The sequence below is a fragment of the Bacillus sp. TE9106W genome, from assembly GCF_054062215.1.
In genome coordinates this window covers 115343-230685 of record NZ_JBSSFA010000006.1, presented here as the reverse complement: position 1 = coordinate 230685, position 115343 = coordinate 115343, and the positions used below count along the sequence as shown (strand labels likewise).

The following is a 115343-nucleotide window of genomic DNA, read 5'->3' as shown; positions in this document are numbered from 1 at the left end:
TGTGATTGTTCTACCATCGAACACAGCATCATTAATTGTAACCTTAACCCCATTACTCTCCCTCGTCATATTCAATTCAGTCGAAAACTCTTTATAATTTTCATATAACCCTGTTCTACCATTATCTAAAAACCGGAATATGTCCCCTACTATTGGTAATCCTCCAGCGTATGTCGGAAATCCGATGCCAAGCATGGCAACCGATACGCCGACTAAAATAGATGCAGCAGCAACGCCTTTTTTCCAACTTTTCATCTTTTTCTTCGTACGAATAGATTGTTTTACATTACGCTTCACTTTTTCTTTTTCAATTTCAGAAGCCTCAATTTCCTCAAGTTCTTTCTCATCTATATCAATATCATTTAATAGTTCATAAATGTCTTTCATATTACACTACCTCCAAAACTAATATTCGTAGCATTTTGTTGTAGTTTCTTTTTCCCACGGTACACTCGATTATCGATTGCTGCCCGGGTTAATCCTAACTTGTCACCTATTTCCTCTGTCTTCATACCGAGAAGATATTTCATAATGAATACTTTTTGATCTAGCGGTTCTAATTGATTAATAAGCTTCAATAATTCTTCTCTATCTTCCATAACAATTAATTCGTCTTCTGCCGACTTTTCTGTACTAATATGAAACTCATCCGAAATAATTTCTACTTTTTTAGTCGCTTTCCGGTAATAATCAATTGCTTTAAACTTCGCAATTGCCGCAATCCATTTTTTAAAATCATTTGGTTCTCCATGAAATTTATTTGCGTTATTCCATATGGAAAGAAATATATCGTTTACACATTCCTCTATTAATCCATCATTTTGAACTGGAAGAAGAACTTTGTGCGTGATTCCCTTTATGAGTGGTAAATATGTATCGACAACAAATTCTAGCGCATCTTCTTTTTGCCGTTGTAATCTTTTTATATAATTTTTCTCATTTGATTTCATGTAGCGATTCCCCTTATTTTTTTGTAAAAGCTTTTACACCCTATATAACGTCTAAAAAAATATTTTCTCTCATCTTTTTATTATTTTTTGTATGTAATGGAATACTTTCCCTTAGCCATTGTCTCACATAACTATGCATTACAAGAAAATTTTCTCAAGTCTGCAATTTGATTCATGTAGTACACTATTTATATAGTCATTCTTTAACTTAGTGTACATTTTATTTCGTTAACCTACTATTTAAAATTAGGAGATGAGATGTGTATGTGTGGAATTACAGGTTGGGTAAATTGGAATAAGGACCTTTCTAATGAACATGTTATTTTAAAAAAGATGGCAAATCGTATTCAGCATCGCGGTCCTGATGCTGAAGGATTTTGGTTTTCACCTCGCGCGGCTTTTGCACACCGCCGTTTAATTGTAATTGATCCAGAAGGCGGGACACAGCCGAAGACATTTCGTGCTGGTGGTTATACGTATGCTCTTACTTATAATGGAGAAATTTATAATTTCCGTGAGCTGAGGGAACAACTTCAAAAATGTGGTCATACATTTGAAACGCATTCAGATACAGAAGTGTTATTACATGCTTATTTAGAATGGAAAGAAGACTGCGTGCAACATTTAAACGGCATTTTCGCTTTCGCCTTATGGGATGATCAGAAGCAACAACTGTTTTTAGCACGTGATCATTTAGGTGTAAAACCGCTCTTTTATACTGAAAGAAATGACAGCATTATTTTCGCATCTGAAATAAAAGCATTATTAGCTCATCCATCTGTTCCTGCTGAAATTGATGCGGATGGCATAAATGAAATATTTGGATTAGGCTTATTTCGAACTCCAGGATGTGGCGTCTTTAAACATATTCAAGAAGTGCGTGCCGGACATTCTATAACATTTACACGTGATAAAAAAGTAGTTACGAAGTATTGGAATTTAGAAAGTAAGGTCCATACAGATTCTATAGAAGATACATCATCACATATTTTATCTATTTTACAAGATACAGTAAAAAGACAATTAATCGCCGACGTCCCTCTCGTTTGCATGTTATCAGGAGGGTTAGATTCTAGCGGTATTACTGCACTAGCAGGGAAAGAATTTGCTGCTGAAAATAAAACACTTCATACGTATTCCGTTGACTTTGTAAATAGCGCAAAAGATTTCGAGCTGACATTTGCTCGCACTGGTTTAGATGCTCCTTGGGTAAAACGCGTTTCTGAACATGTAGGGACATCTCATCATGATATTATTGTGAATGCTGAAGAATTAGCTAATCACTTATTCGTTCCCCTCCGTGCAAAAGATTTACCGAGCGCTGGCGAAATGGAAACTTCACTATATTTACTATTTTGCGAAATGAAAAAAGATGCGACCGTAGCTTTATCCGGCGAATCTGCTGATGAAGTATTCGGTGGATACCCTTGGTTCCATCAAGAAGAATTACTATATGTCGATAAGTTTCCTTGGCTAACAAATTGGAAAAATACATCTCCTCTTCTACTACATGAAGTAAGTAACCAATGTAATCTAGAAAACTATATTGATACACGCTTCCAAGAAGCGATACTTGAAGTACCTACTCTTGAAGGCGAAAGTAAAAAATCCGCGAAACAACGTCAAATGTTTTATTTATTTTTAACGAGATTTCTTCCGTTCTTACTTGACCGTAAAGATCGTATGAGTATGGCTGTAGGATTTGAAGTTCGTGTACCGTTTTGCGATTATCGATTAGTTGAATATTTATGGAACGTTCCTTTCAACATAAAAAGCATTGATAATATTGAAAAAGGTATTTTACGTAGAGCACTGAAACCTGCTTTACCTGACGATGTACGCAATAGAAGAAAAAGTGCGTATCCAACTTCACAAGACCCACATTATTTACAAACAATCCGGAATTTAACACTTGAAATGTGTAGTAATAAAAACAACCCTATTTTCTCACTTATTAATCATTCCACATTACTTGCCATTGCCAATCAAAGTAATAAAGAAATTAACAATTTCGAAGCAAGAAGTGCTATGGAATACATGCTACAGGTAAACGAATGGTTAAAAACATATCATATTCATATCGCTTAACAAAAAGGAGTTCAAGGATAAAAACCTTGAACTCCTTTTATATTAATTAGCACATCGTTTATTTTCAGTGTCAATGGACCATCCAATAATTGTGGCACAATCTCTACCTTTCCACTGCAGTACATTTGTTAATACCGGTTCAATCTGTAAGCAACTTCCGTCATGCAATATTTCTACTAAAGATTGATCATCATCAAACCTTCGTTTATCACACTCTAAAATACCGTCCGTTGCCATTACAATGTGATTCATTCCTTTTTCTAATCCTCTTACACCTGACGTAAAGCAAGGTGTATTTGCTGCGAAAATATTTTTCCTACCGATATATTCGTAATTCTTCCGCTTATTTAATCGCCCTTTCCCATTCTTCGTTTTGTCAGAATGGAATAAATATGCGAAACAATTACCAACTGATAACCAATATAAAAATTCACCTTTTCGCAAACATATTAAGCATGCAAGTTCCTCATCATCTTGATCACATTTTTCAATAAACAACTCATCTGTAAATAACGCTAACAAGTACATATGTGTATGATGAAAAGCTAAATGTATCGGGTAAGAAAATAACTCTCTTAGTTTCTCTTTTCTTTCTGAAATTGCTTCTATTATATAATCTATATTTTTTGTTTTGTGGTGTGTATCAAAAATCATAACAAATTCAAATTGTAATTCAGGATCCCACCAAGCAAGCACCGCATCTCCTCGTTCATATGCATCACTCTCTTGATTTCCCCCATATACGCCGACTGAAAGAGGACCACATTTTTCAACATGTATTTCATCTACATACATCTGTTCATGACTCATCCATTTGAATGTATTCACAGCTATCATCCTCTCTCTTGCTAAATGTATACCTTTACACATAGATTACCTTATATTTCAATAAAAATAAACTTTTTCAACATTTTTTATCCAAATAAAAGGATTTTATTTCTACACTAACGAATATATCTTAATATACGATATAAAAACAGGAGGATTTATTATTATGAAAGACATTAATCAGCATTGGGAGAACATTTATTATCACTTACGATATGAATATGAAGACAATCTTTCTCACCAAGCTATTCGTATTTTACAAATCGTTTCTCGTGAGAAAGAAATAACAATTGGAAAAGTCGCTACTGAGCTTACTCTCTCTCATAACACAGCATCTGAACACGTAAAGCGTCTTATTCAAAAAGGATTTATCATGAAAGAAAGAAACAAACAAGATGAAAGAGTTGTGAACCTTACTTTAACGAAAGAAGGCATTGAAGTATTAGAAAAGCATACTTTACTAGATAAAGAAAAGATAAAAATATTAGAATCGCAGTTATCGAAAGAGGAACAACAATTAATTGAAAAAGCTTTTTCATTATTAGCGAAGGAGGCAAAATATGCATTTCCTCGTTAAAGTAATCGTTTCAGCACTTATTATCGGTGTTATTACTGAAGTCGCTAAACATTATAGTACGATAGGCGGCTTTATTGCTGCCCTTCCTCTCGTAAGTTTACTGAGCCTATTTTGGATTTCTTTCGAAGGCGGAAACAAACAAGAATTAAGTCAATTTGCTTTAGGTGTATTATATGGATTTCCTGCATCCGCACTATTATTATTTATCGTCTATATTGGTTTAAAAAACTCGTTTTCACTTAGTACCTCTGTCCTACTTGGTATAGGTGTTTGGTGCATTGTTTTTGCTTGTCAAAAATTATTTCAAGCTTAGTTAGGAGGGTTTACTATTTATAAATTTGTAGAAGTATTGGGGCAAACTATAGAAGTATATATAAAAGGATGTAATACACAAACTGTAGTCATTCAAACCGGAATGGGTTGCTCATTTTATGATTGGTTTCCTATTATAGAAAAGCTTTCACAACACTTTACAGTCGTTTCATACCATCGCCCAGGTTACGGAAAAAGTGATCTAGGAAATGATTCGCGTACTATAAGGCAAGTGACAAAAGAATTACATATGTTATTACAGAAATTAGCTATTCACGAGCCTATCATTCTAATTGGTCATTCCTACGGAGGCTTATGCGCACAACATTTTACGATGTTACATGAAGATAAGTTGCAAGCACTTATTTTAGTTGATTCTACTTCCATGAACTTACACCGATTAGATGAACTTCATTTACCAATTTCTGATCAAACGGATTCGGATGATATGTGGCTTCAAAAATATAATACATATTCCAAAATGGATGTAGACATGCTTTCTAATGAACTAAAACCTATGCTAGCCGGTCAATCAAGACAACAAATTGAATTTTCTACCTCTCCTTCACTATATAAAGCGACAGCTTCTGAACTATCGGAGTGGAAAAACTGTGCTCTTTCACTAAAAGAGCTATATAAAACATTAGAAATACCATTAATCGTTATCGGTAGAGACCCTCAATATTCTATTACTCAGTTGACTGAGGGCAGCATGCCAAAAGAGGAAGCCATACAACTTGAAACAATGTGGCAAGAGCTGATTCATGAACAATTACAACTCTCAATGAATAGCCAATATATACTTGCTGAACATGCTGGTCACGGAATAGAAAATGATCGACCAGATATTATCATTGAAGCTGTTCACTCCCTAACAATAAAAAAAGGAAGCAACTAAAGCTGCTTCCTTACTTATCTATTCATAATCTTCTTCATCATCGATTTCTTCGTAATACGAATTCCCATTACTTACATATATAGGACCATTCGCAACGTCAATACGTAATACCCATGCCCATGGCACAGCTAAACGCTTATGTATTGATCGCCAAAAGCTCATTGATTTTCTTTCGTACTCCTGGAACTCCTGAAGTAACTCTTTGTAGGAGGAACCGTCTAACTGAATATTTGCTTCTAACAAACGAGAATGGGCGTAGTACTGCAGCTCTAGTTCCGCAGCAATTTCCATTTCTTCTTCCGTTGCCATACCAATAATTGTTCCATCTGGTGGTACAATTTCATAAACGTTGTGAACTTCAATAAGCCCTTCTTTCTCTTTCTCAAACATGTAAACAGCCTCCTTTAACATATATTTTTATGTTACAAAGTCATACTTCTACAATAACATCTCTCTTTCCTCTTTTTTGATAAACTTTTACAAATTATTTATCTGATGACCCGTATTCTCTATCCTTTCGGCAGCAACTAAATCTTCATTATGAAAATTCAACTTAAATATATCGGGCATACGAAGTGTTTTCCAAAATCGAAAATCATATTTTGAATCAAAATAATTCATAAGTAATACCATAATATTCCCAAGCGTACCTATTACAATATTTTTACCTTTATATTTTTTAAATATACTTTGCATACATATTACAGCGCGTCTTTGTGCTACATCATTGGATTCTCCGCCTTCGTATGCAAAACTCCAATCTTCCCACACATTCTCGATAGCATCATTAAAATCTGCTACTGGCTCTGAACTTAATAACCTTTCTCGTAAATCTTCTTCTATTTCTATTGATACATGATATGTATTCGCAATTCCTTGTACAGTTTGAATTGCTCTTTTGTACGGGCTAGAAATCACAACGTCAATATGTTTATCTTTTAATAAGTGTATTACATTCTCTGCATCACAGTGCCCTTTTTCAGATAAAGGACGCTCCCGTTCTTCTTTTGTATAGGTAGAGTGGGCATGGCGAACGAAATATATTGTTGTCATTTATTCATCTCCTTTTTCCGTTTCTATCCAAATTCAATACATTACCATGAAATCCCTTTACCTTTATAATAGGTGCTGTCAAATTTAAATATTGATTTTCATATTAATAAAAGGGAAACACCTCATATGGTATTTCCCTCAATTAAAATAGACTACATTCAATTAAATACTTTATCAATTTTATTTCTATCGTATTCTAATATCCAATCCTTATATGTATGATAAATATCCCTAATTGTATTAGGAGAGGTAGCTAATACATCACATCCTCTATCATCATAAACGTGAAATATAGTATTCTTGTTACTATTTATGAAATACACCCTATGAACAATACGCGGTTTTATTCCCATATCTTGATTACAAATTGCTTTTAACATAGGAATGTATTTCAAGTCAGAAACTTTACATTTCAAAATATATCTATGTGTTTTATATACCCCGTCTTCATCGTCTTCTGGAAAAACATAAGGGATTGTATTTTTCTGTAACTTAAACAAATCGGACTTCGCTTTTACATACTTAGAAAAGATATTTAATTTGTGTTTAAAAGTTTCACCGTCTGCATAGCCATTTACATCCACTACGATATAAATATCATCTTCTGTTGCATGTAAAGACTGAAATAAAGTAATGGCTCTATTATAAACGCCCTCTAAATATGGGCAGTTTTCATAAATGTTATTGCAATCATAGTTCACACCTAATCTAAAGCGAATACCAATATCCCCATTATAAAATAGAGGTGGTCTAAGTTCTAAACTTGGAAACGTTTCAAGCATATACTCGTTCAACCTCATCTCAACACCTACCTTTAATAGCATCTTGTTTACATAATAAAATTATTCTATTATAATTTATTCTTGAATTCCTCACTTATTATAATGTCTCGAATAAAATAATCTACATTATTTCTCAGCTTTTGATATGCAACTTGATCTTCTATATCGTTAAACATAATGACAACTTCTACTTTATTCCCCTTCTTATCTGTAGTATACAAGCTTTTTGTCAATACGAATGCGGTAGAACCACCTTTTTGACCAGCATATTCGAACTTACTATTTTTAACTGTTCCTTTGAAAATATTCTCGATTTCTTCTTGCATTGGTTTTGGAAAATACTTTCTACTATTTATCTTTTCCATTATACTCATATAATCTTTAGCGTTTGCACCCACTAATCGATCTGACCAAATTCGCTGAAATTCCATATCTACCTTTAATGGAATATCCCGTTTTTTCCACTCTTCTTCATCTTTCATCCATTCATGAATTTGTAACACATGTTTATTATATTCTTCCTTTGACATGTTACGTATCATTTCTAACGATTGATTTTCTGGCTCATGAAGCTCTTTTTCTACATACCCTCTCATATATAGTGAAGCAGTATACGAAGAGAACTTGTCATGACTAGTAAGCTCTAACTCTTTTAAACTATCATTTACTCTTTCTATTCCAAGCTTATCTAACAAATATGTCGTATTTGCATTAGAGCTATAATGAATCATTCCTTTAGCTACTTCTTCTAAAGTAATCTGTCCATTTTTCACTAATTCTCTCGCTCTAGCATCTTCTAACCAGTCAGGATGCGCTCCACCATCAGTATCTTTAACGTAATATTTATCTAACTCGTGCAATGAAATTTGTTCATCTCGACTTATTTTTCCTTCTGATACTTGCTTAGCAAATTCAACTGCTATTACGATTTTTGCCATACTCGCTAATGGCAATTTTTTATTTTCATTTATAGAAGTTATTACTTCTCCATTTTTTTTAATAAATAATGAACAGGTTTCATCGTCTTTATGTTCTTTTATGTACTTTAATACGTAATTCGGATCTTCTTTTGACAAATAGTACTTCATAATAACAAAGAAAGCTATAACGGCTACTATAATGACTCCTGCAACAATTCCTATAATCTTTAATATGTTCACAATATGCCCCCTCTACTACATTCCCTTCTATATCATAATTATAACGAAATATATTACAAAATTATACAAAATAGAATAACTCTTCCTAAAAAAAGAAAGAGTTATTCTATTTCACATGGTGTTATTTGTCCATTTAACGTAACTACTATATTTGACTCGTCACTTTCTTTAACGCTACTTATACGATTTGAGTTAGGAGGACCAATTACAACTGACTCCTTAATTGGCGAAAGGTCCTTCTCTAATTTTTCTGCACTTACCCCGTATGCAGCTTGAAATACTTCTGGCGGTGTTAATCTAAGTATGTCTGATCCTTCTGCTGTTTCAAACTGATCGTTATTGAAGAACAAATGTAATTGTACTTCTTCTGTTACTGCTGTGATCCAATGCCACCATCCCATTGGAATAAAGACAGTTTGCCCCGCTTTCACATGATAATTTTGCAATTGATTCGTTTCGGGATTTAAGATAGATGTAACTGCTTCTCCTGATACAACAACATCCAATTCCCACGCATTCGGATGCCAATGTGGTTCCCGCATATGCCCTTTTGTCATAAATAAATCAACAAACGCTCCACCTATCATTGCTGGTAACTGCGTTGACGTAACTTCATATGCAACGTTTTTCTTATCTCTTTTAAAAAAGACATTTTTTCTCGAATCAAAGAAAAGGTTTGGAGTTCCCGAGCTTTTCTTTAAATTTTTATTATCTGGAACATAACCTGAACTACTCATTTTATCCCTCTTTTCCACTCCGAACATTTCGGCTTTCACACTGTATCGTATGGAAAAAAAACATGAATGTGCCTATCATTCACATAACAAAAAAACATGCCTTCATAAGGAGAGCATGTTTTGTGATATTCTTCACATTATTTAGCTAAAAATAAACTTTTTACTTACCATGATGTAACATTAAATCACTAAGTTCTTCTTCAATGTGATTTAATTTCGCAACGCCTTCTTTCCATTTATGAATATAACGTGAAACCCCAACGAAAAATAAAACGATAATTGTGGAAAGAATAATACCATACACGATTGCTACAGTACTCATAGTTACACTTCCTTGTAATTAGTAATGTGGTTATTAGTTATATTTTTATTATAAACCTTTTTCTTTTAAAATACTTCGATTTCAACTTTTTGTAACAAAATTGATTTTTCTAATATTTCGTTCGTAAAAACGGCATATTTTTCACAAATTATACAAAACTTCACCATATGTACTATTACCATATGAGTTATATTATTTAATAGAAAAAAGGGGATGATATAGTATGACGACTTGGTTTATTGTAATGTTAGTTGTATTTGGAGCATTTAAAATTATCGTTTCTAGCCTTCCCAACTCTGTTATTGAATCCATTATTAGTAAGTACGAAACACATCCACAGCTTGAAGAAGCGAATGCGACTGTTACAATCAATGGAAATAACGTAGAAGGCGAAAAGAAATCCAAAATTATTCATGATTTTAACGAAGGTTTATTTTTAGATCGCTATTACGCACCGCCACACAATGAGGGTACGCCTTTAATTATCAATGCAAAGCGTGGCAAAAAAGATTTTACCTTTTATATTTATAGTCATGAAGAGCATGTTGATGTTGTAAAGCAACATAAAAAGAAGGTCGTTGCTTATAGTTTACGCTCTAAAAACCTCCAAAATAATGATATGTTCGTATCAGCTGATTTAGCTTAGTGCTCATATATAAAAGGAATCCATGGCATATGGATTCCTTTTTACAATTCACTGAAAAATAAGCTCTGTCTTCAAACTATCTTTCGGTAACAGCCATCCTTTTTGATCTAAGCTCTGCATTAATAATTCTCTTTGTTCTTTTGCAATACTTGCCTCATTTGTTTTAAACGATACTTCTATTACGAAATCATCTTCTATTTTCCCTGTATTACTAAGTGGCCAAACTTCAATATTCGTTTTACTGTTTTCAAATTCAGCTGTATACCTTTTCATTAATACAGGCCCATAAATACGAGAATTTTTGAGCATTTCTTCTCCCCAATTCGTATACAACCATTTGTTCATTTTCCCTGGCAACTTTTCTATTAACATGTTTTGAGCAGCTTGTTCGTTTGGTAAATCAAGTACTCCATATCCTTTCGCACTGTAACTTTTCTTATTTGAAATACTTAACGTTTTCTTTTCAAATCCCCAATCTATTTCCGCATCATAGTTATCGGTTTTACTATCAAATCCATCATTTTTAGCTACTTCTAGTGCATCTTGAATTACACCGTTTGGAATAGGATATCTTTTTTTATATGTTAGCTCAAAATCTTTACTAAATTCTTTCTTTCGAATTCTAGCAAACCAACCTTCATTACTTAAATTTTTATTTGCCGTATCTAAAAATTGCACTTGTATTCTTTCATAATTTGTACCAGCCTGGAAATGCTCTAGTACATCTTGCTTCATCTCTTTGTTAGGACCTAGTACTTGTTCTGGCTTTAATAATAACTTTACTTCAAAACTAGGTTTCATTGGACTAGCAGTAAACCCTTCCTTAACGTTATAAAGGAAACAACAAAAGAAAATACTCACGAATACAAATACTTTTTTCATATACCTATCCCCTTTACATGTTAAATAACTTCTATACGTTCCATAGTAAGTGAATATACATTTTCATACCCTGCCGTGCTAAGCTTTTTCTGTAATCGATCTGTATCCTCTTTTAAAGCGTGTACTAACACCGTATGTTCCGGTAATAATGTATTTAACATCTCTTTCACATCTCTTATACTTTGATGAACTTTATATGGAACTCGCTTCACCCTACATTCTTTACCTATACGTTCTTTCAAAACTTTTTCTGCAAAACTCCCTTTCGCAACATGCCCAGTAAAGATAATAGAATTTCTTTCTTCAGGCCGAATTTGTTCATAATATAACTGAGCCCGTTTCGTTTGCATATTCGCATCACTCATTACAACTATTCCATAACTATGTTGCGTACCGCCGTCATCATCCATAACTATTATGTTTCTTTTTAAACCCTCCATTAGCTCTTCAAGTTCTTTATTATTTTTGATCCAATCTTTATATACGAACATCTCGTCAAATCCATCTAAAATTTCCTGATCTACTATAATGGGAAATTCTTTATATTTTTCATATAAATACAATACGATATCTTGCGCCCTACCAAGGGGTGGCAATGGTAGTAATGCTACCCCTTTATTCCCCGCAGCTCGTTCAATTTCTGTACATAGTTCGTTTACTCGTTCATGTTGCGAAACATCATCAGTATGATAAGCAGCATCTACAATTGCAACTTTTATATCGCCGCGCAATTTCTCAGGTAAATTCGCTCGTAGTATGTTAGACTCTGCTGAATAATCGCCAGAATAAAATACATATGTATGACTCATATCCACTAAAAACCAAACCGATCCTAATACGTGCCCACTATACCCCCATTGAAACCGCAATGTAGGAGTAATCTGTATCCATTCATTCGGATTACTAATCTCATCAACATATATATAATTTAAATCTTTCACATTTTGGTCGTTATATGGCACATTCCATCCTTGCATCACATTGTAGTTTCTCCATTTTTCATAATAAGCGGGAAGTTGCTCCTTCGTATAACGAGTTGTCCAGATTTTTTTCTTATATCCATACTTCGCTAATAAAGGTAAGCCCATCGTATGATCTTCATGAATATGTGATAAAAATACTGCATCTAAAAACGGTACAACTTCCCGCTCTATTTTTGGATAACTATCCTCATATGATCGATTAATACCACAATCAAATAATATTTTTGTCTCTTTATTTTTTACGAAATAGCAGGAACGACCGTATTCTCCCGCTCCTCCCCATACTTCTACCCTCATCATGCTACCCCTTTTCGTTTTTGCTCCATATGCTGCAGAAGTAATAAACATAGCGTTGTAAGTCCAACTGAAACGACAGCCATCGCCATTCCAATAGATACTTCTCCTTGTTCAAATTGAGCAAAAATAAATGTTGCTGACGTCTCTACTGATGGAGGTAGTACGAGAAGCGATGCTACTAACTCCCTTATTGAGATTGTAAATGTCATCGCCCATCCGGCAAGAATACCTGGGATAATAAGCGGTAATATTATTTTTCTAAAAATATAAATATAATTTCCAGAAAAAATACTTCCTGCCTGCACGAGAGAATCATCGATTTGCCCAAGCGATGCTTTTACATACTGCACCGTATAAGGTAAAAAAAGAACAACGTACGTTACGATTACCATGACTGGTGTATTGTAAATGGACAGGGGCATATAAGGGGAATTCCAAAATAAAATAAGCCCTACAACCATCACGATTCCTGGTACCATATTCGGTAACATACCGCACATATCAAGCCATTTTTCAGAGGACTTTTTCCCCTTTCGGATCATAAGTGCTAGAAACACTCCAATCATAACAGCAATAATCGCTGTTATAAGTGAAAAAAGAAAACTGTTCCATAAAGCCTCTAATCCTGGAGATCCAATTGTAAATAATGCTTCATAATGGCTCGTTGTAAAGTTATTTACATGTAAGCCGCCGCCTCTTAATTTCGATAAAGAAGCAATCAATATAGAAAAGTACGGGATTCCAATTGATACGATTAATAAACCAATTACATAAAACCATGCTACAACGCGCGCAAATATAGACAAAGTATACCTTTTAGATTTCACACCTTTTCCACTAACCATTGCATATGAATACTTTCGATTCAATACATTTTGCATATACCAAATGAGCATACATGCACTAAGTAATAAAGAAGATAATGCTGTTGCACTACTAAAATCAATCGGCCAACTTGAAATAAATTTATGAATTTCTGAAGTCAGCACGTGAAATCCGATTCTCCGCCCGAATGTAGCCGGTGTTCCAAATTCAGCAATCGTCTTTACGAAAATGAGTAAAGCACCCATTACATAACTTGATACTAATAACGGCAATATTATTTTTCTTAAACGATAGAAAAAGCTTCCGCCATGAACTGCTGCGGCTTCTTCTTTACTACTCCCAATTTGAAGTAACGTGTTTTTCAACATGAAATAAAGGAATGGGAATAAATGCAAACTCATAATTAAAACCATACCTCCTAAACTAAAAAACGAAGATGAAATCGTCTTTAGCATCGGAAAAAACTGTTCGAAATAGCCGTTCGGTTGCATGAACAAGATCCATCCCATCGATCCAATATACGGCGGAGTCATAAATGGAATCATAAAAACAATATCTAACTTACTATGCTTTCCAACATCTGTTTTGCTCATAATGAAAGCTAATGGAAATGCAAAGATAGTTGCTCCTATTACTACGAGTACACCTAAAAGCATCGAGTTTAGAAAAATGCCAGCTAATCCACCACTCTGCATCACTTCAAACGGCTTTAAAAAATTCCAACTACTATTTTCATATACACTAGAAAGTAAAATGAGAAAAAGCGGAATGACGATTAACATCGCCACAAGTAACAAAGCTACCGTCATTCCAACTTGCCTTACTGATACGAATCGATTTACCATGTAATCACCATCTTATTGAAATACTTTCTTAAATTGTTTTCCTATTTCATCTTGTTCTTTCTCAACTGTTTTCCAATCAATATTTAATACTGGAATCTCTTCCACGTTCGGTCTATTCTCAGCTTTTATATCTGTTCTACCAGGCAATAAATATGCTTTAGAAATTTGTTTTTGTACATCATCTGATAATAAATAATCAATAAACTCTTTTGCACCTTCTACATTTTTACTATCTTTCATAATACCTGCTGCACGTGGGCTAATAACTGTTCCGCTTTTTGGATAAACAATATCAACCGGTTCACCCTTTGCTTTTGCACTGTACGTCATATAATCAACACCCGCAATGACCATATCTTTCGCTCCTGTTACAACTGGATCTAATGCTTCTTGGTTTGCCCCTGCTACTGTAACTTCATTTTTCTTAAGCTGTTCAAATAAATTCCATCCATCTTTTCCATTCTTTTTCACATATCCTGTTACAAAGTCTAAAGCTGAACCTGAAAGTGCTGGATCTGGAAGATTCACTTTCCCTTTCCATTCTCCTTTCGTTATATCGCTCCAATCTTCAGGCGCTGTCTTCACATTTTTTGTGTTATACACAATTCCTAACGCTGAAGCACTATATCCAAAATAATGTCCTTTATCATCCGACCATTCAGAACGAAGCTTATCAGCTTGTTTCGCTTCTTTATAAGCTAGCGTTTGACCATCCTTTTTTAATCCTTCCATCGCTGGTAAAGAAGCAAGTACGACTACGTCAACGACTGGCTTTTTCTTTTCAGCTTCCATTCGCGCTAAAATTTTTCCCGTTGTCCCTTGAAACATTTCTACTTTTATACCCGTTTTCTTTTCAAAGTCCTTTTGAATTTTTTCTGCTAACCCTTTTGGCCCTGCACTGTATACGACAATTTTCTTTTCATTAGTCGTTTTACTTTTTGCATCTGCATTACCTGTCTTTGAGCTACACCCTGTTACGACTGCAGAAAATAATAAAGTACATACAAATAAAGACTTAAGCGAACTGAATTTCTTCATACGATTCTCCCCCTATATGATGAATACATTTTTTTGGTACATATAACGATACTGGTTTCCCAATGCTTAGCTTACTATTGTGATAAGCTGTCCATATTCCGAGTGTCCCCATGTTTACTTTCACTTCATAACGTTCCCCTACATATGTAACGTGCTGAATTTCACCTGTATATATTTCGCACACTTCATTTTTCGTCCAGCTTACATGCTCTGGACGAACCATTTGTTTCCCCTCTACAAGCCAATTTGCCTTACCAACAAATTTTGCAACAAATTCATGAGATGGCTTCACATAAATGTCTTCTGGTGTTCCTTTTTGTAATACTTCTCCTTGTTTCATGACAATGATTTGGTCTGACATTGACATAGCTTCTGTTTGATCGTGGGTTACATACAATGCCGTTAAACCAATGGAATGAACGATATCCATAAGCTCTAATCGCATTTCTTCTCGCAAAATTGCATCGAGTGCACTGAGCGGTTCATCAAACAAAATGAAATGCGGCTTTGTTACAATCGCTCTCGCAAATGCGACACGTTGCTGCTGTCCGCCAGAGAGTTCATGCGGATAACATTTCTCCATCCCTTGTAAGCGAACTCTCTTTATTGCCTCTTCTACTTTTTCCCGTAATTGATTCGTTTGCTTTGTAGCCCTTAAACCAAATGCAACATTTTCAAATACAGTCATGTGTGGCCATAAAGCAAAATCTTGAAATACCATACCTATATTACGTTCATGAGGAGATGTTTTTATTTTTTTTGCAGAAGAATACATGCACGTATCCCCGAAATATATTTCACCTTTATCTGGTTCTTCCAGTCCTGCAATCATTCTAAGTAAAGTCGTTTTCCCACATCCCGAAGGTCCTAAAAGTGTGGTAAATTCACCTTGTTTCATAACAATTTGTAATGGCTTTAACGCCTGCGTTTTTCCAAAATTCTTTTCTAATCCACTAATTTGAATATCCATCGTTTCACCTCTCTCCTCACTCTTAACCTGCTTTCATTCTATATGGAAGATTTATACTGAATGTTAATGTACTGTAAAGATTAAATTAAAAAACTTCTAATAAACTATTTATTTCTATAGATTTTTTCTATAGTTAAAATAAAAAAGGCGGCAATTCATAATGAATCTCTTAAAATTAGAAATTGTAGTGCTTATTAAGAAATACAAAAAGCTTACGATCGTTGCAGAAAAACTAGGTGTTAAACAACCTACTATTACATTCCATATAAAAAGCTTAGAAGAGGAACTCGGTGTATCTTTATTCGAATTACGTTCGGGAAGGTATTTCTTAACAGAGGCTGGTGAGGCGTTGCATCATTATGCTTGTAAAATAGATGCACTTATGAAAGAGGCTAGACGGGTCACGCAAGAGTTTAAAGATTTTCATAAAGGCGCTATAACAATTGGCGCTAGCTATGTACCAGCGACTTATCTTTTACCAGAGATTGTCTATCAATTTCAATGTGAATTTCCAAATATAAAAATAACACTTATGGTAAAAACAGCTCCTGAAATTCGAACGATGCTACAAAATCATGAAATCGATCTCGGTGTAATTTCCGCAGCACCGTTTGATGAATCACTTTTAAAACAGACGAATGTAATGCCTGATACACTTGTTCTTGCTTTCTCCAAAGAACATCATTTTTCAAAAAAAGAAAATGTATCATTACAAGATATCGAAAAGGAACGAATATTACTACATCGTAATCCATCTACTACGAGAGATTTACTTACAAAATGGATGTTAGCTCATAACATTACATTCCAATCTGAAATTGAATTAGATTCATTAGAAACGATGAAACAAATTTTAAAATACGGTAATGGAGTTGCCTTTATTTCTAAACTTGCTATTGAACAAGAAGTACAACGAAATGAACTACGCTACATACCGATCCCTGAATTTGAATTTCAACGTAACATTTATACGATTCATCATGAAGACAGATGGAATTCTAAAATTATTTCTTTTTTACTACAGAGTATCACTTCTTATGCAGAAAAAAGTTAAAAGGCTGTCGTTATACACGACAGCCTTTTACACTATGAATCTATTTATTTTTCTTCGCTTCAATTTTTGCTTGTGCCTCTTCAGCCTTATCTAATGCTTCTGAAACTTTTTTCTCTTTTTCTTTCACATCATCTATACTATCGACAGCTTTAATAAGTTTATCAATTCCTTCTTCTTCTACTTTTCTCCGCTTTGCTACTCTTTCATTCACTTTCTCTTCTACATCTTTTGCTTTTTGAAGCATATTTTCGGCATTTGATGTTACAGCTGTTTCAAGCGCATCGTCTTTTTTCATTTGTAACACTTCATTTGCAATGTCTTTCGCTTCTAAATACTTACCGTCTTTTAATGCCGTTGCTCCGTGATCCATTTTCTCGGCCATTTCTTTATATGATTTCGCTTCATTTCCTGATTTCTCTTTTTCTGCTTTTTCAAACCACATTGTTGCATCACTATATTTTTCATCTTTCAATGATTGCATACCTGTTTCAATATATGTGTCATAATTGCTACATCCAGCCATTACGACTAATAGAAAAAGCATAACAAAACTTAATTTTTTCATGCTGTTGTCTCCTTTTCTTTACCTGCTCACTATACTGTAACATACATGAAAAAGAGTTTCAAAAACTAAAATACTAATTTGGTCATTTTTATTATTTTCTTGTTTTTAAGCCGACACATTCACTTGTTTTTTCGCCATATGTTGCCTTACTCCAACTAATACAACTAACAATAAACCTCCGCCTATTGTCATCATAACAATGCTAGTCGGCAACATATCTAATAATAATCCATATACAATCATACCGAGCGGTGCGATTGCAGTAGCAATTGTTTCAAGTAGACCGAATACACGCCCTAAATAATTTGGATCTGTCGTCTTTTGCATATGCACTTGCATCGGGATATTTACAACCATCATTGATATACCAGTTAAAATCATAAAAGCGATATAGTAAATAAAACTTGCTACTTTGGGAATGGTGACTACTAATGGAAACACTGTACATAAACTCAAGCTCGCAAATAAAAGCAATCCAATATAAACAGAGCGAAACGGATTATTCACTTCTTTACGTACTGATAACGCAATGGCACCAATTAACATCCCAACTGCTAACATTCCTTCTACAACACCGAGTTGCTTCGAGGATAAATGCAAATTTTGAATAATAATATATGGAAGCGAAACGAAGAGTGCACTCGCAAAAAAGTTTACCCACAGTGCAGTTTTCATTAAACCATATATTTCATGCTGGCGTTTTACATATGAAAAACCTTCTTTTATACTCGTCAAGAAATGCTCTTTACTCTCAGCCACTTCTTTTTTATATAAATCAAATACAATAAATAATTGCAAAATAACCGCTAAAAAGAATGTAATGCTATTTAACAAAAAGAACGACTGAATTGAAAGGAAACCAAATACAACTCCGCCAATAATTGGCCCTAAAATATTTGATAAAGAAGCTGCCGTTTGATTTAAAGCACTCGCTTTTTGAATACGCCCCTCATCTACTAAATTAGGAATAGACGAAGTTAATGCTACAGAATAAAAACTTGCACAAATTGATAATAATGCTGCTGAAATATAAATAAAAAGAAGTGATAGTCCAAATATAGTAGCAAGAATAAACATAATAAGCATCGTTAAACTACTTAATAAATCAGTACCGATAACAAGCCATCTTCGATTCACACGGTCAGCTACAGCACCAGCAATTGGTCCACAGATCATCCTTGGAAGTGATCCGCAAACGAGCGTAGTAGCAAAGCCCATCCCAGAACCCGTTGTCTTTAATACGTATAACCCCATTGCGAACGTATAAATACCTGCGCCTAATAAAGACGTCATTTTTCCAATCATCATTAAAATAATATTTCTCGTTGCAATCTTCATTCTTGAATCGGTTTGACCTATACTTACATCCCCCATTATGACACTCTCCCCTTAAAAGTTAAATTGTGTTAAACTTATTATATAATCAACTTTCCAATTATTACAACAAAAAGTTTAATTGTATTTAACTTTTTTAATTATAAAGGAGCTACAGTATGGCAACTCTCGGCGAAAAAATTAAAGCATTACGAAAAGAAAAAAAACTTACACAAACTGAACTGGTAGGTTCTGAACTGACAAAAAGCATGCTTAGTCAAATTGAAAATGGAAAAGCTACACCTTCGATGAAAACATTACAATATATTGCAGAAAAACTTGGATGTGAAACGAGTTTTTTATTAGAGGAAGACGATGATGAAATTGTAGAACTCATTCAAAAAATGGAGCGACTCATAAAGAATAAATGCGATGAAGTATATGAAACTTTACTACCTATCGTTCAAAAAGAGCTACCTTCTACTTTAAATACAGCTCGTTTATATAAACAGTTCATAACAGTAGCAGCTGTTATGAACGATTATAATATTGAATATTACGTTGAAACCGCTGTTTCTATATTTGAAAAATATACTTTGTATCGCGAAAGTACTGAAACGAAACTACTGTTTTACTATATGCTCTTCAAGCAGAAAAAATATAAAGAATGTTTACAGATGATCGCCACAATTCGTGATGAATATAAAGCGAAAAATTTAGAAATGGATCTTATTACACATATACAACTATACTTAAAAGAAGCAATTATTTTACTCGCATATGGCAATTATGAAAAATGTGAAAAAGTCATTTTAGATGCACTTGCATTTTCAAAAAAACATCAAGTTTATTATAAAACAGATGAATTTTATCGCATTTTATCTTATCAAAAAATCATCACAACTGATAAAGAACAATATTTATATTACATAAAAAAATCTGAGCAATTTGCCATTTTTACAGAAGATACTTTATCCGCTGCAAATATAGATATATTAAAAGCTTATTACTATAACACTGTTACGAATGAATATACAATCGCATTGGAACATCTAGAACAATTTCGAGAAAAACTAAAAAATGATCCAATTTTCCAAGACGATGGGCTGTATTATCTTGAAAAAGGGAAATCTTTGTATGGTTTAAAACGTTATAAGGAAGCTTTGGAAACATTAAAACACGCTACCATACCAGATTATATGAGTCATCCACTTGATCAATCGTGGGTATTAACAGCTGGGTCTTATCGTGCCCTTTGCTATATAGAACTTCAAGATAAAAAATCTGCCTTAACAGAGGCAAAAGAAGCTGTTCAAGCAATAGATAGCTATCCTGATTCGATCTTCACTTCATTTATTAAAGAAACATTACAAATAATACAAAAACTTTAAGAATGTCTCGAAAAGGTATATTATTCCTCTTTTTTAGCAAAGATAATAATGATGGGAGGAATATAAATGAATATTCAACGTGCAAAAGAGCTTTCTGTGTCAGCGGAGCAAGCGAATGTTAGTTTTCAAGGCATGCCTGTTATGATTCAACACGTCGACGAAAGCAATGAAACCGCCCGCATATATGAAGTAAAAAACCCAGGACGCGAATTAACAGTTCCAGTTAATAGCTTAGAGGAAATATAAGAAATGCCACTTCATTTTTTTGAAGTGGCATTTTTCTTTTTTAGATTACTTATTATAAATTTCTTCTATCTTCTATTTTACAGGAGCTGAAAAAATAAGAATTTTCTACTTCTTTTCTTTTTGTGACCTGCTAAAATACAAACTATGGATTAATTATTCACACTATACATTAAGGGGGAAAAATAATGGCATCTAATTTAGAAAAAAACAATTCTTATTATGCAGTTATATTCACTTCCAATTTATCTAATGATACAGCTGATTATAGTACAGTTGCCGATAAAATGGAGGAACTCGCAAAGCAGCAACCTGGGTTTCTAGATGTAGAAAGTGTGCGAGATCATTCAGGGCTCGGAATCACAATTTCTTATTGGGAATCACTTGAAGCAATTGAAAATTGGAAACAGAACGTCTTACATAAAGAAGCGAAAAAAAGAGGTCGTGAGCAATGGTACAAAAACTTCCACCTACGTATCTGCCTTGTTGAGAAAGAATTTAAGTTTCATAGAAATACTTTGTAGATATGAAGAAAAAATTAGCTCTCATTGCTGTTCATGAAATATATGGTGTGAACGATCATATGCATCATGTTACCGACCACTTCATCTCATATAGATGTATTCTGTCCTAATCTGCTACAATCACAACATGCATTTCCTTATAGTGATGAAGAAAAAGCATATCATTTTTTTATGAATCATATTGGATTTGAAGATGGAAAAAAGCAAATTGAAAAATTCATTACTTCTCTTTCTAGTAGTTACACACATATTGGACTTATCGGCTTTAGTGTTGGTGCTACCATCTCATGGCTATGTAGTAACAATCCGAACATAAATTTTATTATCGGATGCTACGGTTCCCGTATACGTGACTATATTCATATGAAACCAACATGTGCTACCTTACTTATTTTCCCTGAAAAAGAAGCTAGTTTTTCAGTATCCTCTTTCATTCAAACATTGCAGCAACAAAAAAATCCTTTATTAGAAATACACCAACTACACGGTGAACATGGTTTTCTAAATCCGTACACTGAAAAATATAACGGGCACTCTACAAAACAAGCATACAATGTAATAGATTCATTTCTTGTAAAAAACACTCTTATAAAGGAGATGTAAATGACACTTACATTACTCTTACTGATTTTCATGCTCATTGCTTTTTTTTTAGCGCTAACTATCATTTTTGTAACCGTAAAAAAGAGAGAGTTTTCCAAACAGCCCTATTTACTATCTATTATCGTTTGCATTTTATTTTTTACAAATTGGATTTTATATTTATCAACTTTTTATGCGTTACTTCCTGAAAAGGTTAGTGAGTTCCTATTTCTGCCTATTTGGTTTTTCCTTTGTATATTAGGTTTTATCACTTTCTGGCGCGAATGGAGAAACAATCGTGTGTTCTCCATATGTATCGGTTTTCTTTCCTTTATTAGTTTTTTATTTGGGCTGTTTTTATTACTTCTTTCGAGGATGTAGCTATGAAATGGGAGTAAAGACCTAATTACTTTCTTTCATTAACAGCTTTGACCTGAACTTGGTATAATATCAAGTTTGGGTCTTTTAATTTCCTCTTAATCTTTATGTGATTATTACATCCATAGTGCTAAAGAACTGCCCGGCCTCTTCATTCTCCTCAATATACTTTTGAAGTCGTATAATCATACCGATTTTAATTAATTTTCTAATTATTTTTAACAATTAAGCTCTCTTCTTTTAAACAAATTGAAACTATATGGCATTTTCTTAATAATCGTAAAACTAATGTAAAAAATTATTAATCTTTATACTTTATTATTTACGTGTTCAATTAAATAGATTATCCTCTTTATTGAGAAGGCCTCTCAATAATAAATTAACAAGGGAGAAACATATGAAAACAAAATTTTTTTCTATTATCACTGCTTTAACCTTACTAACATGTTTCGCTATACCAACATTAGCAGCATCTAGTAGTTACAGTTTTAAAATGGATCATCGAGTGGTAGATGGTAGTAAAAACAAACAATTTCACACACTTTCTAAAGGTAGTGTATATATCAATGGGAGTGCATATGTATATTCTACTGATGGAGGAGCTGTGGGGCCTTACGATGTAAATTATACTCTATATAGATCTGCATGGGGTTCGGATCCTAGTTATGGAACTGTTAATGGTGGCATAAATAAATCTTTCTCTGGTGCATATAATGTTGATAAAAATTCAAATGAATACTACTTATTTATTTGGAAAACAAATGACGATGGACAAAATATACGAGGGAATGGGAAAATATCTAATTAAAATATCACCACTAAACTATGATGTCTATTATTAGACATCATAGTTTAAATATAAAAATATGAGGGTTTTACACATGCTAATTGACTTTGATGGTTTTATTCTTATTGGAGCGTTTATTATGTTGTTATTTTTACTTCTCTTTTTTAAGTTACACCTAAAAAAGAGAAGCATGTACTTACTATTTTTTTCAATATTTTATTTGTATCTTTGTGTAGTATTTAATTATACCCAATTCCCAATTATTATAGATGAAAATATGAAAAAAGAAATTGGACAAAATGTATGGAGAGATGCTAATTTTATACCATTTAACACGGACCATTTTGCTATAACAACATCAATACTTAATATACTACTAACAATTCCTTTTGGCTTTGGTTTTCCCTATATAAAAAAGACGAATTTCAAACAGGTTGTTTTATTAGGAATAGTATTAGGAGTCTTATTAGAAACTTTACAACTTTTATCAGCACTTTATGCCGGATTCACTTTTCGATATGTCGATATAAACGATGTAATATTTAATTGTATGGGTGTAATTTTAGGATACGGTATATCAAAGGGTTTTACCCTTGTGTATAGAGCATTTATACACAAATTTGATATTAAATTGAATTCCTTTTTAAGATATATTTATGAAACGAACGACCGGTCTATATAATTTGGTCTTTAAAATTAGTACAAACACACGTATTTACGAACGGCGGACAAAAATGGATGTTCCAAAAATAGTTACTCAGCTATCTTTGGAACATCTCTCGATCTTTTTATATTGTATTATACATGGAATTATTAAATATAAAGCATATGCAATAACCATCCAAATGGTAAATGATATAATTTGCTGTGAGGAGAATTGTGAGAATAGATTAGAAGAATTATATAAAATGTAAGTATCTAAAATTAAACCGATTGCCGTACCACATATACCTAACTTAATAACTGCATATTTTGTAGTATCTAGTCTTTTGTATAACCACATTACAAAGTATAAAGCTATCGCTGTTGCTAATTCAAGAAACGTCAATTGTAGAAAAAATCTATTTGAAGTGTATTCTAATAAAACAGAAGAACCGAAAATAATGAAGAATGCTGAGGCAAAAAACCAAACGCCGATAGAAAATAAAATAGTGAGCCAAAGTTTATTATTCACTACCATTACCTCCCTTTTGTAGCTCTATGAACTTTTCCAATAACAGGTGCAAATCACCATATACTTTGTCGCTAGAAAAAGATGGATTGAATAAGGCTTGCAATGCCAATCCATCAATTAATGCATTACATAAAACGCTCCACGTTTCAGTTGAAATTTGAGATGTCATTGTACCTCCTATATTTTTATTTAACACTCTTGTTAATTGTTGGTTTTCATAATGTAACAATCCACCAATTTTATCTTTCATCGCATCATTTTGTAATCCACTAGCTACTAATTGAAAAAACAAATGATGATACATTGAATCTTTCACACATCTACTTTCGGCAGACTGTAAAGCCTTTTCTAACTGTACATCCTTTCCTATTTGTTCCCACGACGCTTTACAAAACGCTTCGGTTACTTCAAGTAATAATTGATCCTTCGTTTTAAAATGATAATATACGGTACCTTGCGTAACTTGAGCACTCTCTGCAACTGCTTTTAATGTCAACTTCTCCATCCCATGCTCTGCAATAATTTCTTTTGCTGCTTGTAGTAACTTCTCTTTATTAACAACATTCGGTTTTGCCATTTCTATGACCCCCTTTTAAGTTAGTTAGATAACTAACTTAAATTATACAGAAAAATCAAATAAATAAAAAGGAAGAAAAGCCAACATTCAACTTTTCTTCCTTTTATGTTTACCTTTAGATTTCACTGTCACTGATTCACAAGGTGTGTAATAAATTTGAGGTGTCGCCCTATCAACAAACATCATAAACGTAATAAAGCCGATAATAAAGAAAATAAACAACGTTAATAAAATTGCTCCTATCGTTAAAAGTATCATAACACCACCCCTATATTTTTCATGTTATTACACTTTTCGCTATTATATGAGCGTAATCCTTTTTAGAAAAAGAAACGTAACAAAATAATCACAATCACGCCAGTTAATACTGTACCTAATAAACTACGAGTATATATTGCGACAAGAAATGTTGGAATTGCTGCGATCAGGTAATCCCACTGCATCGTCTCATGCATAAATAAAACTTGTGCTAAAAGTGCTGCTAATATCGCAATTGGTATGTAATTTAACCATTTTAAACCCCAGTCTGGAATTTGTAGTTTACTAAATACGAGTAGCGGTAAAATACGTGGCACGAGTGTAACAGCTCCTGCTGCTAATAAAAGTAATATTACGTCTAATCTCATTTCCATTTTTCAATCACCACTCCAATCGTCGCAGCTAATAATGTTGCGATAATAACCGCTATACTATCTGGCATAAATAAGTGAGAAACGTATGCAAGTATAATCGCTACAATTGCAACAGTAAGATGAATTGCTAGCTTCGGTTTACTACTTATAAGCTGAAGTACAAATAATCCGATAAACATTGCTGGTAATGCATAATCCATCCCGTACGTATGCGGATCTGGTATCCACTCACCAAATAGCCCGCCAATGATAGTAGCAAGAATCCAATTTAAATACGCTGTTACGTTAAGCCCGATCATCCATCTTTCACCTAAATATCCTTTTTGCGCCGCATGCTGTACTGCAACTCCGAACGTTTCATCTGTAATTTGCGAACCGATTAGTAAGTTTTTAAATAGAGGCAGTTTCGTAAAGTACGGCGCAAGTGCAGCACTCATAAGAAGGTGGCGCAAGTTAACAAAAAATACAGTAAAAATAATTGCGGAAGCAGGTGCACCAGCTGCATACATACCAGCTAATATAAATTGGGCAGAACCTGCATAAATTAAAGTGGACATAAACGCAATTTCAATAATGGAGAAACCAGCTGTTTTTGCAATTACACCAGCTGCTATACCGATGCTTAAATAACCAAATACAGTTGGTAAACAATCTTTTACTCCTTGCTGAAATGTATCATCGCTTTGCAAAGCTACATGTGCCTCAGCTTTACTCATCCTTATCATCCTCCATTCCTTCCATAGTTCGCTTTCCTGTTACGACATGAACTAAATCTATATTTTCACGCCATAACGTATCTAACTTATCAGCTCCAAATTCCTTCGTAATTTCTTCAACCATAATATCGTGTCGCACATACTCTGTAGCAACGAGAACTAATGCTGGGTCATACGTTGTAACAGCCCACGAAGTGCTATCATTTGAGAAGTTCGCAATTAATACTTCTTCCCCGTCACGAGCAATAACAGTTAAATGACCACCCATTCTCTTTTCAACAACGTGAGGTGTCATATAATTATGGTGAAACGTCGCGCCTATTTTGGTTTCTGGCGCGCCAAATAAGATTGAAAATATATGTACGCCTTCCTCTTCTTTTTGATGAATGTATGGCTCAATTTCATGCACTTGATCTTCCCATACAGAAATCCATAACTCTTCCTTTGCTCTATTAATTATATTGCAAATTTCTTTTAAAACACGATCATTTGAGCGAATATGCGAAATTACATCTATTTGTCGCTCTTGTTCTAAACCATTTAATTTCTCATCTAAAAATTCAAAGGACTTCTCAAAGTCTTTTCGCATTCGATTCATTAATTCGGTAGCTGGTACTGGTACATATTTAACTGGTTCAGAAGGTACAATATGTACCGCTCCTTTATCCATTAACTTTCCGAGTACCTCGTAAATCATAGAACGAGGTACTCCTGTTTGTTTACTCACTTCATAACCTGTTACTGGAGAATGCTTTAGCAATCCAATATACGCTTTACATTCATACTGGGAAAATCCTAACTTTTGTAATTCCTTTATAATTTCATCCATCGGTAACCCCTCGCAATCTAGATCGCTCTAACTTCAAAGCGACGATTTTGCTTCCCTTTACTTTTTACTTTATCAATAACAAGTGTTCCTATTTCACTTGTATTTTTTACATGTGTGCCTCCACAAGCTTGTTCGTCTAAATTTTCAATTGTAACAATGCGGATTTCTTGTATAGTAGTTGGCAGGAGGTTTATTGCTGTTTTAATCATTCCTACAGCATTTTCTGCTTCTTCGCGGCTCATATAACGAGTAGAAATTTCTTTATTTTGTTCAATAAGTTTATTCACTTCCTTAACAATTCCTTCTACTTCCACGCTCGATAACTCTTGTAACTCATTAAAATCAATACGTGCTTTGTCAGGATAAATTTGATTTCCAGTGCATAGAGCTCCATACTTTTCATAAACGACAGCTCCGATAAGATGCAGTAAAGAATGATGACGCATTAAATTATGACGTCTTTCCCAATTAATCTCTAATTTAACGGGACCTAATTTTACTTGAGCGCCATCTTTTATATAGTGAACTATTTCTCCCTGCTCCTTCTTTACCTTTTCAACTTCAAATACAGACCCGTCTTGTACAATGACACCCGTATCACATTCCTGCCCCCCACCAGTTGGATAAAAAACTGTTTCTTTTACAAATACTTTATTCCCTTCTACTTTTATCACTTCTGTTTCGCAACTCGTTTTGTATGCATCTTCTAAATATAACGCCGTTGTCATACTCTCACCTCTTTAGTAGTTATAGTTATACCTACTAATATAAAAAAGAAGCTCCGCAAAGTCAATTGATAATTCTGAAATTTAAAATTAACAAAAGACTCCTTTATTAGGAGTCTCCTATCTCAATATTTCATTCGCTTCTTTTTCATAAATTTTATCAAATGAAGTCATGACGCGTTGTGATGCTGAAATCATTTTTTGATCTGTCATAAGATCAGCCATTTCTTTCGTCATATCCACATTTGAATTTTCTAGCATATAATTTTTTACTGTCCCTACTCCGTTCGGTAAATCAGCAATGTTCCCTTCTGCTAGAGTAAAGCTTTTGTTCTCTCTTTGCATTAGACGATTATTCGCTTCTGCACCTACTGTTTTTGTTTGCAAGCGAGCAATATTGTTTTGTGTTACTGCATCATATAACGTACCGTCTGCTTGTACAGCTACTTTTGCTCCTTCTGGAATACGAATACGTTCATTATTCTCTCCCATTACGAAAGCGCCTGAAGTTGTTTGTAAATAACGATCACTATTTAATGTAAAACTACCGTCTCTCGTTAAAAACGTTTCATTATTTTTAGATGTAACGAAAAACGAAGCTGTGCCTGCAGTTCCATCATCTAAAAAGAAATCTGTAGCACTATTTGTCATTTGTATATTTCCTTGTACTAAGTTCACATGCGTTGCGGCTGGTACTACAGCGTAATCGACCGAACCGATATTTGTTACAGCACCATCTCCGCGGCGATATGTGTCTTGTACATCAAATACTTTAGAAGTCATATTTTCTGCTTTAAATCCTGTCGTTTGAGCATTTGCAACGTTATTTGAATGAACATTAATACGCTGCATGTAATTCATCATACCCATAGAACCTATATAAAGACCGTTCATACTCGTTTGAATAAGGCAATCGCCTTATCCTTCACCTCTTTTCTATGATGTTTGCAACATTTGTTTCGCTAAATGTTCAGCTGTAGCGATATGTATGTTTTTCTTCACGTCTTGTCCGTCTGTCATTAATACAATGGGAGCTGATGATACTGCTGGAATTTTCAACAATTCACCACTACTTGCTGTTTCATCAAATTTCGTAAATACGATACCATCAATATGAATATCTTTAAAGTTCGTAATGATTTCAATCATATCTTTACTTTTCATCGAAGCTGATAACGTTAAACAAATATAATCTGGCTCTACTTGTCCCATCGTTTCAATCATTTCTTCCACTGTTTCTGACGCACGATAATTTTTCCCAGCTGTATCAATTAAAATATAATCGACGCGCGCTTCTTCTTTAAAATACGTAAGCGCTCTTGTCATTGCAGCTTCATCACGTACAGCGATTACTTCAAATCCAATTGTCTTTACGTAATCTTGCAGTTGCTGAACTGTCCCAATGCGAGAATGGTCGGTCGTAATGAAACCAACCGTTTTTTTCTTACCGTGAAATTGCCACGCCATTTTCGCAAGTGTCGTCGTTTTTCCAACACCAGTTGGTCCAATTAAAGCAATTGTTTGTACTTCTTTTTCAAATACGTTTTCTGTGTTGAAATGAGAGCTCATATCTTCCAATATATATTTGATTACTTCTTCTTCTGTAATCATCGTTGCATTCTCAAACTTCACTTTTAGCTTTTCAGCATATGCATGAATGAAGTATTGTTCTACATCGTTTTGCTCTAGCATGCGAATTACTTTTTGAATAATAAATGGTACAGATTCTTGCTTTTCTTTTTTTACAACCACTTCTTCTTTCTTGACAGGAACGACTTTTTTCACAGCTTTTTGCTTTTTCGTTACTTTTGTTTCTTCCGTCTGTTTCACAACGACGATACCTTTTTCAAATAGCTTTAATAGTTTCTCTTTCTTTCTTGCCCATTCTTCACTATTTCCTGTTTGCATCGCCGTATATGACATAGGAGTCGTCACGTTTTCTAAATTGTGCAGTACCGATTGAATTCCGTTCGCCTTCACAATTTGTTCTGAAGGGTCATTCACAACATCCATTAATTGCTCATGAAATTGAGCTGTACCTTCGTTCACTTCTTCCTGTTTATCCTCTGGAAAAGCAACTAACATTTCATAATTCTTTTTCCAAAAAAACGGGATATTGCGTTTTACACTTTCATCGACAACGTAATAATAATCTGTACCATATTGGTCAAATAACTTTCGATACAATTCATTTTTCGAAGCTGCTTTTATTCGCATTAACGCTTCTTTCTTTTCTGTACTTTCCATTACTTCACCCCCTACTATTCAATATAGGCAATTTGATCTACAACAATTTCTGGTGCTAATTCGCTAATACAAAGTACTTGTGCTTCTACTTGATAGCGCTCAAGAAGTCTTACAATCGCAAATCTGAAATCTTTTCTGCGCGTTAATAATACTGGTTCTCTTCCCATTAACCTCGCTTGTTTAAATACGCGTTGTACTTGCTCAACGACTCGCGTTTCTAAATCTAAATCCCAGTTTAATAAATAACCTTGATAAGAATTGTTCACAACGTCTGCATCTAACTCAATTGAATCTGAGAAGAGCGCCGCATATATTTTACCGTCAGGATTTTTCGCATTTTCACAAATAACTTTTGAAATACATTCACGGACGAATGACGTTACACCGTCAACATGATTTTGATAAATTTCTTTTCCGTCAATAATACCTTCGATAATGGTTGGTAAATCACGAATAGAAATACCTTCTTTTAGCAATTGCTTAATAACATTTTGAACAAGTGATAAGTCGATTTCTTTCTTCTTAATTTCTTCTAATAAAACGCCGTTATCATTTTCAAGCGAGTTAATTAAGTCTTTTACATGTTGACGCTGAATTAACTCATGAAGATTACGTCTAACGACAACATCTAAATGTGTAATTAATATGCTAAGTGGCTCTAATACTTGATAGCCTTTCATTTGTGCATCTTGTACCATATGCTCTAAAATCCAATATCCATCCTCGCCAAAAATTGGATCTTTCGCTGGTTCTGCATCTAAATCGGCCATTACGTTCGGTGTTTTCAGTGCTAATAAGTAACCTGATTTTAAAACACCTTCAGCTGCCTTCGCACCTTTAATACGAATAATGTAACGTCCACGTGGTCTAAAACTCGTATTATCTTTAAAGTTAATTCCAGGAACGTTAATACCAAGGTCGGTAATAATCGATTTCCTCATAAGAACAACTTTATCACGAGCTGTTTCTCCGTTAATTTTCTGCTTTACAAGTGCTGCTAAATCTAAGCCGAGCTCTACTATAATTGGATATTTATCTGTAAATACGCCAAATGAATCTTCCACTTGTTGCAGTTGCTCATCTTCACCTTGAATCATTTCTATTTCTTTTTGAAGCTCGTCTTCTTTTTCTTTCTTTATTCGGTTTTTATTACGAATTCCTAAGAAGATGATTGTTCCACCAACGAGTGCGAACGGTAGAAACGGTAGCGGAGTAAAAATACCCATTGCGATAAATAAACCACCAAGCGCATATACAACAACTTCATGTGCTAATAACTCTTTAAAGATTCCTTCCGTTACCGTGTCCGTTGAACCGTCAAATACACGCGTTACGATAATACCAGTTGAAATCGCAAGCATTAACGAACCAATTTGGTTTACAATTCCGTCACCGACTGTTAACTGTGTATAATGAAGGGCTGCTTCACCAAAGCTCATTCCTTGCTGCATCATTCCGACAATTAAGCCAAAAATAATGTTTACGAATAAAATGACAATCCCGAAAATAACGTCCCCTTTAATGAACTTCCCGGCACCATCCATCGCCCCGTAAAACTCTGTTTCCATATTTAATTTTTTTCGTTTTGCTTGTGCATCTTTTTCTGTAATAATACGCTGGTTTAAATCAGCATCGATTGACATTTGTTTCCCTGGTAAAGAATCAAGTGTAAAACGAGCTGCAACTTCAGCTGTACGAGATGCACCGTTTGCAACGATAAACTGGAATATGATTAATACTGTAAAAATAACGATACCAATTAATAAGTTCCCGCCAATTACGAATTGACCGAACTCTTCAATAACATGACCCGCATTTCCGTTTGTCAAAATCGCTCGCGTCGTCGATACGTTAATCGATACGCGGAAAATTCCGATTAATAACAACATCGTCGGAAATGACTTTAATTCATCCCACTCGTTAATACTTGTCGCTCGCATATAAATAAGCACTGACATACTTAGTAGAAAAACGATAATGATATCAAGTATAAATGGTGGAAGTGGAATTAAGAGCGCCACTACGAATGACGCTGCTAAAAAGATAGAAAAATAGGTTCTTGCAGAATCTATCTTAAACAAAGAGATCTCCTCCAAACGCGCTATTATACTTCAAGTTCATTCGTTTGAATTAAATAGCGCATAACTTCAATTACAGCTACATATAAATCTTCTGGAATCGTCTCATCTTCCTCGACTTGATAATATAAAGAACGAGCAAGCGGACGGTTTTCCACCATCGGTATTTCTTGTTCACGGGCAAGCGTTCGTATATATAATGCGAGCTCATCTTCCCCTTTTGCAACGACAATTGGTGCTGCATCAACGTGTTTATTGTACCGAAGTACGACCGAAATATGAGTCGGGTTGTTTACAACAAACGTTGCGCCATCCATCTTCTTCGCAATTGTTCCTTGCAATATGGCGTGCATAAAGTTTTTTCGTTTCCCCTTTACTTGCGGGTCCCCTTCATTATCTTTATGCTCTTGTTTTACTTCTTCTTTTTTCATCTTAATATCTTGTTCGTACTCCCACTTTTGATAAATGAAATCAATAATAGAAAGAACGATTAATATAATTAAAATAGCTAAGAAGATAAATTTAATTTGCCTAATAATTTCAGTAAGTGACGCAGTCCAGTTAAATCCAATCATACTAACGATTGTCTCTAAATTCTTTTTAAAGAGAACGTAAGCGACGTAACCGATTAATCCCATATAAAACAGTGATTTCAAAATATCTACTAAACTTTTACGACTAAACAATCTCGTAAAATAGTTTTTTGGGTTAATACGCGACGCTTTCGGCTTAATAACTTTAGAAGAAAATAAGAAACCGACTTGAATCATATAATTGAATAAATGAAAAGCGTATACGAGTATTAATATCGGAGCTGATACTTTTAGTAGTAAAATCCCCATCATATAAAAATACTCGGTTGAATCTGTATTTTTTCCAATTTGATCAAACAGCACCGATACAGAATTGGCAATCTCATACCCGAGCCAATCTCCGAAAAAGTAAACGACAACTGCTAATACAAGAATAGAAAATAAATTATTTAAATCTTTACTCCGGGCAATATTCCCTTCTTCACGCGATTTCTTACGCTTCTGCGGGGTGGCCTTTTCTGTTTTATTATCCTTTGCCATGTGCGTCCCCCTACTTCGTTAAGAAAAAGTTAAATAGTTTCGTATATTCTTCAAGCAATACATCCGTCATATTTTTAAACACATAACCGAGCATCGGTACACTCATCGCAATAAACAAAATGCCACACGTAATTTTAATTACGAATGCATTCATAAAAATATTTAATTGCGGAGCGTTTTTTGCGATTAAAATTAAAACAAAGTTAATGATGAATAAACTTCCCATGAGCGGCAGAGCAATTTCAACCGCTGATGTGATCGCAAATAATAACGTTGCGAGTAGACTATCTAAAAAACTAGTCGTCAGCAATTTTGAAATCGCCTCTGTATATTGAAACGACTTTAAAATCGTGGCAACGAAATAATTAATGCCACCAAGTGAAATAAAAATAATGAGAAAAAATATATCAAAAATGGTTGATAGTAAAGTAGACTGTGAACCTGCATTTACATCAAACAAACTTGCTTGTGATAAACCGATATCAAAGTCTAAAATATGCCCGGCCATTTTCGGAATGTTCCACAGCATTTCTACAATTTTTGAAAGTGATAATCCAATTACAATTTGTGTACCTGCATAAGCTGCCACGTCCCAAGTTGTTTTTATGTACGAGACATCCACTTGATCGGCCACTGTAATGGAAAGAGCAAGTCCAACTGTAACCTTCGCCATTGCTGGAATGGATCGACCAGAGAAAAACGGTAAAAAATATAAAAATGAAGTAATGCGGCAAAACGCAAAAAACGTCGCCGCCCATAATTCCATATTCATTTCAGTTCCCCTATCTTAGTACGAACGCAATAGCGATGGAATTTTATCAAATAAATCTAAAATAAGCGTCGTTAACTCTTGAAACATCCACGGACCTAAAATGATAATAACGAGTACAATACTCGCCATTTTCGGTAAAAACGTCAGCGTTTGCTCTTGAATTTGCATCATCGCCATAATGACAGCGATGATAATAACGACAATCATACTAACGCCGGCAACCGGCATTAAAATCATAACTCCTTTATAAAAAAAGGTTTGAAAAATATCTATAATTGGTGACGTATTCATTTATATGACTCCTATCACATAGCATCAAACGCTTCAGGCGACCGTTTTAAACATAATATCGACGATTTTTGTATATCCACCTAAATATACGAAAACGAGTATTTTAAACGGTAAACTTAAAATCATCGGCGGTACCATCATCATCCCGAGGTACATTAAAAGTGTACTAATAATCAAATCTATAAATACAAACGCTAAATAAATGAACATCCCCGTTAATAATCCCTTTTGGATTTGCGTTAACGTAAAGGATGGTACGAGCGTAAATAGTGAAAGATCTTTTAAATCTTTCGGCAACTCTTCTCCGCGCACTTTCAGCATCATTTTTAAATCATGCTTATATGTATGCTTCGACATATACTCTTTCATAATCGGAGCTGTCGTTTCCGCAGCTTGGCTTACCGTTATTTTCTCTTTCGTCATCGGATCCCACACATCGCTCTTTAGCTGCCCAAGTACAGGCTGCATCGTAAAGAGCGATAAAAATAAGGCAAGTCCAACGAGCACTTGGTTCGGTGGTAAATTCATTACCCCAAGTCCTTGACGTGTAATCCCAAGAACGATCATAAAATAAGTAAAATGTGTAAATAATAGAACGATAGATGAAGATAATGATAAAAGGGTAACGAGCGCAAATAGCTGAACGCTTGAATTACTCGTAAACTCTTTTCCATTTTCGAAATTAATAAAACCGTTTTGGGCTGCATACGCTGGATTTACAAAAATAATTGAAAAAACGATAGAAAATACGAAAATAACGGCTAATAACGATAACTGTTTCTTTATTCTCATGATGGATCCTCTACTTTTTTCGTTTCACTCTTCACCGCGTCTTCTAGCGCTTGTTGAAACTGATTTCCTGTTCCTGTTAATTGCACAGACTGTACACCGTTATTACTAATAACAGTGAACACTTGCTTGCCATCTACTTCAAATAAAAAGGCGCTCGTTTGATGATTTAAATAAACACCGTCTTTCACTTGAATATGGCCATTTTCACCTTGTTTAAAAAACTGCTGTTTGCGCGTCTTTTTCGTCATATAATATGCACCGTAGCCGAGCGCACCAAACAGTAAAACGACTTGAAATAAGGTCGTCATATACGACATATGACTCCTCCTCTACTCTTTATCTTGCATTTGACTTTGCGCTTTCATAAGCGCAGCTTGCTTCTTGTCAGCTTCAATTTCAGAAATGATAATACCGAACTTCTCGTCCATTACGATCGCTTCTCCAATGCCGACTTTCATATTACTTAAATACACATCTACTTTATGTCCTAAGTTTTTCTCTACTTCCAGAACATCGCCCACTTTTAATTGCTTCACATCACCGAGCGTAATAGATGACTTCCCTAGCTTTACACCAAGTTCAATCGAAATATCTGAAACAGTATCAATATGTGCTTTACTTGCTTCATTTCGCTTTCCTGCAAAATCTTCTAATCCCATTAATGACACAGGAGATACTTCATGCTTCATATGAATCCTCCTACTCTACAAAATTTTTAAATAAGAGCGCCTTACGCGTTCCATCTTTTCCAATAAAACAATTAAATTTATGTTTTCCATCTACATAACCAAGTAATTCATCCGAAACTTTCGTATGGAGCGGAATAATATCGCCTTCTTCAATTTGTTCAATCTCGCCCATTGTCATCTTCTGCTCACCAATTGCAACGTGAACAGGTTTGTACACTTGATTTACTTTCGCTTCCACTTCTGAAGTATACTTTTTACGCTTATCCGAAGAATGTTCAACAATATTTTCAGACGTTAACTTATCCATAATTTCTTCAACAGATAAGAACGGAATACCGATACGCACCGTCGTATTCCAAAAATCTGTTTTCATATTTACGTTTAGTAATGAAATAATATCACTCGCTGTCGTAATCTTAAGTGCATTCGGATCTGTCTCTGTCGTTACAAATGTCGGTTTAATTGCTACAACACTTTCAAACGATTGCTCTAAATTTTTACATAAAAGCGAGAATATATTATCAAGCGTTAAAAACTCAAATGCTGTTAACGGTCTACGCATCGTAAAATTACGCTTACTATCTCCGCCAAGCCAGCACTCATGAATATAAATAACAAACGCTAAATCAATCTCAATAACAATTTCTCCAAGCTCTGGAAGCCCGAGATCAATGACGCAATATAAATAATAATCTTTCGGCATTTTCTCCACATACTCACTCGTAAATGGAACTTGCTCAACTGTCGAAGGCTCTAAGTCAATCGGAATACGCATACGCGCTGACAACGTCTGTGACGTCTGTTTTCCAAACGTAGAAGCAATCGCTTGCAAACTACGTAAATGTTCAACACCGAACTTCTCCGGTCTATTAAAATCATACTCTTGAAATTTATCTTGCTTCCCTGCTTCTTGTGCGAAAGCTGGCATTTCCTCGCCTTCATTTACCGCCTTCAGCAGGGCATCAATTTGCTCTTGGCTTAATTTATCGCCGCTCATGAAAATCCCCTTCCCTACCTTTTCAATTCAACGATTTCAACGTACATCTTTCCATTCTTCGTCAAAATCTTCCCGGTTCCAATCTCTTCATTCTCAAGCATAAGACGCACCGTATTTTTCGTTGAATTTTCAAGACGATACAATGTACCTTTCGTAATATGAAGCAGATCTTCAATTTTCTTTTTCGTATTTCCGATTTCAAAATAAATTGTTAACGGAATATCATCTTGTAATTTCAAATCTAGCCAACTGCTACTAAAAATATAGATAAATGTACATTCTTAGATTATTCCTGCTTCTACGTGTCCTGTCTCGCCACTACCTCGCTACTACAGTTTGCTATGACACTCCACAGGCGTAAATTCCGATGTAGCCCACCGTACATATATACAATCTATTTACGTTAGTATTGTATATATTTTTGCATGTAAAAGGTTGATTGACGCATTCAAATCTCTGTCCATTACATTACCACAGTCACATTCATATACTCGGTCGGATAGTTTTAAGTCTACTTTCTGTTGACCACAATATGAGCATAACTTTGACGAAGGATAGAATTTATCTACTTGACGTAGTTCGATTCCATATTCCTGACATTTCGTCAATAACCATGTTTTAAATGTATAAAAGCACTGCGTAGCAACTGCTTTAGATAGATATTTGTTCTTCATCATACCTTTCACATTCAAATCTTCTACTGTAATAAACGTTGGCTTGGTTTTCACCACATCATTTACAACAGACTTTACATACGCCAATCGAATGTTTGCTAGCCGAGCATGTATTTTTTGCAACCTAAGAATGTTTTTATCTATATTCGCCCTTTTATTAGTAACAGGTTGTTCACCTCGCTTTCTTATATTTTCAAATTTGCGTGATAAAGAGCGTTGTTCACGTTTTAACCGTTTTTCTATCTTTTTTACTTTTACTGTTTTATTTATATTTTTGTGAGTTTTTCCATCGCTACGTATAGCAAAATCCTTCACTCCTAAATCAATCCCTAAACCTGTTGAATGGAGTTTTGGCTTCGCTTTTATTTCTTCCAATTCGCAAAGCACAGATACAAAGTATCTTCCTGCTCTTTTAGATATCGTTCCACTTTTTACAACTGCATCTTTTGGGATATATCCATATTCTTTTAATCTCATCCATCCAATCGTAGGGATTTTCACTCTATGCCTTTCAACTGTCCAATCCGTTTTATGGTTCTTAGGGAAATAACATTTTACATCTTCATTTTTCTTTTTCTTGTAGCGCGGAAACTTAGATAACCCTTTAAAAAATCGCTTAAAAGCCTTATCTCCATTCATAATGGCTTGTTTGACCGCTTTACTCGACACTTCTTTAATCCACTGGTCGCACTCTTTTGTATGGATGTTGTTTAGCCATTTAGAAAATTCATAGCCACTAAGAAATTTCCCTTCGGATTCATATGTCTCTTTATTTTTAGATAGATATAAATTGTAAACATACCTGCACACTCCAATCGTTTGATGGATCTTGGTTATTTGTTCATTTGTCGGTTTAATCTCTATTAGATATGCTTTTTTCATAGCTCTTCATCCTCCGACATTTTCTTTTTGTATTTTCTCAATCTATATATCCTACAACTACATACGTAAATAATAGATATCAAATACTGAACAAACTCTTCTTGCGGAGACAACTTTTCATTAATAGAAATGATAACTTCGACGCCCATCTTATGAAGAAATTTCTCAAACCAATAATAATCAAAACGAAAAAACCTATCTTTGTGTGTGATGGCGCTTGTTGAAACATTTCTCGCCATATAGCTATCCAGCTTATATTTCACTATGTGTGTCCACGTTCCCCCATATTTTCACTTACTGTTGTTTCCTATGATTTCATATTCTCTCTATAATGAAATCTCTTATTTCGAAACGTCGATATTTAATATTTTTTTAATATATCCTTGCGTTTCTTTAAATGGTGGTACGCCCCCGTACTTTCTCACATTACCAGGTCCAGCATTATAAGAAGCTAGCGCTAATACTAAGTCACCGTTATTTTTCTTTAAATAACCACTTAACTCTTTCACGCCGCCCTCAATACTTTCAGCTGGTGAAAATGGATTTTTTATACCCATCTCTTTCACATTCGCTGGCATAAGTTGCATAAGACCCATCGCACCTGCATGTGACACCGTTTTCGGATTAAAATTAGACTCTACTTCAATCATTTTTTGAATTAACGTTTTCGGAATTCCGTATGTACGACTGACTCTATCAATAATATCCTCATACTTCCCTTCATTGGAAGAACGTATTTTTTGAATATTATACTTCTTCGTTAATCCCCACGTATCAGCAGCCTCATTTTTCGTTTCTGGGAAACGTCGTTCAAACTCTTTTTGTGCGACTTGCACTTCATCTACGTTCTTCGTTTCAGCCTTTTCTTCAGGCTTACTCGCTTCCTCTACTTTATGAATAGATTGTTCCGGTTTATTTACGACCGTTTCTATTCTCGTAGATTGTACCGGCTGACTCATATCCTCTACTTTTGCCGCCTGCGTAGTGGCCTTCGTTTCCTTCATAGGATCACTCTGCAACTTTTCTTGAAAGCGACTACTCACAAACGCCTGAGGACTACTTAACTTTTGCTGAATTTGTCCTTTCTTATATGCAAGGACTTCTTTTACTATATTTCCAACTATCATAATATCACCTTTTCGGTAAACAAAGATAATCTAATATTAGAGTTTTTTTTTAAAGTTTGCAATAATCCTTTTAATAATATTGTAATAAAAAAATGAATATATTGTTAAACTGTTATTTTTTTATATTTATTAATTCGAATTTTTAGTTGACACCCGCTATGACAGGGATTACAATAAATCTCGAAATTGATTTTTTCGCATATTACCGTTTTTCAATTTGCAGAAAAGTCAATATAAAAAAATGGGGGTTCTTAATCATGAGAATTAATACAAACATTAATAGCATGCGTACACAAGAGTACATGCGCCAAAACCAAGCTAAAATGAGCAACGCTATGGACCGTTTATCAAGCGGTAAACGTATCAACAACGCTTCTGACGATGCAGCAGGTCTTGCAATCGCAACTCGTATGCGTGCACGTGAAAGCGGATTAGGAGTTGCTGCTAACAACACACAAGACGGTATTTCATTAATCCGTACAGCTGACTCAGCGATGAACTCAGTATCTAACATCTTACTTCGTATGCGTGACCTTGCTAACCAGTCTGCAAATGGTACGAATACAGATAAAAACCAAGCAGCTCTTAATAAAGAATTTGATGCATTAAAAGAACAAATCAATTATATTTCTACGAACACTGAGTTCAACGATAAAAAATTATTAGATGGTTCTAATAAATCTATCGCAATTCAAACATTAGATAATGCTGATACTAACAAGCAAATTAATATTAATTTATCTAATACTTCTACTAAAGCATTAGAAATCGATTCACTAACAATTAGTGGCTCAACTCCTATTGCAGGCCAAAACTCAACATCTAAAATTACAGCTGAACAACTTGAAGCTGCAAAATCAGATATTGAAGCATTCACTAAAGCTCAAGAGAAGTTAGCAAACTTAACAGAAGGTACAGACGATGGTAGCGGTACTATGGTAGGAGCTAGTTCAGCTGAAGATATGAAAACTGCTGTAAATGAGTTCAAAGCTGCCTTTGAAAAAATGAAGCCATTAATGAGTGATGCAGATATCACGACAGTTCAAACTAAAATTGATGAATTTAAAGAAGCAACTCCTACTTTAAAAGCTGCTCAAGATATGGGAAAAGCTTTTACAAAAACAATGGAACCTACTGTGGATAAAGAAATTACTAAAGCAGCGACTAAGCCAAATGCATCTGATGCGATTGCTGCAATCGACAAAGCTTTAACAACTGTTGCTGACAGCCGTGCAACTCTAGGTGCTACATTAAACCGTCTTGACTTTAACGTAAACAACCTTAAGAGCCAAGCATCAAGTATGGCTTCTGCTGCTTCTCAAATCGAAGACGCTGACATGGCGAAAGAAATGTCTGAAATGACTAAGTTCAAAATCTTGAACGAAGCTGGTATTAGCATGCTTTCTCAAGCAAACCAAACTCCACAAATGGTTTCTAAATTATTACAATAATCCATTTGAGTTAGCTTCATGAATAAACCTCTCTGCTTGCGGAGAGGTTTATTTTTTGTAAAACCTTTCTTTTTTTAGGTGGAAGAGAGCATCCGCGATGTGTAGAAGCGGTCAGTGCCTGTTTTAATCCCCTCTTAAGTTAAAACACAAATAGCAAATAAGCATAAGCCTTTTAATCTTTTCATGACCTTTTATTAGCTTTGGAACACTAACTATATCAATCTATAAGGAGTGTCTATAATGCGTATTGGTACGAATGTTTTAAGTATGAATGCTAGGCAGTCGTTGTATGAGAATGAAAAACGTATGAATGTTGCGATGGAACATTTGGCGACTGGTAAGAAGTTAAACCATGCTTCTGATAATCCAGCTAATATTGCGATTGTGACTCGTATGCATGCACGAGCGAGTGGTATGCGTGTAGCAATTCGTAATAATGAGGATGCGCTATCAATGCTTCGCACGGCAGAAGCTGCTCTTCAAACTGTGACAAATATTTTACAGCGTATGCGTGATTTAGCTGTTCAATCTGCTAATGGTACAAATTCAAATAAAAACCGTCATTCACTGAATAAAGAGTTTCAATCTTTAACAGAACAAATTAGCTATATTGGCGAGACGACTGAGTTTAATGATTTATCCGTGTTCGACGGCCAAAACCGTCCTGTTACGTTAAATGATATTGGTCATACAGTAAATATAACGAAACATATCTCCCCTTCCCCTACACAACATGACATCAACATTTCAACAGAACAAGAAGCAAGAGCGGCGATTCGTAAAATTGAAGAGGCACTGCAAAGTGTATCACTTCACCGTGCCGATCTTGGTGCTATGATTAACCGTTTACAATTTAATATCGAAAATTTAAATAGCCAAAGTATGGCCCTAACAGATGCTGCATCTCGAATTGAAGATGCGAATTTGGCGCAGGAAATGAGCGATTTTTTAAAGTTTAAATTGTTAACTGAAGTTGCACTTAGTATGGTTTCACAAGCAAATCAAATTCCGCAAATGGTTTCCAAGTTACTACAATCTTAAAAAGTCATCTTCCTTCTTTGGAACGATTTCATACAAAACAAAAGGGAAATACATATAAACTATGTATCTCCCTTTTATTTTGTACCCAAATTTTATTACTGCGTGACAGTCATAACCTGTCCACTACGATCAACCATAATTTTCATTTTACCGTCTTGTGCGTTATATAGCCCTAATTTATGCAAATCTTGTTTACATTCTTTTACGAAGAAAGGCAATGTGCGAATTTGATCGATATCAGAGCTCGTAATGAAATGAATTAAATGATGCGTCATTTCTTTTATATCATGAACAAGCTCTTCCTTTTCTCGCTTGATCCTTTCATTTTCAGCTCGTAATACACGTAATTCACCTTCGAGACCACGAGCATTCTTTTCATCTTTTGAACGCTCTGCAGCCATGCTAGAAAGCTTATAGATCCCTTCCATAAACTGGTGTAGTTCATGCTCTTTTCTTTCACTACAATGGCTTATCGTTTCAAAATTATCAACAATACCAGATATAACTGTTACAAGGCTTTTTTCACTCTCTGTATTTTGAATTTCTCCTCTTAACTCTTGTTTGTTTTCTTTTTTCATCTCAACAATCGGTTCTTTTACAGGTGTATATTTTCGCTTTCGTCCTGGTTTTTGTTTTTCAATATTTTCAAACGGTATTTCACATTTTTTTAATTTGTAATACGTATTTTGCAATTGACTTTCTGTTTTTGGGAAAAGATTTAGTTCTTTTTTACTAACGTATTTTGAAATATTAATAATGTTTAAACCGTGACGTTGGGAAAATTGATACACTTCATACAGTAACTCTAGCTCAGACTTCAGCCATGTAATCGCTGATTTTTCATATGCTCGCATCCCGCCATGTTTTTCTATATCTATTTGAAATAATACCATTCTATTATATAAATCAACTAGTTCTTCATATTTTACTTGGAATTGTTTTTCTATTTTTTTAAATTCCGCTTCTAGTTGCATATCGTTCATTTTATTATTTGACATGTTTTGTAAAAGATTTAATACATTGATTGCTGTGTGGTGATACATAATCTGTGTCACTCCCCCTCATCCTTTCACAATTCTCATCTGACTCCCATGTCTTCTCAGAAAATAGCAATTTTTTCATATCCATATTATAACATTTCGAAATTATCTGTCAAATATTAAACATACAAAAATGTATAGAAAGTATAGAAAGTATAGAAATAGAAAAAGATTTTTTATTAATATGCATAATTACATATTAATCACTTTTAATTATATTATATGGTATTTAGAATGTAATTTCACCGAAAAAATTTGCGTTACTACGCAACCTTACTAGCATATTCCAAAAAATACGCTCTCTTATATTTTTAAATAAACAAGCCCGCTATTTATTCATTAAACGAATTGAAAATCTCGAAGTAGAGACTATTCATACAGCCACAAACACTCCAAAACGTCCCATCTTTCCGCCTATACAGAGTATAGAATACTAAAAAGGAACTAGCCAGTACTACTTACACATGGCTAGTTCCCTCCTCCCTACTAAAAAATAGAGTTGTATATCAGTTCTTCAAACCCTCAATCAAAGGCTCTTTTCTGCTACTGACCTAAAACCACTCCATATATCTGGTCTCACATCGCATAGGACTCTATTAGGCACTGACAGCCACCACACATAGCTAGATACTCTACTCTCGACTTGATAAATAAAATGAAATGGTACACCAGTTCCTCTCAAACTCTCTTGATGCCCAACTTCCCTCATTTACCTAAAGCCACTTCATATCTCTGGTCTCACATGGCATGGGGCTCTATTAAGCACTGACCGCTCCACACATGGCTAGTTCCTCTATTCCAGCTAAAAAGAAGCTTTTAAAGCACTAGCTTATCTACTAAACCAATTAACTCTTGAATATCTGGCTTACTTACTTGCGCATTTGCTCCTACAGCTTCGCCTTTATGGAATAATTCATTTGTAATTAATGAAGAGAAAATAATGACTGGTAAACGATTCATTACTTCACTATCTTTAACCACTTTCGTTAAATGATGTCCATCCATTTTTGGCATTTCAATATCCGTAATTAGCAAGTGAATATGTTCAAACATTTTTTCGCCTTGCTCTTTCGCTAATTTTTCAATTTGTGCTAACGCTTCTGCACCATTGCTGAAGAAGTTCATTTTCGTATATCCAGCTGATGATAATGTTTCTTCTAATATTTGGCGAAGCATTGCTGAATCTTCTGCAATATAAATCACTTTTTCAGCTCGATCTGTTTTCTGTTCTAACCCTGCAAGTGATTTATTGTCATAACCAGTACCGCTAATTTCACATACAATTTTTTCATAATCTAATAGTAAAATGATTTGTCCGTCTAGTTTTACAATACCAGATGTCGTTTCTTCTAGTCCCATAGACAATGAAGCTGGTTCATCAATTTGTTCCCACGAAATACGTTGAATACGATGCACTTCATCAACGCGGAAAATAACTTTCATTTGGTTTAATTCAGAGATAATAAATTTCGTTTGATCAAGTGGCTTTGTCGATTTTAAATTAAGAGCTGTCGCTAAGTTAATAACTGGTAAAATTTCACCACGTACTTGAACAACACCTTCAACTGCATGATGAGATTCTGGCACAGTTGTAACAGGAAATGGATTAATGATTTCACGTACTTTCATTACGTTAATACTAAATAGGTTTTCACCAACAGTATATGTAACAATCTCTAATTCATTTGTTCCGCTTTCTAATAAAATACTTTGTGCTTGTGACATAAAGGTGTCGCTCCCCTTCCATTAATTCCGTATATCTAATTATTAAGCTTTATAAAAGAGAAAAAGTCAACTACCTATATAAAAAATATAGATAGTCGAACGATTTATTTTAAAAGACGCTTAATCTTGTATAAACGAAGCAAGTGCCTCTAATAACACTTCTTGTGCTCCTACAATTTCTGTCGGCATTGCTTCCCACTTTTTCGAAAGCTCCGTTTCTACTCTTATTCTTAGCTCCGAATCCATTTCTTCTAGCACATATTCTTTCGTCGCTATATCAACATCAAGTAGCGCAAGTGCATATAATTCTGGATCATTTATTTTTTTAAATAATTGTTTCAATATAGCTGGTGCTATATGTTTTAATTTTTCAATATGAATTTCCTTATCCGAAAATAGTAACTCATATTGAATAAATGTAACATTTTCTTTAATCACTTTAAAATAGCAATTATTTTTTTTATCATTTACAAAATAACCGTTCGGATCTGCAATAATACTCTCTACTTTACGAATTAAATCCGGCAAACTACTCGCCGCCATAACAGTCCGCTGCTCAACCTCACTTGGCGAAATGAATGTAACGCGATACTTATTCTGCGCCATCCTCCTCACCTCTCCTTTTATAAAATCTATCATCACAAACTATCCAAAAGGCACTGGTCTGCCATAAAACGATTAACCATCCCAGTAACCTTTCATAGATCCATTTTTGCAACTACACTTCGCTTAAATCCTCTTAAACTACCCTAGTAACTCTCCATATCTCTGGTCTTACACACCAGTCGAGCACCACATAGGCACTAACCGCCACCACACTCCGCCAGGACCTCTCTCAAAACCTAAAAAAGAGCTTTTAAAGTCTTTTAAGACCTTTTCAATAACTCGATGTTATTGAACCAAAATGCAATCTGCTGATCCGTTATCCCTGATAGTGTAATAAAAAACTCACGGCACTTCATCTCGTCCTTAAACAGTTGATACTTCCATTCTCCTTCGCTACCAACACTTACGAAATAAAACTCATGAATACGGCCAATGATTGCTTGTTTTTCACCAAATGAATAAGGAGGCACTTGCTTAATTTCAAATTGATCTGGTAAATATACATGCTCTTCTCGTTCCATTTTTAACACTTGCTCAGCAAGTTCACGTTTATTTTCGAAAAAAGGCAATTGTAAAATTCGCTCTTGTCTTGTCGTCATACGAATAAAAAACCCTTTCTACTACATTACAATTTTACTTTATAATATATTATCGAATTAAGTTTACAACTTCATTTAATACTTCATCTGACACTTTAATTACTTTCGCATTTCCTTGGAATCCACGTTGATAAAGCATTAAATCAACAAATTCTACAGATAAATCTACGTTTGAACTTTCTTTTGCTGACCCTCGTACATTACCTGCACCATTCTCACCAGCAACACCTATTCCTGGAATACCCGCTGATGGTGTCGCAACGTAATTTCCATTCCCTGTTTTCATTAATCCGCCTGAATTCGGGAATGTAGCTACAGCTAATTGTCCTACAACTTTCATACTACCATCCGAATATTTCATCATAACGAAACCACCGTCAGAAATAGAATAGTCATTTGCAATTGCAGCTGGGCGCCCCGTTACTTCTGTTGTAGAAAGAGTTTTCCCTGTCGGATAATTTGTTAATCCGCTTAAATCAAGTGTTAGACCACTACCAAAAGGAATTTGAACAGATCCACCTTTAGTAATTTCACCAGTTACTGGATCTTTTTGTACAGCCTCATCTGTCTCCTTTAAATTTCCTAATGTATCAAATTTAAGATTTTTTTCGCCCGTCATGCCTTCGACAGGCTTAAATTCTTTTTCATTTTTAGAATCATTCCTTACAGAAACTGTATATGTATATTCGCCTGGCACTGGCTTTTCAACTTCTTTACCATCTACATTCTCTTTTGTAGTCTTTTGCTTAATATTTACACGTAACGTTAACGAGTTTCCTTCTGCATCAAAAACTGTGAATTCGTGAGATAATGCATTTTGGTTTCTAGGAAGGTTTCCACCTATTGTCGCTTTATCTGTTTGAATCCCACCAACAGCTGATCCCATCGGAATATGAATTGGGCTTGGTCGTGAAGAGAAATCTATTTCTTGTGTTCCTGTTTTCACACCATAACCTAGCACATACTGTCCACCTGTAGTTGTAACATAGTTATCTTTCGATACACCGAAAGACCCTTTTCTCGTATACTCTACATTTCCAGCATTACGATCACCAACTAAAAATAAACCGTTTCCTTCTATCGCTGTCTCCATCTTATCACTAGTTAAAGTAATAGAACCATCACTAAAATCTGTAGATGTCCCACTGAACTTTACACCGTTACCAATACTCTTTGGATTCGTACCAGCATAAGCACCATCACCACGTGAACCAACCGTATTATTATATAGCAAATCATCAAAAATAGCCTTTTGCTTTTTATATCCAACTGTTTGTGCATTTGCAATATTATTTGAAGTAACACTTAATGCATTTTGTGCTGCATTCATCCCTGTAATACTTGTATATAACGCTTTAATCATAACCTTTGTACACTCCTTTTATTAATCTGGCTTAACCTCTTCATTTTTTTCTATATCATCTTTCTTCTCATCTTCCGGATTAGTTTCTGTTATCGGTTTATCAGAAACCCTTTCTATGAAACGAAGTGAGACAACTTGATTATCAACAATAAGTTGCACATCGTTATTTTCAGCAAGTCGAACTGTTTCTACTTGACCAGTCACTTGCTTTCCATTATTGCTTACACCTCTAACGTACTTTCCTAAAAACTTCATCCCTCCATCAAGAGCTGTCGAATACATCGTTGATTGCAATTTATCTACTGCTTTTGTCATATTCTGTACTTGCTCCATAAGCGATAGCTGTGCTGTTTGGTTCATCATTTGGTTCATATCCATCGCATTAAACGGGTCTTGATGTTGAAAGCTTGCTAAGAAAAGTTTCAGGAAATCATCTTTATCCATAATACCCGGTGTTTTTTGAGTACTTGCTGATACTCCGTTTGCTTGTTGAGCTGTCGACTGTGCACCAGTAACAGATGCATTTTTTGTTTGTGCTCCTGCTTGTAACGGAATATGATTTGTACTCGTTGTATTTAATCCAACTGTTGGCACACTTTATTCCTCCAATAATCCCGCAAATTCTTTTGCATGTTGTTTTTCATGTTTCGGACTTGCTAATTTTTGTTTTTGTCTTTGCTCTTGTTCTCGCTGTTCTTTTCGATTCTCATCTTTATCTGAATAGCTAATTTGAATATTGATTTCTTTTTCTTTTAACTTCAGTCTCAATTCATCAAAAATGATTTCAACCCGTTTTTTCGCATCGTGTTTTTCCATTTCTACGTGAACATCAATTTGATCTCCATGCTTTTTCATAAACACTGTTAATGTACCGAGTTTTTCTGGATTTAACTGAAATAAAACACGTTCTTGTTTCACTACAAATTTTTGCAGTGCTTCTACTTGTGCTTCCATCTTCTTTCCTAAGTCAGGCAATGAAACTTTCTCAGCGCCACTATTAGATTTCCCTATTGAATCGGTACCCGTTGCTTTATTTAATAACTCCGCACCCGCAGAACTTGAATCGTTGAATACATCACCTTCTGGCAACTCTATCTTTACATCATCGCTCTCAGCTTTCGGAAGATCTCCATCTAATTCTTTGGACTCTTCTTGTTTCTTTGCAATATTACAAGTTTCTGTTTCTACCACTTTCAATACTTGCATCGTTTGCTCCGGCATCGTCACTTTATCTAATACCGTTTGCATTGTATCTTCTAAACATATAGCATTTTTGATATTCATATTGGAAAGAAGTTCTTGTAATTGTTGTAATTCTGCTGCGGGCAATTCATTAAGTTTTACATTTCCATATTCTTTATACAGCTCTTGTATTTTTTGTATGTATTGATATAACAATTCTGGCTGCACACGTAATTGCTCAATTGCAACCATTTGCTCAGATACAGCTAATAACAACTGTTCTGTCTCTTTTTTTTCTTCTTTCTTTACAATTGGCTCTTCTTTCGTTACTGATTGTTTAGAAAGAATATATTCTTTTTTTTCTTCTTTTGGTGCTTCTTCTCGTTTCATTTTCTCCGTTTTCGGCTGCTTTTTATTTTCCATTCTCATCGTACGATCGAATGAAGAATCTTCACTTTTTGATTGTACTTCTAGCCCTTTTTCTTTTTGCGGAGGTAAACTTTGTTGCACCGGTAATACAGACTGTATCACTATATTCACCTCATCCATTCATACACATTTTCAAATCAAGAAGCATTTTTTCTTCCTGCTTTTCTCGTACTTTTGCAAGCTTTTTACAATCTTCTTGATACATCTCATCAATGACACGTTCTTTTTCTTTTACTTGTTCTAAAAGGCTTTCATTTTTTTGAATAAAATCTTCCGTTTTTTTAATTTTCCGATTCCATTCTTCTATTCTTTCAGGTGAAAACGTATGTGACGAAAGCATACCAGCCATTATACGTTGCCCAGTTTGTACGACTTTACTACGCGATTTTACTACATATAAATCATATTCTTTTTTTTGTTCTATTTTTCTTTTTTCAGCTGTTAATTCATACACTTCTTTCAAAATCTGTTCTTTTTCTTGATTTATTTGCAACTTTATCGTGTCGTACTGCTGCTTATCCACCTGTTTTTATAGCCCCTTCCTATTATAACGCTCTCTTTTTCTATTATATAGTTTTTTTCCAAAAAAATCTGTGAAATATTAAAAAACAAAAAAATAAGACCTCTTGGGCAGAGGTCTTATACGATATGGTGCATCGCTTCAACAATATCATCAAATTGGAAACGATCAGATCGACCTTGTTTTAAAAACGTATTTATACCTTCTACTTTGTTTTTACATTCAAAAATATAAGCATTTTCTGCATTTTCTTGAATCGTCCCTAATTTAAAATACAATTCATTTTCTTTATAAACAGATAAGATTTTTCTCATTTCATTTGCAAGTTGCCAATGGTTAGATGACACAATTTCTTCCATAATCCTACTTACTGAATCTAGCACTGAAATGGCAGGGTAATGACTGAGCGTTGCAAGTTCACGCTTTAATACAATATGTCCATCTAAAATACCACGTGCTAAATCTGGTACAGGGCCGTTTAAATCATCCCCATCAACGAGTACGGTATATATACCTGTTATGGATCCCTTTTGTGTTTTCCCAGAGCGCTCTAATAGCTTCTTCATATAACTTTCCATTAAGAGTGTTTTACCACCAATCGGCAACTCTTTAACGGCAATATCCACACTTCTACGCGCGTCAGCAAAACGAGTAACAGAGTCCATCATAAGTAGTACGTTATTACCTTGATCACGGAAATATTCAGCAATAGATGTCGCAAGCTTCGCTGCACGAAGTTGCATTAGGTGACTTTCATCTGACGTCGCTACAACAACGACGCTTTTTCGCATTCCTTCTTCACCTAATTCTTTTCGAATAAAGTCTTTTACTTCTCGGCCACGTTCTCCTACTAAACTAATAACATTAATGTCAGCTTTTGCGTTTTTCGCAATCATTCCGAGTAAAGTAGATTTACCAACACCAGAACCTGCAAAGATACCAATTTTTTGACCGATGCCAATTGTTAACATGGAATCAATAGATTTGATTCCCGTTTCAAATACATCGGTAATTTCTTCACGTTCAAATGCATGAATAGGCGGGGCATCTAGTTTTATTTTTTGCAGTGGAATATTCTCTGCATCCTCATTTAGTACTTCGCCATTTGCACTTAACACTTTTCCGAGTAAATGATTGCCACGAGGTATAACAACATCTTCTGCAATTAGTGTAACTGAATCTCCGTAACATACTTTTTCTGTCTGTTCAAACGGGAGTAACATGTTGTTCTCTTTTTCAATCGCAATCACTTCACATAAAACATTATGTTCTCCAACGAAACAAACATCTCCAATTTTCGCCTTTGGCCCTTTCGCTACGAAAAACTGTTCTTGTACACTATGAACTTTACCGACTTTCGTATAAAACGGTGTTTCAATAAACGTATTCCATTTTTGGTTTTCATTCATTAATAGTCGATTCATACATTTTGCTCCTCAAATAGCTTCTCTTCTTCCCATTTCTGGCGAAGTTTCGCAAATATAGGTGCAAATTTAAATTCAAAGAACTCTTTCTCTTCTTCTAGAACAAATTCACCGAACTGTAAGGAGAAATCGTATTTCCATTCTACTAATTGTAGTAACCAATATTCTTTCGTATTTTCCTTCTCTTCTTGAATACGTTCAAATGTTTCTGGATGTACGGTAATGACTAGTTTTTCAAACGAAGTAGGCAATGTTTGAACGATGCCAGTTAAAATAGGTAACACATCAAGTAAGCGCGAATCTACTGCTTGATTTACAATTTTTTCTGCTAGTTGAAAAGATTGATCCCATAATAATTCCGTCCATTCGTACGCTGTTTCTTGTTGTTCTTTTTGAAACTGTATACGTGCGGATTCTATCTCTTTCATCTGCTGCTGTACATGTATTTGAAATTGTTCTTGATCATGTAATAACTGTTGACGCTCTCGTTCTAACATTTGTTGTTCTTGCCTTAGTTGATTCAGTTCAGTATGTAATGATTGTTGCTGTGCAAGAAGCTCTTCATGGTCCACCTGTATTTCTTCTTCTACTTGAACTGGTATTGGTTTTGGAAATTGTAATTCATACGTTTCTTCAGAAAAAGAAACAGAATTCTTCGGAATTCTGTTTTTAAATAAGGACATCATCTTCACCTCTTTGAACGATAATTCTTCCTTCCTTCTCTAGCTTTTTCACTGTGCCTGTAATCGTTTGCTGTGCCTTTTCAGCATCCGTCATCTTAAGCGGTCCTAAGCCATCTAATTCTTCTAGAATCATCTCTTTACGGTTTGAAGACATACATGTAAATAATTTCTCTTTAATTTCTTCTTTTGCAATTTTAAGTGCTTTCGCAATAACACCATTATCTGTAATTTCCTCTAATACACGACGAAGTGCGAGATCTTCAAGTCCCAGTAAGTCTTCAAATACAAACATGTTTTCTTTAATTCTCTCAGATAACTCATAATCCATTTCATCCAGCTTTTGAAAGACTGTTTTTTCAACACCTCGTGAAACGTTATTTAAAATGTTTACTATTGTTTTCAAACCATCTGTTTTATTAATTGCATTAAACGCCATATTATTTAATTTTGATTTTAATAAATCCCCAATTTGATTTATTAATTCACCATCTACTTGCTCTAGCTTCGCAATCCCCATTACCGTTTCTACTCGCTTATGATCTGGTAATCTCTCAATTAATTGAGAAGCAAGCTGCGGTTTAATATAAGAAGCGATAATCGCAATCGTTTGTGGCGATTCATCATTAAGTACAGTAAGAAGTGGTTCTAAATCTGTAAGTGAATTTAAGAATTCAAACGGATTATCTTTGTTATACCAAAGATCTTCTAATAATTTTTCTAGTTCGTCTTCTGGCATATTTTTAAATATGCGACGAATATATTCTTTATCTGGAGTCACTAGGTTTAATTCTTTTACATTTAATTCATACAAGAACTCCCCTAGTACATTTTCTAACGTTTCCGGTTTATATACACGAAACTTCGCGATTTCACGAAGTAATACTTCTTTTTCCTCAGCCGTCATATATTCAATGACTTTTGCTGCCACCCCTTCTTCTAATGTACGAATAAGGATGGCAGCTTTTTCTTTGGAGGAGATTTCATCTAACATCGTTGTTCCTCCCTTACTGTCCATTTAACCATTTTTTAATTACTTTTGCAGTTCCTTCTACATGTTCTTTCGTAGCATCCTGCACTTGTTCATCTAACGTCGGTTCTTTCGGTTCTTCTGGTTCTGGTTTTGGTTCTGGTACTATTTTCTCTTCAGGAATTTCCATAATACTTTCATTACTTGCAGCAATTTCCTCTTCTGCTAAGTATTCTTCATATTCCTCTTCTTCTTTCTTTCTCTTACGTCTTGCTAAGAAGAACCATACTAGACCACCAATCGCTAATAAACCAGCTGGAATTCCACCGAATAACCACCAGTTTATGCCGCTTTCTTCTGGTTCTTTCTCCTTCTCTTCTTTCGGCTGATCAAACTGAACAGTTACAACGTTAACTTGACCGTTTGTAAAGTTTCCATTCGGATCAGCTTGAAGCCCAGCAGCTGTGCCAATTGCTTCTTTGAAAGTAGTCATATCTATTTTTCGTTTTACTAACGTATCGTTGTCTACCCATACTACAACATTTGTTTTCGTTAATTCTGGGTGTTTCTTAATTGTTTCAACTGTTTTATCTATTTCATAGTTTTCAATTTTGTTACCATTTTTATTATCGTAGACGATTTTACCATTTTGATTATTGTTCGTACCATAGTTTGGTACTTCGCCGTTCGCTGTAATACCAGCGCCTTGCTTCGTCTCTGCACCTTCTTGTGCAGTAGAGCTTTCTTCTTGCTCTTGTTTACTACGAAGTACACCTTTATCACCATACTTTTCTGACTGACGTGTAACTTCGTCATAGTTTACAGATACTTTCGTATTCACTTTATATTCATTCGGTTTAAACATCGTCATTAACGTTGCATCAATATCTTGCTTTAATTTACCTTCAATTTGATGCTGCATCTCTACTTCTTTTTCATAAGAAGAGGAACTAGTAGAATGCGCTTCATCTGCCCCTTTTGAGATGACACCTTTTTTACTATCAATCACACTTACTTCTTCTGCTTTCACCCCAGGAACTGCTGCACTAATCATTTGCTGTATACCCGCAACTTGATCAGCAGTTAATAATTGTCCACGTTTTACCCCAACAGTAATCGCAGCTGTTCCTTTTGCTTTTTCTTCATCAAAAATTGTCTCTTTTTCAGGTAATGTAATTTGAACATTCGCCGTTTCAACTGTCGCAAAGTTTCTTACAATATCTTGCTCCAATTGCTTTTTCGTACCGACAATTTGCTTCATTTTTTTATCTTGCTCACTTGAACCGAGCGAGCTTTCTAATAAAATTTCCTCACCGCTTTTAGAATTAAACGGTAAGCCCATCCCATTCATTTCTTTTCGCACCCATGGAGCATCATTTTTTTGCACACGAATCGATCCATCGGCCGCTAACTGATAATCGACACCTAACTTTGATAATTCTGCTGTAATCTCTTGCTTATCTGCATCATTTAAATTTTGATATACAACAACATATTTATCTGGCAAGGTGAAGTATAAAAGTGCTCCTGTTACAATCGCTAAAAGCGCAGCACCGATTACTAACTTATGCCACGTTTTTAACGATTGGATAACATTTTTCATCTTTTCCATTTAAACACACCCGTCCACTTTCCTAAATTTGCATATTAATTAGTGACTTATAATTTTCAATAAGATTATCACGTACGAGAGCAGCCGTCTTCATTTGAGACTCAGCCTTCTTCTGCTGAATTAAAACGTCATGCGTTTCTCCTACCCCTTTAGTTAGTAAATCATATACTGCTGTTTGCGCATTGTTTTGTGTTTGATTCATATCTTCCAATAAATCGATAAACTTTTTCCCCTCAACTACTGATGTTTGAGAATTTTTTGGTGCACCAATTTGCTGAACCACACCAAATGGTTGCGTATTTAACATTGGTTGGATTTTCATATTACTATATTCCCCCTTATCCTCGGCCAATTTCTAAATCTTTATCAAGCATTTTTTTATTCGCATTTAATACACTTGTATTTGCTTCGTACATTTTTTGGGCAACCATTACATTCGTCATTTCAGCAGTCACATCAATATTTGGATAACGCACATATCCTTCTTCATTTGCATGCGGATGTGTTGGGTCATACACTAAGTTTTCAGTTTTATCTGCTTCAATACTTTTTATTTTTACTCCATTAGTAGGAGACCCATCTAACATATTTGCAAAACTATTGTTTGATTCTAGCACTACACTACGACGCTCATATAAATCTGCCCCCGGAGCCGCCGTTGTATTTGCATTTACAATATTATTTGAAGTAACTTCCATCCACTTTCTCGCTGTCGTTAGTCCTGAGCCACTTGCATTAATTGCCTGAAACATCGTTGTCTCTCCTTCTACTTTTAACGTCCGCGTGCCGCTTGGTTAATTGCATATTGTGTATTAATCGCGTTAATTGAAATACCATATAACTGATTTGCTTTCATTAAATCTAGCATTTCTGTCGTTACATCCACACTATTTCCATCTTTATTCGTTTGCATTGATTTTGTTTGAATCTTTGCATATGTATTTTTCGTATTTACTGTCGGTAAGTGCATTTCATTCGTTTGATATAAATCTGGATTGCTCTTTAAGTCTGCAGCATTGTTCTTATATAATGCACTACTTTTATTCATTTGCTCAGCAAATGTTACATCTTGTGCTTTATAGCCGGGTGTATTCGCATTTGCAATATTACTAGAAACAGTATTTCGTTTCGTCACTAAATAATTCATATAATGGCCTACATCACTCACTAAATCTGGCATATTCCACACCCTTTCTTTTTTAACTTAATGATCCACTGATGGAAGTTTCACTTCATTATTTATTTTCTTATATGTGTTTATTAAAATATTAACAATCATGTACCCTTACATATTTTATTCCATTTTTCCATTGTTGTCTTTAGAAAAATACAAAAATATAAAAAAGAATACAAAAAAACTGTATACACGCAATAATCTATGAAACATTTCAATCTATGATTTACAAACTAAAGTTCATTTTCACATTATTTAGATTACTACTATTTTTCATTACAGTCATAAAATGAAACCTCAATCAGCGGAAATCTTTATTTAAATAAAGGAATGGATCCCCTCTTAAAGGGGAATCCGTTTCTATACTCTACCACTAAAATTTACCGTAAAATGAATTAGCTTTCATGCGCCCATCATTTGTCATAATCATTTCTTCCAAAATCTTTTGCTTATCTCGAATATGCTGTGCCGCCTTAATAATGAATGGACTTACTTCTGCTGCAACTTGCGCACGCGTTTCCTCATCCAATGTCATCATCCAGCGATTTAACATTTCACTCTTCTCAGCAAACTCTTCATCTGACACTTGCAATTCACCGATTTCATTAAAACAGCCGACAAACGTCCGATAAATATCATTGTTCATTTTCAAGTGCTCCGCGGTAACCGTCTATTAAATCTTGTAACACTTTCACAATCGCATCAATGTCTTTTGCTTCACGTGTTACTTTCATTGTTTGAATTTGAATGCTAATCCAATCATATAAGCCATATAAACTATCATATAAATCCTTCGTAATTTCAGGATTTAATTGAAGCTTCAATTCTTCAAAAATACGTTCTAACTTTTCAAGAAGTGCATCTCCTTCTTGTAGTTTAAAAGCATGTAGCAGTTCTTCTAAATTACGAAACTCTACAATGCATCTCTCATAAATAAAAATTGTATTTTTAATCGGATTACTCGTCATAATATCATTTTGCATATAACGTTGCCATGCTTGCATACAATCACTTCCTTACCTTTCATTAATCATCACTTTTTTGTTTTGTCATTGCTTTAATTGTTTTTAATTGGCTATCTAGCGCCGCTAATGTACTCTCTAGTTTTTGATACTTCTTCACAATTTCATCTTGTTTTTGCAAGTTTTGCGTCTCAATATCTTTAATCTTTTTATCTAAATCACTTACACGTGAGTCAATGCTTTTTACTCTCTCTCCGACTACACCTTTATCACCAAATAACTTATCAAGTGGCTCTTCCATCATTTTTCCTAAACCGTTAGAACTAAAGAAAAATTGCTTCGCTGCATCCGGTTTTTCTTTTAACGCTTTCGTTAATGCTTCATCATTAACTTCCATCGTTCCATCTTGTTTTAATTGAATACCAAATGAGAATAAGTAATTACCATCTTGTGAAAAAGTTACAACATTGTTCATAGCTTGACGCACACTTTGCATAATAGCTTGGCCTTGGAACGCCCCGCCTTTTCCAGCAAAGATATCTACTGTAGAAATAGCTTTATTATAATCCGCAACCATTTTTTTAATAACATTTGCTGCGTCTGTTACGTTTGAGTCACTTACTGTGAATTTTAGATCTATCCCTTTTGCTTTTGGTTCTGTTGTTGTACCTGCATCTGGTGTTCCTTCTACTTTCGGCTCAGTTACTTTCAATAATTCAATTTTCACACCTGGAAGAGCTTCAACTGTATTGGTAGAACTTTTACCTTTAATACCATTAATCGTATATTCAGCATTTTGCGCTTCATTAATTACATTAACCGCTACGCCATCCTTACTAGCTAACCCTATATCTTGAAACAATGTAGATGTATTGTCCTTAAAATTAATTACTCCATCTTCTCCCTCTTTTTTTGAGGTCATGAAAATTTTATTCCCAAGTGTATAAGCTGATACGCCGTAATCTCCATCATTAATTTTATTAATTAAATCTTTATATGTCATATCAGATGTTACTTTTAATTCTTTACCACCTAGTTTTAATGTTTCATCTCTATTAAGCTTTGCATCTACATCAATTTCTTTAGAAGCTATTTGATGACGCTGCGCAAGCTGTGTAATCGTCATATTAAAAGTTCCAGCGATCGCGCCACCATCAGCTTTTACATTAATATAACCGTCTTGTGATGTTGTTACCTTTTTCTCATTTCCTTTAAAAGCCGCTAAGTTTTTAAAAGTTTGCGTAAAAGAGCTAAATTCTGATTTTAAACTTGTATATAATAGTTTATCTTGTGAAAGTTGGTTCTTTTCATTAGCATAAGGCGTCTTTCTCATTTCTAACGCTTGCATTTCTAATTCTACAAAGTTAGATGTATCGATCATATTATTTCCGAGGTTCCATATTTGTTGTCTACCACCGATACCCGTTAATGTTCCTGCCATAATTTCTCACTCCTTATAGATTACATGTAGTCTAAAATACTCGTTTTACTCATCGTACTAACCGCTTTAAGCGTAGCTTCATACGTTGCGTTTATATAAGCTAAATCAGAAATTGCTACCGCTAAGTCAACATCCTCAATTTCTTTACGGTTTTCTTGAAGCGCTAAATTTTGTTCACTTAAAATTGTTTTAAACGTCTCCATTGTATTCATTGTCGAACCAACTTCAGTTGTACGATTAATGATGCCGTCTAAATTTTTCTTATTCTCTCCTAATAACGGCTGTAATGCTTTTTGGTCACCCTTTTGCATCGCTTCACTCATCTGTTTTAACGTTTTTATAACAGGGGATAATAGTGCTTCGCCGTTACGAAATGCTTTTAATTCATAACCGTCATTTAGTTGCCAGTTCACATCATCTGGTCCACCTTGATACGTACCATCTTCTGTAAATGGTGGTTTTTCCGCACTATCACCACCAAAAATATAACGACCTTGCTCTTTCGTATTCGCTAAATATACGACCTGTTTTAAAATTTGATCTATCTCTGCACCGATTGCCTTCAATTCTTTTTCACTATTCGTTCCATTTAACGCTTGAACTGTTAATTGATCTGCTCTCGTTAAAGATTTAAAAACACCTTGTAAAGTATTTTCAGTTTGTGTTAATACATTTTTCGAATCCGCTAAATCTTTTTGCATTTGTTCAATATTCGCCAATGAATGTTGAATCGCAAATGATTTACTTGCTGCAAGTGGATCTTCACTCATAAAAAGGTTTTTCTTCCCTGAAGTTACTTGATTTCGGTGGTATTGTTGTTGCACATTCAAATCCATTAACTGATTCTTTGCCCAGCTTGCATTTTGAAATGTAGATACTCTCATTTCTATATCCTCCTTTATCTATTTCAAATTAATTTGAAGAAGAAACCAAAATTATTTCCGGCTCTACCCTTACCTAACTTATTCCTCTACCGCCCCGTATCTCTGGTCTCACACCAATAGGTCCTCTATTAGGCACTGACCGCTTCTACACTCCGCTAGCTCTCTCTTTAAACATAAAAGAAAACATCTTCGGTTTTGTCACTCATTCATCGTTATACAAAGGACGCTACACAAAGCAATTCATTCGCGAACCATGGCTGTTCCCTCTTCTAACTTATCCAGCAACCGCTCCATATCTCTGGTCTCACACCGATAGGTCCTCTATTAGGCACTGACCGCTTCTACACTCTGCTGGCACTCTCTTCAAACATAAAAGAAAAGGGTTTTGTTTTTATCTCTCATTATCTAATAATCGAAAATAGACTATCAAACACTTCATTCATCGTTGTAATAGCTTTAGAGTTTGCAACGAAATATTTTTGGAAGGCCATTAAATTAACCATCTCCTCTTCCATATTAACGCCTTCAACACCCATCTTTTCTTGCTGAATCCCCTCTAATAAATCCACATGAATTTTTTGATAAGCATTCACTGCACTTTTATCAGATGCAACACCAACTACGAATTGGTCTAATGCTTGTTTATAAGAAAGACCTTCTTTATAATTTCCATCTGTAATTGCTGCTAATTTATTTGCTGTTTCAGCTGATATTTTCATTTTCGAAACATCTTTTGCAAATTCAGGGTTTAATTTCATATCTTTCGCTTGATCTCCAACAAAGAACTCTTTCCCCATTACTGTGTTCACTTCATTCTTTACAGAACTCATTAGTTCTTCAAGGTTTTTCTTATAACTAGCAATCTTCGCTTTCGTATCGATCGCTGATTGGATTGCTCCACTCGTTAAAGGAATTTCCGAACCGTAAATTTCAGCAGTCATTGGTTCCTTTTCTTTATTTAATTGAAGCGGATATGTATCTTGTCCATTTACTGTTAAAACACCATTCATTCTAACACTCGCGATATTAGGATTCATAGATTCATAAGACACTTCTATATTTGCATACTTAGACATTTCTGTAATGATACGATCACGTTCATCCAAAAGTTGATTTGGCACTTGTGTACCTGCCTGTCCAATTTTTTTATTCGCTTCCGCTAAGCTGCCAGCAAGACGATTAAATTCATTGACATGCGCTTCAATATCTTCTGTCGTTTGTGCTTCTGCTGTATCTAAGCTTTTTGCCAAACGATTTACTTGACTTGTAAACTTTCCAGTTTCAGAAATTAATGTATCGTAATAATTTGGTTGTTCTGGATTTTTTGCAACTTCACGAAAAGCATTAAAGAAGCCATCCATTAAACTAGATAATGAATTTTTTCCTGTCGTTCCAACCATAGATTCTACACGTGATAAAGTCGAATTCATGTAGTTATAGTAAGAGAGTTGAGATAATTGATCATTAAACTGTTTCGTCTTCACTTCATCTGTAATGCGGTCAACGCCTAACGTTTGTACACCATAACCTATTTTTTGTTCTGGTGAATAGCCCTGACTTGCTCCAGCCGATCCGTAATTCACCATTTGACGCACATAACCAGGCGTATGAATGTTTGATAAATTTTGTTTCGTCGTTTGTAATCCCATTTGTGCCGCTAACAAACCCGATAGTGGTGTATTATAATCAGACAGTCTCATAATGTTTCACTTCCCCTTTACAATAGTTCGTTCATAAAGATTTGTGAATTATTGTTTCGCTCTAAATTATATTCAGAAACAGAATCCACAATACTTTCTGTAGTTTTTAATAGTACGTTTAAGTAATATTGATTTTTCAAAAGAATCATTTTTACATTCTCTTCTAATTCAGCTACATTTTTTTGTAATTCTTCCATTTTTTCAATTTCTTCGTTAGAAAAATGCGAAAATAATGCACTTACGCGAAACGGTTCAATTCCCTTTTCTTTACAAAACTGAATAACCATTTCTTCAAACGAGCTTGATAATCCTTTTAAACCATCTATGTACTGCAATTGCTCTACTTGCAATTTTTGAACTGCATTTACATTTTTATGTTTCAAATTCTCATATATTTGTTCTCCAAGCGTTTGAATGTTTTCATATGCTTTTTGAATAATAACGAGCTTTTCATATAATTGTATATACATATCGTTTCCTTCCCTTTTACAAGACTAAATTTACAATTAAACCGTGGATTTCTCCAATCTGATTTAACATTTCTAAATGTCCCGTTTTCGTATTAATTAAATTCATAACATCTTCTAACTCATTTAATCCCATTTCCGCCTGTTTCACAATCGTCATTTTCTGTGAATAGCCATAACGTGGATGACGCGACATGACATCTTTATATTGCAATACATTATCTACGTAAAAATTCAAAAATGATTTTACTGTATTTTTGTATTCCATTACATTATCAAGCGTTAATTCCATTTCAATTTTCTCTTTAATTTCTCCAATGTTATCGACAAATGCTTCCATTTGTTCTAGCAATTTATCTTTTTTCGGATCTGCATGCAAATTATCCGAAAATGCAAGTCCTGTTCTGACATTTGCTTCTTTCGGCATTTGAGTAGCAGGCGGTATATGCGATAAAATTGGATTATGCGAGATTGAACGCAGCATATATATCACCTATTTATTTTTTTATTTCTTCCTAAACTTAATCGTAAAATCCAGTTATTTATAATTATACTCTGAACACTAATATTTTGCAGTTATTTTTTATAAAAGATATGTTACAATTTAGCATGAGGTGGCACAAATCTATGAATATTTTTCTTTGTGGTTCAAATCAATTAACAGCATTAGATCAGGAAGAAATAAAAAAATTTTTAACTGACTATGCTCACAAACATAAAATTTACATATTATGTTATAAATCTATTGAAAATGAGATTCTTCGTTTTTTCATCGAAAACGAAAGACTCGCTCAAAATTTATGCCTTTACACGCTACAGCCGTTACAAGCATTAACAGATGAATTTCAAGAGGTCGTTGATTACTTAAAAAAACACGGAGCCGAGTATGTCGCTTTTGATCATCCTTCCGACTCCATTTACCGATCAGATTATATGTTTTTTGTAAAACAAATAATCGAAGATACCGATTTAGTTCTCTGTTTTTATAATGGGGACAAACATACATCTGTCATTCCCGTTGACGTTGCAAAAGAAGCAGGAATTGATGCTGTTATTTATGATTTACCAGGTTTACATGAAAAACAGATGAAAAAAAACTTTGAACAAAAAATCCGTATGATGTAAAGGGGGAGGCACAATATCGTTATTGTGCCTATTATAAATATGATAATTGAACAAGATTATGATCATTTTATCGCGAGTTTTAAACAACAATTCAATATGGATATCGCTTCATATAAACAAGATAGAATGCGTCGTAGAATCGATGCTTTTATTTCGAGAAAGGGCTTTGAGAACTACACTAGTTTTCTAAGCAATTTACGTACCGATCAAAAGTTATTTTTAAGTTTTATTGACTATATTACAATTAATGTTTCAGAGTTTTTTAGAAATAAAGAACGTTGGCAAACGTTAGAGACGAAAGCACTACCAAAATTACTCGAACAAAATAACGGAAAATTAAAAGTATGGAGTGCCGCTTGCGCTGCCGGTGAAGAACCATATACACTCTCTTTAATTTTATCGAAGCACCTAGCTCCATATCGTTTTGAAATACAAGCAACAGATCTTGATTTTCACATTTTAGAAACTGCAAAACGCGGTCAATATACAGAACGTTCTTTAAAAGAATTACCTGCCGATTTAAAAGAGCGTCATTTCACAAAAGAGAATGATATATATTCATTACACCAAAACATTAAGCAAAACGTGACGTTCAAGCAGCATGACCTGTTAATGCAGTCATTCGATACAAATTACGATTTAATCATTTGTCGCAACGTAATGATATACTTTACTGAAGAAGCAAGGGTAAAACTTTATGAAAAGTTTAGTCGTGCTTTACGAAAAGGCGGCGTATTATTTGTTGGTAGTACTGAACAAATTTTAACACCTGAACGTTATAATCTTCAGCGCTTCGATACATTCTTCTACGAAAAAATATAAAAGAGGTCGTCACAATGTAAAGTGACGACCTTTTTATATAACTCGAATTAAAATAATAGCAACAATCCATACAAAGAGAAAAAGAAACGTCATAGACCATTTATGTTCTTGCATCGTATGTTTCAAAGCCTGTGATAATTGTGTCATATTCATTTCTGCAAGTGCTCTCCATACGCTTGTATCCCGCTCTTTAGCTGTGCGATCTGTAACGCTAATTAATATGGTTTCGTTAGACAATTTCGTTATATAAGCAGTAATAACCGTTACCATTAAATTTATATTTCCTTCTGAAGAATCACTTTCCACTCTAGAAAGGAGTGCACTTACATCTAATAATGGAATATGTACCTTTCTACCAAATGATAGTTGTACTTCAGCGAAATCATACGTTCCATCTAATAAAGGCAGTTCTTTTATATGCGCCTGTTTCACAAGCCCTTGTAAGCTTCTCATTACTTGTTCAAATATTTTATCTGTTTGCTTTCCTTCTCCAGATAACGTATGTAACTTTTTAAAGAGTTGTAATACTGTATCCATCTCTTTAGAAAGCATTTCCTTCATAACCTTTCCATCACCTAAACTCGCAAGTAAAATCCCTATTTCATTATTTTTCGAAATAATCTTAGACTGTCCAGTAAACACTAGATTACTATGCTTTCGTTCTTTCTGGATTTCATGTTCTGAAATAGCTGCAGGCTGTTTTAATGGTTGTAGCGTCTTATTTTCAATTGTCGTACGTTTAATCTCCATCTAAGCGCCTCCACTACTATGAAATTATTAGCCCCATTCTTTATTACTTTTTAAAACTAAAAACAATACGAATAAACCTGACATAATAGCAAATACATTAGAAGCTTGTATTCCCTCGTCACTTTTAGCTTCTTTCTTATCTGCTGGCTCTTCTTTTTTCTCTTTCTTTTTCGAAATGACTTGATTGTTATCTTTATCTTTTTGAGCCTTCGCTTTATTTACTTCCTTGTTGCCTGTGAGAGGCTCTTTTATAACATAAGTAATTCTTTCTTTCTCTTTCAATGGTTCTTTTATAAAATCGTTTACTTTCTCTTCTTTTTTCGGAATTTGAACAACTGGCGGTTTTTCTTCTGGAAGCGGGATTTCTACTTTCGTGTCTTCCTGCTTCTCAGTTTCTTTCTTATCTTCTAATTTATCTTCTAATTTATTTTCTAATTTATTTTCTAATTTATCTTCATTCTCTCGTTCTTCTATCTTTTTATCCTCTTCTGTTTTTTGCTCCAAAACAGAAACGACATACTCACTTGCTTCAATCAATTTATTTCCAGCCGCGTCTACTACCTCTACAAATAGTTCGTATGTCCCATTTGGCAACGCATCCGTTATTTCAAATACCTTTTGCCAATCCATATCGCGCTTATTGTAATCTAATAAAAATGTAATCTCTTTATTTTCTTTTCCTTTTAATGTAACACGAACTTCTTTCACGGCTGATTCTACGTCTGTTGCCTTCACTCGTACACGTATAGAATCGCCTTGTTTTCGTTCGATTACGTTCTCCTTCGCCTCGTCAATCGTAACCTTATGCAACTTCGGCATCTCTTTATCTATTGTTGGCATTTCATTATTTATACGAATAAAAGGGACTTTCACTTCATTTTCTAAGAGCTCTTCTTTCTCATTTTCTTTGTAATTTTGAATGAGCTGAAGGTTCCAATCACCTTGCAAATCAAAAGTCTCGACCTTGTAGTTAGCAATCCATCGCTTCGTTTCCTCTTCATACTTAAACGATAGCATTCTTTCTTGTTCATACTGATCGCCGTTTTTTGGCAAGCGCAAAATACCTTTTATACTTTGAACATTTTTCTCTTTCGGCTCTACAATAACCAGCACTTCTTCGCCAACTTTTAATTCCGGCTTATTTACTGTAATAACCCCTTGATCCGTCTCTATCTTCTTTTCGGTTTCTTGTTCATTTTTTGCTTCTTGTTGTTCCTCTTTATCTTGCTTCATTTCCACTTGTTCTGGCTGTTCTTGAACTTCCTTATTCTCTTCTTCCACATTCACTTCATTTATATTTTGTTCTGGCACATTTTGCTCTTCCGCCTTACTTTGTAGCGGGAAGAGCAAGCACACATGTATGCATAACCAGCTCATTAGAAAAAACTTTACGTTTTTCATCTACTAGCTCAAACTCCTATTTCAACGACTTATAGCGATTTCGTCACTTTTACTCCGAAAAATCCATCTACATTTACAAGTTCACCATACGCCACCAATACATCATTTACATAAATACGAATTGGCTCGTCAATATCTTCATCTAGTACAACCGCTTCATTCTCTTGTAAACTTAAAATATCTTGAATGGTTTTCACTGTGCTTCCAAATACAAATTTCACGTTCATTTCTACATTTTGTAGGATGGATGTGTCCATGTATACTGGTTCCATTTGTTTTACTTCTTTAAATTCAATAGGTTGCGCAACAGGTTCTACAACTTTTTCTTCTTCAATTTCTTCCGTAACAATCTCTTCTTCCACCATTGGATATAGAAGTCTTCTTACCATTTCTTTCGCTTCTGAAATCGGTAAAATTTGATACATTTTTGATTGAAGCAGGTCGCCAATTTCAAGGTTGAACGTAATTTGAACGAGTTCGTCCACTTCCATTGACTCTCCCAAATATTCCATTTCTTCTTTTAAAGTTACAAATTTAACATTTGGTGGCGTCATGTCCATTTTTTCTTGAAACATTTCTGACATCGCCGTTGCAGCATGCCCCATCATTTGGTTCATGATTTCTTTAATACCGCTCAGTTCTAATTCACTAAGTTCTTTCTCTGGATCCACTTCCCCTGTCCCCATCATCATTAAATCTACCATTGTTAAAGCGACATCTTTCGTAAATACGAATACATTCTCATTCTTTAGTCCTTCAACAAAATCAACATTTAAAATAACAAACGGGACTGGTACTCCATCATAATGACGAACATTGATTGCTTCTACATTTGGTGTACTAATTGAAACTGGCTGATTTAAAAGCGTTGACAATACTGTTGAAGCGGAACCAATTGAAATATTTGCAATTTCACCAAGGACATCTTTCTCTTCTTGCGTTAAATGCTCTTTTTCAACTGGTTCTTCTACAATCTCAGTTTCCACTACTTCTGCTGGCTCGTCTTGCTCTTCTACTTCACCAGATAATTGCATTAATTTATTTATCATTTGTTTCGCATGTTCAATTGAAACAATTTGCACAAGTTTAGAGTTTACAAGATTATCTATCTTTAAATCAAACGATACTTTAACAATCGTTTGATTTCCATCGATTTCCGAGATTTTCTCCATTTCTTCCGATAGCTTTACAACTTTAATTGTCGGCGGAGACATATCTACTGTATCTTGGAAGAATTCAGACATAGATGTAGCTGCGAACCCCATCATTTGATTCATCGCTTCTTGTACAGCACTTAGCTCTAATTCACCAAGTTCTTTTCCGTCCTCCACCTCACCTGTTCCCATCATCATTAAATCAGCAATGGATAATGCAACATCTTGCTTAAGGACAAGAAGGTTTTCCATATCTAATCCTTTTGTAAAATGAATGTTTAGTACAACGTGTGGAACTTCGACGTCGCTTGAATCATATAAATCTACCAATTCGATGCGAGGAGCAGTAATGCTTACTTGCCTATTTAAGATTGTTGATAATACAGTCGAAGCTGAACCAAATGATATATTTGCAATTTCGCCAAGAATATCGCATTCTTGAGGCGTTAAATGCTCATTTTCTTTTTCTAGCACAATTGTGCTCGTATCCCCTTTTGTGTGTTGCTCAGGCATTTCCTCTGCCTCCTCATTTCTGTTTTTCTATCAAATGATATAAACTCTCATTTTATTTTAACAAACTTATTATATAAAACGTTAATATGTATTTATTCCTATTTTCAGATTAGTAACGATTAACCAAAAAGCTCCCCAATTGTATACAAGTGGGGAGCTTTCCTTCATTCCTATTATAAACCTTCTGGGTTTAAAATGAGGACCACTCGTCCATCACCGAGAATTGTCGCACCAGAGAAATAATTAGAACTCTCTGCAAAGAAGTCACCTAATGACTTTAAGACTATTTCTCTTTGACCGATAATTGTGTTTACAATAAGTCCATAGCTGCGATGTGTATTACGAACAATTAACACAGGAACCATTTGACCATCATATGACGCAAACGCCTCATCTGCTGTTTTCTCACCAAATACCGTACTTAAATGCTTCACTTCAATAATTTGATTACGGTAATTTAACACATCTTTTCCTTGTATGGATTGGATGTCTTCTCTCTTAATTCGAATTGCTTCAACAATATTACCAAGAGGTAAAGCATAACGTTTATCATTCGTTTGAACAAGCATAGATTGTATAATAGACAACGTTAATGGAAGTTCAATTCTGAATGTACTGCCTTTACCTTCTTCAGAATCAATAATTAAATGTCCACCTAAACTATGGATTGTATGTTTCACTACATCTAATCCAACCCCACGCCCAGAAAGGTCTGATACAACTTCAGCTGTACTAAATCCTGGTTGGAAGATCAAATCAAATATTTCACGGTCTGTTAATTTATTTGCCTCAGATTCTGTTACAACACCATTTTTAATCGCTTTTTCTAATACTTTCCCTTTATGAATTCCATTTCCATCATCCGTAATTTGAATTACGACATGATTTCCACTATGGAACGCTTCTAATTTAATTGTACCTGTCTCATTTTTACCTGCATCACGACGTTGTTCAACAGTTTCAACCCCATGATCAATTGCATTACGAATTAAATGAACAAGCGGATCACCGATTTCATCAATAACAATTTTATCGACTTCAGTATCTTCACCTGTAATTTGTAAATCGATTTTTTTCCCTAAATCTTTCGCTAACATACGTACCATACGCGGGAAACGATTAAAGACTGTTTCAATCGGCACCATACGCATGTTTAGAAGTACATTTTGAATATCTTTTGAAATATCACCTAATCGATTTAAATGCTCAATTAATTCTTTGTTTTGAATTGCTTGTGCCAATTCATCTATACGACCACGCTCAATTACACTTTCTTCAAACATGTTCATTAATCTTTCAATTTTTTCTAATTGAACACGTATGGAACGATTTTCTACTTTACCATTTTTCGTTTTTGCAGTGCTTTTAGCTGGTGTAGCATTAGCAGATTGTTTAGATACTTCTTTAGTTGATTCCACATGCGTAGCCGCTTGTATAACTTCTTGTACGACTTCTTGTGTAACCAATTTTTCCGAAACTACTTCTTTTGATGTATGTCCTTGCTTCACTTCTACTTTCTCAATTTCAGAAACATGAAGCACTACTTGTTTTAATTCTTCTTCACTTTGATCAGTATCCATAAATACTGTGAACTCAAACCCAAAAGCATCTGCTTCAATTTCTTCAATACTAGGAACTGTTTTTTTTACATTACCTACATTTTGTAGCGCTTCAATACACATAATCGCACGTACTGCTTTTAAAATAGCTTGTTGCTCAACAGTTATATGCACTTCATGTGAAGCTGCATCATCGTTATTTATGGTTTCTTGTTCTATATGTTCAGTAGGAATTTCTATATTGCCGTTCAATAATGCTTCTAATTTCTGTTTCGTTGCAACTACATCAATATTGCCCATGCCACCTTGCTGCACATCTGCAACCATCTTCTCTAAATTATCAATGCACTCAAAAATCACATCAATAATCTCCGCATTTACAACTATATTCCCATGACGAATTTCATCTAAAACGTTTTCCATTTTATGCGTTAAATCCGCCATTTCCGTAAATTCCATACTCGCTGACATACCTTTAAATGTATGAGCTGAGCGGAATATTTCTCCCACAACATCCATATCAGTAGGATTTTGTTCTAAAGTTAGCACATTTTCATTTAGCGATTGTAAATGTTCTTCTGATTCCTCAAAAAATATATTTAATAGATCTGTTTGCATTTTAATCCCCTACCTGTCTAACAAACATTTCATTCATGTATAACAATTTAGTGTTTTAAAACGAGAAAAAAGGGGGCCACACGCATATCCGCTATCAATGTTTAGATTCCTTGTGGCACCCCTTCTATATTAGCTGTTTGCTACTTTTGTTAAAGCTTCAATTACGCGATCTGCTTGGAATGGCTTTACAATAAAGTCTTTTGCCCCACCCTTAATTGCATCTAATACCATACCTTGTTGTCCCATTGCAGAACAAATAACAACTTTTGCACTTGCATCAATTTTAATAATTTCTTTTAATGCTTCAAGTCCGTCCATTTCTGGCATAGTAATATCTAATGTAACTATATCAGGTTGAAGTTCTTTATACTTTTGAATTGCCTCTACTCCATTTTCCGCTTCTCCGATTACTTCAAATTCAGAATTACTTTTTAATAAGTTTTTAATCATTGTTCGCATGAACATCGCATCGTCTACAACTAAAATTTTATGTGCCATTCTTTTTGATTCTCTCCTTCTATGTATAAATATATCTTAATATTTAACCTTATCATTCTCACTCATTATACAAAATAAAATGATAAAATTTAATATTTTTTTAAAAGAATTTTCGTATTTTTATTATTTTATTATTAAAATGATAATATACTATTCTTTTATATAAATGACAACGCGACGGTTTTTTTCCCAATTTTGCGGTGAATCATTTGGTACAACTGGTTTTGTGTCTGCATATCCTACCGCAGCTAACCTTTTATCATCGACATTATACACTTCGATTAAGTGGTGAATCATATTTGCTGCTCGTGCGGAAGATAATTCCCAGTTTGAAGGGAATTTGTCGTTATGAATAGGTCTACTGTCTGTATGTCCTTCTACAACAATGGGATTTGGTACCGATTGGAAAAACCCAACTAATTGACTTATTATCTCTTTCGCTTCTGGTTTAACGTTCGCGTCACCTGTATCAAATATTAAATTATCTACTATAACAACGCTTACTCCCGTATCCTCTCGATATACATTCACTTGACTAATACCGTTATTATCTACATATGCTTTTAACTTCTTATATAATTCATCCATTCTTTTTTTCGAAATCATTTTTTCATCATTTTTTTCATGCGAAATATCTGGTATTGTATTTTCCATTACTTTTGCATCTACTTGCTCCGTATCACTAAACTTTTCAAGCATCTTTGACAATTTTACTGCATCCTGCTTTGAAGTAGCAACTAGTAATACAAAGAAAGTTAATAATAACATCGTTAAATCTGTAAAAGTCGTCATCCAACGAGGCGATCCCTTTTGCGGTCGTTTCATCATCACCATACCACTCCTTGCAATATTAGGCTGCTCGTTTTACTTTTTTTATCTTTGTTTCGTATACATACGTATCCAGTTTCAACTTTAATTTAGACGGAATTTGTCCACGATACAATTCTGAAATTGCTTCAATAACAAACTTCTTCTCTGTATATAAATCCTCAATCCCTCTATACACTTTTTCAGCAAGTGGGATTGCAATCATATTTGCAAGTACAGATCCATACAATGTCGTTAACATCGCAACTGCCATCCCGGTACCAATTTGCGATGTGTCTTGCAAGTTTTGAAGCATAATGATAAGACCAATTAAAGTCCCTATCATACCCCAAGCAGGAGCGAAATCACCAATTTTATCTAATAACGCCGCTCCTTTTCTTAACTCATACACTTCCGTTTCAACATCTTTCATTAACACTTCTTTTAATTCCTCTTCATCGTAACCACTTAACATTAACCGAATTCCTTTTTGAATAAAAGGGTTGTCTACTTGCTCTCCATCAACTTCTAAAGAAAGCAGACCGTGTTTTTTAGACTTTTTCGAAAAATCAACAAACAAATCCGTTAACTGTTCTAAATCTTCTTCTCTTCTATGTAAAACAGTAAAAATACTTTTCGTATATTTTTTTATTTCTCCAAATCGATATGCCACAACAATTGTCGCTGTTGTTCCCCCTATAACAATTAAAATAGATGAAACATCTAAAAAGTTTTTAAAAGCTTTTATTCCGCCTCCGCCAAGCATAATTGCCGCTATTACAATAGCAAAACCTACTATTATGCCCACTGGGCTAGAAATATCAAACTTCCTTTTTTTTCTTTCTGGTCTAGCAAACACTTGATTTTCGTCTCCCATATTCCTGCCCTTCCTTTTCATTTTTATAAAACATTTTTTTATTTTAATAATGCGTTTTCACATATAATGTTTATTATACGCTTATCATCTATTTATCGCAATATACTCATAAAATTGACACATTTCATTTCCATATTAGAATTGTAGTATGGAAATATGAGGAGGATCACGATGGAACATAACATTTTACAAGTCATTGCACTAGCAGAAAAACTAAAATATGAAATGCGACATAGCTGGCTTTCTAACGGACGTCAAGAAAGCGTTGCTGAACATACGTGGCGCATGTCTTTAATGGCCATTTTAGTTGAACCTTATTTAGATCAAAAAGTAAATATTGAAAAATTACTTAAAATGGTGATTATTCACGACCTAGTCGAAGCAGAAGCTGGTGATATTCCTGCTTTTGATACAATGAATAGTCATGAATTACAACTACAAAAACAAATAAATGAACAAGAAGCAATTTTAAATATTAAACGAACATTAAAAGGTTCTCTCGGCGAGGAATTATATGATTTATGGATGGAGTTTGAAGCGAAAGAAACGTACGAAGCAAAAGTTGCTAACGCACTTGATAAGCTTGAGGTAAAAATTCAGCATAACGAAGCTGATATTGATACGTGGCTGCCAATTGAACATAAAATGACATTCCAAGTAGCAAAGCATACAAACTTTGATTCTTTCCTATCTAAATTACAAAAAATCATTGAGCAAGATGGTGAAAATAAATTATTAGCTGCTGGCATTGACGTTGAAGCTTGCAAGCAATAATGAAATAAGACACTCAGCACGAGTGTCTTATTTCATTATTGTTGATACAGCCTGCTTGTAAATAAGTTGTTGTTTTCCATCAACTAACATTAAAACGGTAAATTTGTCTATTGCAACAATTTCTCCTACTATTCTAACGCCACTCTTTAAAAAAATTGTAACAATACCTTTTTCTTCTTTTATTTGTTTATATAGCTCTTCTTGTAAATGTTCCAAATACATCTCTCTCCTTTTTCATTGAATATCTTAATATAAAAAACTACAAATTTTTTATTTATGTACTTTATCTTTTACATTCATAAACTTATTAATAAGTATATCTAAATCTCGGCTAAATAACAAAACTTTATCATGATCCAATCCATGTCTAGCAACAAGTTGAATTAGCTCTTTCTTTTTGTTTTCTATTTTATTTTTTAATTGTCCCATCTCCATCTCTTCACTAAAACTCCCTTTTCCCATAATATTACTTGTAAAATTATAGTACAAATTCTCTCATAAAAAAATATAAAAATGGTTTTTATTACAATTTTTATATTTTTTTATGAACAAATCGCAAAATATATAACGATTCATCTCCATATCCGTAGCTCTATATACAATTAGAATGACCATACAGGCGTTTGTCTAATTACAAAAGAGACTGGCTCCTTTTCTATACAAAAAACATACTGTATATAGTAGTCCATGAATTATATAGATTAACTTACTCAAAAGGAGGAACACATATGAGTTATGGTGGAAGTTGCGCTGGTTTCGGCGGTGGATTTGCTTTGCTTATCGTACTATTCATCCTTCTAATCATCATCGGATGTAGCTGTTGGGGTGGCGGCGGATACGGATACTAATATATCCTATCCTTAACAAATGAACAAAAAACTATAAGAAAACAGCTCATATTTGAGCTGTTTTTTCATACTTTCGTATGAAATTATGTCCCTCTTTTTTCTGATTTCAACTCATAAAAAAATGTTTACTATGAAATAAGAAGCATTTTTACTTAGGAGGATTACAATGATTAAAGGCCTTTACGAAGCACATTTACCTGTACGTAACTTAGAAGTATCAATATCTTTTTATGAATCACTTGGACTAAAATTATATAAAAGAGGAGATGATATTGCTTTCTTTTGGATTAAAGAAAATGAAAGCTGGCTCGGCCTTTGGGAAGGCACAGAATACAAAGTGAATTATCATCCCTCTTTACGACACATCGCCTTTCAAGTAAGTTTACATGATTTAGAAAATGCGATTCATTGGCTAAATCAAAAAGGAATTTCAGCACGAAAAGACTTTGGAATGGAACCAATTGAACCAATTGTTTTTCCTGAATTAGCACATGCCGCTGTATACCACTATTTGATTCTATTTGGGCCATTTACATTTTTATCTTTTTGACTCGCATTGCTACATCATTTTTCGATCCGGCTTCATTTTCTTATAAAACAATGCTCATACGTGCTGAAGAACGCGCGCAATTCAACGCTTGGAGTAACTTTTGTACAAGCGGAGCTTTCATTATCGGTCCAGCTCTTGCTGGAATACTTCTCACCACGCACTCAGCAACCTTTGTTATTTACTGCAACTCACTTTCCTTTCTACTTTCTACCATTCTCATTTACTTCTTGCCAAACATTGCATTACAAACAAAGCAAAACGAAGAAGTTGCAAATACTTTCGTACAAACATTACGAAATGATTGGAAACAAGTTTTTTCATTTGCTCGAACAGAAACTTACATTATTCTCATATTCGTTTTATTTCAAGCGACTATGCTTGTCGCTATGGCACTCGATTCACAAGAAGTTGTTTTCACAAATCAAGTACTGCTTTTATCCAACATGGAATATAGCATGCTTGTTAGTATAACTGGTGCAGCTTACGTTTTCGGTTCATTTCTTGTTTCTCTCTTTGCTAAACGATTACCGATTCAATATTGTATCGGATTCGGTATGATTTTTACAGCAATAGGCTATGTAATTTTCGCCTTTTCAAATTCATTTCTCGTCGCAGCAGGCGGTTTTATTTTACTTGGAGTTTCTTCATCATTTGCTGGTACTGGCTTTATAACATTTTATCAAAATAACATACCTGTACATATGATAGGACGTATTGATAGCGTGTTTGATTCCATAAAAAGTTTTATCCAAGTCTTTTTCATTTTAGCAATTGGAGCATCCGCACAATTTCTTTCCGTCCAAATTACTGTAATAAGTAGCTCGTTACTCATTCTTTTCCTTTCCTGTTTATTAGCAATCCAGGTAATGACGTCTTCACGAGAAAAATATTTTAAAGCTACAGAATCGTCATTAGAATACTAACTAAAAAATAAAAAGCGGCTATTATGCCGCTTTTTATCCCACATTAAATAGCAGTAAGATCCCCCACTTTATGTTAAAATATGTATTGGATCTAATTATGTAGGAGGGCTTTTTTGAATACTATATTCATTTTCATATGTATTATATTAGTAGCTTCTATTTTACAAACAAGTACAGGTTTTGGCTTTTCTATTATGGCAACACCTTTCTTACTCATGTTATTTCTACCACAAGAAGCTATACAAATAAATATTATTTTATCATTAATTATTTCTATATCACTCATTTGGAAAATAAGAATGGACATTGATTTTATTCTACTGAAAAGATTAATTTTCGGAAGTATAGTTGGTGTTCCTTTTGGTATTTTCATTTTCATTTCCATTAACATCAACACGTTTAAATTAGCAATTAGCATCCTGCTCTTACTATTAACATTAATGCTAATCTGTAACTTTAAGATTCAATCAACAAAATCTAGAGATTTCTTAGTGGGCGGATTATCAGGTCTTTTAACAACAAGTATCGGTATGCCGGGACCACCCCTTTTACTGTACTTTACAGGAACTGATACGAAAAAAGAGAAGCTAAGAGCAACTACTTTAGCTTTTTATCTATTTATATATTTCATTAGCCTACTAACTCAAATACTCTTTACTGGCACAAACAAAACGATTTGGGAATCAAGTTTTTACGCTATTCCAATCGTATTTCTAGGTTTGTATATAGGTCAAATTATTTTCAAATGGCTTAATCAACGGATTTTCAAAATATTTACGTATATTCTTTTGAGCTGCACAGGTATATATCTTCTTATTGAAAGTTTGCATTTGTTATAGAAGGTGCTTTAGTTTGTGCCATAACAGATGGGTTTTAAATGAAGTATCGTCGTTATATTTTTAAACATGATAACGATAAAAAAGCGGCTATTATGCCGCTTTTTATGTTCAAATTAAATATTTTAAAACTAGAAGCCCACCTATCGCTATTACAAACACATTGAAAAAAATCAGCCAACCTTTTTCAAAATCTTTATATCTCTCTTCTTTCACTCCACGTTGTTTTAGCTTCTCAATTACGTTTTTCAATTCTTGTTCATGCTCGGTACTTCCTAATTGTATATAGTTATTATCTATAGTAATTCCATATACATTCTTCATTTTTTTATGTCGCGAAACTGCTTGAATTGAGTTAATTAGCACATTGTACTCATTTATTTTTTTGAAATAACAATCTAACGATTTAATTCGTAATCTTGTATTTGTTAAAACAATGTAATAGTAAAAGGTAGCACCTGCCGTGAATATATTCGGTATAACTTTAGAATTTACAAGACTTCCTTCTTCCACTAATATTTCATATTCGATTTTTTCTCCTTCTTGTAACTCTTTACGAACTGATTCTTCCAACATTTGCATCGTTAATTTCTTCAATAACTCCCCGTTTTTCACATAATACTTATCTATATTGATAGACTCATTTGCTTCTTTCTCTAAACGTGTAATCTCTTCCTCTGAATATTGGAGTTCATTTAACATAGATAATAATCTTTTATCCATATTACACACTCCCTTTCCACAGTTTTTGAATTTTTTTCTTCCCACGAGAAATTCGATTGTATATGTAATCCACCGTTACTTTTAATTCTTTCGCAATATCGTCAATGGAATATCCATCAATATACCTCTTTAAAAAAATATATCGATCTTTCTTATTTAAATCTTGAACTATTTCCATAATCTCTTCTTCTTGTTCTATTTCATACCTATCATGGACACCTGTATCTATTTCTACGTCTTTATCGATTTTATTCTCTTTATATACTTTCTTTTTATATTCCAGTGCCTTTAATTTAGTAATACCAATCATCCAAGATTTTAAGTTCCCCTTGTCTATATCAAATTGATCGATATGAAACCAAATGACAGTAAATACATCGTTATAACAATCATCCACATATTGTTTCTCCATAGGGGTACTTAATGATTTATGAATAATGTACAAAATTAATTTTCCATATTGATCAATCACTTCTTTCAAAGCATCTTGATCGCGTTTTTTCATAGCTATAATTAAATCCTCTTCAGAATTGAAAATCATAAGCATCTTCCTTCCTCAATTCCCCTTTAGCAGCTGCCTTTACTTACTATTGGCATTTCATTCTCATTTTCTATCACTTTTGTAAAAAATTATTAATTTTTATTTCTATGTATATGATAACAAACAAAATACCTAAGTTCAGAAAGTAGTATCTACATTCTAAACTTAGGTATTAACAATTAAACTATTTATTTATACTAACGTTCCATCACAAATCTCTGTTACGTTTTTAAAATATTGCAAGTTCTCCTTCGCTTCAGCTTCATTAAATAAATTGAGTTGCTTCATTTATATTTATTCGAAGACGATCACCTTTCTCCTCCAAAAAAGGCAAACCTACATCACAGGTTTGCCTCTTTACTCATTTCTTATTTAATCCTTTCTCATTTAAAAACTCTTTCATGTGCATTCTTTTTTCTTTAGACATAAACGAACTCATTGATTCCGTCCATGTTACGCTTTTCTTGTTTGATGATCTTTCTTTATAATACGCGCTCATCGTTTCATCGTATTCATTTAATAATTCATCATATTTCTTTTCATCATATCCATTTTCATGAAGGATTGCTGCTACTGGTAAGCGTGGTTTTACTCCATGATCTTCATCTGGTACACCGACTGTCATTCCGAATACAGGATATACTTTATCCGGTAAATGAAGCAATTCGCTCACTTCTCTCGGATTATTACGAATACCACCAATATAACAAATACCGTATCCTAACGATTCTGCTGCTAACGCTAAGTTTTGCGCAAAAAGTGAAGCATCTACCGTTGCTACGATAAAGTCTTCTACTCCTTCATGCTTTATCTCTGTACCATGTTTTTCACATGCCATTTCAAGTCGTTTTAAATCTGCACAACAAACAAAGAATGCTGCGCAATCTTTCACATGTCGATTTCCAGACAACTCTGCTAGTTTAGCCTTTAAGTCTTGATCGGTTACATATATAACAGAATAGGCCTGTACAAAATGAGAGGACGCAGCATGCTGCCCAGCTTGCACCATTCTTTCTACTACATCTTTCGGAATGGACTCTTCTTTATATTTACGAACTGAAACGTGTTGCTCCATTTTATGTATCATTTCATTCATGAAAATCACTCCTTTTTTCTCTTCCTAATGAGAAATTAACATATCTTTTTCAATATTCACAACTTATAAGCACAAAAAGAGCAATTCTTTTTGAATTGCCCTTTTTTAAAACGTCTATCAATACGGTAAATGAAATTATATCGACGATAATTTAAATATATCAACGATTCCTTACACTATATCAACGATTTTTCGAATATATCGTCGATTCGACAAGGAATATCGACTTACCGACAAATAACGACAAACTCACACCAAATTATTTCTTATCTTATTACGCCGCTTTCAATACTTTAACACCTTTTACGATATTCCAAATAAAGTAGTAAATTCCTACAAGAATGAACACTGCATATGTGATCATCATTCCAATTCCAGCACCGTCAGATTGATTGAATCCTAAACCGTATATTCCTGATATTGCTAATCCTCCGAATAAGATTGCGTACGGGAAAATATGTGACCAAAATGCTTTTTTCGCGTGGTATTTCACTTCATCTTCCGCAACGAAGTACACGATAATTGGTAGTAAAAATGGCGCAAAAAAGATACTAAAGTAACATAGTGAAGATAATATATTATTTCCTTTCATCCGATTCACCTCTAAATAGTTTTGTTACCTTCATTATGTCAGGAATCCACTCTAGAAACTATCGCTTTACCTTTCATGAACATGACACATTTGTAAGATTTCGCTCAAAAAATCCCGCCTAGAATGCTAGGCGGGATCACTTTCACTATATTCGATTCATAAACCAATATTGCGTAATAGCTAAATACTCTCGTATATTCGATGGAATGACAATTCGCTTCGGTGTTGCGGCCGGAAGACCTTCTAATTGTAAACCTTGTTTTGCTGCTATTTTTTTCGCTCTAAACATATGGAAATCGTTTGTTACGATCATTCCTTTTTTCATATTGTCCGGAATTAAAGGTTTTGAGAATTTTATATTTTCATCTGTACTCGTTGACTTATCTTCCATAATAATGCGGTCTTCTGCAATATTTAGTTTCATTAATTCATTTTTCATTGCTAATGCTTCTGAAATATCTTCTCCTTTTCCTTTCCCTCCAGACACAATAGCAATTGCTTTCTCATGTGATTTCAAATACTCAGCTGCTTTATCGATACGATATTGCAATGAGTACGATGGTTTCGTTCCGTTTACTTTCGAGCCTAATACAATGATATAATCCGCATCATAGGTGGCATTCATTTGCCCGTGCTTATAAATGTTATATTGTAAAAACCCCATATAAACGGCGCAAACCATTATAATTCCTATCATATACTTAATTATTTTCTTTTTTTTCATATCCGTATACTCCTATGTTCTTTGCTTCTTTCATGATAATATCCATTTATTTGTTTGTATACAGACAAATTCCAATTCACCCTAATTTATCCTCTAAAAAGTAATATTTATATTCCTTTCGGGAACAGTAAGTACAACTTTGCACGAAGGAGTGTCTCTATTGCTTCTCTTTTTATGTAACGTATCGTTCTTTTTTATCTTATTTTTACTATCACTTAAGATGCTTGGTAAATCAGCTTTAGCACAACTAACTCCTCATGATTTTGGTGCTATTATCTTTTTATCTTATTTAGCTTTTCAGGCCATACCAGTCTCTGGTGCTTTGCAAGCTTTTCTCGGTATGGTCGTTATTACATGTTTGCATTTAATCCTTACAAAATTAAGCCTATTCAACAAACTAAATCGTTTTATTCTCGGGCACCCCATTATTTTAATTAAACATGGTGACATTATTTTTGAGAACTTACAAAAAAGTAGATATCCCATTGCTGAATTACTTTCTAACCTTCGCGTCGCAGGATACCCAAGTGTTCATGAAATTGAATACGCTATTTTAGAAGCAAATGGAGCCATTAGTATTTTACCAAAGCGTGAACTTGTCCCATTAACTCCGAAAGATTTGAACATAGATGTTAAGTATGCGGGATTACCAATTGCCCTTATTGTTGATTCGCAAATTCAATACGATAACTTAAAGTTAATTCATAAGGACGAAAAGTGGTTATATAAAGAATTAAAAGAAAAAGGAATTACAAACATTAAAAATGTTGCCTTTGCTTCTGTTCAAGAAATTGATGGATCTTTTGCTATTAGTTTAAAAAAATAAAAAATCCCCTTACTTGCTCAAGGGGATTTTCTTCATTATATTACTTCCTTCTCTCCTGCCATGTTTAATGGAACAGGATGTTTCATACGATTCATCGTAAATAAGATAATCGCTGTTATTACTTCAGCTACTGGCATAACGAGCCAAATTCCGTTTATCCCAAATAACTTTGGCATAATCCATAATAATGGAATAATAAATAGTAGCCCTCGGCTCATTATAATCAGTATTGATTTCTTCGTTTGTCGTACTGATTGGAAGTACTCTCCATACACAATGTTATAGCCTAAAAATACGTATTGGATAAAGAACAAACTAATACCTGTTAATGTTAACTCCAATAATTGTGGAGATTGGACATCAAATAGCCCAATAATATATTTCCCGAAGAATAATCCGACAATTATCGCAACGCCGCCAAGTACAACTGCAATTTTCACAGCAAACTGTAATCCTTCACGTAATCTTTCTGATAAATTTGCACCGTAATGGAAACTAGCAATTGGTTGCAATGCAGCACCTACACCGAAGAATAATAGTAATGTCATAGCATGAATGCTGTTTACCATCGCATAGGAAGCTACTCCTACTTCTCCTGCATATTGAACGAATGCTATATTAAAACCAATCGTTACGATTGCCACTGTACTTTCTGTTATAAAGCTCGGAAAACCGATTATCATAATTTGTTTAATCGTATCCCATTCAAAATGGAATTTCGTCCACTTTAAAATACTACTTTTTCTAAAGAAATGCGTTAATAATACAAGGAAACCAATTGCTGCCGAAAGAATAGTTGCTGAAGCAGCTCCTGTTACGCCCCATCCAAAAATAAAAATAAAAATATAGTCAAACACTATGTTTAATATAGCTGTTACAACAAGACCTGCCATTGCTAAATTAGGATTTCCATCATTTCGTATAAATGTACTTAAAATATTTTCTAAAACGTATATCATTCCAAATGTTAATAACACGTGTAAATAATCTAGCGCATACGGTAAAATCACTTCATTTGCACCGAATAAATACGCTAAATCTTCTATTCTCCATAAGCAAATCGCTGCTAAAATACCTACGATAATGACTGCCACTGTCATCGATTGAGTAAAAATAGACCTTGCTCTTTCTATTTTATTTTCACCTAGCGCAATGGAATATAACGTTGCCCCGCCCATTCCAATCCATAATGAAATAGAGAAGAAAATTGAAAATGCTGGAATAGCCACGTTTACTCCTGCTAATCCGTTCGCTCCAACTCCCCTACTAATCATAACCGCGTCAATCACAATATTAACTGACATTAATACCATTCCGAGAACGGCTGGTATTAAATAAGTAATAAATAAACTTTTAATTGGTTTTTCTCTTAATTTTTCTGTTACTTCCATACTATTTTGCTCCTTTTTTCAATGCTCTGTTCACAGTTTAAACCTTCAAGTAACTTGAAGGTCAAGAGAGAATTAAAAAATAGGTAACTGAATTATATTAATGAATGTAAATTTGTCATCAGTTCAAAGGTTTTCACCTTATTTTTTCACTACAGGAATTTGAATTTCTGTTACTTGCTCATCTGGATTTTCTGTTACAGACCAATCAATCAATGCAATCTCAATCGCATCTCCGTCTATTTCATATCCTTCTTGATCAATGTATTTCATTAACTTCTTATATGTTTCATCAGTTTCTTCATATGGCCCATGATGATATACACAGGCAAACATACCTTCTTTAATTTCATCTGAACGATGTACTTGAAAAGGCATGTAATCCAAAAGAATAAACACACTGCTATATGCTTGAAACTCATTTTGCATTAATCCTTTTTTCGCAACAGTTACACCGATATCTCCAGAAAATAAGCTATCATCCATTTGCCTCATATTTTTTTGCAACGAATGAATGTAGTACTCAAACATATCGTCCGTTGTATTTGGAGCAACCGCAATTGCTGTAATTTTTCGCCGCGGGATCTCTTTCATTACCATTTGTTCAGCTTTTGCTTTTGTGGCTTCCTTAATCAAATGAATTCTATGCTCCATTTTCGCCAAAGCGTACTCAATTTCTCTTTGTTTTTTCAACATCATTTCTTGTTGTTTTTCCAGTAAATTCAGTGCGTATGCTGGATTTCTTTCATCAATATATTTCTTAATTTCCTTTAATGGAATATTTAATTGGCGTAAAAATTTTATCGTATCTAATAGTGAAAATTGATCGATTGTGTAATAGCGATAATTTGTTTGTGGGTCCACAATGGACGGATGAAATATTCCTTTTTCATCATAATAACGTAAAGTAGATTCCGCTATATTATGCATTTTTGCCATTTCTCCAATTGTAAAACGTTTATTTAATAACATCTTTTATTCCCTTCCATTCCTATTTACTTCATTATATGTTCATTTTATCTTCAAAACAAAAAAAGAATTCCCATACGAGAATTCTTTTTATTCATTATTACACCTCTATTATTATAGGAAGGATCATCGGCTTTCTTTTCGTATTCGTATATATATACTTCCCTAAAGCTTCTCTTACTTCTCTTTTCAAAATACCCCAGCTATTCACTTTCTCTTTCTTTAAATTATTAATCGTAATAACAGCTAATTTATTTAATTCCTTCAAAAATTCTTCTGAATCACGAACATAGACAAATCCACGAGATATAATATCCGGACCTGAAATTATATCTCCATCCGCTTTATTAAAAGTAATAACTATAACGAGCATTCCATCTTCTGAAAGTTGTTTTCGATCACGTAATAAGGCATTTCCAACATCACCAATTCCTAATCCATCTACATATATATTTCCTGCCTGTATTTTTCTAGATTGAATTGCCACTTCATTACTTATATCTACAACATCTCCATTACGAACGATAAAAATATTCTCTTTTTCAACTCCAATTGATTCTGCTAACAAACTGTGATGATGTAGCATTCTAAATTCTCCATGAATAGGGATAAAATATTTTGGCTTCATTAAAGTGAGCATCAATTTCAACTCTTCTTGGTATGCATGACCGGATACATGTACTCCAGTCGAACTACCTGATCCGTAAATTACTTTTGCTCCTAATGCGAATAAATTATCTATAATTCGTGAAACGTTACGTTCATTTCCCGGAATAGGCGTTGCCGCTATAATAACCGTATCTTCTGGTAAAACATCCACTTGCCTATAGTTTCCACTAGCTAACCGCGCTAAAGCTGCCATTGGTTCTCCTTGGCTTCCTGTACAAAGGATTGCTACCTGCTTTGGATCTAAACGATTTACCTCATTTGCTTCAATTAACATACCATCTGGAATATTTAGATACCCTTTCTCTAGAGCAACTTCTACTACATTTACCATACTTCTCCCGAGCAAAGCCAGTTTTCGATTTGTTTTTATACAAGCTTCAACTATTTGCTGAACACGATTCACATTAGAAGCAAAAGTAGAAATAATCACTTTCCTATTTGCTTTCATAAATATTTCTTCTATCCGCTCCCCTACCGACCTTTCTGATGGAGTAAATCCTGGTCGTTCTGCATTTGTGCTTTCAGATAGTAAAGCTAGCACGCCTTCACTACCTATTTTAGCCATTTTATGAATATCAGGCTGTTGGTTATTTACTGGTGTTAAATCAAATTTAAAATCACCTGTATGTACTACAGTACCTTCTGGTGTATGGAAAGCAATACCGAGGCAATCTGGAATGCTATGATTCGTTTTAAAAAAAGTCGTCTTAATAGAACCAAAATCAATTTCTGATTCTGAATGAATAACGATTAATTCTGTATCATTTTGAAGGTTATGTTCCTTTAATTTAATTTCAATTAAACCTAACGTTAACTTCGTCGCATAGATTGGTACGTTTAGTTGTTTTAAAAAATATGGTATTCCGCCAATATGATCTTCATGTCCATGCGTTACTACTAATCCGCGAATTTTTTCTTTATTTTCTTGTAAGTATGTGACGTCTGGAATGATTAAATCAATTCCTAATAAACTTTCATCTGGAAATTTAGATCCGCAATCAATAACGACAATATCATTTTCATATTGAATAGCATACATATTTTTCCCTATTTCATTTACTCCGCCTAAAGCAACGATAGACAAGTTGTTTTTTAATGACTTCAAATTATATGCCCTCCCTTTCACAGTTATAATTCGTGAAATCGTATTTAGGCTTTATTATTTGTAATAGAAAAGGACTTCATACTATTTCATACATATAAAATTCACATGCTACTCTTATACCTATATCCCCAATAACACAAGTTCTTCGTAAAAAAGCTCCCATTTTTTCATTGATTTTTTGTAAAATCTATTATATATTAATTACAGGTTCAAATTACGAGTTCAAAAGAACTTGTAATCAGACCTTTTGTTTAATGGGTTTTACATATTTTCATTAGGCAAATTCCGAGAAATCGTATGATAAAAATAAAAATGATGAGGAGAGGATCCGATGGAATTCGAATTTTTCTTTCAAATTGCACTTATTTTATTAAGTACAAAGCTTGCTGGTGATCTTAGTGTTAGATTAGGCCAGCCTTCTGTACTCGGTAAATTAATTGTCGGTATCGTTATCGGTCCAGCTGTATTGGGTTGGATTGAAAATTCAGAACTTCTAACACAATTAAGTAATGTTGGGGTTATTCTTTTAATGTTTATGGCCGGTCTTGAAACAGACTTAGAGGAATTAAACGCAAATCGTAATTCTTCTTTAGCTGTTGCACTTGGAGGTATCATTCTTCCATTCGTAGGTGGTTACGTTTCTGGTCTTATTATCGGAATGGAACAAGGAAATGCTGTATTTTTAGGATTACTTCTATGTGCGACTAGTGTTAGTATTTCCGTTCAAACACTTCGCGATTTAGGCAAGATGAAAACACGTGAAAGTACAACTATGCTTGGCGCAGCTGTATTTGATGACATTCTTGTTGTTATTCTATTAGCATTTGCAATGAGCTTCTTAGGTACAGACGATGTTAACTTAACAATGGTTATCTTGAAGAAAGTTGTATTCTTCGCTTCTATTATTTTAATCGGATGGAAAGGTGTTCCTGCGATTATGCGCTGGTTATCACCACTACGCGTATCTGAGTCTATCGTGAGCGCGGCTCTTATCATCTGTTTCTCATTCGCATATTTCGGCGAATTATTAGGAATTGCTGGTATTATCGGTGCTTTCGCAGCTGGTATCGCTATTTCTCAAACGAACTACAAACATGAAGTAGAAAAGAAAGTAGAACCAATCGCTTACGCTATGTTCGTTCCAGTGTTCTTCGTAAGTATCGGTATGAATATTACATTTGACGGTATTGGCGATCAAATTTGGTTCATCTTAGCATTAACAGTAATCGCTGTATTAACGAAACTAATCGGTTGTGGCTTAGGTGCACGAATGACTGGATTTGACGCTAAGTCTTCTGCAATTATCGGTTCTGGAATGGTTTCTCGCGGTGAAGTTGCACTTATCATCGCAGGTACAGGGCTTTCTTCTGGACTACTAGCACAAGATTACTTTACAGCAATTGTTATTGTCGTTATTTTAACTACAATGATTACACCACCAATGTTAAAATACACTTTTGGTGCAAAAGATAAAGCAATGAAAGCAAGTAAATAAGTTTCATATAAAAAAAGGAGATTGCTATCTTATAAGATAGCAATCTCCTTTTTTGTTTTATCTTTAAACAATCCTGTTCTTTTTTAACCATTTTTCAAAAATAATTCGTGCTTCATCATCATCAATATCATTACTAAATGAATACACCATAATGCCATAATTATCTATATATTCACCTAATTTCATTTCCTCCACTTTCTTATAAAAATCGTTTACCTCATAGTGCGGAATATAAGCATCCCAAACTGGTTCATTTATTCTTTTGTACGCCGTCACTTCTAAATCATATCCATCTTCATAATATCCGATGTGATAATGTTGACTAGAATCATATTTCTTCATAATAAATCCCCCCTCTCTTTGAAAATTTATCATATTTCACCTCATAAATAAAAGCGAGCTGTATATTACAGCTCGCTCTATTCATTAAATACGTTCCATCGCTGTCTTCAACGTTCCAATAACAAAGGCAATTTCTTCACTTGAAATAACAAGCGGTGGTGCTAACGTTAAGACGTTATTATATCCTGCTGTTGTCATACCGTTCCGCCCTATAATTAAACCTTTTTCTTTACAAGCATTTACGACACTTGCAATTTTGTCGTTATCAATTGGCTCTTTCGTCTCTTTATCATTTACTAGTTCGATTCCAACTAGTAGACCTTTTCCTCTAATATCCCCTACAAGTGGATGTTCTCCAATTTCTTCTTTTAATTGCTCTAATAAAAGCGAACCCATTTGTGCAGATCGCTCAATTAAATTTTCATTTTCCATAATTTCTAAGTTTTTAAGCGCTAATGCACAAGCCGCAGGATTTCCACCAAATGTATTAATATGACGGAAGAATTCATATTCTCCTTTTCCTTTAAATGCTTCATATATTTCTTTTTTCACAGCTGTTGCTGATAATGGTAAATACGCACTCGTAATACCTTTTGCCATTGTAATAATATCTGGTTTCACATCATAATTCATAAATCCAAATGCCTTTCCTGTACGTCCAAAACCGCAAATTACTTCATCGCTAATGAGCAAGGCACCATGTTTTTGACACGTTTCATGAACAGCCTTCATATAGTCTTGTGGCGGCATTAAAATGCCTCCGCCCGTAATAATTGGTTCCATAATAAAAGCTGCAATCGTTTCACTTAATTCCCATGTCATGACCCGATCTACTTCTTTTACACATTCGACATCATAAATGTTCTCTCTTTCTATTCCAGGCATACGATAACAATCTGGCGGCGTTACATGTAAAAATCCTGAAGCAAATGGCTCATATTGATATCTACGCTGTGCTTGTCCCGTTGCTGCCATCGTTGCCATTGTATTCCCATGATACCCGCGGTAACGTGACATAAATTTATAACGATGTGGTTCACCTTTTTGCGTATAGTATTGTCTTGCTATTTTAAAAGCTGTTTCGTTCGCTTCCGAACCACTATTAGAGAAGAAAATAACATACTCCCCTCCAAGCCACTCATTTAATTTTTCTGCAAGCTTTATAGCGGGTTCATGCGATTGTGACATCGGAAAGTATGATAATGTTTGTAATTGCTTATATGCCGCCTCTGCGAGTTCTTTTCTTCCATATCCACTATTCACACACCAAAGACCACTCATACCATCTAAATATCTTTTTCCCTGTATATCTTCAATCCAGCACCCTTCTGCTTTTGCCCCTACCATTGTACTATTTGGACTAAAGGGACGCATTCCGTGCCAAACATATTGCTCATCTTTTGCTAATAATTCATCAGTCTGTTTCGTTTTCATCATTTCTTCCACCTTCCATAACAACTTATTTTTCACAAAAGCTGCGCTGGTGCCATGATGATTTAAATTTCTCCCTGCTATTTTCATTCCACAAAATTAAGACAAATCCTACTTACAAAGCAGTATTATTTACAAGAAAAGGACAAAAGAAAAAGGAGCTTTTCTTATCTATCGAAAAGCTCCTCTTTTTTAATGCGAAGACGCATCACTAATACCATGACCAGTATTTGATTTCACAAGAATTTCATCAAATTTCGCCGCATCTTCTTTCTTACTAGATAACACGGTTCCTAAATATGCTGCAAGAAATCCGAGCGGGATCGAAATAATTCCAGGTGTCGTATATGGGAAGATCGCTTCCCCAACAAATATAGCTTTTCCAGCTACAGGGCTCCAAACATTTGGGCTTAACGCTACGAGAACAATGGCTGATACAAGACCAACAATCATACCCGAGATGGCACCTGTCGTATTAAAACGCTTCCAATATATTGTAAATAATATAACTGGCAAGTTTGCACTGGCTGCAACTGCAAATGCTAATGAAACTAAAAATGCTACGTTCAATGTTTGAGCAAATAACGCTAGTATAATAGACAATACCGCTACTCCAATAGACGCATAACGAGCCATGGATACTTGCTCTTTTTCCGTTGATTTCCCCTTGCGAATAATTTCGTTATAAAAATCATGCGCGAATGCTGATGCTGCTGTTAATACAAGGCCTGCCACTACAGCTAAAATCGTTGCAAAGGCAATTGCTGATACGAAAGCAAATAAGAAATCTCCGCCCAATGCTTTAGCTAATAAAGGTGCTGCCATATTACCAGCAGGGTTTGCTTTCATAATCGCCTCATTCCCTACAAACGCCGCTGCCCCAAATCCTAAGAAAATTGTCATAATATAAAATGCGCCAATTAACCACGTAGCGTATACAACAGATTGACGTGCTGTTTTTGCATCACGTACAGTAAAAAAGCGAACAAGAATGTGTGGTAATCCTGCCGTACCAAGGACTAGTCCTAAATTTAAAGATAGCGTATCAAGACCATCCTTATACTTTACTCCTGGATTTAAAAACGAATCTTTTAATGGAGTAGCAGTTTTCATTTGAGCGAACATTTCAGTCACACTAAAATTAAATTTTGTGAAAACGATAACAGAAATAATAAATGTACCAGCCATAAGTAATACAGCCTTAACAATTTGCACCCAGCTCGTCGCGGTCATTCCGCCAAAAATAACGTACACTGTCATTAATGTACCAACAATTAAAACGGATGTTGTATATTCGATCCCTAATAATAACTTAATAAGTGCACCCGCCCCAACTAATTGTGCAATCATATAAAAAATTGAAATCGTCATCGTATTAAGCGCTGCAACTCCGCGAACTTTTTTCGCATCAAAACGCGCCGCAATCATATCCGCTAACGTGTACTTCCCTAAATTCCTTAGCGGTTCTGCGACAAGGTATAGAACAACTAAATAAGCAACTAAAAAGCCGATACTATAAAAGAAACCATCAAACCCAGTTAACGCGATCGCTCCAGCTATACCAAGAAAAGACGCAGCAGACATATAATCTCCCGCAATGGCCAGACCATTTTGCCAACCAGTTAATCCCCCTCCAGCTGTATAAAACTCACTCGCATTTTTCGTTTTTTTCGATGCAAAATAGGTTATGACGAGCGTACCAAGGACAATAATTAAAAATAGTGCAAATGCAGTCGTATTCAAGTTCAGCCCCTCCCTTTTTGCATATTTTGTAGAATTTTTTGCGAGATTTCATCAAAGGATTCCGCCTTTTTGCTATAAATCATACATAAAGCCCAAGTCATAATAAATTGTGCAAACGCAAATACCCACGCCCACGTAACATCACCAAATGCCGGTGTATTGAGTACCTTTGAATACGATGTTAAAATAGGTAAAGCAATAAAAAAACTTAAAAAGAAAATACTCATCGGAACGATAAACTTCTTTTTCTTATTTAATAACAATTGAAATTCTTCTGACTGAACAACCTCTGTATAATTCACCTCATTTTGTAACTTACGTGCTGACGTATCATCTCTTTTCATTCTCTTATCCCCTCTCTTACTAGAAATACAATTCCCCCTTGTATACCTAAAGACTAAATTTTACAAATATTCAGAAACTTATTTTCATTTTAGACAATCCATACATTCCTGCAAAGATTTTTCGATAGACATTTTTCGGCATTTTTCCCTAAGTTTTTAATATACTTTTTCAAAATAAAGTGACACCTTACTTATTTTTTCCTCATTAAAACAAAAGCAGTGCTTAACGCACTACTTTTGTCTCTTTTTCCTTTTCTAAATTACGAGCTGTTTCGCTTAATTCAACGTCTTTTCCATCTTTAAGCGTTCCAAATATGAAATCGAATACTGGATTTGAAACACCGAACCAAAACTTTTCATTTTTATAATGGTGTAATATGTGCTGTTTTTTTAGCCATCTTCCAAACTTAGTAATAGGACGAATTGGCTTATGTGCAATATAATGTTTCCATTCATAAACGAGAAGCATAATAATCATTCCAATTCCGAACGAAAGTGTAATAGTAACACTTTTTGTTATAGCATATGATATAAGTAAATATATAGTAAAGCTCGGTATACTAAACCATACAGGTAAAAATAAAAGTTTTAAATCATCTGGATATACGTGATGGTCATAATGTAATCTTCTTAGCATTTTTAATAAAAATACGTTTTTAGGTGGTTTTAAATGAAATAAAAACCGGTGTGTCATATATTCGTTTAGTGTATAAAAAATAATACCAAACAAACAGGATAACAAACCGATCCATGTGAAAAATTGCATTTTTAAAATAATGATAAAAACAAATAAAATACTATACATAATAACGATATCATGTTGTAAAAAGAACTCTTTCCCCACCCTCTTCATCTTACTCCCCCCTTTTCAAAAGAAATAGTCGCAACATATCGTTACGACTATTTCTTTTCTATATCTTATTCTATACGCTTTACAAATTTGCCTGTTGCTCTATTGTCGAGAAAAAATTGTTCGTTCCAAATATATTTTGCTTCGGAATAATATGTTCCACCGCAAACACTGTTACTTCTCCTCTTTGTACCTCTCCAATTATAAGCCCAAATATTTCATGATTTACCGCAAACGTTGGTTGCTTTGTTTGTAATAGTCTTTCTGCATTATGAAATACCGCTTCATATAGTGGATTTCTATCAGTAATTTCTTTTCTGATTTTTGGTGCTAACGTAATAATGATTTCTTTTCCGTCAATAGTGGTTCGATACATAAAAATCTCCCCTTCAATCTTATGTGAACAACTGTAAAGCTTTGTATGCAAAATGGATTGAATATCCTACTAGAATAATACCTGCTCCGGCTGTTATATAGCCAAGTGCTTTTTGCTTTAATAAAGTTCTGCCAAAATGGACAGAAAAAGCAATATTTAAATTCCATAAAATAATACCAACGATAATACAAAGACTGTACAAAAAGGCTTCTTGTTTCGTTACCTTCGTAAGCAATGAGCTAAGTGTACTTCCGTATATACCAAACCAAAAAACAAGATTTAATGGATTGGATATTGCAATTAAAAAACCTGCCATAAACGATTGTTTAAGGCCGCCTACCTCTTCCTTTTTATATTCCATATTCAAGTGAGAAATTCCTTGTTTTACACTTTGAAATCCTAAATAAAATAATAAGAAAAACCCTGTGCAATACATAAAAGCTTGTACATATGTATACATAAACAGAGAAGATAAACCGAAGTAGATGAGAAGCATAAACAAAATATCTGCAGTCATGCCACCAATTCCAACAATCCAGGCATGCCAAAAACCTCGTTCAATTCCTCGTTTTAACATTTCAATATTAATCGGACCTACCGGCGCCGCTAATGAAATTCCTAATACAATTTGTTGTATAATCGCTCCAAACATCGCTCTATTCTTCCTACTTCCTTTACTATTACGTAATGATGTAATGTTTGAAAATAGACTTGCTTTCATCAAAATATATACTACTAAAATACCCTTTTTTATCCAAAATATGCAAAAGAGCCATTTAGATGATGGCTCTTACTTTTCTATCTTATGAAGAAAAGGACATTTTCCCTTTATCGACTCTACATCGTCCCCTATAAAATATTGTTTCCATTCCCGATGTTCCGGATCACCATAATGACTAATGTTAGGATATTTCGGCAACTGATCCCATTTTTCAACTCGATCTCGGACCGTTTGTCTTGAATATGCTCCTTTAGGACGGTCGCCTTCTAATCCATCAAAAATGGTACGCGGCTGAAATCCAATAACGAGAGAATTTCCTAAATGCCTAGTTTTTCGTTGTTTATAAGCTGGTGCATTTCCAAATGCAAATATCGGTTCCCCGCCAAATGAAAATTCCCATAAGTAGTGATCTGGGTCTTCCGGAATTTGCTTCGGCCACGTTTGATCATCGTTTTCATGTAAATATTGTAGTACTTTCCAAAAGTAATCACGATAATATTCGATTGATTGTTCCTCATATTCCGGCTCCACAAATAGAAAAAAGCCTCTTCTAACAATTGGTCTCTCTTTCATTAACTCTAAAAAAGATAACATTGTATGCGGCAAATGACTCCAATCATTATGAGATAGAAAGGAATAGCGAAGTTCATTCTTTTTCAAAGCAGTTACACCAAAATAACATGGGAAAGTTGGTTCTAATACGACGTTAGAAAAATTTTCAAATTCTTTTGCAACCCAATTCGGTATATCCGTTCTCATTCTCATTCCTTCATTATCTAATAAATAAGACTTATTCATTCTTTCACCTCATTATGTATAGCATTCAATTAAGACTATTACATACTTGGCCTGTCCTATACCTATTTAAAAATTTGGCTGAAAAATTATTTAAAAATACAAAAAAATAAAATCGCTTACTTGACTAAATTCTCCCAATTCGTGTATATTTAAATTAATCATTTAGCAGAATATTCAAGATTATAGCATTTTTAGTTTATATTATCTTTTTAAATGAATTTCACTAAATGAAAAAAGCAAATGTTTTTAGGAGGAATTGTAACATGCAAGGAAAAGTAAAATGGTTTAACAACGAAAAAGGTTTTGGATTTATCGAAATTGAAGGCGCTGACGATGTATTCGTACATTTCTCTGCGATTCAAGGCGAAGGCTACAAAGCTTTAGAAGAAGGTCAAGAAGTATCTTTCGATATCACTGAAGGAAACCGCGGACCTCAAGCTGCTAACGTAGTAAAACTTTAATCCAACATATAACAGGAGGTTACCTTACTTGGTAACCTCCTTTGTTATTCCTTTGTATATTTCCGTTTTACAGAGCAAAAACTATGTGAAATGCGCAATATACAAAGGAGGCAGTAACAATGGGATCAGAAGTAAATGATTTTGAAGAAGTGAAATTCCGTGTAGAAACAGCACAAAAAATGGTGGGATCAGCGACAATTTCAATGGATCCAGATACATTAGAACACGCTACTACTGCTGTAGAAGCAGCTCGCTCTCAGCTTGAAATTATGAAATCTGTTGCAACTGATTTAGATGAGCCATTTTTAATGAACGAGGAAAAGAAATTAAATAAATGTGAGCATCAACTAAACGAAGCAAGACACTAAAAAACATCCAGAGAATTTTCTCTGGATGTTTTTTCATGACAACTGTTCCCCATACTTTTTCAATGTTTCTCCAACTGTACATTGCCTGATACAAAATGAATGAGCATAATACTTACTATTTGTCTTTCGATTATGTTCTCGCAAAAAACATCCTTCACAATACGTTTCTAATAAGTCATTTACCTCTGTAATGAGTTGCTTTTTATCCACCGTTGCACCTCTCTATTCGGTTATTTCTTTATGACTATCAATGACTGTTCCTTCTAATGCTTGTGTTGCCAATTGATGTGCTTCTTTATTTTGTTTTCTAGAGATTGGCTCACATACAAGTTTTAATTTCATTTGCTTCGCTTTTTGCTCAATTTGGTCTAAATAATGATTTAAATGTTCATCATAACAAGGCCATTCCCCGGCCAATTGTTGCAGTACAACTTGAGAATCCCCGCGAAGTGTAACCGCTTCATACTTAATCCCTAATTCCTCGAGTATATTCATGCTATATAGTAATGATGCGTATTCCGCTTCATTGTTATCATATATGCCTTCTATATATGCATTACGGCGAATTCGGTATTTTGCATTTCCTTTTTTATAGTATACACATATACCTACCCCAGCTTCTTTCGTCTGTACATCATAACCACCATCAAAATAAACGAGTATTTCTTGGGGTTCTTCCTCCACTTGTTTACTCAGCTTTTTCATTTCCTTTAATAACCATTCTGTATCCATTTCATCGTAAAATAATAATTCCTTCACTCTTCCTGTTTTCTCGAAATCCTCCGCAAATTGAAGTGCTTCTTCTATGTTCATATAATCTGTCATTAATTCCGTCTGCAAACCGCGCTTTGTTTTATACAACCAATGAATTTTATATTTCATACTAGATTCCCCTTATGTAAGACTTCTTCAGCTAATGAAAGCCTCACTTTATTTTATTATATTTTATCAAGAGTCACAGAATTATATTCAATATACTCACATGTAAAAAAGAGCTATCCCTATAGGAATAGCTCTTTCATCTATTACATAAATCTTTCAAATTGTACTCGTTTATTAATCCAGTACATTACAGGCATACCAATGGCCATGACAACAAATTCACCGACTGCACATGTTAACCAAGTCAACATAAATGGTAAATCAAATGCAAGATGAAGTTCAATTGCAATCATAAACATTGTAATTGTAAAGATAACTGTATTAAAAATCATACGAGCCCAAACACCTTTAATGAATCGCATAGAAATAATGGTTGCAACTAATGCAAGAATAGATTGCCCTACTCCAAATACTAAATCGTAAGCGATCATAGGTGAGAAAAAGAGATTCGTTAAAAATACACCTAATACAATTCCGTAAATTGCTTTCTTATTAAATACAACGAGATGATTAAACATCTCTGAAATACGAAACTGTACATTCGTAAAGCCAAATGGCTGAATAAGCATAGAAACAGCAATATATAATGCCGCTAAAATACCATTACCGACTAATGTTCTAATATTCATGACAAAATCTCCTTAGTTTTTTTACGTGGGATGGTTTCGAACCACGTTATTCGTTTTTTAAGCAACAAGATTATATTTTACGCGGTAGCCCCCCTTTCGTCAATAGATTCCTATCATGAACTACCTTTTTTCTTTTAGACAACGTATAATGAAATATATGAAAGATTTAGGAGGTTTTACTTCATGACTGCAACAATTCAAAACGAAAAAGTGATCGTTTCCATATCCGACAAAGGTGCAGAATTACAAAGCGTTCGCTTAAAAGAAGACAATACAGAATACTTATGGCAAGGTGATTCTACTTATTGGGGACGCCGTGCACCAATTTTATTCCCTATCGTCGGCCGATTAGTAGATAATACATACTACGTAGATGGTAAGCCTTATTCTTTAACACAACACGGCTTTGCTCGTGATCTTACATTCACTGTAAAAGAACAAAGTGAAACGAAAATCACTTATATCGTTACTAGTAATGAAGAAACATTAAAAAAATACCCATACGAATTCGAATTACTCGTTTCTTATGAGCTAGATGGACAAAGCGTTCATGTAACATACGAAGTAAATAACCCTACTTCAAAAGAGATGTTCTTCTCAATCGGGGCGCATCCTGGTTTCAATTTCCCGTTATTAGAAGGCGAATCATTTACAGATTACCATCTATCATTTAATGGTTCTGAACGCTTAGAAACAAGTGTATTAGAAGGACCTTACCTTTCAAATAAAAAGCAATTAATCGCTGAAAGTACGAATGAATTACCACTTACATATGATCTATTTAAAAACGATGCGCTTATTTTTGAAAATATGAATACGGATGAAATCTCTATTCGTTCTCATAAACATAATAAATTTGTAAAAGTAGAATTTGACGGATTCCCATTTGTCGGCGTATGGACACCAGGCGAGAACGCACCTTTCCTATGTATCGAACCTTGGTACGGGATCGCTGATGAAGTAAATCCAGCAAAAGATTTCAAGGAAAAAAAAGGAATTCAATCTTTACAAGCGAATGAAACATTTACATGTCGTTATAGTATTACAATCGGCTAATTGCCCTATCCCCTACTGCAAAGAAACATATAAGTAGGGGATCATCTTATCATTTGGAGGTTTCTCATTTTGATTGAAGTATATATTGATGGTGCATCAAAAGGAAATCCTGGTCCTTCTGGTGCAGGAGTATTTATTAAAGGGGTTCAACCAGCTGTACAATTATCATTGCCCCTTGGGACAATGTCCAACCATGAAGCAGAATACCACGCATTACTTGCGGCATTAAAATATTGCACGGAGCATAATTATAACATTGTCTCTTTTCGTACAGATTCGCAACTTGTCGAGCGAGCTGTTGAAAAAGAGTACGCAAAAAATAAAATGTTTGCACCACTATTAGAGGAAGCACTGCAGTACATAAAAAGTTTCGATCTCTTTTTTATTAAGTGGATTCCAAGTAGTCAAAATAAAGTTGCTGATGAGTTAGCTAGAAAAGCTATCTTACAAAATTAACGGGGGTATGAGTGTGAAAAAAGATTGGATTGCTCCTCTCGCTTTACTATTTGTCTCTTTTATTTGGGGAGCTACGTTTGTCGTCGTTCAAAATGCTATGTCTTTCGTTGGCCCATTTACTTTTAATGGTATTCGCTTTTTATTCGCTGGAATTATTTTATTATTCGTTCAAATACTTTTCTCAAAAAAAGCTTCAAAACAACATATAAAACAGAGTAGTCTCGCTGGATTAATCGTTGGGTTCTTTTTATGCGTTGGCTACGTCTTACAAACATTCGGCTTACTTTATACAACTTCTTCAAAAGCTGGTTTCTTAACAGGGCTTAGTATCGTTATGGTACCAATATTGTCTTTTATTTTTTTAAAACAAAAAGCTACCATTTTTATCGTAATTGGCATTGCGGTAGCAACAGCAGGTTTATACTTATTAACGGCTGGTGATTCTTTTCAATTAAACATTGGAGATATACTCGTTCTCGGTTGTGCAGTTGCTTTCGCTGCTCATATTCTTGTTAACGGCTTCTTCTCTAAAAAAATATCACCTTTATTGTTAAGTACATCGCAAGTATTAGCTGTCGGTATGTTTTCTTCTATTTGCGCCTTTTTGTTTGAAGATTGGGAAAAATTATTTTCAGTAGCACTATGGACGAATTCTTCCTTTTTATTTGCGCTATTTCTAACTTCCCTATTCGCAACATCCATTGCTTTTTTCATCCAAACGTCAGCACAAAAACATACGTCTCCAACGAGAGTAGCTATTATTTTCGCAATGGAGCCCGTTTTTGCTGCCTTAACAGGCGTTCTCGTTGCAAACGAACAACTTTCTATCTCTGCTATTATCGGATGCCTATGTATTTTCCTAGGTATGGTTTTCGTTGAATTACCTTCTAAAACAAAAAAAGAAGCGCAGGCTGCGTGAAGTTACGCTTGTAACTTCCGCATAAAAGCCTTAGCGCTTTTTTTATCTGTAATCTCTTCTTCTTTCAATCGTTCTAATAGCGCAACAAAATAACTGCCATCAAACTGCAATTGATGTTTAATTGTCGCTTCTATTGCTGCGTTTACAATGCCATCAGATGCACCCGTATATCCTTGTCCGAACATAATAAACCCTTGCGCTTCCTCTGATAGTTTAAATCCTTTCGTATGTAAGAATGAAAGATAATCTTCTACTGTTTGCATGATATTCCCACCTACTCAAAAATTCTCCACTTCTTATCATACATGTTTTTACACGCTATGAGAATGAAATTTATTTGACAACTTTGTAAATCAGCCTATACTCCACTTGCAATGGAGGATTTCCTTATAATATGGAGGAATATGTACAGTGGAACTTATTTCATACTAAAGGGGAGACACGATGGAACAAGCACTATTAATCATTGATGCACAGCAAGAATTAATGGATGGTAATGAACAAGAAAATGAAGTTTTTCGTAAAACTGAGCTATTAGCCACACTAAATACAGCCATGCAGAAAGCAATAGTTGCCAATGCCCTAATTGTTTTCGTAAGAGATATCGATGTTGCTTCTGGTAGCGGAGAAGGATTTGAAGTACATAATCAAATTCAAGTACCTCAGTCTGCAATCCTTATTAATAAAGCCGCAACAAATTCATTCTATGGTACTTCTTTACTTGAACTGTTAAAAGAAGAAAAAATTAACCATATCGTTATAGGTGGATGTAAAACAGAACATTGCATCGACACCGCTGTTCGAACAGCAACTGTAGAAGGATTTGATGTTACATTAATTAAAAACGGTCATTCCACAACTGATTCTACTGTGTTGTCTGCAGAGCAAATTATTGACCATCACAATAAAATTCTCCATGGTCATTATAATATTAATCATTTCTCAGTTGTTAGAGATGTCGAGGAAAATCTTTTTCAACCTATTCATGACCAATATCGTGATTAAATGAACGAAAAAAGAATCCTTACGTGAAAAGGATTCTTTTTTAGCCAAAAATTTGTGCTGCAATGCTATATAACTCATTATTTCTTTTTAATAATTGATCGCTATTTTTCATCATTATTGGTGGTGTATTAACCTTTTGAAAACCAATAATCTGTAATTCTTTCATGAAATCTTTCTTTCCTTCTGGTACATCAATTCTTAATTTACCATGATGTCCTCTTGCTAAATCATGTACAATTCTCATTGCCATTGCATCATTTTTAGCAGCGATCGGTCCTATTATTTTATTTTCTGGCGTTTGTATACTTAAACCGTAACCTAATATATTTTGTTCCTTATCCTTTACAACAGTGCACTGTTCACTTTGCATAATTCTTTTCTTTAAAAACTCTTTTCTATTTGTTCCAAATGCATCTTCATCTATTTTTATTATTTTTTCTAAATCACTTACTTCATAATTCATCATATAATCTTCATTTCCTACACAATGATTATTCACATTGTACGAGTTACATATGTATTTAGAAACATAACTAACAGACCTAAATCCTAATTTTTCATATAAAGGCTTCCCCTCATCCGTAGCAATGAGCATAATTGGAGTTCGAGCTGATACACTATTCATGCAAGAATTCGTTATCGCCTTTCCAATCCCTCTTCCCTTGTAATCCGGATGTACAATTACCATTCCTATTGATGCTAACGCCTCTCCGTATAATATAATTGCAGCGCTCGCAATCAGTTTTTTTCTCTCATTCCATACGCCATATACAATACCTGAGTTGAAAATCGTTTCAACTTCTGCTCTATTATAATCCCAACCAATATAGGAAGATAACACTACAATATCCTCTATATTTTCTTTTTTAAGACGCTCCACTCTCATTTCCAAGACAATCATTCTCCATCTCTTTATCTAGACTTTTAAACCATTCTTCCCGAATCAACTTGTACATGTTTCACTTTATCTGTTACACACATATCCTATTTTGACCAAGACTATATTGTAAGTGAGGTGACAACATGCCCATTACGAATCGATTTTCTACCACCACTAACGGCGCACTTGCGATTACCGGAAACACACTCGGTTTAAGTAAAATCAGTAATCAAAACCGTGCTGGTACAATCGGGGCAATTGGCGCATTTATAACTACGAATACCGCTTTACAAGTTCCCACTTTTCCTGCCGGCACAACTTTAAACTATACACAAAATAGTTCTACCGCTATTTTAAATATTCCTGCTGGTAGTACAATTCTTTACGCAGAACTCATCTGGGGCGGCAACTACTTATCTCGTGATCAAAACATTACAAGTGTTTTAGGAAACCCCGTTTCTTTTACAACACCTGTTTCAACATACTCGATTACTCCTTCAGCTGTTACAGCTTCCAATCAAACATTCGTTTCTGGATCTATCACATTTGGATTCTATACACGTTCTGCAGATGTAACATCCCTCATTCAAGCGGGAGGATCTGGCTCTTATACAACCGGCTCTGTCCCTGGACTTGTAGATCCTATAGATGCTTCTAATGGAACAATTAATTCGGCTGGATGGACGCTTATCGTCGCTTACCGAAATGGAACATTACCTGCAAGAAACTTAACCATTTATGTGGCAGGCAACCGAGTTTCTGCAGAAACTGGTAGTGCCGATGTATCTGTTTCAGGATTTTTAACACCTGCAGGAGGACCTGTAAGCGGGCGATTATTTTTAAGTTCTATTGAAGGAGATGCAGATATAACAGGGGATCAAGCATTATTTGGACCAAATTTCAGTTCATTAAATGCTTTATCTGGGCCAAATAATGCTGTAAATAATTTCTTCGGTTCTCAAATCAATAATGCTGCAGGGAACTTAGATACAACTGGGACATTTGGAACGCGAAATCAAAGTGCTTCTACAGGCACAAACATCTCCGCTGGAAGACAGGGCTGGGACATTACTTCCATTGATATTTCTCCTTATTTAACAAATTCTCAAGTGTCCGCCGCAATCCGTTTAACGACTAACGGAGACGCTTATATGTTGAATACAGTCGGTTTACAAATCAACATAAATTCACCTAATATTCAAGCAACGAAAAGCGTAAATAAAAGTGTTGCGGCAATTGGGGACGTTCTCACTTATACAGTTACTATCCCTAACACCGGACTTCTTCCTGCCAATAACGTTATTTTTACAGACATTTTCCCTAACGGTACTTCCTTTATACCTGGTACTGTAACGGTAGATAATGTCCCGCAAACGAACGCAAATCCCGCCGCTGGTATATCTCTTGGAACCATTAATAACGGGGCTTCTCGTACAGTAACTTTCCAAGCTACTGTCGTTTCTCTTCCAAGTCAAAATCCTATCTCTAACACTGCTAATATTACATTTCAATATACACCAATTGCCGGAGGAACAACCTTTAATGGTCTTGCAACAAGCAACTCTGCTGGAACACAAGTTAATCTCGCAGATATTAATGGCACAAAATCAGTTAACAAACTTTTTACCGATATTGGTGAAACGTTAACTTACAGTATCGCCTTAGCTAATATAGGAAATATCGCTGCAACTAACGTTATATATACGGATCCGATTCCTAGCGGGACTACTTTCATTCCGGGGAGTGTAACTGTTAACGGAGTTACTCAGGCTGGGGCAAATCCCGCTATTGGTATATCAATTGGAACGATTGCTGCTAATTCTACAACTACTGTTTCATTTCAAGTACTCGTTCCTTCTATTCCCCAAACAAATCCAATATTAAATAGCGGGACAACAACATACCAATACATTCCTGTGCCAAATCAACCAGCAGTAAATGGGACTGATACGACCAATATCGTATCTACTCAAGTGAATAACGCTACTGTAACTATGGCAAAAGCAGTAGATAAAAATTTTGCAGATATTGGTGATACACTAACGTACACCGTTTCCTTTACAAGTACAGGTAATACAAATGTGAACAACGTTATTTTTACAGATGTTATTCCTATCGGAACAACTCTTGTTCTAAACAGTTTAACAATAGATGGCACGACACAAGTGGGCGCAAATCCCGCTAACGGTGTGAACATTGGATCAATCCCAACTGGTACAACAAAAAATGTTTCATTTCAAGTAGTAGTAAATACAATACCCGCTTCAAATGTCGTATCTAACGGATCAAGCGCTTCTTATCAGTACACCGTCAACCCTAGCCAATCACCCGTTACAAAAAATATTTCTTCTAATCTTGTTTCCACTCAAGTTAATAATGCGGATGTAACATTAACTAAATCAACAAACAAACAATTTGCCACAATTGGCGAAACAATCAGTTATACAATCCTTATTACAAACAGTGGAAATACAGCTGCAACTAATGTACAACTAACAGATCCACTTCCAAACGGAACGATATTGACTCCTGGTACTGTAACACTAAACGGCGTTTTGCAAAATGTAGATTCTCTCGTTGCTTTACCCATCGGTACAATTCCTGGCGGAGCTACTGTTACCCTTTCTTTCCAAGTAACTGTCATCAATATTACCGCCCAAAATCCTATCATTAATAATGCTTTCGCCTCTTATCTATATACTGTAAATCCAAGTCTGCCACCAACTTCAAAAACGGCAAATTCTAATTCTGTTACATCTACAATTAGACTAGCAAACCTTCAAGCTACTAAATCTGTAGATAAAACGTTTGCGGAAGTTGGGGATGTATTAACTTATACCTTTTCTCTTACAAACGATGGAAATGTTGCGGCGAACAATGTAGTACTATCCGATTCAATTGCGAATGGCACTGCCTTTGTACCGAGCAGTGTTATAGTTAACGGTGTTACTCAACCAGGTGCAACACCCGCTACCATCAATATTGGTAGCATCAATGCTAACACTACCATTACAGCTTCATTCCAAGTAGTAATCATTAGCATTCCAAACCCAAATCCTATTTCAAATAGTGCTTCTATTTCCTATAACTTTATCGTTGATCCAAACGCTTCGCCTGTAAGTAAGAACACAACTTCAACCACTACATTTACGCAAGTAAATGACGCAAATGTCATTTCAGCAAAAACAGTGGATCGAGCGTTCGCTACTGTTGGGGATGTATTAACTTATACCATTCTTTTAACAAATGCAGGAAGCGTTACTGCTGATAACCCAACTTTCGTAGATATAAATCCAGATGGCACTACCTTTATCCCAAACACTTTCCTTATTAACGGTGTACTCCAAAATAACGCAGATCCGAACATTGGTGTTCCATTGCCTTCCATTCCTGCTAACGGTGAAATTACTGTTTCTTATCAAGTAACTGTCACCTCTTTACCAGCTCAAAACCCAACAATAAATTTATCTAGTACACAGTATAGTTTTATTTTAAATCCAGGCGATCCCCCAACTATCGAAACATCTTTAAGCAACACTGTAAGTACACAAATCAACTTAGCAAATGTCGTTATTGTCAAACAGGTAGATATAACTATTGCTGATGTTGGGCAACCAATCACATATACAATTGCTTTAGCTAACACTGGAAATAGTCCAGCAAATAATGTTGTCGTTACCGATTTACTCCCTCCTGGCACAACTCTCGTACCAAATAGTACTTTTATAGGCGGTGCTTTACAGCTAGGGGCGGATCCAAGTGTCGGTCTTCAAGTTGGTACGATTCCAGCAGGCGGCATTACAACAATTGTTTTCCAAATTAGTGCAAATAGTTTACCTTCACCAAATCCAGTTCAAAACAGTGCTTCACTTCAATATAGCTTTATCGCTGATCCAAGTTTACCTGCTGTTGTTAGAAACGCTACTAGCAATATAGTAACGACACAAATTAATACCGCTAATATTGTTGCTACGAAACTAACAAGTACAAATTTCGCTGATGTTGGCGATGTCATAACTTATGCAACAATTTTAACGAATAACGGCAATATCCCTGCCTCCAATGTAACGTTTACAGATATCATTCCAACTGGTACCATCTTCCTTCCTAATACTGTAACGATTAACGGTGTCCCTATAGCTAATGCAAATCCTGCTAATGGCATTTTAATTGGTACGATAGGAGCGAATTCATCACGTACTGTTTCATTCCAAGTTTCTGTACCAACTATTCCTAGTCCAAATCCGATTACGAACCAATCGAGCACTACATTCCAATACACGTACGACCCATCCAAGCCAATTGTAATGCAGATGGTAGCCTCTAACACCGTACAGACAACTATTAATAATGCTACTATTACCGCTACAAAATCTACGGATAAACAGTTTGCTAACGTAAATGATATTATTACGTACACGACTACTTTAACGAATAGCGGGAACACACTTGCATCAAATGTAGTATTTACAGATGTAATTCCAAATGGGACATCATTTATTCCTAATAGTGTAACAGTAAACGGGAATACATTCCCTAATACAAATCCAGCAAGTGGAATTGCAATTGATCCAATAAATCCGAATGCAAATACGACAATCTCATTTCAAGTAATAGTAAATTCCATTCCTAGTCCAAATCCAATCCCCAACCAAAGTAATACAACGTACCAATATGTCGTAAATCCTAGCTTACCTCCAGCATCCGCCAATGCGTTAAGTAACGTAATAAAAACTCAAATTAATAATGCTACTATTGTCGCTACGAAATCAGTAAATACGCCGACAGCTGCAATTGGTGATATCGTAACCTATACGATTGCAGTTGCAAATACGGGAAATATTCCCGCTAATGCTACTGTATTAATAGATGGACTTGGACCAGGTGCCTCCTTCATCCCAAATTCCGTGACGATAAATAATGTTTCACAACCTGGCTTAGATCCTTCACTAGGAATTCCGTTAAACGACATTTCACCAGCAGATACTGTATTTGTTACATTCCAAGTACAAATACTTGCAATCCCCTCTAGTGGCACTTTAACAAATAACGCCCTTGTAAATTATGAATATACAGTGAACCCAAACCAATCACCCACTGCTGGTAGTACTGTAACAAACACGACCGCTACCCCAATTGTTGACGCTACTTTAGTTTTAAATAAAAATGCGAGTACAACTTTCGCTACAATTGGTGATACGATTACATTCACTTCATCTGTTACAAACACAGGTAATACTACTGCTAATAACATTGTTTTTACAGATACAATTCCAAACGGAACTGCCTTTGTCCCAAATAGCTTTAAAATAAACGGTGTAACCGCCCCGAATGCAAATCCACAGAACGGTATCAACATTGGTAACTTGAATGCAAATGCATCGATTACACTCAGTTTTCAAGTAAACATTACAACGCTGCCAAACCCTAATCCAATTCCGAACCAATCATCGCTTCAATATAGATTTATTGTTGATATAAATGAACCGCCTGTTTCACGAACAGTTCAATCCAATACAACTTTTACACAAGTAAATACCGCTTCCGTTATCGCAACAAAAACTGCAAGCAGTGCATTTGCCGCTGTTGGCGATACAATTACGTATACAACTATCCTCACTAATAGTGGAAATGTTACTGCAAACACGCCTGTTTTTACCGATATATTACCACCTGAACTTTCATTTGTGCCTGATAGTGTACAAATTAATACCATTCCAAAACTTGGATTTAGACCAGATAGCGGGATTTCTTTAGATCCAATTCCAGTTGGAGGAATGACAACAATTAGCTTTCAAGCGATCGTTGGCTCAATACCAGCTACAAATCCAACGTTGAATCAATCTAGTACGACATACTCTATTATTGTGGACCCTACCGAGCCACCAGTGACAGAAACAGCTACAAGTAATCCAACTTTAGTTCAAATTAACGAAGCAATTATTCAAGCAACGAAAAGTGTGGACCGTATCTTTTCTGACGTCGCACCTGGAAATTCATTTTTAACGTATACTGCGTTGTTGGAAAATGTAGGGAATACAACTGCTACTAATATCATTTTTACAGATCAGATTCCAAACAATACAGTATTTATAGAAGATAGTGTTCGAGTGGGCGGTGTTTTATTACCTGGGGTAAATCCAGCAAATGGCATACCAATTGGGGATATTATTGCAGGAGATTTTATAAACATCACTTTTCGTGTGCAAGTAGTTAGCATTCCGAATCCAATTTTCACAATTGGGCCTGGGGGGCCAAATTCACCGGTTGTAAATAGCGCTTCCATTGATTATCAATTTATGACAGGACCTAATTTACCACTTGTTTCACGAAATACGACATCTAATTCTGTTTCGACACAAATAAATTCTGGTGAAATTGTAGCAATCAAAACTGTAGATAAAACTTTCGCAACAATTGGGGATACACTTTCTTATACCATTTCATTAAGTAACCCTGGAAATGTCACTTCACAAAATATAATTTTCACGGATGTTTTACCTGAAGGAACAACATTTATTTCTGGAACACTTACAAACGATACTGGTACACAGCAAATCGGAAATCCTGGAAACGGAATACAAATTGGAAATATAAATCCAGGCGAAACTGCTAATATTACACTTAACGCACTTGTTACAAACATCCCAAGTATAAATCCAATTTCTAATTTTAGTTCCGTACAATTTGAACATGTAGTTGATCCTAGCCAACCTTCTGCATTACAAACAACTATATCAAATACAGTTTCAACAACCATTAATAGTGCAATATTAACTACAACAAAAAGTGTTGATAAATCTATTATTTCCGTCGGGGATACACTTACGTATACAACGACTATTACGAATATAGGAAATACACCCGCTACAAATATAACTTTTACAAGTTCGATTCCTCCTAGTACTACTTTTGTACCAAATTCGGTCACAATAAATGGCATACAACAACTGGGTGCACAGCCAGCGCTTGGAGTAAACATACCAAATATCGCTCCTAGTGAAACAGTAACTGTTACTTTTCAAGCAAATGTTATTGCTGTTCCCCCTTCAAGCTCGATTATGGGTAACGATACGATTTTATATTCTTATACTGTTGATCCAAACGGAACTCCTGTTACAACTTCTACTTCAACGAATATCGTTACAAACCCTGTACTAGATGCTATGATAACGATGGTGAAATCTGTAGATCAAACACTTGTAACGCTAGGTGATACCATTACCTATACGACAATCTTAACGAATAACGGTAATACAAATGCTACGAATATTACTTTTACTGACCTTATACCAGATGGTACAACGTTTATTACTGATAGCGTTACAATAGATGGCATTACACAAATTGGGCTTAATCCTAATACAGGTATAACAATTGGAGCAATTGCTCCTAACAGCTCAATAGCAATAGCATTTCAAGTTACCGCTACTTCTACACCAGCCCAAAATCCTATTGCCAATTCCGCTACTACTTCTTACACATTTATCGCTGATCCTAATGCCCCTATTGTTTCAAGGACCGTTACTTCAAACACAGTGTTCACTACGATTAATACAGCTACCATTCTTTCATTAAAACAAGTCGATAAATCCTTTAGTCGTATTGGAGACACACTCACTTATACTGTCGCTTTAACAAACAATGGAAACTCATCTGCGCAAAATGTTATATTCACAGATACCGTACCGAGCGGAACAGCATTTATTGCAGACACATTTTCTATTAATGGAATTCTTCAAAGTGGTGCAAATCCAGTGAACGGTGTAAATATCGGAACTATAACAGCTGGGACTACAGTAACAATTTCGTTCCAAGTTACTGTAACGTCATTACCAACTGAAAACCCCATTGTAAATTTCTCATCAACATCGTACCAATTAGTCTCACCGCCTGATGCAGAAACTTCAATTAGCAATCCTGTTTCAACGCAAATTAAAGAAGCACTATTATCCATGACGAAAAATGAAAGTGTATCCTTTGCAGATATCGGGCAAACTGCTTTTTACACTACTTCTATTTCGAATATAGGAAATACAGATGCAACTAATATTGTATTCACAGATGTATTACCAAATGGAGTCACATTTGTTCCTAACACATTAACTGTCGATGGTGTTTTACAACCTGACGCGAATCCAAATACAGGTGTATTACTTGCAACACTTCCACCTAATGAAATATATAGTATCGTCTTTCAAGTTACAGTGAACAGCATTCCCCCTATTAATCCAGCACCAAATACAGCATCAACAACATATGAGTTTACTGTTGATCCTGTTAATCCTCCAGTATTAAGTGCGGCTACTTCCAACACTACGCTTCTTCAAATAAACAACGCAAATATTATAAGTACAAAAACAACAGATCTTACTTTTGCGGATGTTGGTAATACAATAACATTTACACTTAACCTCCCGAATACAGGGAATGTGACTGCAACTGATGTTACAGTTATCGATACGCTTGATAGTAATTTAACTTTTGTTCCAAACAGTTTCACAGTTAATGGGCAAACCATTCTAAATGCTGATTTATCTACTGGTGTAAATATCGGTTCAATTAACGGTGGTACTGCGGCAATTGTCACATTCCAAGCTACCGTTACAACCCTACCAATCAACAATCCTATTTCTAATTCAGCTCTTACAACTTATCGTTACATTGTTGATCCAGACCAGTCACCTATTACAACTTCCAATCAATCTAATACAACGACAACACAAATTAATAGCGCTATTCTTACTGCACAAAAAAGCACAAATGTATTTACGGTAGATATCGGGCAAGATATTGTCTACTCCGTTACAATTACAAATAGCGGAAATGTTAATGCAACGAATGTTATTTTTACCGACGTTATTCCAGACGGAACTTCCTTTGAACCAAATAGTTTTACACTTAATGGAACTATTATCGAAAATGCAAACATCATTACAGGCGTCCCAATTGGTGATATCGCGCCAAACGAATCTGCCATTGTAGAATTTCATATTACTTCAAATGAAATCCCGGCTATTAATCCAATTACTAATCAAGCTAGCGTTAGCTTTCAGCATATCGTTAATCCAGCTAATCCTCCTGTTTCAAAAAACATTACTTCAAATAGTGTTACAACAACAATTGAAAGTGCTATTTTAACTACTACTAAAATCGGTGATAAAGCTTTTGCAACGATTGGTGATACAATTACGTATACAACTACGATTACGAATACTGGAAATATCCCTGCCAATAACGTTATTTTCTCAGACCCGATACCATCGTGGACACAATTTGTTGCAGGATCCGTTATTGTTGATGGCACTCCATTACCATCCGCTTCTATCATTGACGGTATTGGCATAAATACGATCATTCCAAATCAAACTGTAACAATCATATTCCAAGTTCAAATCGTAAGCAATCCACCAACATTCACACCTGAACTCCAAAACTTAGCATTTGTTAACTTCCAATATAACGTAGGCAATGCATTACAGGCTCAGCCTGGCAATGTGGAAACGAACGTCTTCGTTACTTCTATTCATTCAGCAATACTTTCAGCTGTAAAAACTGCTAGTACAGCCTTTGCGAATATTGGAGACACAATCACTTATACCGTTTTAATTCAAAATAGCGGCAATACAAACGCTACGAATGTAAATTTCTCAGACCTCATTCCAGCTGGAACGACCTTTGTTGAAAATAGTTTTGCTGTAAATGGAAATACCATTCCAGGTGCAAATCCAAATAACGGAGTTAATATCGGAACCGTTAGTACGAACAGTTCCTTAACCGTTACTTTCCAAGTCATAGTTACATCTACTCCGCCTTCAAACCCAATTACAAACGTTGCATCTATTCAATTCGCATTCATCGTTGATCCGGCCGCTCCTCCTGTTACAGGCACAGTAACTTCTAATAGTGCTTCTACACAAATTAATAACGCTACTGTTACAACGCTTTTAGAAGCAGATCGAACAATCGTATCTATTGGAGATATAATTACGTACACTGCAACATTAACAAACACTGGAAACTTCCCTGCAAACTCGGTATTACTCATTAACGGTGTTCCTGAAGGGGCGTTATTTGTTCCAAATAGTGTCACGCTTAACGGGATTTCACTTCCAGATGCAAGTCCAACTCTCGGTATTCCAGTTGGTATTATCGCACCAGGTGATTCTGCTACGATTACGTTCCAATTTCTTGCAAGCTCTATTCCACCGCAAGGGGCAATTATAAATCAAGCACTTACAAGTTACACATATATTGTCGACCCAAGTCAACCTCCAGTTACAGCAACATCTTCATCTAATACAGTTACTACAGCTGTCGTTGATGCATCGCTATCTGTAATTAAAAATACAGATTCCATCGTACAATCTACTGACGGTACAATCACTTACACTGTCGTCATTCAAAACAACGGGAATACAACTGCAAATACAGTTACTTTAACAGATTTGGTCCCAGAAGGAACTGCATTGATTCCAAATAGCGTGACCATTAATAGTATCTCAATTCCAGGTGCCGATCCAAACGTAGGAATACCAATAAACTCCATTGCGCCGTCAGAAATCGTCACCGTCACATTCCAAGTTATCGTTCAATCTATTCCAAGCGTGAATCCAATTTCTAATATAGCCCGTATTGACTATACTTTTATCGCGGATCCAACTGCTCCTATCATCTCTCGAACAATTACTTCGAATCCAGCTTTCACACAAATTTCAGATGCGAATGTGCTTTCTTTAAAAGCCGTCAATGCACAACAAGCAACAACTGGCGACATTTTAACGTACACGATAACATTAGAAAATACCGGAAATATTCCAGCTACAAATCTCATATTTTCAGATTCGATTCCAGCTGGGACTACATTCATAGAAAATAGTTTTACACTTAACGGAGCAGCTATACTGGGTGCAAATCCAAATGTAGGTGTTACTTTGCCTAACCTAGCAGCAAACGCTACTCATCTTATTGCTTTCCAAGTTCTTATTAACGATCCATTCTCGCAACAATCGATTACAAATCAATCTAATACAACATATACAATTCAACCAGATCCAGGGCAACCGCCTATTACTGAAACATCTACAAGTAATATTGTCATTACAAATTTCGTGCAAGCACAATTGACAATTACAAAAACGTCCAATCCAATAACTGTAGATATTGGCGGAACTATACTTTATATTTCTGAAGTGAAAAATAGCGGCAATGTTGACGCAATAAATATTATTTTTACAGATTCGATTCCAGTTGGGACTACATTCGTTCTCGACAGTGTCATAATTAACGGTGTACTTCAGCCTGATGCAAATCCCGAAAACGGAATACCAATTGGAACGATTCCACCAAACAGTTCCAAAACAATACTATTTCAAGTACAAACAAATAATCCACCTACTGAAACCGAAATTGTAAATCAATCTTCAGTAACTTACCAATATGTAAGTATTCCTACAGCTCCACCAGTGAATCGCTCTGCAAATTCTAACATTGTTACAACATCACTTCAAAATGTGAATATTATTTCCGTTAAAAGCGCAGATGTAACTTTCGTATCCATCGGGCAATTTATTACCTACACAAATACGCTACAAAATATCGGAACGGTTCCAGCTAACAATACAGTGTTCATTGACAACATTCCAGAAGGGACTATATTCATTGAAGATAGCTTATCAATAAATAATGTCATTCAGCCTGGTACGAATCCTGAAAATGGAGTAACTCTCGGCACGATACAACCAGATGAAACAGTCACTATTTCATTCCAAGTACAACTTACAAATATACCAGAGGGCAATACAGTCATTAACATCTCAGACACTTCATATGAATACCAAATTGACCCTAGTTCTCCAATTATTCAGCGTAGATCATTATCAAATGCAGTAAACACGGAAGTCCGTACAGCAAATGTTAGTGCAATTAAATCTGCTAACAGATCCATTACACGCATCGGTCAAATTATCACATATACGATCGCAGTTACAAATGCTGGTACAGTACCTATTACAAATACTCTCCTAATTGACGCAATCGCTGCTGGCACCACATTCGTTCCAGATAGCATTCTTGTAGATGGCATACCAAGACCTAACGAAAATCCAAGTACCGGAATCTCCCTTAATATTATCCTTCCAAACAATACAATTATCGTTACATTCCAAGTAAATGTAGACTCGATACCTTCTCAAAATAACATGAATAATATCGCCGTCATCCACTATGAGTATCAGCCAGACCAAAGCTTACCACCAATTTCAGAAACGATATCTTCCAATAGTACAAATATACAATTTATTGATGCTATTCTTATCGCTACAAAATCCGCTAATACAGTATTAGCTAATATTGATGAAACCGTTGTATATACAGTCTTTATTCAAAATAACGGATCCACTACAACTAACTCCATCTTTTTTACTGATATTATAGAAGATGGAACAGTATTTATTCCAGGGAGTGTAATAGTTAACAATACTGTCCTTCCTGCAGCAGATCCGAATATCGGCTTCTCCATTCCTAATATTATGTCAGGTCAAGCGACTACAATAACGTTCCAAGTTTCCGTTACGAATTTACCTGCTGCAAACCCAACACCTAATACCGCAAATATCGTCTACGACTTTATTTTCAACCCTGACTTTGCACCCATTCAAAAATCGACTACTTCCAACACTACTTTCGTTCAAATTAATGATGCTGATATCGTTTCACTTAAAACTGTTGATTTGACTTCTGTAACAATTGGTGATGTTTTAACTTATACAACAACTTTAACAAATACAGGGAATACGGATGCCACTGCCGTTGTATTTACAGACAGTATTCCTGGTGGAACAACCTTTATAGACGGTAGCGTTTTAGTAAATAACATTCCGCAGCTTAATGCCAATCCAAGTACCGGTATATTGGTAGGAACGATTGCTCCTAACATTTCTATCCCAGTCACATTTTCTGTTACTGTCGTAGCGCTTCCAACTAGCGGCCATGTTCAAAATCAAGCAACTTCTCGTTATACGATAAACGGAGAAGAACAAATATCGACTAGTAACATCACTTTCACTGAAGTTATTTCTGCTAATATAATCGCAGTAAAAACAACGCCTATCCAATATGCTGACCTACAAACAATTATCCCTTACACAATTTCCATCACAAACAATGGGAATATACAAGTAGAAAACATTATCGTTACAGATATCATCCCGGCAAATACGAGCTTTATAGAGAATAGTGTTATTGTGAATGGCAACGCTCGTCCAAATGACAATCCACTTAGCGGGATACCAATTGATAACATTCCGCCTAATACGACAGCAACTGTTCTATTCCAAGTACGGGTTACTTCGATTCCACAAACAAATCCAATCTCTAACACAAGTACAATTGAATTTCAATACACGTTACCAAATCAACCACCTATTACCAAAACTATTATTTCATCAGCTGCTTTAACAGAAATTAATCATGCGAATTTGAATAGTAATAAAGCTGTTGACCTTGCATTTGCAATGGTCGGTGATACGTTAACGTATACGATTACACTCAATCAAACTGGTAATGTTGCAGCAAATGATGTAATCATTCAAGATATGATTCCTCAAGGTACTACATTTATAGAAAATAGCGTTATTGTAAACGGAGAGGCTCTTCCGGGAGTGGATCCAGCAAGCGGCATACCAATTGGTACTATAATTGTAGATGGAGACGCTATCGCTTCATTCCAAGTAACTGTGACTTCTATTCCAATACGAAACGAGCTCAACAACCAAGCAATCACTACTTTTAACTATATAGTCAACCCAAATAACGTACCTGTTACAAATACGACGACAACAAATACAGTCACAACAGCCGTTCAAAATGATAATATCATTGCGATAAAAGCTGTTGATTTCACGAGTGCCTTACCTGGTCAAACTTTAACGTATACCATTACGATTACTAATAATGGTAATATCACTATTGAAGATTTTCTTCTAGTAGACACGGCACCTGTAGATACGACATTTGTTATTGGCAGTGTTACGATTAACGGAATCAATCAGCCTAATGCGAATCCTGAAAATGGTATTACGTTAGGAACTCTTGCTCCTAATGACTCTGTTATTATTACATTCCAAGTGACAATATCTTCTTCTACTCTTCAATCTACAATCAATAACGATGCTACTATTTTCTATACGCCTATTGTCGGTCTAATCGAACCACCTATTACAATTACAAGGCAAATAGATATCGTCACAAAGCAAACAAATACTGTTACAACGACAATCATTGATCCAATGGTTCATATTGAAAAAACGGCTAACAAATCTATTGTCGTTTTAGGAGATATTCTTACTTTCACGTTAGAGATATTTAATGATTCTCCAATCCCAACAGTAAGTACTTCCGTTATAGATACCATTCCAGCTGGTACAACATTTATAGAAAACAGTGTTACGCTTAACGGTACTCCGGTTCCAAATGTCCGTCCAGACACAAGTATGAATATCGGATCTTTACCTGCAGATGCAGTAGCAATACTAACATTTAAAGTGCTCGTAACTTCTATTCCTTCAAACAGTTCAATTATTAATTCTGCAACAGTTACAGCTGCTTTCCAATTGACACCTCAGGAGCCGATTATTACTTTTATCGTTAATTCGAATATTGTTCGTATACCAGTTCAATTCGTAACTGCGACAGCCACGAAAAGTGCTTCCGTCACTTCAGCTTATTTAAATCAATATTTTGATTACACGGTGCGTATTACGAATACTTCCGAGATTTCACTCTCAAATCTTTCTTTACAGGATGCCATTCCAGCAGGTTTACAATTTATAAACGGCACTGTCTTCATTAACGAAGAACGCTCTCCACTAGCGAATCCGAATATCGGTTTCCTAGTCGCTACTAATTTGGAACCAAACGAAACAATTATCGTGTTATTCACAGTGCAAGTGATAAATCCGCCCGTTAATAATGAATTTAAAAATAGCGCAAATGTTTCATTACAACTTCAAGTCTCGCCTACTGACCCACCAATTACAGTAACTGTTACAAGTAACGAAAACATCGTCACCTTTGTTCCAGAAAACCAAGATGAAACACTTCCAAATTTAAATTGTTTCTTTGATGGTGAACGTTTTGTACGCATTACTCCTCGAAATATACGAAACTACTTTTGGACTTGGATATGGTGGCGTTAATAGATAAAATTAAAAGCGTGCAGCTTGGATACTTTCCAATCTGCACGCTTTTTTATGAACAAAATAATAATACTCAATTGCTAGTAGCACTATATGCTACATGTCGTTTCTCAATTCGTTCCTCAATTTCTTTCATATTTTCTTTATTATTTAATAGTGATTGTTTATTTTCAATTAATAATTGTTTAAAAGATTTTCTCACTTTTTTTCTCATTTTCATTGTCCTCCTTGGGGGATGGTTTATATAAAGTGAAACTTTAATCAGTGGGGGTTTTCTTCATCCCCCACTGATTATTAGTTGAACCAATCGGACTTTTATGGGCAGTTAATCCTCACCTAACTACTTTGCTGTCGCTGAATTTTGAGGTGGGGGTCTTACTGCCCATTAAAGTGGGATAAAAGATAAAGAATTATCTGGTTGTTCTTATATTAATTGATTGTTGTGAATTCCATTTGAACTTCACATGAAAATGTCGTTTATTTTCTGACAACTTTGTGAACAAAAAAAGAAAGACCGATTCATTTTACTTTTAATCGGTCTTCCGAGTATTTACAACATATTGATTAATATTTCAGGTCTTCCCCAATTCATTTCTTCACAAACGAATCGTAATTTTTCTTCATCTATTGTGTGTAATCCTTCTTCTATTGAACATGAAATAGGAACTTCACAATGAATTTGCGCTAATTGTAATGAAATATTTAAATTCTCTAAATCACTTTCGATCTTCGTACGTTGCGCTTTCGTTAATGATGCCACATTTTCTAGTACAGTTGCTACTGTACCATGTTCTTGAATAAGCTTATATGCTGTTTTTTCACCAATACCTTTTACACCTGGGTAATTATCACTCGTATCCCCCATGAAAGCTTTCGCATGCACGATTTGCCACGGTTCTACACCTTTTTCTTCCATAATTTTCTCTGGTGTATAATACTCGTAATTTCCAATTCCTTTGCGCAGAAGCATAACTGTAACGTTCTTATCAACAAGCTGAAGTAAATCCGTATCACCTGTTAAAATATAAACTTCTGCTTCATTGCAGTATTGTTTTGCTAGTGTACCGATACAATCATCCGCTTCATACCCTTTCATACCGATGACTGGCACGGATAATTTCGCAGTCATTTCTTGTACTAAATCAAATTGCGGAATTAATTCTTCAGGCGGCGCTGCACGATTCGCTTTATAATTTGAGAACGATTCTGTTCTAAATGTCGTACTACCCATATCCCAGCATGTTACGATATGAGTCGGTTCAATTGCTTGCATTGCTGTTAATAAATGTTTCATATAACCATGAATCCCGTTTGTAGGGGTACCATCTTGTCGTTTCATAAACTGTCCGTAGACACTTGTTGCATAAAAAGCACGAAATAATAGTGCCATACCATCAACTAATAATACTTTTTTCATAATTCCTCTCCTACCAAAAAAATAATAACCCCACGTCATCACGTAAGGTTATATAAATAGATTACCATTCTACGTTTTTTCAACTTTGTCTATTATACATTGTTTTTGTATATTTCGCATCATTTACACATTAAGACGTTCTACTACAACAAATATGAAGAATCCCTGAATACGTATTTTTCCCAGTCGAAACTACTACAGCCTTCGCATTTCCACCAACAATATACGTCCCTTTGAAACATACGTTTTCAAGTTCAAGTGGATTATAGTCTTTCATTCTTTTTAAAGGCATAAAACGTTTGCGCTCAAGGTGATAGCAGCTTTCAAATTTCTCAATATTCGCATCGTTTCCTGTTAGCACAGATTCATTTACTAATAAATCATTTGCATAAATAATACGTACATCTGCTGGTACTGTATCACCTTCTGAAAGGAAAATCATATCTCCAGGAACAAGCTCTTGTACTGGCAAATTCATCATTTTTAATTCACCGTTTACACCTGTTACACTAGAACATTCTACTCGAGACACAGTAATCTTCTCACATTGTAATCCATCACGCACATGTTGTTTTGAAAAACCTGGTATCATTTCACTTAGCTTCATCATCACTTCCGCAATACGAGCTCTTTTTGAAGTTAATTCATTTCGGCCGTATACTTGAATGCGTTTTTGTGCCTCTTTCATAGATAATCCGTCTCTTGTTGT

Annotated in this window: 120 protein-coding genes, 4 pseudogenes and 1 riboswitch (2 of these 125 running past the window's edge); of the genes and pseudogenes, 31 read left to right on the top strand and 93 right to left on the bottom strand. The window is 34.8% G+C overall.

Annotation, left to right across the window (positions count from 1 at the left end; translation table 11 throughout):
• Both ACVWY7_RS14225 and ACVWY7_RS14220 read right to left on the bottom strand, forming a co-directional pair.
• Window positions 1-387: the beginning of a DUF4179 domain-containing protein gene (locus ACVWY7_RS14225; RefSeq protein ID WP_000653141.1), read on the bottom strand. Its footprint begins 720 nt before the window's first position; only the first 387 of its 1107 coding nucleotides appear in the window; it begins with the start codon at window positions 385-387; its stop codon lies off the left edge, out of view.
• Window positions 384-950: a sigma-70 family RNA polymerase sigma factor gene (locus ACVWY7_RS14220; protein ID WP_000840043.1), complete on the bottom strand. Its 567-nt coding sequence runs from the start codon at window positions 948-950 to the stop codon at window positions 384-386. Before ACVWY7_RS14220 ends, ACVWY7_RS14225 begins: the two co-directional genes overlap by 4 nt.
• Before the next feature lie 264 nt (window positions 951-1214).
• On the opposite strand from ACVWY7_RS14220, the gene asnB reads away from it, so the two are divergent.
• Entirely contained in the window at window positions 1215-3038 is a 1824-nt protein-coding gene (gene asnB, locus ACVWY7_RS14215; protein WP_000334036.1) for an asparagine synthase (glutamine-hydrolyzing), read from the top strand.
• A 42-nt stretch (window positions 3039-3080) separates the two neighbouring features.
• Here the strand turns inward: asnB and ACVWY7_RS14210 are convergent, their stop codons facing one another.
• Window positions 3081-3908: a protein phosphatase 2C domain-containing protein gene (locus tag ACVWY7_RS14210; protein ID WP_033681754.1), complete on the bottom strand. Its 828-nt coding sequence runs from the start codon at window positions 3906-3908 to the stop codon at window positions 3081-3083.
• 124 nt (window positions 3909-4032) lie between these two features.
• On the opposite strand from ACVWY7_RS14210, the gene ACVWY7_RS14205 reads away from it, so the two are divergent.
• From ACVWY7_RS14205 to ACVWY7_RS14195, 3 genes are read left to right on the top strand one after another with little or no spacing between them, the layout of a single operon-like run.
• Window positions 4033-4443, top strand: coding sequence for a MarR family winged helix-turn-helix transcriptional regulator (locus ACVWY7_RS14205; RefSeq protein WP_000651918.1), 411 nt, complete (start codon window positions 4033-4035; stop codon window positions 4441-4443).
• A complete protein-coding gene (locus ACVWY7_RS14200; protein WP_098613266.1) occupies window positions 4427-4756 on the top strand; it encodes a DUF3147 family protein in 330 nt (109 codons plus the stop codon). The genes ACVWY7_RS14205 and ACVWY7_RS14200 overlap by 17 nt, the downstream gene beginning before the upstream one ends.
• A gap of 36 nt (window positions 4757-4792) precedes the next feature.
• Entirely contained in the window at window positions 4793-5653 is an 861-nt protein-coding gene (locus tag ACVWY7_RS14195; RefSeq protein WP_456523840.1) for an alpha/beta hydrolase, read from the top strand.
• Window positions 5654-5671: 18 nt separating this feature from the next.
• Here ACVWY7_RS14195 and ACVWY7_RS14190 read toward each other — a convergent pair whose 3' ends face one another.
• The 7 genes from ACVWY7_RS14190 to ACVWY7_RS14160 all read right to left on the bottom strand — a co-directional run bounded on the left by ACVWY7_RS14190 (window position 5672) and on the right by ACVWY7_RS14160 (window position 9889).
• On the bottom strand, window positions 5672-6043 hold the full coding sequence (locus ACVWY7_RS14190) for a hypothetical protein (protein WP_000461776.1): 372 nt from the start codon (window positions 6041-6043) through the stop codon (window positions 5672-5674).
• A gap of 87 nt (window positions 6044-6130) precedes the next feature.
• The gene (locus tag ACVWY7_RS14185) at window positions 6131-6706 is read right to left on the bottom strand and encodes a histidine phosphatase family protein (protein ID WP_456523839.1); all 576 of its coding nucleotides are present in this window, start codon (window positions 6704-6706) and stop codon (window positions 6131-6133) included.
• 158 nt (window positions 6707-6864) lie between these two features.
• The gene (locus tag ACVWY7_RS14180) at window positions 6865-7506 is read right to left on the bottom strand and encodes a DUF3885 domain-containing protein (RefSeq protein ID WP_456523841.1); all 642 of its coding nucleotides are present in this window, start codon (window positions 7504-7506) and stop codon (window positions 6865-6867) included.
• Window positions 7507-7556: 50 nt separating this feature from the next.
• Window positions 7557-8648, bottom strand: coding sequence for a serine hydrolase (locus ACVWY7_RS14175; RefSeq protein WP_456523838.1), 1092 nt, complete (start codon window positions 8646-8648; stop codon window positions 7557-7559).
• Between the two features lie 101 nt (window positions 8649-8749).
• Window positions 8750-9385 (bottom strand): cupin domain-containing protein, encoded by a 636-nt coding sequence (locus ACVWY7_RS14170; RefSeq protein ID WP_073522738.1) that lies wholly within the window; start codon window positions 9383-9385, stop codon window positions 8750-8752.
• A 160-nt stretch (window positions 9386-9545) separates the two neighbouring features.
• Window positions 9546-9707 carry a hypothetical protein gene (locus ACVWY7_RS14165; protein ID WP_000108701.1) on the bottom strand — a complete coding sequence of 54 codons (162 nt, stop codon included), beginning with the start codon at window positions 9705-9707 and terminating at the stop codon, window positions 9546-9548.
• Between the two features lie 65 nt (window positions 9708-9772).
• The gene (locus ACVWY7_RS14160; RefSeq protein WP_033671625.1) at window positions 9773-9889 is read right to left on the bottom strand and encodes a hypothetical protein; all 117 of its coding nucleotides are present in this window, start codon (window positions 9887-9889) and stop codon (window positions 9773-9775) included.
• 41 nt (window positions 9890-9930) lie between these two features.
• Here ACVWY7_RS14160 and ACVWY7_RS14155 point away from each other — a divergent pair, with 41 nt between their 5' ends.
• Entirely contained in the window at window positions 9931-10353 is a 423-nt protein-coding gene (locus ACVWY7_RS14155; protein ID WP_000214573.1) for a YfmQ family protein, read from the top strand.
• 48 nt (window positions 10354-10401) lie between these two features.
• On the opposite strand, the gene ACVWY7_RS14150 is transcribed toward ACVWY7_RS14155, so the two are convergent.
• From ACVWY7_RS14150 to ACVWY7_RS14130, 5 genes are read right to left on the bottom strand one after another with little or no spacing between them, the layout of a single operon-like run.
• A complete protein-coding gene (locus tag ACVWY7_RS14150; protein WP_000755326.1) occupies window positions 10402-11235 on the bottom strand; it encodes a hypothetical protein in 834 nt (277 codons plus the stop codon).
• Between the two features lie 20 nt (window positions 11236-11255).
• A complete protein-coding gene (locus ACVWY7_RS14145; RefSeq protein WP_456523837.1) occupies window positions 11256-12518 on the bottom strand; it encodes an MBL fold metallo-hydrolase in 1263 nt (420 codons plus the stop codon).
• The gene (locus ACVWY7_RS14140; protein WP_000248180.1) at window positions 12515-14185 is read right to left on the bottom strand and encodes an ABC transporter permease; all 1671 of its coding nucleotides are present in this window, start codon (window positions 14183-14185) and stop codon (window positions 12515-12517) included. Before ACVWY7_RS14140 ends, ACVWY7_RS14145 begins: the two co-directional genes overlap by 4 nt.
• A 12-nt stretch (window positions 14186-14197) precedes the next feature.
• On the bottom strand, window positions 14198-15223 hold the full coding sequence (locus ACVWY7_RS14135) for an ABC transporter substrate-binding protein (RefSeq protein ID WP_000714691.1): 1026 nt from the start codon (window positions 15221-15223) through the stop codon (window positions 14198-14200).
• A complete protein-coding gene (locus ACVWY7_RS14130; protein WP_326969232.1) occupies window positions 15201-16193 on the bottom strand; it encodes an ABC transporter ATP-binding protein in 993 nt (330 codons plus the stop codon). The genes ACVWY7_RS14135 and ACVWY7_RS14130 overlap by 23 nt, the downstream gene beginning before the upstream one ends.
• 160 nt (window positions 16194-16353) lie before the next feature.
• Here ACVWY7_RS14130 and ACVWY7_RS14125 point away from each other — a divergent pair, with 160 nt between their 5' ends.
• Window positions 16354-17247 carry a LysR family transcriptional regulator gene (locus tag ACVWY7_RS14125; RefSeq protein WP_001050602.1) on the top strand — a complete coding sequence of 298 codons (894 nt, stop codon included), beginning with the start codon at window positions 16354-16356 and terminating at the stop codon, window positions 17245-17247.
• Between the two features lie 40 nt (window positions 17248-17287).
• On the opposite strand, the gene ACVWY7_RS14120 is transcribed toward ACVWY7_RS14125, so the two are convergent.
• Window positions 17288-17812: a DUF4398 domain-containing protein gene (locus ACVWY7_RS14120; protein ID WP_000736430.1), complete on the bottom strand. Its 525-nt coding sequence runs from the start codon at window positions 17810-17812 to the stop codon at window positions 17288-17290.
• 105 nt (window positions 17813-17917) lie between these two features.
• Entirely contained in the window at window positions 17918-19186 is a 1269-nt protein-coding gene (locus ACVWY7_RS14115; RefSeq protein WP_105989106.1) for an MFS transporter, read from the bottom strand.
• A 119-nt stretch (window positions 19187-19305) separates the two neighbouring features.
• Between ACVWY7_RS14115 and ACVWY7_RS14110 the strand changes: the two genes are divergently transcribed.
• The 7 genes and pseudogenes from ACVWY7_RS14110 (at window position 19306) to ACVWY7_RS14080 (ending at window position 23713) form a co-directional block, all read left to right on the top strand.
• A complete protein-coding gene (locus tag ACVWY7_RS14110; RefSeq protein ID WP_073522721.1) occupies window positions 19306-20517 on the top strand; it encodes a helix-turn-helix domain-containing protein in 1212 nt (403 codons plus the stop codon).
• A 66-nt stretch (window positions 20518-20583) separates the two neighbouring features.
• A complete protein-coding gene (locus ACVWY7_RS14105; RefSeq protein WP_001025740.1) occupies window positions 20584-20763 on the top strand; it encodes an H-type small acid-soluble spore protein in 180 nt (59 codons plus the stop codon).
• A gap of 185 nt (window positions 20764-20948) precedes the next feature.
• A complete protein-coding gene (locus ACVWY7_RS14100; protein WP_073522720.1) occupies window positions 20949-21284 on the top strand; it encodes an antibiotic biosynthesis monooxygenase family protein in 336 nt (111 codons plus the stop codon).
• 2 nt (window positions 21285-21286) lie between these two features.
• Window positions 21287-21887: pseudogene (locus ACVWY7_RS14095) on the top strand (dienelactone hydrolase family protein).
• Entirely contained in the window at window positions 21888-22247 is a 360-nt protein-coding gene (locus ACVWY7_RS14090) for a hypothetical protein (RefSeq protein ID WP_073522718.1), read from the top strand.
• Between the two features lie 394 nt (window positions 22248-22641).
• Window positions 22642-23052, top strand: coding sequence for a hypothetical protein (locus ACVWY7_RS14085; protein WP_000850028.1), 411 nt, complete (start codon window positions 22642-22644; stop codon window positions 23050-23052).
• Window positions 23053-23125: 73 nt separating this feature from the next.
• Window positions 23126-23713: a VanZ family protein gene (locus ACVWY7_RS14080; protein WP_000904025.1), complete on the top strand. Its 588-nt coding sequence runs from the start codon at window positions 23126-23128 to the stop codon at window positions 23711-23713.
• Window positions 23714-23788: 75 nt separating this feature from the next.
• Here the strand turns inward: ACVWY7_RS14080 and ACVWY7_RS14075 are convergent, their stop codons facing one another.
• The 21 genes and pseudogenes from ACVWY7_RS14075 to ACVWY7_RS13975 all read right to left on the bottom strand — a co-directional run bounded on the left by ACVWY7_RS14075 (window position 23789) and on the right by ACVWY7_RS13975 (window position 39306).
• The gene (locus ACVWY7_RS14075) at window positions 23789-24205 is read right to left on the bottom strand and encodes a DUF5367 family protein (RefSeq protein ID WP_001060572.1); all 417 of its coding nucleotides are present in this window, start codon (window positions 24203-24205) and stop codon (window positions 23789-23791) included.
• Entirely contained in the window at window positions 24198-24782 is a 585-nt protein-coding gene (locus ACVWY7_RS14070; protein ID WP_001118319.1) for a TetR/AcrR family transcriptional regulator, read from the bottom strand. Before ACVWY7_RS14070 ends, ACVWY7_RS14075 begins: the two co-directional genes overlap by 8 nt.
• An 87-nt stretch (window positions 24783-24869) precedes the next feature.
• Window positions 24870-25040 (bottom strand): DUF3951 domain-containing protein, encoded by a 171-nt coding sequence (locus tag ACVWY7_RS14065; protein ID WP_000602240.1) that lies wholly within the window; start codon window positions 25038-25040, stop codon window positions 24870-24872.
• Window positions 25041-25102: 62 nt separating this feature from the next.
• A complete protein-coding gene (locus tag ACVWY7_RS14060; RefSeq protein ID WP_000425935.1) occupies window positions 25103-25414 on the bottom strand; it encodes an AzlD domain-containing protein in 312 nt (103 codons plus the stop codon).
• The gene (locus tag ACVWY7_RS14055) at window positions 25405-26130 is read right to left on the bottom strand and encodes an AzlC family ABC transporter permease (RefSeq protein ID WP_000029967.1); all 726 of its coding nucleotides are present in this window, start codon (window positions 26128-26130) and stop codon (window positions 25405-25407) included. Before ACVWY7_RS14055 ends, ACVWY7_RS14060 begins: the two co-directional genes overlap by 10 nt.
• Complete coding sequence (locus ACVWY7_RS14050; RefSeq protein ID WP_000343368.1) at window positions 26123-26959, bottom strand: TrmB family transcriptional regulator; 837 nt, start codon at window positions 26957-26959, stop codon at window positions 26123-26125. Before ACVWY7_RS14050 ends, ACVWY7_RS14055 begins: the two co-directional genes overlap by 8 nt.
• Window positions 26960-26976: 17 nt before the next feature.
• On the bottom strand, window positions 26977-27687 hold the full coding sequence (locus ACVWY7_RS14045) for an alanyl-tRNA editing protein (RefSeq protein WP_000205389.1): 711 nt from the start codon (window positions 27685-27687) through the stop codon (window positions 26977-26979).
• Between the two features lie 117 nt (window positions 27688-27804).
• On the bottom strand, window positions 27805-28578 hold the full coding sequence (locus ACVWY7_RS14040) for a flagellar basal-body rod protein FlgG (protein WP_001013950.1): 774 nt from the start codon (window positions 28576-28578) through the stop codon (window positions 27805-27807).
• Window positions 28579-28620: 42 nt separating this feature from the next.
• Entirely contained in the window at window positions 28621-29931 is a 1311-nt protein-coding gene (gene flhF, locus ACVWY7_RS14035; RefSeq protein ID WP_105989102.1) for a flagellar biosynthesis protein FlhF, read from the bottom strand.
• A gap of 14 nt (window positions 29932-29945) precedes the next feature.
• The gene (gene flhA / locus ACVWY7_RS14030; RefSeq protein ID WP_073522706.1) at window positions 29946-32012 is read right to left on the bottom strand and encodes a flagellar biosynthesis protein FlhA; all 2067 of its coding nucleotides are present in this window, start codon (window positions 32010-32012) and stop codon (window positions 29946-29948) included.
• A 23-nt stretch (window positions 32013-32035) separates the two neighbouring features.
• The gene (flhB, locus tag ACVWY7_RS14025) at window positions 32036-33082 is read right to left on the bottom strand and encodes a flagellar type III secretion system protein FlhB (RefSeq protein ID WP_073522704.1); all 1047 of its coding nucleotides are present in this window, start codon (window positions 33080-33082) and stop codon (window positions 32036-32038) included.
• Window positions 33083-33092: 10 nt separating this feature from the next.
• Window positions 33093-33854: a flagellar biosynthetic protein FliR gene (locus ACVWY7_RS14020; RefSeq protein WP_001055720.1), complete on the bottom strand. Its 762-nt coding sequence runs from the start codon at window positions 33852-33854 to the stop codon at window positions 33093-33095.
• Window positions 33855-33869: 15 nt separating this feature from the next.
• Window positions 33870-34145 carry a flagellar biosynthetic protein FliQ gene (locus ACVWY7_RS14015; protein ID WP_001098085.1) on the bottom strand — a complete coding sequence of 92 codons (276 nt, stop codon included), beginning with the start codon at window positions 34143-34145 and terminating at the stop codon, window positions 33870-33872.
• 33 nt (window positions 34146-34178) lie between these two features.
• The gene (locus tag ACVWY7_RS14010; protein ID WP_001220586.1) at window positions 34179-34937 is read right to left on the bottom strand and encodes a flagellar type III secretion system pore protein FliP; all 759 of its coding nucleotides are present in this window, start codon (window positions 34935-34937) and stop codon (window positions 34179-34181) included.
• On the bottom strand, window positions 34934-35254 hold the full coding sequence (locus ACVWY7_RS14005; protein ID WP_000121176.1) for a hypothetical protein: 321 nt from the start codon (window positions 35252-35254) through the stop codon (window positions 34934-34936). The genes ACVWY7_RS14010 and ACVWY7_RS14005 overlap by 4 nt, the downstream gene beginning before the upstream one ends.
• Before the next feature lie 12 nt (window positions 35255-35266).
• The gene (gene fliN / locus ACVWY7_RS14000; protein WP_000680013.1) at window positions 35267-35626 is read right to left on the bottom strand and encodes a flagellar motor switch protein FliN; all 360 of its coding nucleotides are present in this window, start codon (window positions 35624-35626) and stop codon (window positions 35267-35269) included.
• Window positions 35627-35636: 10 nt separating this feature from the next.
• A complete protein-coding gene (gene fliM / locus ACVWY7_RS13995) occupies window positions 35637-36623 on the bottom strand; it encodes a flagellar motor switch protein FliM (protein WP_000012192.1) in 987 nt (328 codons plus the stop codon).
• A gap of 14 nt (window positions 36624-36637) precedes the next feature.
• Entirely contained in the window at window positions 36638-36862 is a 225-nt protein-coding gene (locus tag ACVWY7_RS13990) for a flagellar motor switch protein FliN (protein WP_000775712.1), read from the bottom strand.
• Between the two features lie 159 nt (window positions 36863-37021).
• Window positions 37022-38179, bottom strand: coding sequence for an RNA-guided endonuclease InsQ/TnpB family protein (locus ACVWY7_RS13985; protein WP_000710471.1), 1158 nt, complete (start codon window positions 38177-38179; stop codon window positions 37022-37024).
• Window positions 38176-38391: pseudogene (locus ACVWY7_RS13980) on the bottom strand (IS607 family transposase); the annotation flags it as partial. The pseudogene ACVWY7_RS13980 and the gene ACVWY7_RS13985, both read right to left, overlap by 4 nt.
• 129 nt (window positions 38392-38520) lie before the next feature.
• A complete protein-coding gene (locus ACVWY7_RS13975) occupies window positions 38521-39306 on the bottom strand; it encodes a lytic transglycosylase domain-containing protein (RefSeq protein ID WP_073522703.1) in 786 nt (261 codons plus the stop codon).
• 257 nt (window positions 39307-39563) lie between these two features.
• Here ACVWY7_RS13975 and ACVWY7_RS13970 point away from each other — a divergent pair, with 257 nt between their 5' ends.
• Both ACVWY7_RS13970 and ACVWY7_RS13965 read left to right on the top strand, forming a co-directional pair.
• Window positions 39564-40757: a flagellin N-terminal helical domain-containing protein gene (locus ACVWY7_RS13970; protein ID WP_001222336.1), complete on the top strand. Its 1194-nt coding sequence runs from the start codon at window positions 39564-39566 to the stop codon at window positions 40755-40757.
• A 240-nt stretch (window positions 40758-40997) separates the two neighbouring features.
• The gene (locus ACVWY7_RS13965) at window positions 40998-41798 is read left to right on the top strand and encodes a flagellin N-terminal helical domain-containing protein (RefSeq protein ID WP_105989100.1); all 801 of its coding nucleotides are present in this window, start codon (window positions 40998-41000) and stop codon (window positions 41796-41798) included.
• Window positions 41799-41893: 95 nt separating this feature from the next.
• Here the strand turns inward: ACVWY7_RS13965 and ACVWY7_RS13960 are convergent, their stop codons facing one another.
• The 22 genes from ACVWY7_RS13960 to ACVWY7_RS13855 all read right to left on the bottom strand — a co-directional run bounded on the left by ACVWY7_RS13960 (window position 41894) and on the right by ACVWY7_RS13855 (window position 61060).
• The gene (locus ACVWY7_RS13960) at window positions 41894-42841 is read right to left on the bottom strand and encodes a DNA-binding domain-containing protein (protein ID WP_000274710.1); all 948 of its coding nucleotides are present in this window, start codon (window positions 42839-42841) and stop codon (window positions 41894-41896) included.
• 813 nt (window positions 42842-43654) lie between these two features.
• Window positions 43655-44563: a chemotaxis protein gene (locus ACVWY7_RS13955; RefSeq protein WP_000075958.1), complete on the bottom strand. Its 909-nt coding sequence runs from the start codon at window positions 44561-44563 to the stop codon at window positions 43655-43657.
• 120 nt (window positions 44564-44683) lie between these two features.
• The gene (locus ACVWY7_RS13950) at window positions 44684-45169 is read right to left on the bottom strand and encodes a hypothetical protein (RefSeq protein WP_000068318.1); all 486 of its coding nucleotides are present in this window, start codon (window positions 45167-45169) and stop codon (window positions 44684-44686) included.
• Between the two features lie 260 nt (window positions 45170-45429).
• Window positions 45430-45768: a DUF3964 family protein gene (locus ACVWY7_RS13945; RefSeq protein ID WP_000213339.1), complete on the bottom strand. Its 339-nt coding sequence runs from the start codon at window positions 45766-45768 to the stop codon at window positions 45430-45432.
• A 49-nt stretch (window positions 45769-45817) separates the two neighbouring features.
• Window positions 45818-47131: a flagellar hook protein FlgE gene (flgE, locus tag ACVWY7_RS13940; RefSeq protein ID WP_000588297.1), complete on the bottom strand. Its 1314-nt coding sequence runs from the start codon at window positions 47129-47131 to the stop codon at window positions 45818-45820.
• Window positions 47132-47152: 21 nt separating this feature from the next.
• Window positions 47153-47725: a flagellar hook assembly protein FlgD gene (locus ACVWY7_RS13935; RefSeq protein ID WP_001143481.1), complete on the bottom strand. Its 573-nt coding sequence runs from the start codon at window positions 47723-47725 to the stop codon at window positions 47153-47155.
• Window positions 47726-47728: 3 nt separating this feature from the next.
• Window positions 47729-48844 (bottom strand): flagellar hook-length control protein FliK, encoded by a 1116-nt coding sequence (locus tag ACVWY7_RS13930; RefSeq protein WP_139242227.1) that lies wholly within the window; start codon window positions 48842-48844, stop codon window positions 47729-47731.
• Between the two features lie 10 nt (window positions 48845-48854).
• Window positions 48855-49265 carry a hypothetical protein gene (locus tag ACVWY7_RS13925; protein WP_000360869.1) on the bottom strand — a complete coding sequence of 137 codons (411 nt, stop codon included), beginning with the start codon at window positions 49263-49265 and terminating at the stop codon, window positions 48855-48857.
• A gap of 116 nt (window positions 49266-49381) precedes the next feature.
• Window positions 49382-50686, bottom strand: a complete 1305-nt coding sequence (gene fliI / locus ACVWY7_RS13920) for a flagellar protein export ATPase FliI (RefSeq protein WP_001080947.1) — start codon at window positions 50684-50686, stop codon at window positions 49382-49384.
• Window positions 50683-51369, bottom strand: a complete 687-nt coding sequence (locus ACVWY7_RS13915) for a FliH/SctL family protein (RefSeq protein WP_000051723.1) — start codon at window positions 51367-51369, stop codon at window positions 50683-50685. Before ACVWY7_RS13915 ends, fliI begins: the two co-directional genes overlap by 4 nt.
• Window positions 51356-52360, bottom strand: coding sequence for a flagellar motor switch protein FliG (locus ACVWY7_RS13910; RefSeq protein ID WP_000883362.1), 1005 nt, complete (start codon window positions 52358-52360; stop codon window positions 51356-51358). Before ACVWY7_RS13910 ends, ACVWY7_RS13915 begins: the two co-directional genes overlap by 14 nt.
• Before the next feature lie 13 nt (window positions 52361-52373).
• On the bottom strand, window positions 52374-53948 hold the full coding sequence (locus tag ACVWY7_RS13905) for a flagellar M-ring protein FliF C-terminal domain-containing protein (protein ID WP_073522696.1): 1575 nt from the start codon (window positions 53946-53948) through the stop codon (window positions 52374-52376).
• A gap of 22 nt (window positions 53949-53970) precedes the next feature.
• Window positions 53971-54270 carry a flagellar hook-basal body complex protein FliE gene (gene fliE, locus ACVWY7_RS13900; RefSeq protein WP_000701686.1) on the bottom strand — a complete coding sequence of 100 codons (300 nt, stop codon included), beginning with the start codon at window positions 54268-54270 and terminating at the stop codon, window positions 53971-53973.
• Between the two features lie 16 nt (window positions 54271-54286).
• Complete coding sequence (gene flgC, locus ACVWY7_RS13895; RefSeq protein ID WP_000484673.1) at window positions 54287-54700, bottom strand: flagellar basal body rod protein FlgC; 414 nt, start codon at window positions 54698-54700, stop codon at window positions 54287-54289.
• A 20-nt stretch (window positions 54701-54720) separates the two neighbouring features.
• Entirely contained in the window at window positions 54721-55128 is a 408-nt protein-coding gene (gene flgB, locus ACVWY7_RS13890; RefSeq protein WP_001113099.1) for a flagellar basal body rod protein FlgB, read from the bottom strand.
• 367 nt (window positions 55129-55495) lie between these two features.
• Entirely contained in the window at window positions 55496-55768 is a 273-nt protein-coding gene (locus ACVWY7_RS13885) for a hypothetical protein (protein ID WP_001058076.1), read from the bottom strand.
• Entirely contained in the window at window positions 55758-56126 is a 369-nt protein-coding gene (locus ACVWY7_RS13880) for a flagellar export chaperone FliS (protein ID WP_001149509.1), read from the bottom strand. Before ACVWY7_RS13880 ends, ACVWY7_RS13885 begins: the two co-directional genes overlap by 11 nt.
• Before the next feature lie 22 nt (window positions 56127-56148).
• Window positions 56149-57525, bottom strand: a complete 1377-nt coding sequence (locus ACVWY7_RS13875) for a flagellar hook-associated protein 2 (RefSeq protein WP_073522695.1) — start codon at window positions 57523-57525, stop codon at window positions 56149-56151.
• Window positions 57526-57545: 20 nt separating this feature from the next.
• Window positions 57546-58409: a flagellar hook-associated protein 3 gene (locus tag ACVWY7_RS13870; protein WP_001266424.1), complete on the bottom strand. Its 864-nt coding sequence runs from the start codon at window positions 58407-58409 to the stop codon at window positions 57546-57548.
• Between the two features lie 401 nt (window positions 58410-58810).
• Window positions 58811-60109: a flagellar hook-associated protein FlgK gene (flgK, locus tag ACVWY7_RS13865; RefSeq protein WP_001239681.1), complete on the bottom strand. Its 1299-nt coding sequence runs from the start codon at window positions 60107-60109 to the stop codon at window positions 58811-58813.
• 17 nt (window positions 60110-60126) lie between these two features.
• On the bottom strand, window positions 60127-60579 hold the full coding sequence (locus tag ACVWY7_RS13860; protein ID WP_000275896.1) for a hypothetical protein: 453 nt from the start codon (window positions 60577-60579) through the stop codon (window positions 60127-60129).
• A 16-nt stretch (window positions 60580-60595) separates the two neighbouring features.
• Window positions 60596-61060 (bottom strand): YaaR family protein, encoded by a 465-nt coding sequence (locus ACVWY7_RS13855; RefSeq protein ID WP_000946323.1) that lies wholly within the window; start codon window positions 61058-61060, stop codon window positions 60596-60598.
• A gap of 143 nt (window positions 61061-61203) precedes the next feature.
• Between ACVWY7_RS13855 and ACVWY7_RS13850 the strand changes: the two genes are divergently transcribed.
• Together ACVWY7_RS13850 and cheR are read left to right on the top strand one after the other, a co-directional pair.
• Entirely contained in the window at window positions 61204-61701 is a 498-nt protein-coding gene (locus tag ACVWY7_RS13850; protein WP_001020094.1) for a hypothetical protein, read from the top strand.
• Between the two features lie 39 nt (window positions 61702-61740).
• Entirely contained in the window at window positions 61741-62523 is a 783-nt protein-coding gene (gene cheR, locus ACVWY7_RS13845) for a protein-glutamate O-methyltransferase CheR (RefSeq protein ID WP_000582886.1), read from the top strand.
• A 33-nt stretch (window positions 62524-62556) separates the two neighbouring features.
• Here the strand turns inward: cheR and ACVWY7_RS13840 are convergent, their stop codons facing one another.
• The 7 genes from ACVWY7_RS13840 to ACVWY7_RS13810 all read right to left on the bottom strand — a co-directional run bounded on the left by ACVWY7_RS13840 (window position 62557) and on the right by ACVWY7_RS13810 (window position 70700).
• Window positions 62557-63273 carry a hypothetical protein gene (locus ACVWY7_RS13840; RefSeq protein ID WP_000403974.1) on the bottom strand — a complete coding sequence of 239 codons (717 nt, stop codon included), beginning with the start codon at window positions 63271-63273 and terminating at the stop codon, window positions 62557-62559.
• Window positions 63274-63300: 27 nt separating this feature from the next.
• Entirely contained in the window at window positions 63301-64674 is a 1374-nt protein-coding gene (locus ACVWY7_RS13835; protein ID WP_073522693.1) for an Ig-like domain-containing protein, read from the bottom strand.
• A 29-nt stretch (window positions 64675-64703) separates the two neighbouring features.
• Window positions 64704-66341: a flagellar motor switch protein gene (locus ACVWY7_RS13830; RefSeq protein ID WP_073522691.1), complete on the bottom strand. Its 1638-nt coding sequence runs from the start codon at window positions 66339-66341 to the stop codon at window positions 64704-64706.
• 173 nt (window positions 66342-66514) lie between these two features.
• A complete protein-coding gene (locus tag ACVWY7_RS13825) occupies window positions 66515-68518 on the bottom strand; it encodes a chemotaxis protein CheA (RefSeq protein WP_105989097.1) in 2004 nt (667 codons plus the stop codon).
• 129 nt (window positions 68519-68647) lie between these two features.
• The gene (locus ACVWY7_RS13820; protein WP_000940575.1) at window positions 68648-69016 is read right to left on the bottom strand and encodes a response regulator; all 369 of its coding nucleotides are present in this window, start codon (window positions 69014-69016) and stop codon (window positions 68648-68650) included.
• A 150-nt stretch (window positions 69017-69166) separates the two neighbouring features.
• Window positions 69167-69844 (bottom strand): OmpA family protein, encoded by a 678-nt coding sequence (locus tag ACVWY7_RS13815; RefSeq protein WP_000977942.1) that lies wholly within the window; start codon window positions 69842-69844, stop codon window positions 69167-69169.
• Between the two features lie 22 nt (window positions 69845-69866).
• Window positions 69867-70700, bottom strand: coding sequence for a flagellar motor protein MotP (locus tag ACVWY7_RS13810; protein ID WP_000502152.1), 834 nt, complete (start codon window positions 70698-70700; stop codon window positions 69867-69869).
• A gap of 171 nt (window positions 70701-70871) precedes the next feature.
• Between ACVWY7_RS13810 and ACVWY7_RS13805 the strand changes: the two genes are divergently transcribed.
• Window positions 70872-71474, top strand: a complete 603-nt coding sequence (locus tag ACVWY7_RS13805) for an HD domain-containing protein (RefSeq protein ID WP_000400754.1) — start codon at window positions 70872-70874, stop codon at window positions 71472-71474.
• 27 nt (window positions 71475-71501) lie between these two features.
• On the opposite strand, the gene hfq is transcribed toward ACVWY7_RS13805, so the two are convergent.
• Window positions 71502-71690 carry an RNA chaperone Hfq gene (gene hfq, locus ACVWY7_RS13800; protein WP_000400658.1) on the bottom strand — a complete coding sequence of 63 codons (189 nt, stop codon included), beginning with the start codon at window positions 71688-71690 and terminating at the stop codon, window positions 71502-71504.
• Window positions 71691-71744: 54 nt separating this feature from the next.
• Window positions 71745-71963 carry an aspartyl-phosphate phosphatase Spo0E family protein gene (locus tag ACVWY7_RS13795; RefSeq protein ID WP_002080856.1) on the bottom strand — a complete coding sequence of 73 codons (219 nt, stop codon included), beginning with the start codon at window positions 71961-71963 and terminating at the stop codon, window positions 71745-71747.
• 239 nt (window positions 71964-72202) lie between these two features.
• On the opposite strand from ACVWY7_RS13795, the gene ACVWY7_RS13790 reads away from it, so the two are divergent.
• The 4 genes and pseudogenes from ACVWY7_RS13790 (at window position 72203) to ACVWY7_RS13775 (ending at window position 74634) form a co-directional block, all read left to right on the top strand.
• Window positions 72203-72322 (top strand): YjcZ family sporulation protein, encoded by a 120-nt coding sequence (locus ACVWY7_RS13790; protein ID WP_000120179.1) that lies wholly within the window; start codon window positions 72203-72205, stop codon window positions 72320-72322.
• A gap of 166 nt (window positions 72323-72488) precedes the next feature.
• A pseudogene (locus ACVWY7_RS13785) lies at window positions 72489-72827 on the top strand (VOC family protein); the annotation flags it as partial.
• Window positions 72821-73795 (top strand): annotated as a pseudogene (locus ACVWY7_RS13780) (MFS transporter); the annotation flags it as partial. The pseudogenes ACVWY7_RS13785 and ACVWY7_RS13780, both read left to right, overlap by 7 nt.
• A 113-nt stretch (window positions 73796-73908) precedes the next feature.
• A complete protein-coding gene (locus ACVWY7_RS13775) occupies window positions 73909-74634 on the top strand; it encodes a sulfite exporter TauE/SafE family protein (protein WP_001092063.1) in 726 nt (241 codons plus the stop codon).
• Window positions 74635-74742: 108 nt separating this feature from the next.
• On the opposite strand, the gene ACVWY7_RS13770 is transcribed toward ACVWY7_RS13775, so the two are convergent.
• The 5 genes from ACVWY7_RS13770 to ACVWY7_RS13750 all read right to left on the bottom strand — a co-directional run bounded on the left by ACVWY7_RS13770 (window position 74743) and on the right by ACVWY7_RS13750 (window position 78307).
• Complete coding sequence (locus ACVWY7_RS13770; protein ID WP_139242226.1) at window positions 74743-75354, bottom strand: flagellar motor switch protein FliG; 612 nt, start codon at window positions 75352-75354, stop codon at window positions 74743-74745.
• A gap of 1 nt (window position 75355) precedes the next feature.
• Window positions 75356-75901, bottom strand: coding sequence for a sigma-70 family RNA polymerase sigma factor (locus ACVWY7_RS13765; protein ID WP_139242225.1), 546 nt, complete (start codon window positions 75899-75901; stop codon window positions 75356-75358).
• A gap of 355 nt (window positions 75902-76256) precedes the next feature.
• Window positions 76257-76991, bottom strand: coding sequence for an oxygen-insensitive NADPH nitroreductase (gene nfsA / locus ACVWY7_RS13760; RefSeq protein WP_001004542.1), 735 nt, complete (start codon window positions 76989-76991; stop codon window positions 76257-76259).
• A 274-nt stretch (window positions 76992-77265) separates the two neighbouring features.
• A complete protein-coding gene (locus ACVWY7_RS13755) occupies window positions 77266-77583 on the bottom strand; it encodes a DUF4870 domain-containing protein (protein WP_000678042.1) in 318 nt (105 codons plus the stop codon).
• 145 nt (window positions 77584-77728) lie between these two features.
• Entirely contained in the window at window positions 77729-78307 is a 579-nt protein-coding gene (locus ACVWY7_RS13750) for a YdcF family protein (protein ID WP_000727386.1), read from the bottom strand.
• A gap of 160 nt (window positions 78308-78467) precedes the next feature.
• Here ACVWY7_RS13750 and ACVWY7_RS13745 point away from each other — a divergent pair, with 160 nt between their 5' ends.
• The gene (locus tag ACVWY7_RS13745; RefSeq protein ID WP_000923930.1) at window positions 78468-79133 is read left to right on the top strand and encodes a DUF421 domain-containing protein; all 666 of its coding nucleotides are present in this window, start codon (window positions 78468-78470) and stop codon (window positions 79131-79133) included.
• A 35-nt stretch (window positions 79134-79168) separates the two neighbouring features.
• Here the strand turns inward: ACVWY7_RS13745 and ACVWY7_RS13740 are convergent, their stop codons facing one another.
• The 3 genes from ACVWY7_RS13740 to ACVWY7_RS13730 form a co-directional block, all read right to left on the bottom strand.
• Complete coding sequence (locus ACVWY7_RS13740; RefSeq protein WP_000454047.1) at window positions 79169-80524, bottom strand: MATE family efflux transporter; 1356 nt, start codon at window positions 80522-80524, stop codon at window positions 79169-79171.
• A gap of 138 nt (window positions 80525-80662) precedes the next feature.
• Window positions 80663-81493, bottom strand: coding sequence for a MerR family transcriptional regulator (locus tag ACVWY7_RS13735; RefSeq protein ID WP_000925923.1), 831 nt, complete (start codon window positions 81491-81493; stop codon window positions 80663-80665).
• A gap of 97 nt (window positions 81494-81590) precedes the next feature.
• Window positions 81591-83264 carry a ribonuclease J gene (locus tag ACVWY7_RS13730; RefSeq protein ID WP_073522673.1) on the bottom strand — a complete coding sequence of 558 codons (1674 nt, stop codon included), beginning with the start codon at window positions 83262-83264 and terminating at the stop codon, window positions 81591-81593.
• Between the two features lie 331 nt (window positions 83265-83595).
• Here ACVWY7_RS13730 and ACVWY7_RS13725 point away from each other — a divergent pair, with 331 nt between their 5' ends.
• The gene (locus ACVWY7_RS13725; protein WP_073522671.1) at window positions 83596-84759 is read left to right on the top strand and encodes a cation:proton antiporter; all 1164 of its coding nucleotides are present in this window, start codon (window positions 83596-83598) and stop codon (window positions 84757-84759) included.
• A gap of 63 nt (window positions 84760-84822) precedes the next feature.
• Here ACVWY7_RS13725 and ACVWY7_RS13720 read toward each other — a convergent pair whose 3' ends face one another.
• The 8 genes from ACVWY7_RS13720 to ACVWY7_RS13685 all read right to left on the bottom strand — a co-directional run bounded on the left by ACVWY7_RS13720 (window position 84823) and on the right by ACVWY7_RS13685 (window position 91364).
• Window positions 84823-85101 carry a DUF3986 family protein gene (locus ACVWY7_RS13720; protein WP_000759700.1) on the bottom strand — a complete coding sequence of 93 codons (279 nt, stop codon included), beginning with the start codon at window positions 85099-85101 and terminating at the stop codon, window positions 84823-84825.
• Between the two features lie 84 nt (window positions 85102-85185).
• On the bottom strand, window positions 85186-86535 hold the full coding sequence (locus ACVWY7_RS13715; RefSeq protein ID WP_000850949.1) for an aspartate aminotransferase family protein: 1350 nt from the start codon (window positions 86533-86535) through the stop codon (window positions 85186-85188).
• 189 nt (window positions 86536-86724) lie between these two features.
• Window positions 86725-88275, bottom strand: coding sequence for a solute symporter family protein (locus tag ACVWY7_RS13710; protein ID WP_212113797.1), 1551 nt, complete (start codon window positions 88273-88275; stop codon window positions 86725-86727).
• 2 nt (window positions 88276-88277) lie between these two features.
• The gene (locus ACVWY7_RS13705; RefSeq protein ID WP_000817360.1) at window positions 88278-88619 is read right to left on the bottom strand and encodes a DUF485 domain-containing protein; all 342 of its coding nucleotides are present in this window, start codon (window positions 88617-88619) and stop codon (window positions 88278-88280) included.
• Between the two features lie 223 nt (window positions 88620-88842).
• A complete protein-coding gene (locus ACVWY7_RS13700; RefSeq protein WP_000832154.1) occupies window positions 88843-89472 on the bottom strand; it encodes a sterol desaturase family protein in 630 nt (209 codons plus the stop codon).
• 79 nt (window positions 89473-89551) lie between these two features.
• The gene (locus ACVWY7_RS13695) at window positions 89552-89845 is read right to left on the bottom strand and encodes a hypothetical protein (protein ID WP_000286370.1); all 294 of its coding nucleotides are present in this window, start codon (window positions 89843-89845) and stop codon (window positions 89552-89554) included.
• Between the two features lie 19 nt (window positions 89846-89864).
• The gene (locus tag ACVWY7_RS13690; RefSeq protein ID WP_033681768.1) at window positions 89865-90497 is read right to left on the bottom strand and encodes a LysE family transporter; all 633 of its coding nucleotides are present in this window, start codon (window positions 90495-90497) and stop codon (window positions 89865-89867) included.
• A 138-nt stretch (window positions 90498-90635) separates the two neighbouring features.
• Window positions 90636-91364 carry a YqcI/YcgG family protein gene (locus ACVWY7_RS13685; RefSeq protein ID WP_456523836.1) on the bottom strand — a complete coding sequence of 243 codons (729 nt, stop codon included), beginning with the start codon at window positions 91362-91364 and terminating at the stop codon, window positions 90636-90638.
• Window positions 91365-91627: 263 nt separating this feature from the next.
• Here ACVWY7_RS13685 and cspB point away from each other — a divergent pair, with 263 nt between their 5' ends.
• Both cspB and ACVWY7_RS13675 read left to right on the top strand, forming a co-directional pair.
• Window positions 91628-91825 carry a cold shock-like protein CspB gene (cspB, locus tag ACVWY7_RS13680; RefSeq protein ID WP_001161727.1) on the top strand — a complete coding sequence of 66 codons (198 nt, stop codon included), beginning with the start codon at window positions 91628-91630 and terminating at the stop codon, window positions 91823-91825.
• A 119-nt stretch (window positions 91826-91944) separates the two neighbouring features.
• Window positions 91945-92193: a DUF2564 family protein gene (locus ACVWY7_RS13675; RefSeq protein ID WP_000534392.1), complete on the top strand. Its 249-nt coding sequence runs from the start codon at window positions 91945-91947 to the stop codon at window positions 92191-92193.
• Between the two features lie 33 nt (window positions 92194-92226).
• Here the strand turns inward: ACVWY7_RS13675 and ACVWY7_RS13670 are convergent, their stop codons facing one another.
• The 3 genes from ACVWY7_RS13670 to ACVWY7_RS13660 all read right to left on the bottom strand — a co-directional run bounded on the left by ACVWY7_RS13670 (window position 92227) and on the right by ACVWY7_RS13660 (window position 93704).
• Complete coding sequence (locus tag ACVWY7_RS13670) at window positions 92227-92403, bottom strand: zinc-finger domain-containing protein (protein ID WP_000358801.1); 177 nt, start codon at window positions 92401-92403, stop codon at window positions 92227-92229.
• 12 nt (window positions 92404-92415) lie between these two features.
• Window positions 92416-93075 carry a ribonuclease H family protein gene (locus ACVWY7_RS13665; protein ID WP_000875524.1) on the bottom strand — a complete coding sequence of 220 codons (660 nt, stop codon included), beginning with the start codon at window positions 93073-93075 and terminating at the stop codon, window positions 92416-92418.
• 143 nt (window positions 93076-93218) lie between these two features.
• A complete protein-coding gene (locus ACVWY7_RS13660) occupies window positions 93219-93704 on the bottom strand; it encodes a QueT transporter family protein (RefSeq protein ID WP_001026469.1) in 486 nt (161 codons plus the stop codon).
• Between the two features lie 6 nt (window positions 93705-93710).
• Window positions 93711-93755, bottom strand: a riboswitch (PreQ1 riboswitch).
• Between the two features lie 132 nt (window positions 93756-93887).
• Here ACVWY7_RS13660 and ACVWY7_RS13655 point away from each other — a divergent pair.
• The 3 genes from ACVWY7_RS13655 (at window position 93888) to ACVWY7_RS13645 (ending at window position 96135) form a co-directional block, all read left to right on the top strand.
• On the top strand, window positions 93888-94760 hold the full coding sequence (locus tag ACVWY7_RS13655) for an aldose 1-epimerase family protein (protein ID WP_073522660.1): 873 nt from the start codon (window positions 93888-93890) through the stop codon (window positions 94758-94760).
• Between the two features lie 69 nt (window positions 94761-94829).
• A complete protein-coding gene (locus ACVWY7_RS13650) occupies window positions 94830-95216 on the top strand; it encodes a reverse transcriptase-like protein (protein ID WP_000573873.1) in 387 nt (128 codons plus the stop codon).
• Between the two features lie 13 nt (window positions 95217-95229).
• The gene (locus tag ACVWY7_RS13645; RefSeq protein ID WP_000711143.1) at window positions 95230-96135 is read left to right on the top strand and encodes a DMT family transporter; all 906 of its coding nucleotides are present in this window, start codon (window positions 95230-95232) and stop codon (window positions 96133-96135) included.
• A 2-nt stretch (window positions 96136-96137) separates the two neighbouring features.
• On the opposite strand, the gene ACVWY7_RS13640 is transcribed toward ACVWY7_RS13645, so the two are convergent.
• Window positions 96138-96398: a DUF6123 family protein gene (locus ACVWY7_RS13640; protein WP_001195212.1), complete on the bottom strand. Its 261-nt coding sequence runs from the start codon at window positions 96396-96398 to the stop codon at window positions 96138-96140.
• Between the two features lie 181 nt (window positions 96399-96579).
• On the opposite strand from ACVWY7_RS13640, the gene ACVWY7_RS13635 reads away from it, so the two are divergent.
• Complete coding sequence (locus tag ACVWY7_RS13635) at window positions 96580-97140, top strand: cysteine hydrolase family protein (protein WP_000434135.1); 561 nt, start codon at window positions 96580-96582, stop codon at window positions 97138-97140.
• Between the two features lie 40 nt (window positions 97141-97180).
• On the opposite strand, the gene ACVWY7_RS13630 is transcribed toward ACVWY7_RS13635, so the two are convergent.
• The gene (locus ACVWY7_RS13630) at window positions 97181-98041 is read right to left on the bottom strand and encodes a GNAT family N-acetyltransferase (protein WP_073522658.1); all 861 of its coding nucleotides are present in this window, start codon (window positions 98039-98041) and stop codon (window positions 97181-97183) included.
• Window positions 98042-98163: 122 nt separating this feature from the next.
• Here ACVWY7_RS13630 and ACVWY7_RS13625 point away from each other — a divergent pair, with 122 nt between their 5' ends.
• The gene (locus ACVWY7_RS13625; protein WP_456523835.1) at window positions 98164-113217 is read left to right on the top strand and encodes a DUF7507 domain-containing protein; all 15054 of its coding nucleotides are present in this window, start codon (window positions 98164-98166) and stop codon (window positions 113215-113217) included.
• Window positions 113218-113290: 73 nt separating this feature from the next.
• Here the strand turns inward: ACVWY7_RS13625 and ACVWY7_RS13620 are convergent, their stop codons facing one another.
• From ACVWY7_RS13620 to ACVWY7_RS13610, 3 genes are all read right to left on the bottom strand, one after another.
• Window positions 113291-113431, bottom strand: coding sequence for an FbpB family small basic protein (locus ACVWY7_RS13620; protein WP_001228046.1), 141 nt, complete (start codon window positions 113429-113431; stop codon window positions 113291-113293).
• 336 nt (window positions 113432-113767) lie between these two features.
• The gene (locus ACVWY7_RS13615) at window positions 113768-114634 is read right to left on the bottom strand and encodes a 5'-3' exonuclease (RefSeq protein ID WP_000757051.1); all 867 of its coding nucleotides are present in this window, start codon (window positions 114632-114634) and stop codon (window positions 113768-113770) included.
• 130 nt (window positions 114635-114764) lie between these two features.
• On the bottom strand, window positions 114765-115343 hold the 3' portion of the coding sequence (locus ACVWY7_RS13610; RefSeq protein WP_000964960.1) for a P-type ATPase. The gene runs 147 nt beyond the window's last position; only the last 579 of its 726 coding nucleotides appear in the window; its start codon lies beyond the right edge, outside the window — the gene reads right to left on this strand; it ends in the stop codon at window positions 114765-114767.

Excerpts from the sequence above, each read along its gene's own strand:
- ACVWY7_RS14135 (WP_000714691.1), bottom strand. The coding sequence starts at position 15,223 with ATGAAGAAATTCAGTTCGCTTAAGTCTTTATTTGTATGTACTTTATTA.
- ACVWY7_RS14140 (WP_000248180.1), bottom strand. The coding sequence starts at position 14,185 with ATGGTAAATCGATTCGTATCAGTAAGGCAAGTTGGAATGACGGTAGCT.
- ACVWY7_RS14105 (WP_001025740.1), top strand. The coding sequence starts at position 20,584 with ATGAATATTCAACGTGCAAAAGAGCTTTCTGTGTCAGCGGAGCAAGCG.
- ACVWY7_RS14115 (WP_105989106.1), bottom strand. The coding sequence starts at position 19,186 with ATGGGGGATGTAAGTATAGGTCAAACCGATTCAAGAATGAAGATTGCA.
- ACVWY7_RS13915 (WP_000051723.1), bottom strand. The coding sequence starts at position 51,369 with ATGTCCTTATTTAAAAACAGAATTCCGAAGAATTCTGTTTCTTTTTCT.
- fliM (WP_000012192.1), bottom strand. The coding sequence starts at position 36,623 with ATGAGCGGCGATAAATTAAGCCAAGAGCAAATTGATGCCCTGCTGAAG.
- ACVWY7_RS13960 (WP_000274710.1), bottom strand. The coding sequence starts at position 42,841 with ATGTATCACCACACAGCAATCAATGTATTAAATCTTTTACAAAACATG.
- ACVWY7_RS13810 (WP_000502152.1), bottom strand. The coding sequence starts at position 70,700 with ATGGGAGACGAAAATCAAGTGTTTGCTAGACCAGAAAGAAAAAAAAGG.
- ACVWY7_RS13660 (WP_001026469.1), bottom strand. The coding sequence starts at position 93,704 with ATGAATATTAGAACATTAGTCGGTAATGGTATTTTAGCGGCATTATAT.
- ACVWY7_RS14205 (WP_000651918.1), top strand. The coding sequence starts at position 4,033 with ATGAAAGACATTAATCAGCATTGGGAGAACATTTATTATCACTTACGA.
- ACVWY7_RS13850 (WP_001020094.1), top strand. The coding sequence starts at position 61,204 with ATGAATATTTTTCTTTGTGGTTCAAATCAATTAACAGCATTAGATCAG.
- ACVWY7_RS13965 (WP_105989100.1), top strand. The coding sequence starts at position 40,998 with ATGCGTATTGGTACGAATGTTTTAAGTATGAATGCTAGGCAGTCGTTG.
- ACVWY7_RS14055 (WP_000029967.1), bottom strand. The coding sequence starts at position 26,130 with ATGAGTAAAGCTGAGGCACATGTAGCTTTGCAAAGCGATGATACATTT.
- ACVWY7_RS14165 (WP_000108701.1), bottom strand. The coding sequence starts at position 9,707 with ATGAGTACTGTAGCAATCGTGTATGGTATTATTCTTTCCACAATTATC.
- ACVWY7_RS14045 (WP_000205389.1), bottom strand. The coding sequence starts at position 27,687 with ATGACAACGGCGTTATATTTAGAAGATGCATACAAAACGAGTTGCGAA.
- ACVWY7_RS13700 (WP_000832154.1), bottom strand. The coding sequence starts at position 89,472 with ATGAAGAGGGTGGGGAAAGAGTTCTTTTTACAACATGATATCGTTATT.
- ACVWY7_RS13945 (WP_000213339.1), bottom strand. The coding sequence starts at position 45,768 with ATGACGACAAGACAAGAGCGAATTTTACAATTGCCTTTTTTCGAAAAT.
- ACVWY7_RS14120 (WP_000736430.1), bottom strand. The coding sequence starts at position 17,812 with ATGAAAAAATTAAGTTTTGTTATGCTTTTTCTATTAGTCGTAATGGCT.
- ACVWY7_RS13855 (WP_000946323.1), bottom strand. The coding sequence starts at position 61,060 with ATGCTGCGTTCAATCTCGCATAATCCAATTTTATCGCATATACCGCCT.
- flhB (WP_073522704.1), bottom strand. The coding sequence starts at position 33,082 with ATGGCAAAGGATAATAAAACAGAAAAGGCCACCCCGCAGAAGCGTAAG.
- ACVWY7_RS14080 (WP_000904025.1), top strand. The coding sequence starts at position 23,126 with ATGCTAATTGACTTTGATGGTTTTATTCTTATTGGAGCGTTTATTATG.
- ACVWY7_RS13635 (WP_000434135.1), top strand. The coding sequence starts at position 96,580 with ATGGAACAAGCACTATTAATCATTGATGCACAGCAAGAATTAATGGAT.
- asnB (WP_000334036.1), top strand. The coding sequence starts at position 1,215 with ATGTGTGGAATTACAGGTTGGGTAAATTGGAATAAGGACCTTTCTAAT.
- ACVWY7_RS13630 (WP_073522658.1), bottom strand. The coding sequence starts at position 98,041 with ATGATTGTCTTGGAAATGAGAGTGGAGCGTCTTAAAAAAGAAAATATA.
- ACVWY7_RS13870 (WP_001266424.1), bottom strand. The coding sequence starts at position 58,409 with ATGAGAGTATCTACATTTCAAAATGCAAGCTGGGCAAAGAATCAGTTA.
- ACVWY7_RS13655 (WP_073522660.1), top strand. The coding sequence starts at position 93,888 with ATGACTGCAACAATTCAAAACGAAAAAGTGATCGTTTCCATATCCGAC.
- ACVWY7_RS14085 (WP_000850028.1), top strand. The coding sequence starts at position 22,642 with ATGAAAACAAAATTTTTTTCTATTATCACTGCTTTAACCTTACTAACA.
- ACVWY7_RS13620 (WP_001228046.1), bottom strand. The coding sequence starts at position 113,431 with ATGAGAAAAAAAGTGAGAAAATCTTTTAAACAATTATTAATTGAAAAT.
- ACVWY7_RS14130 (WP_326969232.1), bottom strand. The coding sequence starts at position 16,193 with ATGGATATTCAAATTAGTGGATTAGAAAAGAATTTTGGAAAAACGCAG.
- ACVWY7_RS13740 (WP_000454047.1), bottom strand. The coding sequence starts at position 80,524 with ATGGAAGTAACAGAAAAATTAAGAGAAAAACCAATTAAAAGTTTATTT.
- ACVWY7_RS13835 (WP_073522693.1), bottom strand. The coding sequence starts at position 64,674 with ATGAAAAACGTAAAGTTTTTTCTAATGAGCTGGTTATGCATACATGTG.
- ACVWY7_RS13615 (WP_000757051.1), bottom strand. The coding sequence starts at position 114,634 with ATGAAAAAAGTATTATTAGTTGATGGTATGGCACTATTATTTCGTGCT.
- ACVWY7_RS14110 (WP_073522721.1), top strand. The coding sequence starts at position 19,306 with ATGGCAACTCTCGGCGAAAAAATTAAAGCATTACGAAAAGAAAAAAAA.
- ACVWY7_RS13685 (WP_456523836.1), bottom strand. The coding sequence starts at position 91,364 with ATGAATAAGTCTTATTTATTAGATAATGAAGGAATGAGAATGAGAACG.
- fliN (WP_000680013.1), bottom strand. The coding sequence starts at position 35,626 with ATGAAGCATGAAGTATCTCCTGTGTCATTAATGGGATTAGAAGATTTT.
- ACVWY7_RS13690 (WP_033681768.1), bottom strand. The coding sequence starts at position 90,497 with ATGTTTGGAGCGATTATACAACAAATTGTATTAGGAATTTCATTAGCG.
- ACVWY7_RS14040 (WP_001013950.1), bottom strand. The coding sequence starts at position 28,578 with ATGAACGGTCTTTATATAGGTTCTATGGGTATGATGAATTACATGCAG.
- ACVWY7_RS13830 (WP_073522691.1), bottom strand. The coding sequence starts at position 66,341 with ATGCCTGAGCAACACACAAAAGGGGATACGAGCACAATTGTGCTAGAA.
- ACVWY7_RS14160 (WP_033671625.1), bottom strand. The coding sequence starts at position 9,889 with ATGGTAATAGTACATATGGTGAAGTTTTGTATAATTTGTGAAAAATAT.
- ACVWY7_RS14220 (WP_000840043.1), bottom strand. The coding sequence starts at position 950 with ATGAAATCAAATGAGAAAAATTATATAAAAAGATTACAACGGCAAAAA.
- ACVWY7_RS13875 (WP_073522695.1), bottom strand. The coding sequence starts at position 57,525 with ATGGCAGGAACATTAACGGGTATCGGTGGTAGACAACAAATATGGAAC.
- ACVWY7_RS13675 (WP_000534392.1), top strand. The coding sequence starts at position 91,945 with ATGGGATCAGAAGTAAATGATTTTGAAGAAGTGAAATTCCGTGTAGAA.
- flhF (WP_105989102.1), bottom strand. The coding sequence starts at position 29,931 with ATGGAAAGTACAGAAAAGAAAGAAGCGTTAATGCGAATAAAAGCAGCT.
- ACVWY7_RS14180 (WP_456523841.1), bottom strand. The coding sequence starts at position 7,506 with ATGAGGTTGAACGAGTATATGCTTGAAACGTTTCCAAGTTTAGAACTT.
- ACVWY7_RS13720 (WP_000759700.1), bottom strand. The coding sequence starts at position 85,101 with ATGAAGAAATATGATTCTAGTCAACATTATCACATCGGATATTATGAA.
- ACVWY7_RS13885 (WP_001058076.1), bottom strand. The coding sequence starts at position 55,768 with ATGAACAATGATATTTATCGGACGTTTGTCGGCTGTTTTAATGAAATC.
- ACVWY7_RS13640 (WP_001195212.1), bottom strand. The coding sequence starts at position 96,398 with ATGCAAACAGTAGAAGATTATCTTTCATTCTTACATACGAAAGGATTT.
- ACVWY7_RS14020 (WP_001055720.1), bottom strand. The coding sequence starts at position 33,854 with ATGAATATGGAATTATGGGCGGCGACGTTTTTTGCGTTTTGCCGCATT.
- ACVWY7_RS13950 (WP_000068318.1), bottom strand. The coding sequence starts at position 45,169 with ATGGCGCAGAATAAGTATCGCGTTACATTCATTTCGCCAAGTGAGGTT.
- ACVWY7_RS13970 (WP_001222336.1), top strand. The coding sequence starts at position 39,564 with ATGAGAATTAATACAAACATTAATAGCATGCGTACACAAGAGTACATG.
- ACVWY7_RS14155 (WP_000214573.1), top strand. The coding sequence starts at position 9,931 with ATGACGACTTGGTTTATTGTAATGTTAGTTGTATTTGGAGCATTTAAA.
- ACVWY7_RS13755 (WP_000678042.1), bottom strand. The coding sequence starts at position 77,583 with ATGAAAGGAAATAATATATTATCTTCACTATGTTACTTTAGTATCTTT.
- ACVWY7_RS13955 (WP_000075958.1), bottom strand. The coding sequence starts at position 44,563 with ATGTCACAAGCACAAAGTATTTTATTAGAAAGCGGAACAAATGAATTA.
- ACVWY7_RS14050 (WP_000343368.1), bottom strand. The coding sequence starts at position 26,959 with ATGGATGAAATTATAAAGGAATTACAAAAGTTAGGATTTTCCCAGTAT.
- ACVWY7_RS13665 (WP_000875524.1), bottom strand. The coding sequence starts at position 93,075 with ATGAAATATAAAATTCATTGGTTGTATAAAACAAAGCGCGGTTTGCAG.
- ACVWY7_RS14005 (WP_000121176.1), bottom strand. The coding sequence starts at position 35,254 with ATGTCGTATATGACGACCTTATTTCAAGTCGTTTTACTGTTTGGTGCG.
- ACVWY7_RS14090 (WP_073522718.1), top strand. The coding sequence starts at position 21,888 with ATGACACTTACATTACTCTTACTGATTTTCATGCTCATTGCTTTTTTT.
- ACVWY7_RS14150 (WP_000755326.1), bottom strand. The coding sequence starts at position 11,235 with ATGAAAAAAGTATTTGTATTCGTGAGTATTTTCTTTTGTTGTTTCCTT.
- ACVWY7_RS13910 (WP_000883362.1), bottom strand. The coding sequence starts at position 52,360 with ATGTTAGATGAAATCTCCTCCAAAGAAAAAGCTGCCATCCTTATTCGT.
- ACVWY7_RS13770 (WP_139242226.1), bottom strand. The coding sequence starts at position 75,354 with ATGGATAAAAGATTATTATCTATGTTAAATGAACTCCAATATTCAGAG.
- ACVWY7_RS13725 (WP_073522671.1), top strand. The coding sequence starts at position 83,596 with ATGGAATTCGAATTTTTCTTTCAAATTGCACTTATTTTATTAAGTACA.
- flgB (WP_001113099.1), bottom strand. The coding sequence starts at position 55,128 with ATGCCAGATTTAGTGAGTGATGTAGGCCATTATATGAATTATTTAGTG.
- ACVWY7_RS13880 (WP_001149509.1), bottom strand. The coding sequence starts at position 56,126 with ATGCAAGCATGGCAACGTTATATGCAAAATGATATTATGACGAGTAAT.
- ACVWY7_RS14185 (WP_456523839.1), bottom strand. The coding sequence starts at position 6,706 with ATGACAACAATATATTTCGTTCGCCATGCCCACTCTACCTATACAAAA.
- cheR (WP_000582886.1), top strand. The coding sequence starts at position 61,741 with ATGATAATTGAACAAGATTATGATCATTTTATCGCGAGTTTTAAACAA.
- ACVWY7_RS14210 (WP_033681754.1), bottom strand. The coding sequence starts at position 3,908 with ATGTGTAAAGGTATACATTTAGCAAGAGAGAGGATGATAGCTGTGAAT.
- ACVWY7_RS13750 (WP_000727386.1), bottom strand. The coding sequence starts at position 78,307 with ATGAAAAAAAAGAAAATAATTAAGTATATGATAGGAATTATAATGGTT.
- nfsA (WP_001004542.1), bottom strand. The coding sequence starts at position 76,991 with ATGAATGAAATGATACATAAAATGGAGCAACACGTTTCAGTTCGTAAA.
- ACVWY7_RS14200 (WP_098613266.1), top strand. The coding sequence starts at position 4,427 with ATGCATTTCCTCGTTAAAGTAATCGTTTCAGCACTTATTATCGGTGTT.
- ACVWY7_RS13715 (WP_000850949.1), bottom strand. The coding sequence starts at position 86,535 with ATGAAAACGAAACAGACTGATGAATTATTAGCAAAAGATGAGCAATAT.
- ACVWY7_RS14010 (WP_001220586.1), bottom strand. The coding sequence starts at position 34,937 with ATGAGAATAAAGAAACAGTTATCGTTATTAGCCGTTATTTTCGTATTT.
- ACVWY7_RS13695 (WP_000286370.1), bottom strand. The coding sequence starts at position 89,845 with ATGTATCGAACCACTATTGACGGAAAAGAAATCATTATTACGTTAGCA.
- ACVWY7_RS13765 (WP_139242225.1), bottom strand. The coding sequence starts at position 75,901 with ATGCTTATGATTTTCAATTCTGAAGAGGATTTAATTATAGCTATGAAA.
- ACVWY7_RS13985 (WP_000710471.1), bottom strand. The coding sequence starts at position 38,179 with ATGAAAAAAGCATATCTAATAGAGATTAAACCGACAAATGAACAAATA.
- ACVWY7_RS14015 (WP_001098085.1), bottom strand. The coding sequence starts at position 34,145 with ATGAATACGTCACCAATTATAGATATTTTTCAAACCTTTTTTTATAAA.
- flgK (WP_001239681.1), bottom strand. The coding sequence starts at position 60,109 with ATGAGACTGTCTGATTATAATACACCACTATCGGGTTTGTTAGCGGCA.
- ACVWY7_RS13625 (WP_456523835.1), top strand. The coding sequence starts at position 98,164 with ATGCCCATTACGAATCGATTTTCTACCACCACTAACGGCGCACTTGCG.
- ACVWY7_RS14125 (WP_001050602.1), top strand. The coding sequence starts at position 16,354 with ATGAATCTCTTAAAATTAGAAATTGTAGTGCTTATTAAGAAATACAAA.
- fliI (WP_001080947.1), bottom strand. The coding sequence starts at position 50,686 with ATGAATCGACTATTAATGAATGAAAACCAAAAATGGAATACGTTTATT.
- ACVWY7_RS14065 (WP_000602240.1), bottom strand. The coding sequence starts at position 25,040 with ATGATACTTTTAACGATAGGAGCAATTTTATTAACGTTGTTTATTTTC.
- ACVWY7_RS14070 (WP_001118319.1), bottom strand. The coding sequence starts at position 24,782 with ATGGCAAAACCGAATGTTGTTAATAAAGAGAAGTTACTACAAGCAGCA.
- ACVWY7_RS14145 (WP_456523837.1), bottom strand. The coding sequence starts at position 12,518 with ATGATGAGGGTAGAAGTATGGGGAGGAGCGGGAGAATACGGTCGTTCC.
- flgC (WP_000484673.1), bottom strand. The coding sequence starts at position 54,700 with ATGTTTCAGGCAATTAATGCAAGTGGCTCAGGACTAACGACAGCGAGA.
- ACVWY7_RS14170 (WP_073522738.1), bottom strand. The coding sequence starts at position 9,385 with ATGAGTAGTTCAGGTTATGTTCCAGATAATAAAAATTTAAAGAAAAGC.
- ACVWY7_RS13705 (WP_000817360.1), bottom strand. The coding sequence starts at position 88,619 with ATGAAAAGAGATGATACGTCAGCACGTAAGTTACAAAATGAGGTGAAT.
- ACVWY7_RS13805 (WP_000400754.1), top strand. The coding sequence starts at position 70,872 with ATGGAACATAACATTTTACAAGTCATTGCACTAGCAGAAAAACTAAAA.
- ACVWY7_RS14190 (WP_000461776.1), bottom strand. The coding sequence starts at position 6,043 with ATGTTTGAGAAAGAGAAAGAAGGGCTTATTGAAGTTCACAACGTTTAT.
- ACVWY7_RS14060 (WP_000425935.1), bottom strand. The coding sequence starts at position 25,414 with ATGGAAATGAGATTAGACGTAATATTACTTTTATTAGCAGCAGGAGCT.
- ACVWY7_RS13860 (WP_000275896.1), bottom strand. The coding sequence starts at position 60,579 with ATGTATATACAATTATATGAAAAGCTCGTTATTATTCAAAAAGCATAT.
- ACVWY7_RS13820 (WP_000940575.1), bottom strand. The coding sequence starts at position 69,016 with ATGGCACATAAAATTTTAGTTGTAGACGATGCGATGTTCATGCGAACA.
- ACVWY7_RS13790 (WP_000120179.1), top strand. The coding sequence starts at position 72,203 with ATGAGTTATGGTGGAAGTTGCGCTGGTTTCGGCGGTGGATTTGCTTTG.
- ACVWY7_RS13815 (WP_000977942.1), bottom strand. The coding sequence starts at position 69,844 with ATGATGAAACGACCGCAAAAGGGATCGCCTCGTTGGATGACGACTTTT.
- cspB (WP_001161727.1), top strand. The coding sequence starts at position 91,628 with ATGCAAGGAAAAGTAAAATGGTTTAACAACGAAAAAGGTTTTGGATTT.
- ACVWY7_RS13735 (WP_000925923.1), bottom strand. The coding sequence starts at position 81,493 with ATGTTATTAAATAAACGTTTTACAATTGGAGAAATGGCAAAAATGCAT.
- flgE (WP_000588297.1), bottom strand. The coding sequence starts at position 47,131 with ATGATTAAAGCGTTATATACAAGTATTACAGGGATGAATGCAGCACAA.
- ACVWY7_RS13905 (WP_073522696.1), bottom strand. The coding sequence starts at position 53,948 with ATGGAAAAGATGAAAAATGTTATCCAATCGTTAAAAACGTGGCATAAG.
- fliE (WP_000701686.1), bottom strand. The coding sequence starts at position 54,270 with ATGAAAATCCAACCAATGTTAAATACGCAACCATTTGGTGTGGTTCAG.
- ACVWY7_RS13825 (WP_105989097.1), bottom strand. The coding sequence starts at position 68,518 with ATGCAAACAGATCTATTAAATATATTTTTTGAGGAATCAGAAGAACAT.
- ACVWY7_RS14100 (WP_073522720.1), top strand. The coding sequence starts at position 20,949 with ATGGCATCTAATTTAGAAAAAAACAATTCTTATTATGCAGTTATATTC.
- ACVWY7_RS13975 (WP_073522703.1), bottom strand. The coding sequence starts at position 39,306 with ATGATAGTTGGAAATATAGTAAAAGAAGTCCTTGCATATAAGAAAGGA.
- ACVWY7_RS13840 (WP_000403974.1), bottom strand. The coding sequence starts at position 63,273 with ATGGAGATTAAACGTACGACAATTGAAAATAAGACGCTACAACCATTA.